Annotated in this window: 96 protein-coding genes and 2 rRNA genes (1 of these 98 running past the window's edge); 60 read left to right on the forward strand and 38 right to left on the reverse strand. The window is 53.6% G+C overall.

Features of this window, described 5'->3' with window-relative positions:
- The first annotated feature begins 65 nt into the window (after window positions 1-65).
- The 3 genes from ACTJIK_RS09535 to ACTJIK_RS09545 all read left to right on the forward strand — a co-directional run bounded on the left by ACTJIK_RS09535 (window position 66) and on the right by ACTJIK_RS09545 (window position 4,658).
- Window positions 66-2,949: ribosomal RNA gene (locus ACTJIK_RS09535) — 23S ribosomal RNA — on the forward strand.
- A 145-nt stretch (window positions 2,950-3,094) separates the two neighbouring features.
- Window positions 3,095-3,206 (forward strand): 5S ribosomal RNA (gene rrf / locus ACTJIK_RS09540).
- Window positions 3,207-3,698: 492 nt separating this feature from the next.
- Window positions 3,699-4,658 (forward strand): SDR family oxidoreductase, encoded by a 960-nt coding sequence (locus ACTJIK_RS09545; protein ID WP_440646143.1) that lies wholly within the window; start codon window positions 3,699-3,701, stop codon window positions 4,656-4,658.
- 75 nt (window positions 4,659-4,733) lie between these two features.
- On the opposite strand, the gene hisS is transcribed toward ACTJIK_RS09545, so the two are convergent.
- Both hisS and ACTJIK_RS09555 read right to left on the reverse strand, forming a co-directional pair.
- Complete coding sequence (gene hisS, locus ACTJIK_RS09550; protein ID WP_440646144.1) at window positions 4,734-6,077, reverse strand: histidine--tRNA ligase; 1,344 nt, start codon at window positions 6,075-6,077, stop codon at window positions 4,734-4,736.
- A 27-nt stretch (window positions 6,078-6,104) separates the two neighbouring features.
- Window positions 6,105-6,539: a low molecular weight protein-tyrosine-phosphatase gene (locus ACTJIK_RS09555; protein WP_440646145.1), complete on the reverse strand. Its 435-nt coding sequence runs from the start codon at window positions 6,537-6,539 to the stop codon at window positions 6,105-6,107.
- A 303-nt stretch (window positions 6,540-6,842) separates the two neighbouring features.
- Between ACTJIK_RS09555 and ACTJIK_RS09560 the strand changes: the two genes are divergently transcribed.
- The 19 genes from ACTJIK_RS09560 (at window position 6,843) to ACTJIK_RS09650 (ending at window position 26,930) form a co-directional block, all read left to right on the forward strand.
- On the forward strand, window positions 6,843-7,076 hold the full coding sequence (locus ACTJIK_RS09560; protein WP_440646146.1) for a hypothetical protein: 234 nt from the start codon (window positions 6,843-6,845) through the stop codon (window positions 7,074-7,076).
- 27 nt (window positions 7,077-7,103) lie between these two features.
- Window positions 7,104-8,024 carry a PstS family phosphate ABC transporter substrate-binding protein gene (locus ACTJIK_RS09565; RefSeq protein ID WP_440646147.1) on the forward strand — a complete coding sequence of 307 codons (921 nt, stop codon included), beginning with the start codon at window positions 7,104-7,106 and terminating at the stop codon, window positions 8,022-8,024.
- A 41-nt stretch (window positions 8,025-8,065) separates the two neighbouring features.
- On the forward strand, window positions 8,066-9,787 hold the full coding sequence (locus ACTJIK_RS09570) for a tetratricopeptide repeat protein (RefSeq protein ID WP_440646148.1): 1,722 nt from the start codon (window positions 8,066-8,068) through the stop codon (window positions 9,785-9,787).
- Window positions 9,788-10,028: 241 nt separating this feature from the next.
- Window positions 10,029-11,786: a tetratricopeptide repeat protein gene (locus tag ACTJIK_RS09575; protein WP_440646149.1), complete on the forward strand. Its 1,758-nt coding sequence runs from the start codon at window positions 10,029-10,031 to the stop codon at window positions 11,784-11,786.
- A 318-nt stretch (window positions 11,787-12,104) separates the two neighbouring features.
- A complete protein-coding gene (locus tag ACTJIK_RS09580) occupies window positions 12,105-12,419 on the forward strand; it encodes an NADH-quinone oxidoreductase subunit A (RefSeq protein WP_440646150.1) in 315 nt (104 codons plus the stop codon).
- A 71-nt stretch (window positions 12,420-12,490) separates the two neighbouring features.
- The gene (locus ACTJIK_RS09585) at window positions 12,491-13,054 is read left to right on the forward strand and encodes an NADH-quinone oxidoreductase subunit B (RefSeq protein WP_120518632.1); all 564 of its coding nucleotides are present in this window, start codon (window positions 12,491-12,493) and stop codon (window positions 13,052-13,054) included.
- 19 nt (window positions 13,055-13,073) lie between these two features.
- Entirely contained in the window at window positions 13,074-13,595 is a 522-nt protein-coding gene (locus ACTJIK_RS09590; protein WP_440646151.1) for an NADH-quinone oxidoreductase subunit C, read from the forward strand.
- Window positions 13,596-13,622: 27 nt separating this feature from the next.
- Window positions 13,623-14,840 (forward strand): NADH-quinone oxidoreductase subunit D, encoded by a 1,218-nt coding sequence (locus tag ACTJIK_RS09595; RefSeq protein ID WP_440646152.1) that lies wholly within the window; start codon window positions 13,623-13,625, stop codon window positions 14,838-14,840.
- A 263-nt stretch (window positions 14,841-15,103) separates the two neighbouring features.
- A complete protein-coding gene (gene nuoE, locus ACTJIK_RS09600) occupies window positions 15,104-15,598 on the forward strand; it encodes an NADH-quinone oxidoreductase subunit NuoE (protein ID WP_440646153.1) in 495 nt (164 codons plus the stop codon).
- A gap of 197 nt (window positions 15,599-15,795) precedes the next feature.
- Complete coding sequence (nuoF, locus tag ACTJIK_RS09605; RefSeq protein ID WP_440646154.1) at window positions 15,796-17,157, forward strand: NADH-quinone oxidoreductase subunit NuoF; 1,362 nt, start codon at window positions 15,796-15,798, stop codon at window positions 17,155-17,157.
- Between the two features lie 39 nt (window positions 17,158-17,196).
- Complete coding sequence (locus ACTJIK_RS09610) at window positions 17,197-18,303, forward strand: 2Fe-2S iron-sulfur cluster-binding protein (protein ID WP_440646155.1); 1,107 nt, start codon at window positions 17,197-17,199, stop codon at window positions 18,301-18,303.
- Window positions 18,304-18,311: 8 nt separating this feature from the next.
- Window positions 18,312-19,367 carry an NADH-quinone oxidoreductase subunit NuoH gene (gene nuoH / locus ACTJIK_RS09615; protein WP_440646156.1) on the forward strand — a complete coding sequence of 352 codons (1,056 nt, stop codon included), beginning with the start codon at window positions 18,312-18,314 and terminating at the stop codon, window positions 19,365-19,367.
- Window positions 19,368-19,386: 19 nt separating this feature from the next.
- Window positions 19,387-19,902: an NADH-quinone oxidoreductase subunit NuoI gene (gene nuoI, locus ACTJIK_RS09620; protein ID WP_440646157.1), complete on the forward strand. Its 516-nt coding sequence runs from the start codon at window positions 19,387-19,389 to the stop codon at window positions 19,900-19,902.
- A 7-nt stretch (window positions 19,903-19,909) separates the two neighbouring features.
- Window positions 19,910-20,404, forward strand: coding sequence for an NADH-quinone oxidoreductase subunit J family protein (locus tag ACTJIK_RS09625; RefSeq protein WP_440646158.1), 495 nt, complete (start codon window positions 19,910-19,912; stop codon window positions 20,402-20,404).
- Between the two features lie 12 nt (window positions 20,405-20,416).
- Window positions 20,417-20,734, forward strand: a complete 318-nt coding sequence (gene nuoK, locus ACTJIK_RS09630) for an NADH-quinone oxidoreductase subunit NuoK (RefSeq protein ID WP_126249360.1) — start codon at window positions 20,417-20,419, stop codon at window positions 20,732-20,734.
- 23 nt (window positions 20,735-20,757) lie between these two features.
- Window positions 20,758-22,656 carry an NADH-quinone oxidoreductase subunit L gene (gene nuoL / locus ACTJIK_RS09635; RefSeq protein WP_440646159.1) on the forward strand — a complete coding sequence of 633 codons (1,899 nt, stop codon included), beginning with the start codon at window positions 20,758-20,760 and terminating at the stop codon, window positions 22,654-22,656.
- A gap of 25 nt (window positions 22,657-22,681) precedes the next feature.
- A complete protein-coding gene (locus ACTJIK_RS09640; protein WP_440646160.1) occupies window positions 22,682-24,124 on the forward strand; it encodes a complex I subunit 4 family protein in 1,443 nt (480 codons plus the stop codon).
- A 31-nt stretch (window positions 24,125-24,155) separates the two neighbouring features.
- Window positions 24,156-25,529, forward strand: coding sequence for an NADH-quinone oxidoreductase subunit N (locus ACTJIK_RS09645; RefSeq protein WP_440646161.1), 1,374 nt, complete (start codon window positions 24,156-24,158; stop codon window positions 25,527-25,529).
- A gap of 126 nt (window positions 25,530-25,655) precedes the next feature.
- Window positions 25,656-26,930: an ABC transporter permease gene (locus ACTJIK_RS09650; protein ID WP_440646162.1), complete on the forward strand. Its 1,275-nt coding sequence runs from the start codon at window positions 25,656-25,658 to the stop codon at window positions 26,928-26,930.
- 126 nt (window positions 26,931-27,056) lie between these two features.
- On the opposite strand, the gene rplI is transcribed toward ACTJIK_RS09650, so the two are convergent.
- The 4 genes from rplI to ACTJIK_RS09670 form a co-directional block, all read right to left on the reverse strand.
- Window positions 27,057-27,503 carry a 50S ribosomal protein L9 gene (gene rplI, locus ACTJIK_RS09655; RefSeq protein WP_440646163.1) on the reverse strand — a complete coding sequence of 149 codons (447 nt, stop codon included), beginning with the start codon at window positions 27,501-27,503 and terminating at the stop codon, window positions 27,057-27,059.
- A gap of 6 nt (window positions 27,504-27,509) precedes the next feature.
- On the reverse strand, window positions 27,510-27,776 hold the full coding sequence (gene rpsR, locus ACTJIK_RS09660) for a 30S ribosomal protein S18 (RefSeq protein WP_119078554.1): 267 nt from the start codon (window positions 27,774-27,776) through the stop codon (window positions 27,510-27,512).
- A gap of 4 nt (window positions 27,777-27,780) precedes the next feature.
- Window positions 27,781-28,134, reverse strand: a complete 354-nt coding sequence (rpsF, locus tag ACTJIK_RS09665) for a 30S ribosomal protein S6 (protein WP_440646164.1) — start codon at window positions 28,132-28,134, stop codon at window positions 27,781-27,783.
- Between the two features lie 187 nt (window positions 28,135-28,321).
- Window positions 28,322-31,588: an Ig-like domain-containing protein gene (locus tag ACTJIK_RS09670; RefSeq protein WP_440646165.1), complete on the reverse strand. Its 3,267-nt coding sequence runs from the start codon at window positions 31,586-31,588 to the stop codon at window positions 28,322-28,324.
- Between the two features lie 208 nt (window positions 31,589-31,796).
- Here ACTJIK_RS09670 and htpG point away from each other — a divergent pair, with 208 nt between their 5' ends.
- Together htpG and ACTJIK_RS09680 are read left to right on the forward strand one after the other, a co-directional pair.
- Entirely contained in the window at window positions 31,797-33,623 is a 1,827-nt protein-coding gene (gene htpG, locus ACTJIK_RS09675; protein WP_440646166.1) for a molecular chaperone HtpG, read from the forward strand.
- A 292-nt stretch (window positions 33,624-33,915) separates the two neighbouring features.
- A complete protein-coding gene (locus tag ACTJIK_RS09680; protein ID WP_440646167.1) occupies window positions 33,916-34,719 on the forward strand; it encodes a hypothetical protein in 804 nt (267 codons plus the stop codon).
- A 2-nt stretch (window positions 34,720-34,721) separates the two neighbouring features.
- Here the strand turns inward: ACTJIK_RS09680 and recJ are convergent, their stop codons facing one another.
- Window positions 34,722-36,425, reverse strand: a complete 1,704-nt coding sequence (gene recJ, locus ACTJIK_RS09685) for a single-stranded-DNA-specific exonuclease RecJ (protein WP_440646168.1) — start codon at window positions 36,423-36,425, stop codon at window positions 34,722-34,724.
- Between the two features lie 118 nt (window positions 36,426-36,543).
- The gene (locus tag ACTJIK_RS09690; protein WP_440646169.1) at window positions 36,544-37,509 is read right to left on the reverse strand and encodes a polyprenyl synthetase family protein; all 966 of its coding nucleotides are present in this window, start codon (window positions 37,507-37,509) and stop codon (window positions 36,544-36,546) included.
- 237 nt (window positions 37,510-37,746) lie between these two features.
- Between ACTJIK_RS09690 and ACTJIK_RS09695 the strand changes: the two genes are divergently transcribed.
- From ACTJIK_RS09695 to ACTJIK_RS09705, 3 genes are all read left to right on the forward strand, one after another.
- On the forward strand, window positions 37,747-39,291 hold the full coding sequence (locus ACTJIK_RS09695) for an OmpA family protein (protein ID WP_440646170.1): 1,545 nt from the start codon (window positions 37,747-37,749) through the stop codon (window positions 39,289-39,291).
- Window positions 39,292-39,501: 210 nt separating this feature from the next.
- Entirely contained in the window at window positions 39,502-41,472 is a 1,971-nt protein-coding gene (locus tag ACTJIK_RS09700; RefSeq protein ID WP_440646171.1) for a KUP/HAK/KT family potassium transporter, read from the forward strand.
- Between the two features lie 62 nt (window positions 41,473-41,534).
- Window positions 41,535-43,274, forward strand: a complete 1,740-nt coding sequence (locus tag ACTJIK_RS09705) for a glycoside hydrolase domain-containing protein (RefSeq protein WP_440646172.1) — start codon at window positions 41,535-41,537, stop codon at window positions 43,272-43,274.
- 86 nt (window positions 43,275-43,360) lie between these two features.
- Here the strand turns inward: ACTJIK_RS09705 and ftsZ are convergent, their stop codons facing one another.
- The 13 genes from ftsZ to mraZ form a co-directional block, all read right to left on the reverse strand.
- Window positions 43,361-45,133 (reverse strand): cell division protein FtsZ, encoded by a 1,773-nt coding sequence (gene ftsZ, locus ACTJIK_RS09710; protein WP_440646173.1) that lies wholly within the window; start codon window positions 45,131-45,133, stop codon window positions 43,361-43,363.
- A gap of 115 nt (window positions 45,134-45,248) precedes the next feature.
- A complete protein-coding gene (gene ftsA, locus ACTJIK_RS09715; RefSeq protein WP_440646174.1) occupies window positions 45,249-46,658 on the reverse strand; it encodes a cell division protein FtsA in 1,410 nt (469 codons plus the stop codon).
- Window positions 46,659-46,673: 15 nt separating this feature from the next.
- A complete protein-coding gene (locus tag ACTJIK_RS09720) occupies window positions 46,674-47,726 on the reverse strand; it encodes a cell division protein FtsQ/DivIB (protein WP_440646175.1) in 1,053 nt (350 codons plus the stop codon).
- A gap of 20 nt (window positions 47,727-47,746) precedes the next feature.
- On the reverse strand, window positions 47,747-49,099 hold the full coding sequence (murC, locus tag ACTJIK_RS09725) for a UDP-N-acetylmuramate--L-alanine ligase (protein ID WP_440646176.1): 1,353 nt from the start codon (window positions 49,097-49,099) through the stop codon (window positions 47,747-47,749).
- Between the two features lie 13 nt (window positions 49,100-49,112).
- Window positions 49,113-50,207 (reverse strand): undecaprenyldiphospho-muramoylpentapeptide beta-N-acetylglucosaminyltransferase, encoded by a 1,095-nt coding sequence (murG, locus tag ACTJIK_RS09730; protein ID WP_440646177.1) that lies wholly within the window; start codon window positions 50,205-50,207, stop codon window positions 49,113-49,115.
- Between the two features lie 19 nt (window positions 50,208-50,226).
- Window positions 50,227-51,393, reverse strand: coding sequence for an FtsW/RodA/SpoVE family cell cycle protein (locus ACTJIK_RS09735; RefSeq protein ID WP_440646178.1), 1,167 nt, complete (start codon window positions 51,391-51,393; stop codon window positions 50,227-50,229).
- 18 nt (window positions 51,394-51,411) lie between these two features.
- Window positions 51,412-52,746, reverse strand: coding sequence for a UDP-N-acetylmuramoyl-L-alanine--D-glutamate ligase (gene murD, locus ACTJIK_RS09740; protein ID WP_440646179.1), 1,335 nt, complete (start codon window positions 52,744-52,746; stop codon window positions 51,412-51,414).
- Entirely contained in the window at window positions 52,746-53,996 is a 1,251-nt protein-coding gene (mraY, locus tag ACTJIK_RS09745) for a phospho-N-acetylmuramoyl-pentapeptide-transferase (protein ID WP_440646180.1), read from the reverse strand. The genes murD and mraY overlap by 1 nt, the downstream gene beginning before the upstream one ends.
- A gap of 20 nt (window positions 53,997-54,016) precedes the next feature.
- Window positions 54,017-55,483, reverse strand: a complete 1,467-nt coding sequence (locus tag ACTJIK_RS09750; protein WP_440646181.1) for a UDP-N-acetylmuramoyl-L-alanyl-D-glutamate--2,6-diaminopimelate ligase — start codon at window positions 55,481-55,483, stop codon at window positions 54,017-54,019.
- 54 nt (window positions 55,484-55,537) lie between these two features.
- Window positions 55,538-57,643, reverse strand: coding sequence for a penicillin-binding protein (locus ACTJIK_RS09755; RefSeq protein ID WP_440646182.1), 2,106 nt, complete (start codon window positions 57,641-57,643; stop codon window positions 55,538-55,540).
- Window positions 57,644-57,671: 28 nt separating this feature from the next.
- Window positions 57,672-58,043 carry an FtsL-like putative cell division protein gene (locus tag ACTJIK_RS09760; RefSeq protein WP_440646183.1) on the reverse strand — a complete coding sequence of 124 codons (372 nt, stop codon included), beginning with the start codon at window positions 58,041-58,043 and terminating at the stop codon, window positions 57,672-57,674.
- Window positions 58,044-58,123: 80 nt separating this feature from the next.
- Entirely contained in the window at window positions 58,124-59,032 is a 909-nt protein-coding gene (gene rsmH / locus ACTJIK_RS09765) for a 16S rRNA (cytosine(1402)-N(4))-methyltransferase RsmH (protein WP_440646184.1), read from the reverse strand.
- Window positions 59,033-59,042: 10 nt separating this feature from the next.
- A complete protein-coding gene (mraZ, locus tag ACTJIK_RS09770; protein ID WP_440646185.1) occupies window positions 59,043-59,513 on the reverse strand; it encodes a division/cell wall cluster transcriptional repressor MraZ in 471 nt (156 codons plus the stop codon).
- Window positions 59,514-59,822: 309 nt separating this feature from the next.
- Here mraZ and ACTJIK_RS09775 point away from each other — a divergent pair, with 309 nt between their 5' ends.
- From ACTJIK_RS09775 to ACTJIK_RS09815, 9 genes are all read left to right on the forward strand, one after another.
- Entirely contained in the window at window positions 59,823-60,656 is an 834-nt protein-coding gene (locus ACTJIK_RS09775; protein WP_440646186.1) for an outer membrane protein assembly factor BamD, read from the forward strand.
- A complete protein-coding gene (locus ACTJIK_RS09780; RefSeq protein WP_440646187.1) occupies window positions 60,625-60,966 on the forward strand; it encodes a DNA-directed RNA polymerase subunit omega in 342 nt (113 codons plus the stop codon). The genes ACTJIK_RS09775 and ACTJIK_RS09780 overlap by 32 nt, the downstream gene beginning before the upstream one ends.
- A 75-nt stretch (window positions 60,967-61,041) precedes the next feature.
- Window positions 61,042-62,247, forward strand: coding sequence for a bifunctional phosphopantothenoylcysteine decarboxylase/phosphopantothenate--cysteine ligase CoaBC (gene coaBC / locus ACTJIK_RS09785; RefSeq protein WP_440646188.1), 1,206 nt, complete (start codon window positions 61,042-61,044; stop codon window positions 62,245-62,247).
- Window positions 62,240-63,163 (forward strand): DUF4835 family protein, encoded by a 924-nt coding sequence (locus ACTJIK_RS09790; protein WP_440646189.1) that lies wholly within the window; start codon window positions 62,240-62,242, stop codon window positions 63,161-63,163. The genes coaBC and ACTJIK_RS09790 overlap by 8 nt, the downstream gene beginning before the upstream one ends.
- Window positions 63,164-63,172: 9 nt before the next feature.
- On the forward strand, window positions 63,173-63,631 hold the full coding sequence (locus ACTJIK_RS09795) for a DUF4296 domain-containing protein (RefSeq protein ID WP_440646190.1): 459 nt from the start codon (window positions 63,173-63,175) through the stop codon (window positions 63,629-63,631).
- A 20-nt stretch (window positions 63,632-63,651) separates the two neighbouring features.
- The gene (locus ACTJIK_RS09800; protein WP_440646191.1) at window positions 63,652-64,344 is read left to right on the forward strand and encodes a CoA transferase subunit A; all 693 of its coding nucleotides are present in this window, start codon (window positions 63,652-63,654) and stop codon (window positions 64,342-64,344) included.
- A 3-nt stretch (window positions 64,345-64,347) separates the two neighbouring features.
- Entirely contained in the window at window positions 64,348-65,004 is a 657-nt protein-coding gene (locus ACTJIK_RS09805; protein ID WP_440646192.1) for a 3-oxoacid CoA-transferase subunit B, read from the forward strand.
- A gap of 41 nt (window positions 65,005-65,045) precedes the next feature.
- A complete protein-coding gene (locus ACTJIK_RS09810; protein ID WP_440646193.1) occupies window positions 65,046-65,849 on the forward strand; it encodes an aminotransferase class IV in 804 nt (267 codons plus the stop codon).
- A 9-nt stretch (window positions 65,850-65,858) separates the two neighbouring features.
- The gene (locus tag ACTJIK_RS09815) at window positions 65,859-67,157 is read left to right on the forward strand and encodes a cryptochrome/photolyase family protein (RefSeq protein ID WP_440646194.1); all 1,299 of its coding nucleotides are present in this window, start codon (window positions 65,859-65,861) and stop codon (window positions 67,155-67,157) included.
- A 1-nt stretch (window position 67,158) separates the two neighbouring features.
- On the opposite strand, the gene ACTJIK_RS09820 is transcribed toward ACTJIK_RS09815, so the two are convergent.
- Together ACTJIK_RS09820 and mqnB are read right to left on the reverse strand one after the other, a co-directional pair.
- Window positions 67,159-67,956 (reverse strand): 1,4-dihydroxy-6-naphthoate synthase, encoded by a 798-nt coding sequence (locus tag ACTJIK_RS09820; protein ID WP_440646195.1) that lies wholly within the window; start codon window positions 67,954-67,956, stop codon window positions 67,159-67,161.
- Window positions 67,957-68,011: 55 nt separating this feature from the next.
- Window positions 68,012-68,662 carry a futalosine hydrolase gene (mqnB, locus tag ACTJIK_RS09825; protein ID WP_440646196.1) on the reverse strand — a complete coding sequence of 217 codons (651 nt, stop codon included), beginning with the start codon at window positions 68,660-68,662 and terminating at the stop codon, window positions 68,012-68,014.
- Between the two features lie 60 nt (window positions 68,663-68,722).
- Here mqnB and ACTJIK_RS09830 point away from each other — a divergent pair, with 60 nt between their 5' ends.
- From ACTJIK_RS09830 to ACTJIK_RS09845, 4 genes are all read left to right on the forward strand, one after another.
- Entirely contained in the window at window positions 68,723-69,136 is a 414-nt protein-coding gene (locus ACTJIK_RS09830; protein WP_346319086.1) for a 6-pyruvoyl trahydropterin synthase family protein, read from the forward strand.
- A 15-nt stretch (window positions 69,137-69,151) separates the two neighbouring features.
- Complete coding sequence (folE, locus tag ACTJIK_RS09835) at window positions 69,152-69,757, forward strand: GTP cyclohydrolase I FolE (RefSeq protein WP_440646197.1); 606 nt, start codon at window positions 69,152-69,154, stop codon at window positions 69,755-69,757.
- Between the two features lie 110 nt (window positions 69,758-69,867).
- Window positions 69,868-70,773 carry an ACP S-malonyltransferase gene (gene fabD, locus ACTJIK_RS09840; protein ID WP_440646198.1) on the forward strand — a complete coding sequence of 302 codons (906 nt, stop codon included), beginning with the start codon at window positions 69,868-69,870 and terminating at the stop codon, window positions 70,771-70,773.
- 55 nt (window positions 70,774-70,828) lie between these two features.
- A complete protein-coding gene (locus tag ACTJIK_RS09845; protein WP_440646199.1) occupies window positions 70,829-71,212 on the forward strand; it encodes a hypothetical protein in 384 nt (127 codons plus the stop codon).
- A 48-nt stretch (window positions 71,213-71,260) separates the two neighbouring features.
- Here the strand turns inward: ACTJIK_RS09845 and ACTJIK_RS09850 are convergent, their stop codons facing one another.
- Together ACTJIK_RS09850 and ACTJIK_RS09855 are read right to left on the reverse strand one after the other, a co-directional pair.
- Complete coding sequence (locus ACTJIK_RS09850; RefSeq protein WP_440646200.1) at window positions 71,261-71,707, reverse strand: N-acetyltransferase family protein; 447 nt, start codon at window positions 71,705-71,707, stop codon at window positions 71,261-71,263.
- 17 nt (window positions 71,708-71,724) lie between these two features.
- A complete protein-coding gene (locus tag ACTJIK_RS09855) occupies window positions 71,725-72,945 on the reverse strand; it encodes a trans-sulfuration enzyme family protein (protein ID WP_440646201.1) in 1,221 nt (406 codons plus the stop codon).
- A 73-nt stretch (window positions 72,946-73,018) separates the two neighbouring features.
- Between ACTJIK_RS09855 and ACTJIK_RS09860 the strand changes: the two genes are divergently transcribed.
- Together ACTJIK_RS09860 and ACTJIK_RS09865 are read left to right on the forward strand one after the other, a co-directional pair.
- Window positions 73,019-73,513, forward strand: a complete 495-nt coding sequence (locus tag ACTJIK_RS09860; RefSeq protein WP_440646202.1) for a DinB family protein — start codon at window positions 73,019-73,021, stop codon at window positions 73,511-73,513.
- 23 nt (window positions 73,514-73,536) lie between these two features.
- On the forward strand, window positions 73,537-74,232 hold the full coding sequence (locus ACTJIK_RS09865) for an NUDIX hydrolase (protein ID WP_440646203.1): 696 nt from the start codon (window positions 73,537-73,539) through the stop codon (window positions 74,230-74,232).
- A gap of 147 nt (window positions 74,233-74,379) precedes the next feature.
- On the opposite strand, the gene ACTJIK_RS09870 is transcribed toward ACTJIK_RS09865, so the two are convergent.
- Window positions 74,380-75,390, reverse strand: coding sequence for a beta-ketoacyl-ACP synthase III (locus ACTJIK_RS09870; RefSeq protein ID WP_440646204.1), 1,011 nt, complete (start codon window positions 75,388-75,390; stop codon window positions 74,380-74,382).
- A 93-nt stretch (window positions 75,391-75,483) separates the two neighbouring features.
- On the opposite strand from ACTJIK_RS09870, the gene ruvA reads away from it, so the two are divergent.
- The 5 genes from ruvA to ACTJIK_RS09895 all read left to right on the forward strand — a co-directional run bounded on the left by ruvA (window position 75,484) and on the right by ACTJIK_RS09895 (window position 87,553).
- Window positions 75,484-76,071 carry a Holliday junction branch migration protein RuvA gene (gene ruvA, locus ACTJIK_RS09875; RefSeq protein ID WP_346319077.1) on the forward strand — a complete coding sequence of 196 codons (588 nt, stop codon included), beginning with the start codon at window positions 75,484-75,486 and terminating at the stop codon, window positions 76,069-76,071.
- Between the two features lie 159 nt (window positions 76,072-76,230).
- Complete coding sequence (sprA, locus tag ACTJIK_RS09880) at window positions 76,231-83,358, forward strand: cell surface protein SprA (RefSeq protein ID WP_440646205.1); 7,128 nt, start codon at window positions 76,231-76,233, stop codon at window positions 83,356-83,358.
- Between the two features lie 109 nt (window positions 83,359-83,467).
- Entirely contained in the window at window positions 83,468-83,842 is a 375-nt protein-coding gene (locus ACTJIK_RS09885; protein WP_440646206.1) for a hypothetical protein, read from the forward strand.
- 226 nt (window positions 83,843-84,068) lie between these two features.
- Window positions 84,069-86,354, forward strand: coding sequence for a TonB-dependent receptor (locus ACTJIK_RS09890; RefSeq protein WP_440646207.1), 2,286 nt, complete (start codon window positions 84,069-84,071; stop codon window positions 86,352-86,354).
- Window positions 86,354-87,553, forward strand: a complete 1,200-nt coding sequence (locus ACTJIK_RS09895; protein WP_440646208.1) for a sialidase family protein — start codon at window positions 86,354-86,356, stop codon at window positions 87,551-87,553. Before ACTJIK_RS09890 ends, ACTJIK_RS09895 begins: the two co-directional genes overlap by 1 nt.
- A gap of 597 nt (window positions 87,554-88,150) precedes the next feature.
- Here ACTJIK_RS09895 and ACTJIK_RS09900 read toward each other — a convergent pair.
- From ACTJIK_RS09900 to dprA, 7 genes are all read right to left on the reverse strand, one after another.
- Entirely contained in the window at window positions 88,151-88,912 is a 762-nt protein-coding gene (locus tag ACTJIK_RS09900; RefSeq protein WP_440646209.1) for an SDR family NAD(P)-dependent oxidoreductase, read from the reverse strand.
- A 9-nt stretch (window positions 88,913-88,921) separates the two neighbouring features.
- A complete protein-coding gene (locus ACTJIK_RS09905) occupies window positions 88,922-90,853 on the reverse strand; it encodes a gliding motility-associated C-terminal domain-containing protein (RefSeq protein ID WP_440646210.1) in 1,932 nt (643 codons plus the stop codon).
- Window positions 90,854-91,093: 240 nt separating this feature from the next.
- The gene (locus ACTJIK_RS09910; protein WP_440646211.1) at window positions 91,094-93,670 is read right to left on the reverse strand and encodes a PKD domain-containing protein; all 2,577 of its coding nucleotides are present in this window, start codon (window positions 93,668-93,670) and stop codon (window positions 91,094-91,096) included.
- A gap of 34 nt (window positions 93,671-93,704) precedes the next feature.
- Window positions 93,705-94,508 carry an alpha/beta fold hydrolase gene (locus ACTJIK_RS09915; RefSeq protein WP_440646212.1) on the reverse strand — a complete coding sequence of 268 codons (804 nt, stop codon included), beginning with the start codon at window positions 94,506-94,508 and terminating at the stop codon, window positions 93,705-93,707.
- On the reverse strand, window positions 94,492-96,111 hold the full coding sequence (gene lnt / locus ACTJIK_RS09920; RefSeq protein WP_440646213.1) for an apolipoprotein N-acyltransferase: 1,620 nt from the start codon (window positions 96,109-96,111) through the stop codon (window positions 94,492-94,494). Before lnt ends, ACTJIK_RS09915 begins: the two co-directional genes overlap by 17 nt.
- A 138-nt stretch (window positions 96,112-96,249) precedes the next feature.
- A complete protein-coding gene (guaB, locus tag ACTJIK_RS09925) occupies window positions 96,250-97,728 on the reverse strand; it encodes an IMP dehydrogenase (protein WP_440646214.1) in 1,479 nt (492 codons plus the stop codon).
- Between the two features lie 78 nt (window positions 97,729-97,806).
- Window positions 97,807-98,916 (reverse strand): DNA-processing protein DprA, encoded by a 1,110-nt coding sequence (dprA, locus tag ACTJIK_RS09930; protein ID WP_440646215.1) that lies wholly within the window; start codon window positions 98,914-98,916, stop codon window positions 97,807-97,809.
- Window positions 98,917-99,005: 89 nt separating this feature from the next.
- Between dprA and ACTJIK_RS09935 the strand changes: the two genes are divergently transcribed.
- The gene (locus ACTJIK_RS09935) at window positions 99,006-99,776 is read left to right on the forward strand and encodes a 5'-nucleotidase, lipoprotein e(P4) family (protein WP_440646216.1); all 771 of its coding nucleotides are present in this window, start codon (window positions 99,006-99,008) and stop codon (window positions 99,774-99,776) included.
- Between the two features lie 38 nt (window positions 99,777-99,814).
- Here the strand turns inward: ACTJIK_RS09935 and ACTJIK_RS09940 are convergent, their stop codons facing one another.
- From ACTJIK_RS09940 to pckA, 5 genes are all read right to left on the reverse strand, one after another.
- Window positions 99,815-100,276 carry a hypothetical protein gene (locus tag ACTJIK_RS09940; RefSeq protein WP_440646217.1) on the reverse strand — a complete coding sequence of 154 codons (462 nt, stop codon included), beginning with the start codon at window positions 100,274-100,276 and terminating at the stop codon, window positions 99,815-99,817.
- Between the two features lie 12 nt (window positions 100,277-100,288).
- The gene (locus tag ACTJIK_RS09945) at window positions 100,289-102,160 is read right to left on the reverse strand and encodes an OmpA family protein (protein WP_440646218.1); all 1,872 of its coding nucleotides are present in this window, start codon (window positions 102,158-102,160) and stop codon (window positions 100,289-100,291) included.
- Window positions 102,161-102,304: 144 nt separating this feature from the next.
- Window positions 102,305-102,925 (reverse strand): 7-carboxy-7-deazaguanine synthase QueE, encoded by a 621-nt coding sequence (locus ACTJIK_RS09950; RefSeq protein WP_440646219.1) that lies wholly within the window; start codon window positions 102,923-102,925, stop codon window positions 102,305-102,307.
- Window positions 102,926-102,945: 20 nt separating this feature from the next.
- Window positions 102,946-103,833, reverse strand: a complete 888-nt coding sequence (locus tag ACTJIK_RS09955) for a bifunctional 5,10-methylenetetrahydrofolate dehydrogenase/5,10-methenyltetrahydrofolate cyclohydrolase (RefSeq protein ID WP_440646220.1) — start codon at window positions 103,831-103,833, stop codon at window positions 102,946-102,948.
- A gap of 118 nt (window positions 103,834-103,951) precedes the next feature.
- The gene (gene pckA / locus ACTJIK_RS09960) at window positions 103,952-105,553 is read right to left on the reverse strand and encodes a phosphoenolpyruvate carboxykinase (ATP) (protein WP_440646221.1); all 1,602 of its coding nucleotides are present in this window, start codon (window positions 105,551-105,553) and stop codon (window positions 103,952-103,954) included.
- Window positions 105,554-105,869: 316 nt separating this feature from the next.
- Between pckA and ACTJIK_RS09965 the strand changes: the two genes are divergently transcribed.
- The 12 genes from ACTJIK_RS09965 to ACTJIK_RS10020 form a co-directional block, all read left to right on the forward strand.
- Window positions 105,870-107,162, forward strand: a complete 1,293-nt coding sequence (locus ACTJIK_RS09965) for an aminopeptidase P N-terminal domain-containing protein (RefSeq protein WP_440646222.1) — start codon at window positions 105,870-105,872, stop codon at window positions 107,160-107,162.
- Window positions 107,163-107,293: 131 nt separating this feature from the next.
- On the forward strand, window positions 107,294-108,061 hold the full coding sequence (locus ACTJIK_RS09970; RefSeq protein ID WP_440646223.1) for a CDP-alcohol phosphatidyltransferase family protein: 768 nt from the start codon (window positions 107,294-107,296) through the stop codon (window positions 108,059-108,061).
- 66 nt (window positions 108,062-108,127) lie between these two features.
- On the forward strand, window positions 108,128-108,373 hold the full coding sequence (gene purS / locus ACTJIK_RS09975) for a phosphoribosylformylglycinamidine synthase subunit PurS (protein ID WP_120518552.1): 246 nt from the start codon (window positions 108,128-108,130) through the stop codon (window positions 108,371-108,373).
- A gap of 2 nt (window positions 108,374-108,375) precedes the next feature.
- Window positions 108,376-109,050, forward strand: a complete 675-nt coding sequence (rsmI, locus tag ACTJIK_RS09980) for a 16S rRNA (cytidine(1402)-2'-O)-methyltransferase (RefSeq protein WP_440646224.1) — start codon at window positions 108,376-108,378, stop codon at window positions 109,048-109,050.
- A 207-nt stretch (window positions 109,051-109,257) separates the two neighbouring features.
- Window positions 109,258-109,851: a DUF4255 domain-containing protein gene (locus tag ACTJIK_RS09985; protein ID WP_440646225.1), complete on the forward strand. Its 594-nt coding sequence runs from the start codon at window positions 109,258-109,260 to the stop codon at window positions 109,849-109,851.
- A 9-nt stretch (window positions 109,852-109,860) separates the two neighbouring features.
- Entirely contained in the window at window positions 109,861-110,616 is a 756-nt protein-coding gene (locus tag ACTJIK_RS09990; protein ID WP_440646226.1) for a hypothetical protein, read from the forward strand.
- Between the two features lie 15 nt (window positions 110,617-110,631).
- Window positions 110,632-112,077, forward strand: coding sequence for a phage tail sheath family protein (locus ACTJIK_RS09995; RefSeq protein WP_440646227.1), 1,446 nt, complete (start codon window positions 110,632-110,634; stop codon window positions 112,075-112,077).
- 18 nt (window positions 112,078-112,095) lie between these two features.
- Window positions 112,096-114,120: a phage tail sheath family protein gene (locus tag ACTJIK_RS10000; RefSeq protein ID WP_440646228.1), complete on the forward strand. Its 2,025-nt coding sequence runs from the start codon at window positions 112,096-112,098 to the stop codon at window positions 114,118-114,120.
- Between the two features lie 36 nt (window positions 114,121-114,156).
- Window positions 114,157-114,588: a phage tail protein gene (locus tag ACTJIK_RS10005; RefSeq protein WP_440646229.1), complete on the forward strand. Its 432-nt coding sequence runs from the start codon at window positions 114,157-114,159 to the stop codon at window positions 114,586-114,588.
- A gap of 3 nt (window positions 114,589-114,591) precedes the next feature.
- The gene (locus ACTJIK_RS10010; RefSeq protein ID WP_440646230.1) at window positions 114,592-115,104 is read left to right on the forward strand and encodes a phage tail protein; all 513 of its coding nucleotides are present in this window, start codon (window positions 114,592-114,594) and stop codon (window positions 115,102-115,104) included.
- Between the two features lie 13 nt (window positions 115,105-115,117).
- Window positions 115,118-115,303 carry a DUF5908 family protein gene (locus ACTJIK_RS10015; protein WP_440646231.1) on the forward strand — a complete coding sequence of 62 codons (186 nt, stop codon included), beginning with the start codon at window positions 115,118-115,120 and terminating at the stop codon, window positions 115,301-115,303.
- A gap of 3 nt (window positions 115,304-115,306) precedes the next feature.
- Window positions 115,307-115,343 carry the 5' end (the start) of a CIS tube protein gene (locus tag ACTJIK_RS10020; RefSeq protein ID WP_440646232.1) on the forward strand. 740 nt of this gene lie beyond the right edge of the window, so the window shows 37 of its 777 coding nt (coding positions 1-37); the start codon lies at window positions 115,307-115,309; the stop codon falls past the right edge of the window.

The raw sequence follows: 115,343 nt of genomic DNA on the forward strand, positions 1-115,343 counted from the left end.
AAAAGTTCTTTGACATATTGGGAAAACAAGTTGTAAAGCACGCGAGTGCTAAATGATTTAAGATTTTTAAAGCGAATAAGGGCGCATGGTGGATGCCTAGGCTCTAGGAGGCGAAGAAGGACGTGGTAAGCTGCGATAAGCAACGGAGAGCTGCAAACGAGCGTTATATCCGTTGATTTCCGAATGGGACAACCCGGTACACTGAAGGTGTATCATCCGCAAGGAAGCCAACGCAGGGAACTGAAACATCTAAGTACCTGCAGGAAAAGAAAATAATTTAATGATTCCCTAAGTAGTGGCGAGCGAACGGGGAAGAGCCCAAACCGGGGTGGCGTGCTGCCCCGGGGTTGTAGGACTACTTTTAGAAAGACAGGTTAAGTTGAATCATCTGGAAAGATGAGCCACAGCAGGTGATAGCCCTGTAGACGTACCATCTGTCGGACGTGTAGTATCCTGAGTAGCGCGGGACCGGAGGAATCCTGTGTGAAACTGCCAGCACCATCTGGTAAGGCTAAATACTCCCTAGAGACCGATAGTGAACCAGTACCGTAAGGGAAAGGTGAAAAGTACTCCGAACAGGAGAGTGAAATAGTACCTGAAACCGTGCGCCTACAAGCGGTCGGAGCCCAGTAATGGGTGACGGCGTGCCTTTTGCATAATGAGCCTACGAGTTACTCCTCACTGGCAAGGTTAAGTTCTTCAGTAACGGAGCCGCAGCGAAAGCGAGTCCTAACAGGGCGTTTTAGTCAGTGGGGGTAGACGCGAAACTTTGTGATCTATCCATGGGCAGGTTGAAGGTTTGGTAACACAAACTGGAGGACCGAACTCATTAGCGTTGAAAAGCTATGGGATGACCTGTGGATAGGGGTGAAAGGCCAATCAAACTGAGAGATAGCTCGTTCTCCCCGAAATGTTTTTAGGAACAGCCTCGTATATAGACGTATCATAGAGGTAGAGCTACTAATTGGGCTAGGGGGCTTCACCGCCTACCAAACCCTAATAAACTCCGAATGCTATGATATACTCTGCGGGAGTGAGGCTGTGGGCGCTAAGGTCCATGGCCGAGAGGGAAATAACCCAGATTAACAGCTAAGGTCCCTAAGTGTATGTTAAGTTGAACAAACGCAGTTCAAACCCTAAAACAGCCAGGATGTTGGCTTGGAAGCAGCCATTCATTTAAAGAGTGCGTAACAGCTCACTGGTCGAGGGTTTGGGCACGGAAAATAATCGGGCATCAAACATACTACCGAAGCTTTAGGATCCCCTTTAGGAGGGTGATCGGTAGGGGAGCATTCTGTACTGCATCGAAGGTGTACCGCGAGGTATGCTGGAGCGTACAGAAAAGAAAATGTAGGCATAAGTAACGATAAAAAAGATGAAAAATCTTTTCGCCGTAAGACTAAGGGTTCCTGATCAACGCTAATCGGATCAGGGTTAGTCGGGTCCTTAGGCAAAGCCGAGAGGCGTAGCTGATGGCAAACTGGTGAATATTCCAGTACCTGCTATAATTTCGATGGGGTAACGGAGTAGTGAAAGGACTGCGCACTTACGGAATAGTGCGTTAAAGGGAGTAGGTATACTTTGAGTAGGAAAATCCGCTTGAGGTGCTGAACCTGATAGTACAGCAAAGCTTCGGCCGCGCTGATAATGTCCCTAATCAGACTTCCAAGAAAAACCTCTAAGGTTAGGTTATAGCAGCCCGTACCGTAAACCGACACAGGTAGTCGAGGAGAATATCCTAAGGCGCTCGAGTGATCCGTGGTAAAGGAACTAGGCAAATTGACGCTGTAACTTCGGGATAAGGCGTGCCACAGTGATGTGGCCTCAGTAAAATGGTCCAACCAACTGTTTAACAAAAACACAGGGCCCTGCAAAATCGAAAGATGACGTATAGAGCCTGATACCTGCCCGGTGCTGGAAGGTTAAGGAAGGATGTTCGGCGCAAGCCAAAGCTTCTGACTGAAGCCCCAGTAAACGGCGGCCGTAACTATAACGGTCCTAAGGTAGCGAAATTCCTTGTCGGGTAAGTTCCGACCTGCACGAATGGTCTAATGAGTTGGACACTGTCTCTACCACGAGCTCGGTGAAATTGTAGTATCGGTGAAGATGCCGGTTAATCGCAACGGGACGGAAAGACCCCGTGAACCTTCACTACAACTTAACATTGATTTTGAGTGCCAGATGTGTAGGATAGTTGGGAGACTATGAAGCGGCTTCGCCAGGAGTCGTGGAGTCAACGTTGAAATACCAACCTTCTGTTACTTAGAGTCTAACTCCTGCAAGGGAGGACATTGTTTGGTGGGTAGTTTGACTGGGGTGGTCGCCTCCTAAAAAGTAACGGAGGCTCGCAAAGGTACCCTCAGTACGGTTGGTAATCGTACGCAGAGCGCATTAGTAGAAGGGTGCTTGACTGTGAGGCAGACAAGCCGAGCAGGTGCGAAAGCAGGCTAAAGTGATCCGGTGGTTCTGTATGGAAGGGCCATCGCTCAAAGGATAAAAGGTACTCCGGGGATAACAGGCTGATCTCCCCCAAGAGCTCATATCGACGGGGAGGTTTGGCACCTCGATGTCGGTTCGTCACATCCTGGGGCTGGAGAAGGTCCCAAGGGTTCGGCTGTTCGCCGATTAAAGTGGCACGTGAACTGGGTTCAGAACGTCGCAAGACAGTTCGGTCCCTATCTGTTGTGATCGTTAGTAAATTGAGAGGACATGACCTTAGTACGAGAGGACCGGGTCGTACGTACCGCTGGTGTATCTGTTGTGCCGCCAGGTGCAGTGCAGAGTAGCTATGTACGGGCAAGATAAACGCTGAAAGCATCTAAGCGTGAAACTTACCTCAAGATGAGTTTACTTTTAAGGGCCGTCGGAGACTACGACGTTGATAGGTTACAGGTGTAAGGGTGGTAACATCGAAGCCGAGTAATACTAATTGCCCGTAAGCTTTAATTTTATTTTAGTACTCCCCGTAAGGCGAAGGCAGCGCAAGCTGAGCTAACCACACGGATGTTTTACAACTTCCCAATATGTAAATTATTGATGGGTTCCGCTCCAATGGAAGAACCCAGGTATATGAAAAAGTTATACCAGAAGATCTTATGGTGGTTTTGCCGAGGGTGTTCACCTCTTCCCATTCCGAACAGAGAAGTTAAGCCCCTCATGGCCGATGGTACTGCACTATCATGCGGGAGAGTAGGTAGCTGCCATATTTATTGAAAAAAGCCTTATCGGTTATCCGGTAAGGCTTTTTTTATTCCCTAAACCCATGCATTTCCAAGGCAAAGGCTTCCTTTGTCTTACAGTAATCACTTGCAGCTGCCAGCCATTCCTCTGTACAACATTTCTTCTTATCTGCGATAGACAGCCTTCTGATTTTGCCTTTCTTATGCGTTTTATCTAACCTGATCCGCCTTGTCGCCATTCCCGCGCCGTTCGCTTTGTTCCATTCCTGTCAATCAGTTATAACAACCATATTTTTCAACTTCAACTTTCCTTATATTCTGTCAAACAGAATCCGGGTCATAAGCAACTTGCCTGCTTCAGCCCGTCCCTCTTTCGCCGTATTCAACTAATCCGCTTTCCCGCCGGGTCATTAAATATCCGCCAACCCGGTTTGATCAGCGCCTAAATCAATACACCTTCACTACGCAAATACATTACGTACCAAATTCCGATGTTTGCAACTCATCAAACCTCCGGACATGAAACCATTATCTGGCAAAATAGCGCTCGTTGCCGGTGCAACCCGCGGTGCCGGCCGCGGTATCGCCTCAATGCTCGGCGAAGCAGGCGCCACCGTATACTGCTCCGGCAGAAGCACCCGCGGAAACCTGGCCTCCGGCCCGCATCGTCCCGAAACGATCGAAGAAACAGCAGAGATAGTAACCACCCTCGGCGGTATTGGCATTCCAGTAAGAACAGACCATAGCGACGAAACAGCAGTCGCCGCCCTCTGCGAAAAAATCGGAAAAGAACACGGCCGGCTGGATATTCTCATTAACGATGTCTGGGGCGGAGATGAACTGATGGAATGGGGAAAACCATTCTGGGAGATCGGTCACCTCTCCAACGGCTTCAAAATGTTGCAGCAGGCGATCAATACGCATATCATCACCAGCAAATACGCAGTACCGCTCATGATCCCGGCTAAGAAAGGACTCATTATCGAGATCACTGACGGCGACGGGTACTTCTACCGTGGCCACCTGCTGTACGACCTGGTGAAAACCTCCGTCATCAGGCTTGCCTTCGGGATGGCGGAAGAGCTGAAGGATCATAACATCGCCGCCCTTGCCCTTACCCCCGGGTTCCTGCGTTCCGAAGCCATGCTGAGCCACTTCGGCGTTACGGAAAACAACTGGAAGGACGGTGCAAAAAAAGATAAGAACTTCATCGCCTCGGAAACGCCCTGGTTCGTAGGCCGCGCCGCCGCTGCGCTGGCCGCCGATGCCAACGTTTTCTCCAAAACCGGTAAAGTCTTCAGCTCCTGGAACCTCTCCGACGAATACGGCTTCAAAGACCGGGACGGCAGCACACCGCACTGGGGCAACCACCTCCGGAACGCGATCCCCGATTATCTCTACAAACCACTGGATGATGAATTCTATAGCTACTGGCGTTTCGCTTCCGGCAAAAGGATAGGAGCCGAAGCCTGGGAATAACATAAACAATTCACTGGATAGACATATAGAGTTTAGTTGTGTAAAAAAAGGCGTCTCTTCAGGGACGCCTTTCTCTTAAAACTCAAAACCGGCCAACTCTTCCGGCTTGATATTGTATCGTTGTTTCAAAGGGATGTTCTTGATGGAAATAACGCCCGGGGCACTGTCTTCCACGTAAGCAATGAATGGGATGCCACGTTTCTCGGCATACTTATATTGTTTGTCCTGTTTAATATCGTCAGGATAAAGCTCGGTAATGATCCCTCTTTCACGCAGCAGGCTCACATATCCGAATACTTCGGCCAGCTTTTCCACACCAGGGTGGAAAAAGATCACCTGCGTGCTTTGCTGTGCGGTGGCGGGGAACAGCTTCAGCTCTTCCAGCACGTCATAGATCCTGTCTACCCCGAACGAAATGCCCACGCCCGAAATGCCCGGCAGACCGAACAGACCGGTGAGGTCATCGTAACGGCCGCCGCCGCCGATGCTGCCCATGTTCACCCCGGCAGGCGCTTTCACTTCCACGATCATGCCGGTATAATAATTCAGCCCGCGCGCCAGCGTGAGATCGATCTCAGGAGCGGATTTGAAGGTGGTGAGATTGCTGCCGAGAATGAACCGCAGTTCCTCCACACCCTTTAAGCCGGTAGGCGAATCCGCCAGCAATTTGCCGAGGCGCTCCAGCTTTTCATCGTTGCTGCCTTCCGCGGAAATAAAATCCATCACCGTGTTGATCTCCGCAGGCTGCAAACCTCTTCCTGCCAGTTCTTCCCGCACCCCGTTCGCCCCGATCTTGTCCAGTTTATCAATAGCGATCGTAATCTCGGTCATCAGGTCGGGGCGGCCCACCAGTTCGGCAAGACCAGCCAATACCTTGCGGTTATTGACTTTCAGCTGGTATCCGCTCAGGCCGAGCTCGGTCATTACGGTATCGTAGATCTTCAGCAGCTCCACTTCATTCACCAGGGAAGGGCTTCCCACCACATCCGCGTCGCACTGGTAGAACTCGCGGTAACGGCCGCGCTGCGGCTTGTCTCCGCGCCACACAGGCTGGATCTGGTAACGTTTGAAGGGGAGGTTGATCTTACCATTGTTCATCACCACGTAACGGGCGAAAGGAATGGTGAGATCATATTTAAGCGATTTTTCACAAAGCAGCAAACCCAGTTCCCTGCTGTCTTTCGCCATCTGCGCCTGCCCAAGGATATCGCCGTTGTTGAGTATTTTAAAGATCAGCCGGTCGCCTTCCTCGCCATATTTGCCGAGCAGGGTGGAAGTGTTTTCCATGGCGGGCGTTTCCAGCGGCTGGAACCCGTACACTTCAAAGGTTTTGCGGATAGTGGAAAGAATATAGTTGCGTTTGCGCACCACTTCCGGCCCAAAATCGCGGGTGCCTTGCGGGATACTAAGTTTTATCATTATGCTTGAGATGTAGTGTTTGAATAATCAGCTGTTCTTTACGATGCGCTCGCATGCTGAAAAGATCAGTTTGTATACGGGCTCAAAAAGGGCGTCGTCGTACCACGGGTCGGGCACGGGCTGCTGGTGTTCCAGCAATAATTGTACCTTCCCGCGATCCGCGTCGCTGCGGGCTTTGCGCAGTACGTCGCGGTAATTGTCCAGATCCATCACGAATATCCTGTCGAAAGTATCGAAGTCTTCCGCCTGGAACTGCCGTCCCCGGAGCCCTGAAATATCAACCCCGTTCTGCCTGGCCACCCTCACCGAGCGGGGATCGGGCGGATGCCCCACATGCCAGTTGCCGGTGCCGGCTGAATCGATCTCCCAACCCAGGCCCCGCTGATCGGATAAATGCCTCAGAATGCCTTCCGCAAGGGGTGAGCGGCAGATGTTGCCGAGGCAGACCATTAAAATTTTCATCGTTTATAAATTGCTTCAGGGATAAACGCCTGTAAACCAGTTGGTTATTTTCCTTTACCGGCCTGCGTTCCCCCGTTTTTTCAGACCGCAAAACTACCACATTTTCAGTGAAGTGCGCAACGTATTCCTGCACAATTGCATATGTTAAAACTTTAGTGTAATATGGAATCCATATGGAAACTATTTGCCGGCGCATCTTACATGCAAACTCCCGGACCAGGCCTGGCGGGATTTTAACAAACGAATAAAGTTTGTATAACTAGAATAAAACAATTTTTTTTGTATACTTGTAATTTGCCACTAATGCAACAGGAGAACGACAACACGAACAAACGGATGAATGTGTCATACCGCCCTATGGGCGAGCTGATAAGGGGAGTATTCTTTATCCTTTTCGGTTTGTATGCATTATTCTCGGAGAAGCTGGGATTTGGTAAGCTGAATATTTCCACTGAGCTGACCTACGCATTAGGCGGCGTATTATGTGCGTATGGATTATTTCGTGTGTACAGGGGCGTTAAGCAATTATTTTTTTGATCTATTTTTCACCATTAGACTGTGTGTATGTTTTTAAAAGCTAAAAACTGGATGGGCGTGTTATTGACGGCTTCTGCCTTTGCAATAACCATCGCAGGCTGTGCCGGCGGCTCATCTCAAGGCGGTGAGAAAGATACCCCCACTTCAGGTACCATGCGTATTTCGGTGGATGAAACCTATCAGCCGCTGATCGAATCAGAGATCCGTGTATTTCAGTCATTATACCCGAAAACGAAGATCATAGCGGAATACAAGCCGGAAGCGGATTGTTTCAAAGACCTGTTTAACGACAGCTCCCGTATGATCATCGTAACGCGCGACCTGAAAGAGGACGAAAAGGAATTCTTCAAAAAGGAAAAGATACGTCCCCAAAGCCTGCAGCTCGCTACGGACGCCATCGCCCTGGTCGTGAACCCGGGCAATCCCGACTCCATCCTTACGATGGACCAGGTGCGCCAGATCATGGACGGCAGCAGCGAACGCAAATGGCAGATCGTATTCGATCACCAGAATTCCAGCACCGTGCGTTTCATCCGTGATTCCATCAATAAAGGGAAACCGCTTCCCGCTACCACCATGGCGGCCAAATCGAATCCCGAAGTGATCGATCACGTATCAAAGAATAAAGACGCTATCGGCGTGATCGGCGTGAACTGGATATCAGACACGAACGATACGAAAACGATCGAGTTCACCAAAATGGTGACGACCGTTAAATTGCGCGCAGATAATAACACAGACTTCGTAAAACCTTACCAGTTTTACATAGGCATGAAATCATACCCGCTCACACGGGGAATGTTCTACATTTTGAAAGAGCCCTATCAGGGTCTTGGCGCGGGGTTTGCTACCTTCCTCGGCGGCCAGGAAGGCCAACTGCTGATGGGCAAGTATAAATTGTATCCTGCAAGATTGAATATCGTCTTCAGGGAAGCCACTTTAAAGTGAAAAAATAAATACTGATAAACACAACTAAAACCGGATTGCTCATGAACAGAAGGAACAGTTTATTTGTAGCCATGCTTTGCATAGCCAACGGAGCCATGGCACAATCTGTGGAAGATGGTTTAAAGGATTTGTATTATGGCAAATACCAAACCGCGAAACAGAATCTTGAAAAAGCCATCACTGCAAAACCGACGGATGACCGCGCTTATTATTACCTGGGGATAGCCGAACTGGGATTGGAAAACAAAGACGGCGCCGCTGCCGCGTTTTCAAAAGGCCTCACCGCAGTGCCTAATTCTCCCCTGCTCACCGCAGGCCTTGGCCGCATCGACCTGCTGAACGGTAAGTCTGCAGAAGCCAAGCAAAAATTTGAAGCTGCCAGCACCGCCACCGAAGGCCGCGACGGCGATGTTGCCCGCGCCATTGCAGACGCCAACTCCGAAATTGTCGGCGGAGACCGTGGTTACGCGCTCAGCACCATGGAAAAACTGCTGAACAACGAAGGACGCAAGAAAAAACAAATGTATACAGCCACCGCAGCCGATTACATCGAGCTGGGCGACGCTTACCGCTTCCTGGGCGGTGAGAACGGCGGTAAAGCGATCAGCACTTATGAAAAAGCGCTGGAGCTGGACCCCAACAACGCTGAAGCGGTAATGAAACAAGGCCTGGTGAACTACAACGCCAAGCTGCTGAAACAAGCCGTGGAAGACTGGGCTAAAGCCACCAACATGGACGCCAACTACGGCCCGGCTTACTTCGAGCTGTACCAGTTCTACGTTACGCTGAGGAAGGAACAATATTCACCGGCGAATGCCGCACAATACCTGCAGAAATACGTGGATGTGAGCGATCCTTCCGATAAAGTCAAGAACGAGTATTACCTCGCAGCCCTGGCCTTTTTGCAGAAAGATTATGATGGCGCCATCAGCAAAGCTAAAACGCAAATGGCTACCGCAAACGATCTGTATAAAGCCAAACTGACGCTGCTGGTTGCCGACGCCCACCTGCAAAAAGGTGATTCCCTTTCCGCAAAAGGCATCATGGACGAGCACGTGAAAGCGACAGGCGAAGATAAGCTGAGCACCAACGATTTGAAACTGCTGAGCGCCATCTACGGCAAGCTGAAGGATGCTGACTCCGCCACCCAGGCTGGTTATAAAGATCTGGCCGGCAAATACCTGGAAAGATATGCAGAGGCCGATACGGCGAAAGATGCTGAGTCTTTCAGGAATGTGGCAGAAGCGTTCAAAGACATGCGTAATTACGCAAAAGCAGCCAAATGGTATGGAAAGGCTGTTGAAGTGAAAGACAATCCCGGTGCAGTATCTGACCATTTTTATAAAGGTTTCTACGAGTACTATGCAGGCAATTACGCCGCTTCAGACAGCTCCTGGACTGCCTTCACCGCTAAATATCCCGAGCAGGTAACCGGCTTCTACTGGCATGGTATGGCCAACGCCGCGCTGGATCAGCTGGCAAAAGAAGGCAAGGCTAAAGCGCCGTTCGAGAAATACGTGTCCCTGGTTAAACCGGAAGACGAGGCCAAGAACAAAAGGTTCCTTACCAATGCGTACACTTACCTGATGCTCTATTACTACAACCTGGACGATAAGACCAACATGCAGCCTTACATGGACAAACTGCTGGCTTTCGACCCGAACAACGACACTGTTCGCCAGGTGAAGGAAAATCTCGCATCTACAGAAAAGGCAGCCTCTGCCGCGGCCACCAAAGCAGCCGCTTCAAAAGGCACCAAATAATATAAAACATTTACCTGCAAAAGGGCTGCGCTTCACCGGCGCAGCCCTTTTTATTTCCGCTCCTGGCAAGGTTTTAACGTTTCCTTACATTGTTTTTACCGAAATAAATGAGTAAATTCAGTAATGACTGAACAGCCATCGTGGCGCACTCTGGCATGTTTTTTTATTACATGAACCCATATTGCAGCCGAACCTATATGGCCGCAGTTATGTTTAGATTAACGGATTAAATTAAAAAACCATGAAGAAGCGTATAAGTACACTCATTGCCCTGCTTTTCCTGGCTGGCGGGGTAATGGCTCAAACAATAGATGATGGGTTGAAGAACCTCTATTATGGGAAGTATGCCACCGCAAAATCTGATTTCGAGAAAGCGATAGCCGCCAAGCCGAATGATGACCGGGCGTATTATTACCTGGGCATCGCGGAACTGGGGCAGGAGAACAAAGACGGTGCAGCCGCCGCGTTCCAGAAAGGATTGCAGGCTGTTCCCAATTCCCCGCTGCTGAATGTGGGCTTGGGACGGATAGACCTCCTCAATGGCAACGCCGCTGCCGCGAAGCAGAAATTTGACGCTGCTACCGCCGCCACCAAAGGAAAGAACGGCGATGTGGCCCGCGCCATTGCAGATGCGAATACGGAAGTGAAAGGCGGGGACAAGGCTTTTGCCCTCACCACCATGGAAACCCTCCTGAACGGTAACGATGGCAGGAAAGGCTACAAGCCCGTTGCAGCGGATTATATTGAGCTCGGTGACGTTTACCGCTACATGGGCGGCGAGAACGGCGGTAAGGCCATTTCAGCCTACGAAAAAGCGCTGGAGCTGGAAGCCAACAATGCCGAAGCCGTAATGAAGCAGGGACACGTGAATTATAACGCCAAACTGCTGGAACAGGCCGTGGGCGATTATGCCAAGGCTGCCCAGCTGGACCCGAACTACGCGCCCGTTTTCTACGAATTGTACCAATTCTACTACACACCGAAGCCGCGCCAGTTCTCGCTTCCGAAGGCTAAAGAGTATTTGCAGAAATACCTCGCACTGTCTGACCAGGCGGATAAAACCAAGAACGAATACTATTTAACCTCCATCATGTTCCTGGACAAGGATTATGACGGCGCCATCACCAAGGCGAAAAGCCTCATTCCGCAGGCGAATGAATCGTATAAAATGAAGCTGGAACGCCTGATTGCGGATGCTTACCTGCAGAAAGGCGATTCCCTGGCGGCGAAAACCGCTTTTGACGAATATGTGCAGAAAACCGGCGAAAGTAAACTGGAGCCGATCGATTATAAGCTCGGCAGCGAGATCTACGGCCGTATCAAATACCAGGATTCCTCCACCCAGGCCGGTATTGACCAGAAAGCGCTGACCTACCTGGAACAGTATGCCAATGCCGATACCGTAAAAGAACTGGACCGTTACGAAGAAGTGGCCAAGGCCTTCCAGGCCGCCCGTGTGTTCGGCAAGGCAGGGGAGTGGTATAAAAAGTATGCGGACCTGAAAATAGAGCAGAAAGAAAAACCGGCAGCCGTAGACTGGTACAACGTGGGCATCAACTATTACCTGGCTTCCGCCGGTTCTACCACCGATACCACCATGCTGGTAAAGGCAGATTCGGCCTTCAGCCAGCTGGCCACCAATTACCCGGACCTCACCACCGGCCATTACTGGCAGGGCATGGCGGCCGCGGCGCGGGATGTGGAGGCTAAAACAGGCGTAGCGCTGCCGTTTTTCGAGAAATACCTGAGCATGGCTGAATCCGACCCTGTGAAGAACAAGGCCGGCCTGATCAAGGCTTACACCTACCTGATGGTATATTATTACAATAAGGAGGACAAGGCGAACCTGCAGAAGTATATGGACAAGCTCACCCCGCTGGATCCAAACAGCGAACCGGTGAAGCAGATCAGGGACATCCAGAACCAGAACAATAAGACGACGAACCAGAATACCAACCGCAGCTCCGGGCGCGCCACCCCGGCCAAGCCAAGTAATTAACATTCATAACATTCAGAATATCAAAGCCCGGGCAGCCTGCCCGGGCTTTTTTGTTACGCATTTAGAGTCAATCTATTATGTATAAAGTACCCTAAGCCGGAAACTATGGAAACCAAGTAATCATATCTTATTATATTACATATACAAAAAAAAGATTAGATTTCTTGTCGTCGTAGATTTGATTTCTAGTTTAGTTGCAGTATTTTTGCGCTTTCGGACAATTTATATGGGAAGCTTATGTTTTTTGCCTCTGAACTTTTGACTGCTAACAACACTCCATTCAGTTATTTTCCTATCATTTTACAACTGATTGCGGCATTGGGTTTTGTTGGCGTAACGATGGTCGCCACCCATTTTTTAGGGCCTAAACGGAAAACCAAAGACAAGCTTGAGAACTTTGAGAGTGGCATCGAGCAGATGGGGAATGCCCGCCAGCCGGTTGCCATCAAATATTTCCTGACCGCCATCCTGTTCGTATTGTTCGACGTGGAGGTGATCTTTTTCTATCCATACGCTGTTAATTTTAAAGAGCTGGGCTGGGAAGGTTTCCTGGCCATGCTGGCATTTGTAGCCTTCTTCATGGGCGGTTTCTTCTATATTATCAAGAAGGGGGCGCTGCGTTGGGAAGACTAGTACTTCGATTAAGTTAACTATTAATAAAATTCCCGCTGATTTTCGTGTGGCGGGAAAGGAGGGTAAAGAATATGTCTCGTCCTGTTCAGTTTAATAATAAGGTGAAGCTGGTGGAAATGCCGGAAGGCTACTCCGGCGAAGGTTTTTTTGCCACCTCATTCGATAAGGTGATAGGCATGGCGCGTAAAAACTCCATCTGGCCTTTACCGTTCGCCACTTCCTGCTGTGGCATTGAATTTATGGCTACCATGGCCGCCCACTACGATCTTGCGCGTTTCGGTTCCGAGCGCCTGGGCTTCACGCCCCGCCAGTGCGACCTGCTGATGGTGATGGGTACCATTGCCAAGAAAATGGGTCCCGTACTGCGCCAGGTATACCTGCAGATGGCCGAGCCCCGCTGGGTGATAGCCGTGGGCGCCTGCGCCAGCAGCGGCGGTATCTTCGATACCTACTCTGTATTGCAGGGTATAGACCAGATCATCCCGGTAGACGTATACGTGCCGGGCTGCCCGCCCCGCCCGGAAGCTATCCTGGACGGCGTGATGCGCATCCAGGACCTGGTGGGTGAGGAAAGCCTCCGCCGCCGCCATTCGGACCGGTACAAGGATCTGATGAACTCCTATGGAATAGAATAGAAACGATAATAGCTTATACATGTCTTTGACGAACGAGCATATAAAAAACAGGCTGGTTGAGAAATTCGGCGAGGCGTTGACGAACTTTGAAGAGTCGCACGGCATCATGTCCTTCCACGCTCCCAAAGAGCTGAACCTGAAGGTGATGCAGTTCCTGTACGACGAAAAGGACCTGCAATTCCGCTTCCTGTCCGACCTCACTGCCGTGCATTATCCCGATCAGAAAGGGGCGGAACTGGCTGTGGTGTACCATCTCCATGCTTTTGTGCCGAATGTGCGCCTCCGCTTCAAAGTGTTTACCGACGTCCAGGCCCCGCAGGTGTTCACAGCCTCAAAGCTGTTTTCCAGCGCCAACTGGATGGAAAGGGAAACGTATGATTTCTTCGGGGTCGATTTTGTGGGCCATCCCAACCTGATCCGCATCCTCAACGTGGATGAAATGGATTATTTCCCCATGCGCAAGGAATTCCCGCTGGAAGACCAGAGCCGTGTGGACAAAGATGACGAAATGTTCGGCCGCGGGGGAAGCGTCGGGATTTAATTTTAACTACTATTAGCAAGCTAGGATATGTCAGAGCAGCAACATATAAAATTACCGGAAGGCTCCATCGAGAGGCAGACCAGTACGCTCAACCTGGGGCCTACCCACCCTGCCACGCATGGCGTGTTCCAGAACATTCTGGAAATGGACGGCGAACGCATCGTGTCCGCCACGCCCACCGTTGGTTATATTCACCGCGCATTCGAAAAGATCGCGGAACGCAGGCCGTATTACCAGATCACTCCGCTGACGGACCGTCTCAACTACTGTTCCGCTCCCATCAACAACATGGGCTGGCACCTCACCGTGGAGAAGCTGCTGGGCATTCAGACGCCCAAGCGGGTAGATTATCTCCGCGTGATCATCATGGAGCTGGCGCGTATTACAGACCACCTGATCTGCAATTCCGTGATCGGGGTAGACAGCGGCGCCTTCACCGGGTTCCTGTACGTAATGCAATACCGTGAGCTGGTATACGAGATCTACGAAGAGATCTGCGGCTCCCGCCTCACTACCAATATCGGCCGCGTGGGCGGTTTCGAAAGGAACTTCACTCCCGCAGCTTTCCAGAAAATAGAAAAGTTCCTTGCAGAATACCCGGATGTGCTGAGAGAATTTGAAAATCTCTTTACGCGCAACCGCATTTTCATGGAACGTACCCAGGGCGTAGGCGGCATTTCCGCCGAAAGGGCGATGAACTACGGCTTTACCGGTCCTAACCTCCGCGCCACCGGTGTGGATTACGACGTGCGCGTGGCTAATCCCTACAGCTCTTACCAGGACTTTGAATTCAGCATTCCCGTGGGCAGCACCGGCGATACGTACGACCGCTTCCTGGTGCGCAACGCGGAAATGTGGCAGAGCCTCAGCATCATCCGCCAGGCCATGGACAAGCTGAAACAGCTGCCAGACGATGTATACCATGCGGATGTGCCGGCGTATTACCTGCCTGATAAAAACGACGTATACACGAAAATGGAAGCGCTCATCTATCACTTCAAGATCGTGATGGGGGAGACAGATATATTGCCGGGTGAATTGTACAACCCTGTAGAAGGCGCAAACGGGGAACTGGGCTTCTACCTCATCAGCGACGGGGGCCGTGCTCCCTACAGGCTGCACTTCCGCAGGCCCTGCTTCATCTATTACCAGGCTTATCCGGAAATGGTGCAGGGTGCGATGCTCAGCGACGCGATCATCTGTATGAGCTCGCTGAACCTGATCGCGGGAGAGCTGGATGCTTAATGACAATTTTAATCCCTATAGGGGTGAAAGGAGTTCTTTGTTTTTAATATGCATAACCTTCCTGCGGGCCGCCATGGAGCAGGAAACATACCGAAGTCCCGCACAGGCATGAAGCAGGGGCTGATCCCTTTCCTGGAACGAATGAAACGGGGATGCGACAGCAAGGTAGTGATAGCCGGCAAACGGCCATTCTGCATGGATTGCGCAGGAACCTGAATTGAGATTGGAGACAACAAAGTTTATAAATAAAGAAGTTTAAATAAATGGCCGTTCAATTTTCTGAAGAGAAGCTGAATAAAGTAAAAGAGATCATAGCGCGCTACCCGGAAGGGAGGCAGAAGAGCGCCTTGATTCCGGTGCTGCACCTGGCCCAGGAATCGTTCGGCGGCTGGCTGAGTTCCGAAACGATGGACTATGTGGCTTCATTGCTGCAGATCACGCCCATCGAGGTATATGAAGTGGCTACCTTCTACTCCATGTACAACCTGAAGCCCGTCGGCAAGCACCTGTTCGAGGTTTGCCATACCGGCCCGTGCATGGTAAGCGGGTCAGACAACATCATTGAATATATCAAGCAGAAGCTGGGGATCGAAGTGGGAGAGACCACGGCAGACGGGCTGTTCACCCTCAAAACGGTGGAATGCCTGGGCGCCTGCGGTTATGCGCCGATGATGCAGCTGGGTAAGTTCTACAAAGAACATCTTACCAAAGAAAAAGTGGACCAGATCATTGCGGAGTGCCGCGCGCAGGCGAACTAAGCCTGCCGGGAAAAGAACTGAAAGCTGAAGAGTGCGACGCAACAGGGGATGGGGGGTGTTCCGGGGCTGACGGAACAAACAACAAAACGGCGGAAGCCGGAAACCAGGGCCGCAAAGGCGGTCACAGCAGGGAAATAATAAAACAATTGCCGCGAGAATGCAATACAGAAGCGGCAACCTTTACATAAAGCGAGACAATGGGACGTAAATTATTGTTAGATAAGGCGCATATAGAAGGCATCCGGTACTATGACGTATACCGGAAGAACGGCGGTTATGCCGCTGCTGAAAAGGCCCTGAAGAGCATGAGCCCGGATCAGGTGACAGAAGAAGTGAAGAAAAGCGGCCTCCGTGGCCGTGGCGGCGCGGGCTTCCCTACGGGCCTCAAATGGAGCTTCCTGGCGAAGCCGGAAGGAGTGCCCCGTTACCTCGTTTGCAATGCGGACGAATCGGAGCCCGGTACTTTCAAAGACCGCTACCTGATGGAATTTATCCCTCACCTGCTCATCGAAGGCCTGCTGATCTCCAGCTTCGCCCTCGGCGCCAACCGCACTTACATCTACATCCGCGGCGAATATGCCTGGATCCCCGATATACTTGAAGAAGCCATTGCAGACGCGCATAAGAACGGCTGGCTGGGCAAGAACATCCAGGGCACCGGCTTTGACCTGGACATCTACGTTCAGCGCGGCGCAGGCGCTTACATCTGCGGCGAAGAAACGGCGCTGATCGAATCGCTCGAAGGCAAACGCGGCAACCCGCGCATCAAACCGCCCTTCCCCGCCGTGAAAGGCCTCTGGCAGAGCCCCACCGTGGTGAACAACGTGGAAACGCTGGCTGCGGTAGTGCCTATCATCAACATCGGCGGCGACGAATATGCCAAATACGGTACCGGCAAATCCACCGGCACCAAGCTCATTTCCGCCTGCGGCAACCTGAACAAGCCCGGCGTTTATGAGATCGACATGAACATTTCAGTAGAAGAATTCATCTACTCAGACGAATACTGCGGAGGCATCCCTAACGGCAAACGCCTGAAGGCCTGCATCCCCGGCGGTTCTTCCGTACCCATCCTGCCCGCTAACCTGCTACTCAAAACAGCCAAAGGCGAAACGCGGATGATGACCTACGAAAGCCTTAACGACGGCGGCTTTGCCACCGGCTCCATGATGGGCTCCGGTGGCTTTATTGTGCTGGACGAAGACCAGTGCGTGGTGCGCCACACCATGAGCCTGGCCCGCTTCTACCACCACGAAAGCTGCGGCCAGTGCAGCCCCTGCCGCGAAGGCACCGGCTGGATGAAAAAAGTGCTGCTGAACATCGAGAACGGGAAAGGCAAAATGAGCGATATAGACCTGTTGTGGGATATACAGCGGAAAATAGAGGGCAACACTATTTGTCCCCTCGGAGACGCGGCCGCATGGCCCGTTGCCGCTGCCATCCGCCACTTCAGGGACGAGTTTGAATGGCATGTGACCCACCCGGAAGAAGCGCTGAAACGCAACTTCGGGCTGGCGCATTATGCGGACCCGCTGCCTATACCGGCTGCGGTAGTCTGATAAGGAAACAACATTATTTTTCTTTTTTACTTTTTTATAATGGCGGAAGAAAAGAAATTATTCAAGGTCAAGATTGATAACATAACAGTAGAAGTGGAGCCCGGCACCACTATCCTGAATGCCGCCCGCATGATCGGCGGTGATATTGTGCCGCCTGCGATGTGTTATTATTCCAAGCTGCAGGGCAGCGGCGGTAAATGCCGTACCTGCCTCGTAAAAGTATCCAAAGGCTCCGAAGCCGATCCCCGCCCCATGCCCAAGCTGGTAGCCAGCTGCCGCACCACGGTGATGGACGGCATGGAAGTGGCCAACATCACTTCACCCGAAGTGCTGGACGCCCGCAAAGGCGTTGTGGAATTCCTGCTGCTGAACCACCCGCTGGATTGCCCCGTGTGCGACCAGGCCGGTGAATGCGATCTCCAGGACCTCAGCTACGAGCACGGCGTATCCGCCACCCGGTTCGAATTCAAACGCAGAACTTTCGAGAAGGAAGATATCGGCGAGCACATCAAACTGCACATGACGCGCTGCATCCTTTGCTACCGCTGCGTGTTCACGGCAGACCAGCTCACCAACAACCGCCAGCACGGCATCCTTGGCCGCGGCGACCATTCCGAGATCAGCACCTACATCAAAGCATCGCTGGACCAGACCAACTTCATCGGCAACGTGATAGACGTATGCCCCGTAGGCGCGCTCACCGACCGTACCGCACGTTTCAAGAACCGCGTATGGTTTCTTAAACCGGTAGATGCGCACCGCGAGTGCCATGATCCGAACTGCTGCGGCAAAACGGTGCTCTGGATGCGCGGCGACGAGATCTTCCGTGTGACCGCCCGCAAAGACAAATACGGCGAAGTGGAAGCATTCATCTGCGATACCTGCCGGTTCGAGAAAAAAGAACCGAAGGACTGGGTGATAGAAGGGCCCCGCAAAGTGGCGCGCCACAGCGTGATCTCACAGGGCCACTACGTGGGCGTGCACAAACCGCATGAAACCGTGGGCAAAGTGATGGACGGCCGCCAGCCCAAGCTGCTGATGGACATCCATACCGTGAGCGAAGTGAACCAGCCTGCGGTGGACCTCAGCAAAATTGAAGGGCCTGCGCACTCCACCGATTTTCCTAAACACAATGGCGTTCAATAAAGCGAGATATGGATCTGATGACAACATTTGACTGGTCTTTTGTAATTGAAAAACTGCTGCTGATCTCGGCAGTACTGGGCCTGTCCCTGCTGATCGCGATGTACTCCACCTGGGGCGAGCGTAAAGTGGCGGCCTGGATCCAGGACCGCCGCGGGCCGAACCGCGCGGGCATCTTCGGTTTGCTGCAGCCGCTGGCAGACGGCGGCAAGCTGTTCTTCAAAGAAGAGATCATTCCTTCCACCGCGAATCAATTCCTGTTCGTGCTCGGCCCTTCCATGGCCATGCTTACCGCCTGCCTTACCAGCGCCGTTATACCCTGGGGCGACGTGCTGTATTTCGGCGAACGTGCCGTGACGCTCCAGATCGCTGATGTGAACATCGGGGTGCTTTGGATCATGGCCGTTGTAGGCATGGGCGTATACGGCATCATGATCGGCGGCTGGGCTTCCAACAACAAATTCTCTCTGCTGGCCGCCTGCCGCGGGGCTTCGCAGGTGATCTCCTACGAGCTGCCGATGGGCCTTTCCCTTATCGCGCTGTTCATGATCAGCGGTTCCCTCAGCCTGAAAGATATCGTGGAGCAACAGCGCGACGGCGTTTGGTTCGTAGTGCTGCAGCCCATCGGTTTCCTCATATTCCTCATCTGCGCATTCGCAGAATGTAACCGTACCCCGTTCGACCTTCCCGAAGCTGAGAACGAGCTGAACGGCGGTTACCACCTGGAATATTCTTCCATGAAACTCGGTTTCTATCTCTTTGCCGAATACATCAACATGTTCATCAGCTCCGCGCTTATGGCCACGCTGTATTTCGGCGGCTACAGCTTCCCGTATATGGACAGCCTGGGCCTCAGCCCGAATACGGTGACCATCCTGGGCATCTGTGCATTGTTCCTGAAAACATTCGTTTTCATCTTCTTCTTCATGTGGGTGAGGTGGACGCTTCCGCGCTTCCGCTACGACCAGCTCATGAAGCTCGGATGGAAAGTATTGATACCGCTGGCTTTGCTGAACATGATCATCACCGGCGCGGTGATACTGTACCGCCAGAACGGCTTTAATTAATAACGCTGAAACTCTTTATATGCAAGCATTAACAAACAGGGCGCAACCGGTAGACAGAAGGCCCATGACATTCTGGGAGAAATTGTATTTACCGGCCATTGCCAAAGGCATGGGCATCACCCTTTCGCATATATTCAAGAAAAAGGCAACGGTAAACTACCCTGAAGAGACCCGTCCCTTCAGCCCCGTGTTCCGCGGCCTGCACATCCTGAACCGCGACGAGGAAGGACGCGAGCGCTGCACAGCCTGTGGTTTGTGCGCAGTGGCCTGTCCCGCCGAAGCCATCACCATGGAAGCCGCCGAGCGCCTGCCGGGTGAGGAGCACCTGTACCGTGAAGAAAAGTACGCCGCGCGTTACGAGATCAATATGCTGCGCTGCATCTTCTGCGGATTCTGTGAGGAAGCCTGCCCCAAAGAGGCCATCTACATGACAGAGACCTTCGCGCCGTCCAACTACCAGCGCAAGAGTTTCATTTACGGAAAAGATGACCTGCTGATCCCTGATCCTAAAAATCCAATCACTGTAAACAAGTAAAATGGCAATGGGAATAGATCTGATTATTTTTACGGTGCTTTCCGCGATTGCCATTGCGGCGGCATTGGGCGTTATCCTGAGCAAAAACCCTGTGAACAGCGTGCTTTGCATGATCACCTGCTTCGTGGCCATTGCCGGGCATTACATTATGCTCAATGCGCAGTTCCTGTTCGTAGTGCACCTCATCGTATATACCGGCGCCATCATGGTATTGTTCCTGTTCGTGCTGATGATGATGAACCTCAATGCAGACATTGAGCCCCAGAAGCGCAACTGGCTGAAATACGCCGGGGCCATCAGCGGCGGCGCATTGATGCTGGTACTGGTAGCCGCCCTGAGAGACGCCAGCGTGCCCGCCATTCAATCCGGTAACGCGACAGACATCGGGCTGATCTCCAACCTTGGTAAAACACTATTCACCAGTTACGTAGTACCCTTCGAGCTTAGCAGCGTGCTGTTCCTGAGCGCAATGGTAGGGGCTGTGGTCATCGGTAAAAAATAAAAAAACGAATTCATGCCGGTTCAATATTACATCTTTCTCAGTATCGCCCTGTTCTGCATCGGGATCATGGGCGTATTGATGCGCAGGAATGCGATCATCATTTTTATGTGCATAGAGCTGATGCTGAATGCCGTGAACCTTTTGCTGGTAGCCTTCTCCAAAATGTGGGTGGATGCCGGCCGCATAGACGCAGCCTCCGCGCAGCTCTTTGTGTTCTTTGTAATGGTGGTGGCGGCAGCGGAAGTTTCCGTGGGCCTGGCCATTATCGTGATGATGTACCGCAATACGCATTCGGTAGACATCAATATTCTCAGCAGACTGAAAAACTAGGAATTTAAAAATAGTATAGATCGATGATACATCTTGTTTGGCTGGTACCGTTCTTACCGTTGTTAGGTTTCCTGATCAATGGATTGGGCCGGAATTTTTTACCTAAATCGCTTACCGGCGTGATAGGTAGCGGCACCGTGCTGGCGGCTTTTGTGATCAGCCTGCTCATTTTCTTTGAAGTGCGGCAGCCGGGTTTCGCCCCGCAGGTGGTGTCACTGTTCGATTTCATCAGCGTAGGCAGCCTGCACATTCCCTTCGCTTTCCAGGTAGACCAGCTGAGCGCCCTGTTCCTGCTGATCATTACCGGCGTGGGATCGCTGATACACATTTACTCCACTTCCTACATGCATCAAGAAAGCAGCGAGAGCTTTGCGCGTTACTTCGCGTACCTGAACCTCTTCGTGTTTTCCATGCTTATACTGGTGCTGGGCGCCAACTACGTGATGATGTTCATCGGCTGGGAAGGCGTGGGCCTCTGCTCTTACCTGCTCATCGGCTTCTGGTTCAAGAATATTAATTACAACAAAGCCGCCAACAAGGCTTTTATCATGAACCGCATCGGCGACCTGGGCTTCCTGCTCGGTATCTTCCTGCTCATCCAGCAGTTCGGTTCCGTTACATTCATTGAAGTATTCGAAAAAGTGCCCGCCCTCGGCGAAGGCAGCGGCGTGCTCTTCGCGATCGCCATGCTGCTGTTCATCGGCGCCATGGGTAAATCCGCACAGATACCTTTATACACCTGGCTCCCCGACGCGATGGCCGGTCCAACCCCGGTATCTGCCCTGATCCACGCCGCTACGATGGTGACCGCCGGTATTTACATGGTGGCCCGCAGCAACGTTATCTATTCGCTGGCGCCGCACATCCAGGCGATCGTTGCGATCGTGGGCCTGGTAACCGCGCTGCTGGCGGCTTCCATTGCACTGAAACAAAACGACATCAAAAAAGTGCTGGCATACTCCACTGTAAGCCAGCTGGGTTATATGTTCCTTGCGCTGGGCGTTGGCGCTTATACCGCCGCCGTATTCCACGTAATGACGCACGCCTTCTTCAAAGCCCTCCTGTTCCTTGGCTCCGGCTCCGTGATCCACGCCATGGGCGGCGAGCAGGACATCCGCAGGATGGGCGGCCTGAAGAAATGGATGCCCGTCACCAATATTACTTTCCTCATCGGCTGCCTTGCTATCGCGGGCATACCGGGGCTGAGCGGGTTCTTTTCCAAAGACGAGATACTGGCCCATACCTGGGGATATAACAAGATCATGTACGCCCTCGCGCTCATCGGCGCGCTCATGACGGCCTTCTACATGTTCCGCCTGTATTACATCACCTTCACCGGCAAATTCCGCGGTACGCACGAGCAGGAACATCACCTGCATGAAAGTCCCGCCGCTATTACCCTGCCGCTGATCGTGCTCGCCGTGCTGTCCGTTATCGGCGGCTACGTTGGCCTGCCCGAAGTATTCGGCGCGCCGCACCTGCTGGCCGAATACCTCAGCCCGATCTTCGCGCCTTCCGCTCCTTACCTGCATGCGCACCACCTCAGCCATGGGTTGGAATGGGGACTGATGGGCCTGAGCACCGGCCTCGTGATCGTGATGATCCTGTTCGCCCGCAGCAAATTCATCAACTATACGGACAGTGGCGCCGAAAATACCGGCATCGCGAAAGTGCTGGAGAATAAATGGTATGTGGACGAGCTCTACGACGCCGTCATCGTAAAACCCCTCATGGTGCTCAGCCGCTTCTTCCAGGACGTGGTGGAGAAAGCCGGTATAGACGGGCTGGTGAACGGCGTAGGCGCCGGCGTGAAATGGAGCAGCCGCCAGATCAGGCTGCTGCAGAACGGCCAGGTGGGCTTCTACATCTTCGCCATGGTAATAGGTATGATCGTATTGTTTGTGATCAGTTTGTTTTTATAAATCAGTAGCGGATTAAGAAAAAGATATGTTGACAGTATTACTCATATTGATTCCTTTGATAACAGGTCTGATCACATTCGGACTGAAAGGGCCGGGTGCAAAGGTATTCAGCCTGTTGTCGTCATTAGCCACGCTGGCCATTGCAGCAGTTGCCTGGACGCAGTACCAGTCTGCCCCTGATTCCCTGCAATTCACAGCCGACTGGATCCCGCAGCTGAACAGCCAGTTCAAAGTGGGCCTGGATGGGTTGAGCCTCATGCTGGTGCTGCTCACCACCATTTCCTTCCCGCTGATCTTCATCACTGTTTTTAGCCGGAGCTACGAAAATGCAGGCAGCTTTTACGGTCTCATGCTGCTTTCACAGGCTGGCCTGCTGGGCGTATTTCTCGCCTACGATGCGCTGCTGTTCTACTTCTTCTGGGAACTGGCGCTCATCCCCGTATACTTCCTCTGCTCCATGTGGGGCGGCGAGAGAGCGGTACCCGTTACATTCAAATTCTTCGTATACACCTTTGCCGGCTCGCTGCTGATGCTGGTAGGGATTATTTATATCTACTTCCAGACGCCGGGTTCCTTCAGCTGGCAGGCTTTCACCAGCCTCTCCCTGAGCAACGGCGAGCAATCCTGGTTGTTCTGGCTCTTCTTCGTGGCCTTCGCCATCAAGATGCCGGTGTTCCCTTTCCATACCTGGCAGCCGGATACCTACGAACAATCGCCCACGCCCGTTACCATGGTGCTGAGCGGTATCATGGTGAAGATGGGCCTTTTCGGCGTAATGCGCTGGCTGGTGCCCGTGCTGCCCCAGGGCGTGTACATGTGGCAGGAAGCGGCGATCGTGCTGAGTGTGATCGGTATTATTTACGCCAGCTGCATCGCCATCATGCAATCCGATCTCAAGAAACTGGTCGCGTATTCCTCCATCGCCCACATCGGGCTGATGAGCGCGGCCATCTTTGCGAATAACGAACAAAGCCTCGCAGGCGTGCAGGTGCAGATGTTCAACCACGGCATCAACATCATCGGTTTGTGGATCATTATAGAAGTGATAGAGCAACGCCTGAAAATAAAGAACATGGCTGAGCTGGGCGGCATTGCCACCTATGCGCCCAAACTGGCCATATTGCTGGTGATCGTGAGCCTGGCCAATATTGCCCTGCCGCTCACCAACGGGTTCATCGGGGAGTTCCTGATGTTCAGCGGGCTGTTCCAGTACAATCCGTGGTTTGCAGCCATCGCGGGCCTGGCCGTTATCCTGGCCGCCGTATACATGCTGCGCATGCTGCAAAAAGTATTGTTCGGCGAAGCCAACGCGCTTACCGCTACCACTACAGACCTGCGTGCGGGCGAAATGCTGGCCATGGCCTGTATCACGGCTGTCATTTTTGTGCTGGGCGTGTACCCCAAGCCGCTGCTGGACCTCGCGGCCGGCTTTGGTTTGCAAGAAGCCGTAACCGCTGTTATCCGCTGATTATTAAATTGAGATTCTGTAACGCTAAGATATGAACGCAATAATTACAACTGCTGTATTCGGGATTGTTCTGATGTTCGTGGGCCTGTTCGTGAAGAATAAGCAGCAAATAAAATATTTCGCCATCGCAGGTACCATCCTTGCATTCATTGCAAACTGGTACGACGGCATGCTGGCCGGCGGCAGCAACGTAGTGCTGCACGGCATGGTGGAAGTAAGCAGCTTTTCCGTATTGTTCAACGGGGTAGCCATCGCTTCCACGTTCCTCTATTTCCTGCTGTGCGGCAGCGCATTCGAAAAAGTAGGCGAAGACGTTGCGGATTATTTTGCCCTGGTGTTCTTCATCCTCAGCGGCATCACCCTTACCGCATCTTACAGCAACCTGCTGATGCTGTTCCTCGCGATCGAGATCATTTCCATCCCCCAGTACATCCTGGCGGGCGCAGATAAAAAGAACCTGAAAAGCAACGAAGCTTCCCTGAAATATTTCCTGACGGGCTCCTTCACCACCGGCATCATGCTGATGGGCATTGCCCTCCTCTACGGCGCTACCGGCACTTTTAACCTCCGTGAGATGGGCCTTGGCGCCGGAGATCTGAGCCCGCTGGCATTATGCGGCATTATCCTGCTCGCGTTCTCCCTGTCCTTCAAAGTATCCGCCGCCCCCTTCCACTTCTGGACGCCCGACGTGTACGACGGTTCACCCACCGTGTTCACCGCCTTTATGGCCACCGTGGTGAAAGCGGCGAGCTTCATTGCGTTCATGCGCCTTTTCTACGTGAGCTTCACCGGCGGCAACCTTACTTACCACTGGCAGCTGATCATTGCGCTGATCACCGCCGCCACGCTGCTGATCGGCAACTTTACGGCTGTATTCCAGCAGAGCGTGAAAAGGATGCTGGCATACTCCAGCATTGCGCAGGCGGGCTTCATGCTGTTTGCGATAGTGGCGAACAACGAAACCGGCACCCAGGGCCTGATACTGTACGCCGCGGCATACAGTGTGGGTACCATCGGCGTATTTGCCGTGCTGCTGAAAATGAAAGATTATACGTTCGACGGATATAACGGCCTGGCTCGCAAAGAACCCTTGCTGGCGCTGGTAACCACCATCTTTTTACTGAGCCTGGCGGGTATCCCGCTGACGGCCGGTTTCTTCGCGAAATATTTCGTGCTGAGCGCGGCTGTGCAGGCCGGCGGCCTGCTGTGGCTGGTGATACTGGGTGTGCTTTGCGCCGCCATCAGCGCCTACTACTATTTCCGCGTGATCATCGCCATGTATTTCAAGACCGGCGACGCCGAGACCCTGCCCATTACCGGCGGTTTCAAAGCAGCGCTGCTGCTGGCCGCGGCCATCGTGATCACCCTCGGCATATTCCCCGGCCTGCTGCTGCAATTCCTGTAGGCAAAGCCGTTCAACTGATTGAGCAGCACAACTTAGCGGTTGTGCTGCTTTTTTTATGCCCCTGCCATTCATCCTGAAAGGTGCTTTTGATAAGGGAAATCCGTTAACTTTATACTAACCGTTGTTATGCGATTAAGAGATACATTTTCCCTCGCCATGCGCTCTATCAGCGCAAACCGCCTCCGGGCCGGGCTTACCATTTTCATTATTGCCTTTGGCATCATGGCGCTGGTAGGCATCCTTACCGCTATAGATTCCATCCAGAGCTCTATCTACAACAGTTTTGCCAGCATGGGGGCCAATGGCTTTTCCATCCGCAACCGGGAGCAGCGGATACGCATTGGCGGGCCGGGCAATGCCACCCGCGGCACCACGAAGAAAGGGAAAGTACGTACCTCCAACCAGAATAAAGTGATCACTTTCCAGGAAGCCATGGCTTTTAAGGAACGTTATACCTTCCCCGCCTTAGTGAGCGTCTCTTTCAGGGCAGGAGGAAATATGACAGTGTATAAGGACGATAAAAAAACCAATCCCACGGTGCAGGTGATCGGCGGGGATGACAATTACCTCGCCCTGTCCAACTACGAACTAACGATGGGCCGCAATTTTAATAAGGCAGACATCGAATCCGGCCGGAACGTGGCCGTGCTGGGCAGCGACGTGGCTAAAAAACTATTTGGCGACCATCCCGAAAGAGCCGTGAACGACAATATCCGCATCGGTAACGTGCGGTATAAAGTTATTGGGCTGCTGAAGGAAAAAGGCAGCAGCAATATGATGAGTGCCGATAACGTAGTGATCACCACCGTGACCAGCACCCGCCGGGTGTTCAACCGGCCCTGGGCCTCTTACCAGGTGAACGTGAACGTAGACGATGTATCCAGGATGGATGCCGCCATGGGCGAAGCCACGGGCGTGTTCAGGATCATCCGTAAAATGGATATCAACGAAGAAAATAATTTTTACATGAGCCGCAGCGACAGCATTGCAGAGCTGTTGTTCCGCCAGCTGGGCACGGTTACCGTGGGCGCTGCGCTGATCGGGTTCATTACGCTGTTCGGTTCCGCCATAGGGCTGATGAACATCATGCTCGTATCCGTGGCCGAGCGCACGCGCGAGATCGGGGTGAACAAGGCGATGGGGGCTACCGGCCCGGCCATCCGCCAGCAATTTGTGTTCGAAGCGATCATCATCAGCGTAATGGGCGGTTTGCTGGGCGTTTTCCTGGGAATGATGCTGGGCAACCTGATGTCGCTGCTGCTGGGCTCCGCCTTTGTGGTACCCTGGCTGTGGATCTCCATGGGCATCGCGCTGTGCGGGATGGTGGGGCTTATTTCCGGGATATATCCTGCCATAAAGGCTTCCAAGCTGGATCCGATCGTGGCTTTGCGGTATGAGTAAAATTCTGTTGAACCGGTATAAAAAGCGGGGGATCATCAACATAAGTTGAGATCCCCCGCTTTTTTTGTGACCGGGCATAAAAAAAGCGCCCCGGTTCGGAGCGCTTTTCAATATCAGGTGAGCAGATTACTCGGAAACCACTTCAAATTCCAGCTCGGTGTCATTGCCTTTGCCGAAATCGAGGCGGGCTTTGTAGGTGCCCAGTTCTTTCACGTCGCCGATGATGTGGATGCGGCGGCGGTCGATCTCATAACCTTTCTGTTCTTTGATAGCACGGGCGATCTGAACGCCGGTAACACTACCGAAGATCTTGCCGGAAGTACCGGTTTTGGCGCCGATCTTCACAGGAGAAGCTTTCAGCACTTCAACCACTTTCGCGATCTCAGCCAACATTTTCTCTTCCTTCACCTTAGCTACTTTCAGACGTTCGTCCAGTTGCTTCAGGTTGGAATTGCTTGCTTCAACGGCAAACTTTTGCGGGATCAGGAAATTCCTGGCGTAACCGTTCTTCACGCTTACCAGTTCATTCTTCTGGCCCAGATTATCTACGTCTTGTATTAAGATTACTTGCATTGTTTCTTACTTTAAAAGGTCAGTAACATAAGGCAATAAAGCCATTTGACGAGCTTTTTTGATAGCCTCAGCCACCTTACGCTGGAATTTCAGCGAGTTGCCGGTGATACGGCGAGGCAGCATCTTACCCTGATCGTTCAGGAATTTTTTCAGAAACTCGGCATCTTTGTAATCTACATACTTGATACCTAATTTCTTGAAGCGGCAGTACTTTTTCTGGCGCTTCTCTTGCTTAACCGCGGTTAAGTACTTGATCTCTTGTTTAACTGCCATAACTTTAAGCTTCTACAGGTTTAGGTTCAGCATCGTAGGTACCCCTCTTTTTGGCATTGTACGCCTGAGCGTGTTTGTCCAGTTTGGTTACCATGTAACGCAATACATTTTCATCGCGGTTCAGCTGGATCTTCAGCTTCTCATTGAAGTCGGATGGCGCCTTGAATTCCAGAACCAGGTACATGCCCGTGGTTTTCTTCTGGATCGGGTACGCCAGTGATTTTAAACCCCAGGGATTCTCGTGCACTATTTCGCCGCCATTGTCTTTCACCAGGTCAGCGAATTTTTTCTGGGCAGCTTTGTAGTCTTCCTCAGAAAGCACAGGGGTAAAGATCACCATCAATTCGTAGTTTGACATAATTTTCCCTTGTTTGTAATTGTAATAAAAAATAAAAATTGGAGTGCAAAGATAGGGGTAATTTCTGATTCTTCCGCTTTACTGGCGCTAATTTCCGCTTTTTTTCAACCGCCAACCCGCAATCACCCGCATAAAAAATCCGGAGCCCGCTTTCCAGGCCCCGGATTTGTTTGTAATGCACTACATATCAGCGACTAATAAATATTTTCTTTACCTCGGTCTTGTTCCCGCACTGCACCCTCAGCAGGTAGATCCCCGAAGCCATGTTCCCCACGTCTACCGACTTGAAATTCATGCCTTTGTAGAAATTCATCTGGGTCGTGTACCTCACAGTGCCCTGCATATCAAATAGTTGGATAATAGCCGGGCCGCTGTCGCGGGCGTCCATATAAATGTACAGCTGCCTTCCGAGGATGAACCACAACAGGCGGAACCAGCTTTCCCGGCTCAGCACCAGCACGCTCTGAACCGGACTGTACTGCTGTGTGCTGTCCAGCCCGAACTGGCGCAGGCGGTAATGCCAGTACCCCGGCAACACCGTGCCGTCGAAGCTCTGGTAAGCAGCGCCCTGGCCATTCGGGGCTGTAGCCGGTACGGTATCTACCGGCTGCCAGTTATTCCCGCTCAGCGAGCGTTCCACCACGAAATGGCTGTTGTTGATCTCCCTGACCGTATTCCAGGTAAGGGCCACGCCGCCGTTATCTTCCCGGGCGGTGAATTGGGTGATCGCCACAGGATGGGCCAGCACCCGCAGGTCGTACCGGCTCAAGATCGGGAAGTGGTCGGAAGTGAAAGTGGAATAGGACGGAATGAGCGATTCCACGTTCCGCGCTACCCTGGCGGACCCCGGCATATAAGCGTACAGCATCTCGTTGGTGCCCATGGCATGGTCTATCATATCCGGGAACGATGCGGTGGAGCGCTGGCGCGCCAGGCTCAGCGCATAGGTGAAGGGGATATAATCGAGGCTGTCCAGCTTGAAATCGATGTAGGATGTAGTGGTGTCCGGCGCCATCTGCGTGGTAATGGTCCGGTCGAAATCGTCGTTGAAATCGCCCAGCACCAGTACGTTTTTATATGCAAAGTGCGCATCCAGTGTGTCTTTCAGCTCCTTCGCCCCGTTCTTCCGCCTGTGCCAGCTTTCGATATAGTCCGCCGGCCCGTCGCCGGTATTGGCTTTGGCATGGATCACGATGAAATGGATGCGCGCTGAATCGCCGTTCAGGTTCACCATGGCCTCCATCAGGTAAGGGAAGCGGCCTGACGACCAGTTGAAATACGCGTCGGCGCTGGCGCCCCTGCGCAGCACGCCGTAAGTGCGGACATTCTTCACCAGTGCCTCGCGGTAAACAAAGGCCAGCTTCTGGGCGGAGTCGTATTGGGGAGAAGTGACACTATCCACCCGGCTGCCGAAACCGGAAACCGTGAAACGATAGCCTGGCATGGAATCCACGAGAGCTTTCAGGCGGATGGTATCCACCACTTCACAAAGCGCATACACGTCTGCATCCAGGCTTTTCATCACTTTCAGCGCGTTGGCCTGCTGCAAGGCTTCGTTTGTTGGGCCGAATTGCAGGTGGCCGAACCATTCCATGTTCCAGTTCACCACTTTCAGCGTGCGCAGGCTGGTGCCTGAAAGCGACACCTTCTGCTGCTGGAGGCCGGCGGAGCTGAAGGAAATGCTGCCGCTATAGTTCTGATTGGCAGCGGAAGGGGCAAACCGCACCCAGATGGAATCCAGCGCTGCCGTGGCTTCGGCGGCAGGGATCGTGAGGCTGGACTGGTATTGGATATTATCTGTTGATATCTCGAAGTTAGCCGGCGCCGTGATCACCAGCGGAGCGGTGAGATCGCTGGCCCAGTAGGTGAAGGGCTGCGGCGCGGAACGCTGGCCTGCAGGAGCGTAGTCGAAGTCCAGCTGCGCGGGCAGGGCATATACATCCGGCGCTGGCGCGGCGCTGGTATCGGAAATATGGATGTCGTCCAGCGTCCAGCGGCTGGCCTGCAGCGTGGGCGAAGAGGTATACACCCATGCGATGTACACGTCGGCGCCTTTAAAATTGCTGAGGTTGATGCCCGAAGAGGTTTTCCATACATCCGTGCCCACCTCGGGGAAGCGGCCGCTGATACTGGTCCAGGTAGCGAGGCGGGGATCGCCGCTGCCGGAATAATTGGTGGAAACGCGCAGTTCCAGCGAAGGTCCCTGGAAGGCGCTCCTGCTCGCGAACGCCAGCAATGGCACGTTAAAGCTGCTCAGGTCGAACACGGGGCTGATGAACCAGTCCTCGTTCTCCCTGGCCCCGCCGGAGAAACCATTGATCTGCACGCCATTTCCGCTCTGGCCAAATGTAGTACAGGCCCAGGTTTGCGCCCCGGTCACGCTGTATTGGGTGAAGCCGTTCGGCAGGGTGCTGCCGCAGGTGGTGAAGGGGAAATCGAGCACCTGGCTGCCGGTGGTAAAGCGCCAGCTGACACTGTCCAATATGCCGGAGAAGCCGTTGCCGTTGGAATCCTGTATGGCATTGCTGTCCAGGGTAATGAAGTATTCCCTGTTCGCGCGCAGCGCGGCGGGAATGGTGAGTGTATTGGCTGAAATGGTCACCGAGGGATCCGTGATGTTCAGCACCAGGCGCGTGCCCTGGCTGAGATTGTGCACGGTGACGGTCCCGGTGTTTTTCCGGATATTTTCGTCGAAAGTGATAACGGCATTGGTGCCGGGTACCACGCCGGTGGCGCCATTGGCCGGCAGCAGGCTGCTAAGGGCCGGGGGAGTGGCGTCGCCGCTCACGCCCCATACAGCCACGCTGTCGATAGCGAAAGAAGGCCTGGAGCCTGCGCCGCCAATCTGCCGGTTCACCCAGCGCAGCTGCACAACAGGCTGGTTCTCGCATTCCGCGGGCAGCAGCGCTTCGATGGACGCCAGTTGCTGGGGCGTGGTAACGCCGGATGTGATCTGTGTAACGGTATTGTTCTGGTAAAGGGTGTTGGGCAATGTGGTGAAGTTGCCGCTCAGCCCTACACGGTATTGCAATGCCGCCTCATTGATGCGGGTGTTGGAATTGCCGTCGTAAGGGTTGCGGAGGGTCATCACCTGGTATTTCACGCGCACATTGGTATTGGCCGTGGTACTCAGGCTCAGCACCACCGCATTGTCTGCGCTGCCGCTGTTCAGGTAACCGATCTTGCCATTGTAGTTATGCACACCGTTGGCAGTGGAAGACGCACTGCTGCTGGCCACCAGCGCCTTGTCTCCCGCCGCGGGCAGCAAGTTGAAGGCTGAACCCGGGGAGCCGCTCAATGCCCATCCCTGCCAGCCTTCCGGGTATACTGTAGAAGTGTGCGCCAGGGCGGAAAAGTCCTGCAGATACGGGATACTTTGCGGGGCAGGATTGGTGCCTTGCGCAAAAACCAGTAGGGGACACCATAAAATGACCAGGAGTAGAGGTTTTTTCATAAAGGGTCTTTCGTTTTTGGTGGATTAATCGGGGGTTATAATTTTTATGTCCCTAAATTACGCCGGTTATTTTATCCATAAATGAAATGACATGATGATTTTGTTAATTTAAGATGTGAAAAATATGTGATGCCCGGTCAACTTGTCAGCCCCGGGGGCCATGGCACATCATTTGAAAGCATTTCTCCCGTTAAAAAACTGATATCATATGCAGAAAGGTGCAATACGTGTACAAACAGAAAACATTTTCCCCATTATCAAAAAATTCCTCTACTCGGATCATGACATTTTTTTACGTGAGCTGGTAAGTAACGCGGTGGACGCCACCCAGAAGCTGAAAACGCTGGCCGGCGTAGGGGAGTTTAAAGGAGACATCGGCAGTACCGATATTACGGTTGCATTGGACAAAGAGAAAAAAACGATCACGATCTCCGACCGCGGCGTGGGCATGACGGCCGAAGAAGTGGATAAATACATCAACCAGGTGGCTTTTTCAGGCGCTGAGGAGTTTGTAAAAAAATACAAAGGCCAGGCGGAAGGCGCCAATATCATCGGCCATTTCGGCCTCGGGTTCTACTCTTCTTTTATGGTGAGCAGCCAGGTTGAAATAATTACAAAGTCCTGGAAGACAGACGCACAGGCCGTTCGCTGGGAATGCGACGGCAGCCCGGAATACCAGCTGGAAGAAACGGAAAAAGCAGAACGCGGTACAGACATCGTGCTGCATATCAACGAAGAAAGTGAAGAATTTCTCGATGAACACCGCATCCGCACCATTCTCGAAAAATTCTGCCGCTTCCTGCCGGTGCCCATCAAATTCCAGGATACGCAGATCAACAACACAACGCCGGCATGGGTGAAAAAGCCCGGCGAGCTTACCGCGGAAGATTACCAGAACTTCTACAAAGAACTGTATCCTTTCGCGGAACCACCGCTGTTCTGGATCCACCTGAACGTGGACTATCCTTTCAACCTTACGGGCATCCTGTACTTTCCGAAGATCACCAAAACGTACGAGATACAGAAAGACAAGATCAGCCTTTACAGCAACCAGGTATTTGTAACGGATGAAGTGAAGAATATTGTGCCGGAATTCCTGATGCTCCTGCATGGCGTGATCGATTCGCCGGATATCCCGCTGAACGTGAGCCGCAGCTATCTACAGGGCGATCCCAACGTGAAAAAGATCAATGCGCATATCACGAAAAAAGTGGCGGACAAGCTCGATGAAATGTTCCGCGCAGACCGTAAGGCTTTCGAAGAAAAATGGGAGCACATCGGCCTGTTCGTGAAATACGGCATGATGACCGAAGACAAGTTCCTGGACAAAGCGAACAAATTCCACCTGATGGAAGGTGTAAATGGCGGGGCTTTCTATACGCTGGACGAATACCGCACCGCTACGTCTGCATTGCAGACCAACAAAGAAAATAAGCTTGTAATAATTTACGCTACCAATCCCGTGCAGCAGGACAGCTACGTCAGCGCAGCCACTGCCAAGGGCTTCAAAGTAGTGAAGCTGGACACGATGGTGGATGCCGGTTTCATCAATCACATGGAACAGAAGTGGGAGAACGTGATGTTCACCCGGGTGGATGCCGACATCCCGGACAACCTGGTCGACCATGAAGCAACGGCGCAGAGCGTGCTGAGCGAAGAACAGGAAGGGAAACTGAAAGAGCTGTTCGGCACGCAGCTGGCCTTGCCGCATATCAAGGTGGAACTGAAGGGCCTGGGTGAGCAGGACCAGCCTGTGATCGTTACGCGTGGCGAGCTGATGCGCAGGATGAAGGATATGGCGGCGATGGGCGGCTCTGCGGCCAGCTGGTACGCGGGCATGCCAGACGAGATCACCATGACGGTGAATGCGAACCATCCCATTTACCAGAACATCCTGCAGGAAGGAAATGGAGAACTGCAGCAAAAGCTGGTGCGCAACCTCGCTGACCTGGCGCTACTTTCGCAGAACCTGCTCACAGGCGCAGACCTGACGGCCTTTGTGCAGCGCAGCGTAGAGCTGATGAATAACAAGTAAGATTATCCACATAATTTGCAAAGCGGGTGGCTTTAATGGGCTACCCGCTTTTTTTTATTTCCGGGAGGAAGGCACACAATAAAAAGGTTAAGAAAAAATATCGGGAGTGATTGTTGACTGTCTTTGCTGCAGTCAGGCTATCATCGAACTGCTTGCATATATGAAATTCTGATAGATTATATTTTTTGCTAAGCTCGTGGCTGGTTCAGGAAAGGTGTACTCGTTCGTTGGTATAATCATTGCCTGACACTGTTAGTTGAAAAAACCGATTCTTAAACCATATCTGCATTTTATGAATTACAAATTACTCCTCAGCGCGGCTGTTGTATTGCTGATCGCTGCCTGTTCGAAAACCTCCACTGTGGAGCCTTCCGGGAAGGATTCCAAAGTAGTGCCCGGAGTGCAGGCTCCCGACCTTACAAAAGACCCCGCCTCGTTCACGCCCCAGCAAACAGGCGTCACTTTCCGGAAAGTGAACAATCCCAAAGGCATAACGGGCTATGTGCTGCAGATCCCGGCCACTTATAATACGGAAACGACCAAACGTTGGCCGGTGATCATTTTCCTGCATGGAGTAGGGGAAAGGGGGAACGACCTGAACATGGTTAAAAGAGCAGGCCTGGCGGCGATAGCGGCTAAAAATGCCAACTTCCCGTTTATTGTAATATCTCCGCAATGCCCGCTGGGAACCTGGTGGAATGTTCCGAGCCTCAATGCCGTGTACGACGATATTGTGAAGCTGTATAATATTGATCCTAAAAAGATTTATGTGACGGGGCTTAGTATGGGCGGTTTTGGCACCTGGGAGTGGGTGGCAGCTTATCCTTCGAGGTTTGCGGCGGCTGTGCCCATTTGCGGAGCCGGGCCGGTGGCTAAAGCCTGCGCGTTAAAAACCAAACCAATATGGGCTTTTCATAATGCGGACGACCCGACAGTAAATGTATCCGGCTCAAGGAATATGGTGAATGCCATCAAAGCCTGCGGCGGGCAGCTGGTTAAATATACGGAGAACCCCACTGGTGGCCATGATGCCTGGACAAAAGCCTACAACAATCCGGCACTGTTCACCTGGCTGAGCGCGCAGCGCCTGCCATAGATCTATGCGGAAGCGCGGATGTCTATCACTTTCAGCTGAAGGGACACTGTGCCGTTCCATTCATTTTCTTCTACTGTGAACACCATATCAAAGGGTTTTTTGTGGCTGATGATCTCGAATTTATCCGCCATAAAAAACCCTATTCCTGAAAAGGAGCCCCCATTCCGTTGTTTAACAGACAACTTCAGGTGTTCTTCTTTTACAATCTTTGAAAATCCTGTATCCATCAGGTTCCTGGCGAGGAAAACGGGGCGCAGGTTCTCCGGCCCCAGCGGTTCGAATTGCCGCATGATGTTATAGAATCCCGGGGAAAGATCTGACAGGTTGATCTCCGTATCGATCACGATCTCGGGGATCAGCAGCTCCGGGTTGATGGTAGCGGCCACCACTTCTTCGAACTTCGCCTGGAAGGCGGTCACGTTTTCGGGCTTCAGCGTCATGCCGGCGGCGTAGAAGTGCCCGCCGTAATTTTCGAGAAGGTCCTTGCACTGGTGAATGGCCTCATACACGTTAAACCCTGATACAGAGCGGGCAGAGCCGGCTACTTTGTCGTTGCTTTGCGTGAGTATGATGGTGGGCCGGTAATAATATTTATCGATCAGGCGGCTGGCCACGATGCCTACTACGCCTTTGTGCCAGTGCGGCTGGTAGAGCACGGTGGATTTGCGGCCGTGCAGCGAAATATCGTTCTGGATAATGCTTACGGCTTCCTGGGTAATGCTCATGTCTACCCCTTTCCTTTCCATATTATCGCCATGCAGCATTTCAGCGAAAGCATACGCTTTGTCGAAATCCTTTTCTATAAAGAGGTTCACCGCTTTGCGCGCGTCGTCCATACGGCCGGCCGCGTTCACGCGCGGGGCGATCACGAACACGAGGTTCGAAGTGGTAAGTTTTTCTTTCAGGTTGCTGAGCTGGATGAGCGCCCGGATGCCCGCGCTGGGCATTTCGTTCACCTGTTTTACGCCATGGAAGGCGAGGATGCGGTTCTCGCCGGTCATGGGCACAATGTCTGCCGCGATGCTGGTGGCCACGAGGTCAAGGTAGCCATATACTTCCTGCATGGGCCTGCCTTTTTTCTGCGCCAGGGCGCTGATAAGCTTGAAGCCGATGCCGCAGCCGCTCAGTTCCTTATAGGGATAAGGGCAGCCTTCCTGTTTGGGATTGAGGATAGCCACTGCGGGCGGGAGTTCGGGATCCGGAAGGTGGTGGTCGCAGATAATAAAATCTATGCCGATGGATTTGGCATAGGCGATATATTCGATGGATTTGATCCCGCAGTCCAGTGCAATAACGAGTGTGAAATCGTTGTCCCGGGCATATTCGATGCCCTGCATGGAAATGCCGTAACCTTCGCGGTAACGGTGGGGGATATAGAATTCGATATTAGGGTAGAGTGACTGCAGGAAACCATAAACGGTGGCAACAGCCGTAGTGCCGTCCACATCATAATCGCCGTAGATCAGGATCTTTTCCTGGCGGAAAAAGGCTTCTTCCAGGCGCGAAATGGCTTTGTCCATGTCCTTCATGATCCATGGATCGTGAAGGTCTTCCAGGGAGGGACGGAAAAAATGCCTGGCTTCGTCATACTTTGTGATGCCCCGTTGAACCAGGAGCCGGCATAGGACGGGATGTATTTTTAAAGCTGACTGAAGCTGCTGCTCCTGCGTTGGTTGATATTTTTTTACTGTCCAGCGTTTCTGCATGAAATTGTATTGGCGGGAATTGCTTCCTTTTGTTGGTTCTGACTTCTGTTGTAATATAAGGATGATTAGCGTATTTGCGCTAAAAGCGGGAAATTCTCCGGTATAGGGAGATGAGACCTTAAAATTTCCGGTCCGTGGTAAACCTTACGAGTGTTTCGAGCCCCGCCCGGATATTGCTTTCGGGCAGTTCATGGAGAATGGCCAGCGCTTCGTCCCGGTATTGCAGCATCTTTTGCCGGGTATATTCGATGCCGCCGCTTTCTTTTACGATGGCAATTACTTCGTTGACCTTCTCTTTATCCTTATTATAATTTTTTACTATGTTTATAATATGCCGGCGTTGTTCTTTGCTTCCATGCTGGAGGGTGTAAATGAGGGGAAGGGTCATTTTCTTTTCCCGGATGTCTATCCCGGTAGGTTTGCCGATGTTGGCGGTGCCGTAGTCGAACAGGTCGTCCTTGATCTGGAAGGCGATACCGACCTTTTCGCCGAAGAGGCGCATTTTTTCGGTGAGGGCATCGTCTGCCGTGGTGCTCCAGGCGCCGGCCGCGCAGGCGGAGGCAAGGAGGGACGCGGTTTTGCGGCGTATGATCTCGAAATAGATATCTTCTTTGATGTCCAGCTTGCGGGTTTTTTCGATCTGGAGCAGTTCGCCTTCGCTCATTTCCTTTACGGCCTGCGAGAGGATCTCCAGGCTGCGGAAATCTTTGTTGCTGACGCTGAGCAGCAGGCCTTTGGAGAGGAGGTAATCGCCCACCAGCACGGCTATCTTGTTTTTCCAGAGGGCGTTGATGGAAAAGAAGCCCCGGCGTTCGAGGGAATCGTCCACCACATCGTCGTGCACGAGGGTGGCGGTGTGTAAAAGTTCCACAAGGGCGGCGGCGCGGTAGGTATTTTCGTTAATGCTGTTGGAGAATAATCTGGCGGAGAGCAGGACGAACATGGGCCTGATCTGCTTGCCCTTCCTTTTCACGATATAATGCATAATGCGGTCCAGCAGAGGTACATGGCTCTTCACTGCATCTGCAAACTTTCCTTCGAAATCTTGTAATTCCTTCCCGATCAGTTGTTTAATTTCCTCCATGGATATAATAAAAAGGTTTGCTAAGCTAGGCCTAAAATAGGACATTTTGCAAAATTGGCCCCGAATTTGTATACATTAGTTGGATGTTCTTTAAATTATACTCTAATATTGAGTCAGTTATCAATACAAATAAAATCGCAATAAAAATTTGTATATTCATTTAGGATTTTTACCTTTGCTTGGTAAAAAACGCGTTAATTGTAAAATCTTTAACAGTTTTTAAATAAAAAAACAATTATGGCAAGCAAAAAGTACTTACTACTGGCAGGTGCAATGACTCTTCTGGCAGCATCTCCTGGTTTTGCGCAGGTTAAACCCACATATGATGCCCTGGACTCCTCAAAAGTTTCGGCAAAGAATATGGCGCAGTTTAACAGCTTCAGAAACAACCAATCTGACTACCCCGCTAAACCCCGTAACATGTGGGAACTCGGTTTCCACGGTGGTTACCACTTTATTAAAGGTGATGTAGCTTCCCTCCCCGGCTTCGGCGGCGGTGTCTCCCTGAGAAAAGCTATCGGTCATACTTTCTCTATCAGAGCTGAATATACTGGTTCTTTCGACTACGGTCTGGATTACCAGTTGAAACCCTGGAACAATTTCGCAGCTTACAACGCTTCCCAGCAACAGAACAACGGTTTAGTAGTTCCGGCTTATAAAGCTGCTACTCACCAGCTGTCTCTGGACTTCATCGCTTCCCTCAGCAACATCCTGTTCTACAAGGCACAGCCTAAAGTGAACTGGTATGTATTTGGTGGTTACAGCATCCTGATGTCAGACGTTGACGTTGACGCCCTGAACGCTTCCGGCGATGGTTATGACTACAGCGGTATTGACTTCACCGGCAAGAAAAAAGACATCCGCGACGCTCTGAAAGATCTGCATGACAAAGAGTATGAGCAAAATGCTCCTGCTCAGGGCAACCGCGTTCAGATCGGCCGTAACGACGACAACCAGCTGCTCCGTCACGCTGTTGACTTCGGTACTGGTATCGCTTTCAAAGTTTCTAAACGTTTCAACATCGGTATAGAAGAAAAACTGACCCTGCCCTTCGACGACTATATGGACGGTTACACTGCCGCTCAATACGACAAGAGCCAGGATTTCTTCTCTTACACCAGCGTTCGCCTGAACTTCAACCTGGGCAACCCGAACAAACGCGTAGAACCCCTCTGGTGGGTTAACCCGCTGGACTTCGCTTACAACGAGCTGAACAGCCCCCGTCGCATGAAACTGCCGACTCCTGTTCTGCCCGATGCTGACGGCGACGGCGTAACTGACCAGTTCGACCGCGAACCCAACACTCCTGCCGGCGCACCTGTTGATTCTCACGGTGTTGCTAAAGATACAGACGGTGACGGTGTTCCTGACTACAAAGACAAACAGCTCATCACTCCGACATATTGCCAGCCTGTTGACGCTGACGGCGTAGGTAAATGCCCGGATCCTGAGTGCTGCAAGAACATGGTTCAGCAACCTGCATGCGCTAGCCTGGTATTCCCCAGCGTAGCCTTCAAAGGTTCTTCTACCAAAGTATCTTCCGACAACGAAGCCATCCTGAGCAGCGTAGCTAACACCCTGCGTCAGAACCCCTCCTGTAATGTACTGGTTACCGGCCACGCTGGTGCCAAAGGCAAGAAAGGCGGTGTTGACCTGAGCTCTCGCCGTGTGGATGCAGTGATCGACTACCTGGCTGAAAAACAAGGTATCGACCGCGGCCGCTTCATCAAACAAAACACTCCTGGCGAATCCAGCACTGTTGACTTAGCTCCTGCTAACTAATACAGACCGGACAACCACGGTAAATAATTCAGAACAGGCTGCTCATTTGAGCAGCCTGTTCGCTTTTTAACAGGCCCCTGAAAATAAATACCCTGCTGATTGAACCCCTGACCCCACTTACCCGTTATACAATAACGCGTTTTTTACACTTGCAAATCCTGATTAATTATCACTAAATTTGACCAGCCTTAAATTTATACTGTTTTTAGCGTGGTAAAAGACTTCAATAAAGCTACCCTGGCCGGTCTGATTGTGGCGTTGGGTATCATCTACGGCGATATCGGTACCTCTCCGCTTTACGTGTTCAAAGCCATTGTTGGAACCAACGAGATCAGCGAGCTGCTGGTGATCGGCGGTATTTCCTGCATTATCTGGACACTCACCCTTCAGACCACCGTCAAATATGTGATCCTCACGCTTAAAGCAGACAATAAAGGTGAAGGCGGTATTTTTTCACTGTACGCCCTCGTAAGGCGGCATGGCAAATGGACGGTCGTTTTCGGTATGATCGGCGGGGCCGCGCTGCTGGCAGACGGGATCATTACGCCCCCCATCACGGTCACCTCGGCCGTGGAAGGCTTGCGCACCCTGCCCGTATTCAAGGACCTCGGTACCTGGACCATCGTTAAGATCGTATTGGTGATCATCACACTGCTGTTTTTTATGCAGCAGTTCGGCACCATGTCCATCGGTAAAATGTTCGGCCCTATCATGGTCATCTGGTTCAGTATGCTCGCCATACTGGGAGTGGCTCATATTGCGGACGACCTCAGCGTTCTGAAAGCCTTTAACCCTTATTACGGCGTAAAATTACTGGTACTCTACCCGCATGGTTTCCTGCTGCTCGGGGCCGTCTTCCTATGTACCACGGGGGCGGAGGCCCTCTATTCGGACCTTGGGCACGTTGGCCGCGGCAACATCCGCGTTTCCTGGATCTACGTCAAAATAGCGCTGATACTCAATTACCTGGGCCAGGGCGCCTGGCTGCTCACGCAGCAGGGCAAAACCCTGAACGGGGAAAACCCCTTCTTCCTCATCATGCCCGAATGGTTCGTGATCTTCGGGGTATTGATCGCCACCATCGCATCCGTTATCGCCAGCCAGGCCCTCATTTCCGGGTCGTTCACCCTTATTTCAGAGGCCATGCGCCTCAACCTCTGGCCCAAACTCAAGATCAACTACCCGACGGAACTGCGCGGGCAATTATATATCCCCGGCATCAACCTGATGCTGTTTGTCGGCTGTGTATCCATCGTACTGCTGTTTAAAGAATCATCCGCCATGGAAGCGGCTTACGGGCTGTCCATCACCATTTGTATGCTGATGACCTCCTGCCTGTTCGCCTTCTACTTATATACCCGCCGCGTAAAGCTCGCATGGATCGCCGTGTACCTGGTCGTATACCTGACCATCGAATTTTCCTTCCTGCTGGCCAACCTCGTAAAGTTCACCCACGGCGGTTACGTGACCGTGATCGTGGCCGGCGCGCTCTTCCTCGTGATGTATGCCTGGTTCAGGAGCCGCAAGATCAAGAACCGTTACGTGGAATTTGTGCGGCTGGAAGATTACCTGCCCATCCTGCAGGAGCTCAGTAACGACACATCCATTCCGAAATACGCCACGCACCTCGTATACATGAGCAGTGCGGATAACCCGAAGGAAATAGAGCATAAGATCATTTATTCCGTGCTCAACAAAAAGCCCAAACGCGCTGATATTTACTGGTTTGTGCACGTAGATGTGGTAGACGAACCGTATATGAGCGAATACACGGTACAGACCATCATCCCCAACGAAGTGATCAGGGTGGAGTTCAGGCTGGGCTTCAGGGTGGAGCAAAGGATCAACCTTATGTTCAGGATGGTGGTGGAAGATATGGTCCGGAATAAGGAAGTGAATATCACCAGCCGTTACGAATCCCTCAGCAAAAACAATGTGGTGGGCGATTTCCAGTTCATCGTGATGGAAAAATTCCTCTCGCACGACAACGACCTGCCCCTGCACGAGCGGATCATCATGCGTATTTATTTTATGCTCAAAAAGATCGGGCTTTCTGAAGAACGGGGCTTCGGGCTCGATTCCAGCTATGTTACTATCGAGAAATTTCCCCTGGTAGTGGCTCCTGTAACCAACCTGCAGCTCAAGCGGGTACAGGACCGGTACCGTTACGATATCGAATAGAATGGGTTTGCATGAAAGCGCAATAGATATTATATTGTGAGCTTCCAAACATGCTACTCGTTATGCTTAAACACGTCTTTGCCACGGGCCTGTCCCTGGCACTCACCCTGGCATTATACGCCCAGAGCGGCCCTTCCGCCGATTACAAAGAATTAAAAGACCCGCGTACAGTTGACCCTGCAGCCTGGAGCGCGGTGAAGCCAGGTATCAACGTTGCTTTCGGCAGCGCGGATGTGCGTTATGACAAGATATACGCCCCGGCATCCGGTTCCCTGCGTACCACCTGGAACACCAAAGCCTGGAAAGGAGAGAAAGTGCACACCCAGTTCGTGATCTGGTCCACCGTGCCCGCATCCGACCTGCGCGTTATTATTGGCGCTCTCAGCGATGGGAAGGGAAATAAAATACCATCGGAGGCCATTACAACCGGTTTTGTGCGGTATGTGATGACCGATGAGCTGAACAGCGAAGGTGGCGGCTGCGGGCACCGCAAGCCTGGCCAATTTGATTCTTCACTGGTGGCAGATGGCATTGATTTTATTGGGAAAACAAATATAGCGGCTAATAACACGCAGCCCGTGTGGCTGAGCATAGCTGTACCGCCGCAAACGCCCGCCGGCACTTACAAAGGCTCCGTACAGGTGGCAGTAGGGAAAGGCGCCGCCCTTGAAGCGTTGCAATATGAAATAACTGTAGGGGAGCGCACGCTGCCCAAGCCGCAGGACTGGGCCTTTCACCTGGACCTTTGGCAGAGCCCCTATGCTGTGGCCCGCGTCCACAACACCCCGCTGTGGAGCAAAGCACATTTCGAGGCCATGAAACCGTACATGAAAATGCTGGCCAATGCCGGGCAAAAAGTGATCACCACCAGCATCATTTACGATCCCTGGAACAGCCAGACTGAAGATATTTACGGCGACATGGTGAAATGGACCAAAAAGAAGGACGGCTCCTGGAATTTCGACTACACCGTGTTCGACCAATGGGTGAGCTTCATGCAGGAAATGGGCATCAAAAAAGAGATCGCCTGCTTCAGCATGATCCCCTGGAACCTGAAATTTTATTACTTCGACGAAAGCACCGGTAAGAACGAAGTGCTGGTAGCCAAACCCGGCACCGCCGAATACGATAATCACTGGCGCCCTATGTTGACGGACTTTGCCAAACACCTCAAATCCAAAGGCTGGTTCAACATCACCTGCATCGCTATGGACGAACGGCCGATGGAGGCCATGCAAAGCGCCATTAAGCTGATACGTAGTGTGGATAAGGACTTCAAGGTTTCGCTCGCCGGTAACTACCACAAAGAGCTGGTGAACGACATCTTTGATTATTGCGTGGCCTCCGGCCAGGATTTCACCAAAGAAGAAAGAAAATGGCGCCTGGAGAAGGGCTGGCCCACTACCTATTACACCTGCTGTTCCGAAGGTTTCCCGAACACCTTTACGTTTTCCCCGCTGGCGGAATCCGCATGGCTGGGCTGGCATGCAGCGGCCAAAAATTACACCGGCTATCTGCGCTGGGCTTTCAACTGCTGGGTGAAAGAGCCCTTGCAGGACTCACGTTTCCGCACCTGGGCAGCGGGCGATACGTACCTCGTATATCCCGGCCCGCGTTCTTCCATGCGTTTCGAAAGGATGATAGAAGGCATCCAGACGTATGAGAAGATCCGCATACTGAAAGCAGAAGGGAAGGGGCCGCAGCTGGAAAAGATACTGTCCACTTTCGAGATCAATGCGTTGAAAGCGAAGAAGGCTGAAGATATGGTGGATGCCGGAAATGCAGTGCTGAATTCGCTTTAAGAGAAATAAAAAAAATCCTCCGAAGAGTCGGAGGATTTTTTTTAACACAACTAAAAAACAATCAAACTAATTTCTTTTTTATCGCATCAGTCGGGTTTTTTGCCGTCCAGGAAGGTGTTGATCGTATTGATCTCCGCCTGGTCGTTCTGCCCGTTGCCAACGGTATAGCCGGAATAGAAGTGTTCGGCGGAGCCGGCACCGCTATCCAGGTTCACATTCCGGCGAAGATATGCCGGCACATTTTCGATCTCCTGGTTGTTCTCCATATTCTTCACGTTGAAGCTGATACTGCGTAATTTCGCCACCCTTTCCATCTGTTTGCGTTTCTGCTCTTCCTGCTGTTCGTCCAGCAGCTGCTGCGGCTGCGGTTGCGCCTGCTGCTGCGGTTGAGGCTGCACGGGTTCCGGTTCGGGGGCGGGCTCTTCTTTGTACACCATTTTCATTTCATCCTGCTGGCTGTTGTTCACTGGTTCCACGTAAATGTTGGAAGGGCGGCTCAGGTAACCTCCTGATGAGGAGCCGGTTGCCGGTGCGGGCGGCTGCTGCGGTGCCTGCTGAACAGGTTGCGGCTGCGGCGCCTGCTGCACGGGCTCTGGTGCTGCCTGCTGTTGCGGCTGCGCGGGTTCTACCGGCTCGATGTTGAGCGTATAGGTTTCGCGCGGCGGAGCAGGCGGTACAAAGGCTGCTGTAGGGGCGGGGTGGGCAACCTGCGGCTCTACAAGCTTCGGCGCCATCACATCCCTGATCTCTTCGTCCGGTTCGTCGGAGAAAAGCATGGCCTGGCTGTTCATTTTCTTTTCGTCGCCTTCCTGGCCGAGGGTCATTACGATCTTCGGCTCTTCTTTCACGGGCTGGGCGGCCGTGCTGCCGGAAGGTTTCTGCTGCTGGATGGGGTTCTGCTCAAAGCCGGTGGCAATGATGGTAACGCCCAGGTTACGTTCCAGCGACTGGTCGTAGCCTACACCAAGGATCACATCGCAATCCTCGCCGGCCATGCTTTGTACATAGGCCTGGATGGTGTCCATCTCGTCCAGCGTATGCTCGAACTCGCCTTCGGCGGAAGAGATATTGATAAGGATCCATTTGGCTCCCTTGATATCGTTGTCGTTCAGCAGCGGGGAAGTAAGCGCTTCCTCGATGGCTTTCTGCGCGCGGTATTCGCCTTCGGCCACTGCCGCGCCAAGGATGGCCACGCCGCCGTTGCGCATCACGGTGCAAACGTCCGCAAAGTCCACGTTGATCTGCCCGGTGCTGTTGATCACATCGGTGATACATTTCGCAGCGGTGGCCAGCACGTTGTCTGCTTTCTCGAATGCGGCCTTGAATTTCAGATCGCCGAACTTCTGGCGGAGCTTATCGTTGGAGATGATCAGCAGTGTGTCCACATAATCTTTCAGGCGGTTGATGCCTTCTTCCGCCTGCTGCATCCTTTTTTTCCCTTCGTAAGAAAAGGGAGTAGTAACGATGCCGACGGTGAGAATGCCCAGCTCCTTGCATATTTTGGCGATGATGGGTGCGCCGCCGGTGCCGGTGCCGCCGCCCATGCCTGCGGTAATGAATGCCATCTTGGTATTCACCTCCAGTATCTTTTTGATTTCTTCAAAGGATTCTTCCGTTGCCTGCTCGCCGATCCGTGGATTGGCGCCGGCTCCCAAACCCTGTGTAAGGTGTGGCCCCAGCTGTACCTTGTTGGGTACGGGACTGTTTGCAATAGCCTGTGCATCGGTATTGCAGATAATGAAGTTCACCCCCTCGATGTTCTGACTGAACATGTGGTTCACCGCATTGCTACCACCGCCACCAATGCCTATCACTTTGATGATGGAGGATTTTTCCTTTGGAAGATCAAAATGTATCATGACTCTTTCTCTTTAAATGGGTTAGTATTTGGTGTACCGTTTTCCTACGCTACTATTTTTGATCGTGTTTTAAAAAATTGACTATTCATGCAACAATCACGCCACGCTGCTACTGTTACAGCTTTGCGTCTTCCTCTTCGGTGAACATGTCGATGATCTTTGTTTTCATCCTGTCCAGGAAACCTTTGAGAGAAGCGTTCCTTTCAACTGCTTTCCTGTGCTGGCGTGCGTCTGCCGTTTCTTCCGGTTGTTCGTCTTCCGTCCAGTCTTCTGCATCGTCCGCCAGGCGGGAAGCTTTTTCTTTCGCGAAGTAACTGGTGTTGATCTTCACGTAGTTTTCTTCCAGCGCGCGTTTATCGTTTTCGTAATCGTTGTATCCTTTCAGGATGAGGCCCACGCAGGTGGCGTACATCGGCTTGGTAAGCTCGTCTGTATGGCCGCTTGCCAGGTGCTCGTTCGGGTAGCCGATGCGGGCGCTTACGCCGGTGGTGTACTCTGTGAGCTGGATCAGGTGTTTCAGCTGTGAGCCGCCGCCGGTGAGGATGATACCGCCGTTCAGCATCTTATTGTCCATCCCGATCTGCTTGAGGTGGTACACCACGAAATCAAGTATCTCGCTCATTCTTGCCTGGATGATGTGCGCCAGGTTCTTCACCGAAATTTCTTTCGGGCTCTGGCCGCGCAGGCCGGGAATGGTGATGTATGCGTTGTTCTTGGCCTCGTCTGCAAGTGCGTAACCGAACTGTACCTTCATTTGTTCAGCCTGTGTTTTAAGCACACCCAGGCCGTTCTTAATATCGTTGGTGATGTTTTCGCCACCATAGGGGATCACAGCGGTATGTTTCAGTACGCCTTCGTAGAACACGGCCAGGTCCGTAGTACCGCCACCGATATCCACGATCGCAACGCCGGCTTCAAAGTCCATATCGCACATAACAGCCGCGGCGGATGCCAGCGGTTGCAGCACGAGGTCCTTGATGCGCAGGCCGGATTTCTCCACGCTGCGGTTGATGTTGCGGATGGCGTTCTTGTCGCCGGTAATGATGTGGAAATTCGCACCCACTTTCACACCGCTCATCCCGATGGGATAGGTGATGTTCTGCAGGCTGTCCACGATATACTGCTGCGGGATCACGTCAATGATCTGGTCGCTGGCAGGGATCACGGTCTTATACTGGTCGTTGATCAGCTGATCGATGTCCTTCTGTGAAATTTCCGCATCGGTATCGTTGCGCACGATGTCTCCGCGGGTTTGAAGGCTTTTGATATGGTGACCGGCGATGCCTACGTATACTTCGTTGATCTCAAGGTTTGGATTGGATGCATAGCAGTTCTCAAGCGCCTGGCGGATGGCCTTGATAGTTTGGTCGATGTTGAGCACCATGCCGTGCTGCACACCAAATGATGGGGCTTTCCCGAATCCGAGGATTTCCAATTTCCCGTATTCATTCTTCCTTCCTGCGATGGCTGCTATCTTCGTGGTGCCAATGTCGAGACCTACAATGATGGGAGCTTCCTGATTCATGGTTCTTTATTGTTTTTAGTTGCGATTACGATTATTATTAGGTCTGTTATACACTGCCTTGGGCGTTGCGCCGGAATTCCGGCTGGCTGGCCTGGCAGCGGGTCTGGAAGCGGGTTTTGCCGGTTTGGCCGGCTTTGCAGCTGGCTTTGTTGCTGGTTTTACAGCAGCCGGTTTATCCGCTGGCTTGGGGTTCGTTACGGCCGCCGGTGGCGCGAGGTCTGCATCCATGGTTACGTCTGCAATGGACGAATCCCTGTACATCGGCGGCGGGGGAGCGCTCTTTCCATCTCTGCGTGTTCCGATCACTTCTTCATGATACGCTATGTTTATCCGTGAATAAGTATTCCAGCCTGCTTTGCTTAAACCTTCACGGTAGAAGATCAGCAGCTTGGAAAATTTAGTGTCTATATCCGAACCATCCCCGAATACGATCACATGATCGCCGAGCTTGGGAATGATCTCGAATTTCCTGTCGCCGGTGATCATCACCTGCTCCACCTGCGCGTTCCAGAAGGTGTCTGCCGCGATGTAACGCGCCATGTCGCCGATCTGCCTGTACAGCGGGCTGTCTTCTTTCCTGAGCTGCACCGCATCAGTGGGGAAGCCGGTGAACACGGGCACCCTGGCTGAGAACCGGTCTGATACCGGGATGCGCTCGCTTTGTTCGTCCAGGTAAAAGCTGTTGCCGGAGAAGGTGAACACCCGCGCTACGGGATCGCGTTGCACCACGTTCACGTTGAGGATGTCCTGGTTGTCCAGGTACAGCTCTGCGGAACGTACCCAGGGATCGCTCTCCACCACGCGCTCCAGGTTGGCCAGGTTGATCTGGCTGATGGGCATGCCTACCGGGTTCTGACTTTTGTCGGTAATGACCAGCTGTTTGATATCTTTTTCATCGATGAAAGCATTCCGGTCGTCGCCCTGCAGGGTAACGTGAATGCCTTTGCACTTTTCGCTTTCCTTGTCATGCACCGCGGCCGCCAGCAGCACGGCAAAGCCAACCAGCACGCCGCTCCAGAGGAGCACGATGCCGATGCGTTTGAAGGCTGTCTTGGTTTTAGGTTGCATGTTTGATATCAGTTTTTTTGTCAGTTCAATATTTCAGTCAATGGTTCGCGCAGCAGGTCTATGTCTCCCGCGCCCGCGGTGATCAGCAATTCCGGCCGGTGGCTGCGGATCCAGTCCGGCACGGCGTTCCTTTCCAGGATGATCACTTCCGGCCCTTTGATCTTTCCCGCGATCATTTCGCTGGTCACGCCAGCTATCGGCAGTTCGCGCGCCGGGTATATGGGCAGCAGTATCACTTCGTCCGCCAGCGAAAGCGTTTCCCCGAAGCCTTCGGCAAAGTCGCGGGTGCGGGTGAAGAGATGCGGCTGGAAAATGACCGTGCACTTCTTTCCCCTGAAAAGGGTTTTGGCGCTGGTGATCAACGCCCGCAGCTCTTCCGGGTGATGCGCGTAATCGTCGATGTATACGATGCGGTCGTTTTTCACCAGGTAATCGAAGCGGCGGCGGATGCCTTTGAAGTCGCCCACTGCCGCGCGGATCTTTTCGTTGCTGATGCCCAGCAGGTGCGCTACGCCGATGGCCGCTACCGCGTTCTCCACGTTGTGCATGCCGCCCAGGTGCAGCTTTACGTTGTCTATGAGCCAGTCCTGCCGCACCACGTCGAACTCATAGCCGCCGTTTTCCATGCGGATATTGGTGGCGTAGATGTCTGCCGCATCATTCTGCAGGCTGTAGGTGATCCGGTGATCGCCTTTCAGCTCGGCGCCGCGGGGCAGGCCGTGCCTGGCGAGCAGGGTGCCGTTCGGCTTGATGTTGCCGCTGTACTGGATGAACGCCTCTTCCACGGCCTGTTCGGTGCCGTAGATGTCCAGGTGGTCCGGGTCCATGGCGGTGAGCACGGCAATATCCGGGCTCAGCTTCAGGAAGGAGCGGTCGTATTCATCGGCTTCAATAACTGCCACCGGTTTTTCGCTGCTCCAGAAATTTTTGCCGTAGTTGGAGCTGATACCGCCCAGGAAAGCGTTGCAGCCGTAGCCAGAATGGCGCAGCAGCTGCGCGATCATGGTGCTTACGGTGGTTTTTCCATGAGTGCCGGCCACGGTGATGGCGAACAGCTCGCGGGTGATCTCCTGGAGAACGTCGCTGCGTTTCACTACTTCGTAACCGTTTTCCCGGTAGAACACAAGTTCTTTCTGTGAAGCCGGGATGGCAGGTGTATACACCACCAGGTCCGCCGCGCGGTCTATCTGCTCCAGGTCTTCCGAATAATGAATGCGGATGCCTTCGGCTTCAAGCTGTTGCGTGAGCAGGGTGGAGGTACGGTCGTAACCGCTCACTGCCACGCCCTTCTCGTTGAAGAACCGTGCAATGGCGCTCATACCGATGCCGCCGATGCCTATAAAATAGATCCTATGTATCTTCTTTAGCTCCATCCGGGGATAAATATTATTTGATCAGTCCGAGCACGGCCCGGGCGATCGTCATATCTGCGTTTGCATTGCCCATCGGGGCAATGTTCGTTTCTAATTTTTCCATCAGCGCCTTGTTCTGCACCAGGCTGAGCGCTTCATTGGCCAGCCGGGTGAACGCTTCATCGTCTTTGATCATCAGCGCTGCCTGTTTATGTACTAGGCTGAGCGCGTTCTGCGTCTGGTGATCTTCGGCTGCGAACGGGTACGGCACGAAGATGGACGGTTTTTTCACCACGCAAAGCTCGGCAATGGCCAGGGCTCCCGCGCGGGAGATCACCGCATCGGCGGCTTTGTAGGCAAAGTCCATCACGTTGATGAAGTCGTACACTTTCACATGCGTGTTGAACGGCCCCGCGGCGGCTTTGGCCTGTTCGTAGTACAGTTTGCCGGTTTGCCAGATCAGCTGCACATCCTTGTTCACAAACTCCGCCAGGTGGGGGAGCAGCGCTTCGTTGATGGACTTTGCGCCCAGGCTGCCGCCAACGGCCAGTATGGTGGGTTTTCCCATCATCAGCCCGAAGTGGCGAAGCGCTTCGTCTTTCGTAACGGCGCTCTGCGTGATGGCGCCGCGAACGGGGTTGCCGGTGTAGAGGAGTTTTTCAGCGGGGAAGAACTTCTCCATCCCTTCGTACCCTGTGCATATTTTTTGTGCCTTGCGGCCGAGTATCTTGTTGCTTTTGCCGGCCCAGGAATTTTGTTCCTGTATCAGCGTGGGAATGCCCCTGCGCTGCGCCTGGCGCAGAACGGGGAAGCTGGCATATCCGCCAACGCCCACGGCCACATCCGGCTGGAAGCGGTTCAGCACGCCTTTTGCCTGGTTCAGGCTTTTCAGCAGCTTGAACGGCAGCAGCAGGTTCTTCAGCATGTTGCTGCGGTTGAAACCTGCTATCTCCAGGCCTTCTATCGGGTAACCCGCCTGCGGCACCTTTTCCATTTCCATTTTGCCCTTAGCGCCCACGAACAGGATGTCGATATCCGGCTCCAGCTTGCGGAGGGCATTGGCAATGGCAATGGCCGGGAAGATATGACCTCCTGTTCCGCCGCCTGCTATGATTACTTTATGTGCCAAATTCAAAAATATTATTCCTTTATGCGGCAACCGCAGGATTGGTAACCTCCTGCTTCGCGCCTATTTCTTCAACATTCCTTGATACGCTCAGAATGATGCCGATGGCAAGACTGGTGAATATCACCGATGATCCGCCCATACTTACCAGCGGCAGGGTGAGCCCTGTTACCGGCAGCAGGTGAACGTTCACCGCCATGTGCATCAGCGCCTGTATCACCAGCGTCACACTCAGGCCCAGGGCCAGGAATGCGCCGAAGGCATACGGACAGTTCTTAAAAATCCTTATACTTCGCAAGAGCAGGATCAGGTACGCGCCCAACACTAAAAAGGCGCCAAAGATACCATACTCTTCAAGAATAATTGCATAAATAAAGTCCGAATAAGGGTGCGGCAAAAAATTTCTCGCCGTACTGTTGCCCGGGCCTTTTCCCAGCGTTCCGCCGCCGGCAATGGCGATCATGGATTGCTGCACCTGGTAGGGCACGTCGCTGTCTTCGTTACTGAAAAAACTTTCAACGCGTTTCTCCCAGGTTTTGGTACGCCCTTCCATCCCGGTCACATTCGCCACCAGGAACATGAGCAATACCAGTACCATCGCGCCGCCTGCCATGCCGAGCAGGAACTTCAGCGGCACGCGGCCGATAAAGCAAAGCAGCATGCAGCTGGCACCCAGCAATAAAGCTGTACTCATGTTCGCAGGCATGATCAGCGCACAGATGATGCCTACGGGAACGATGATCGGGAGGAACCCTTTCCTGAAATCCGTGATCACCGCCTGCTTGCGGCTCAGCTGCCGGGACACGTACATGAACAGCGCCAGCTTCGCGATATCGGAAGTCTGGAACGTGAGGTTGATCACCGGCAGCCTGATCCAGCGGCTGGCGTCGTTCAGGTTGGAACCGAACGCCAGGGTATAGATCAGCAGCGGGATCGACACGAGGAACCCGATCTGCGCCACGCGTGAATAGATGGTGTAATTCACCCGGTGCGCGAAATAGATGATCAGGATGCCCAGTACGAGCACAGACAGCTGCTTGAACAGGTAATATTCCGTATGCCCGCTGTAAACGCGGTATGCCAAAGAGCCGGTTGAACTGTATACTGCCAACAAGCTTACTGCAGACAGGAAGAACACGATCGTCCAGATCACCTTGTCGCCTTTCGTCCTTTGAAGTAAGTTGTTCACGTTGTTCGTTTAAAATGATTAAAGTTCTCTCACTGCCTCCTTGAACTGGCGGCCTCTCTCTTCATAATTCTTGAAGAGGTCGAAGCTGGCGCAGGCGGGGGAAAGCAATACCACGTCGCCTTTGCTGGACAGCCTGAAGGCCGCTGCTACAGCGTCTTTCATGTTGTCTGTGTTCACCATTACTTCCATGTCTTTCGACAGGGCTTCGTGGATCGGGCGGTTATCTACGCCCAGGCAAACGATCGCTTTTACTTTTTCCCTCACCAGGTCGCGGATGGCGCTGTAGTCATTGCCTTTGTCCACACCGCCCATGATCAGTATCACGGGGCGTTCCATGCTTTCCAGCGCAAACCATACGGAATTGACGTTGGTAGCTTTGCTGTCGTTGATAAAGTCCACACCGCGCACAGTAGCTACGTATTCCATCCGGTGCTCCAGGCTTGAGAAAGTGCTGAGGCTTTCGCGGATCTTTTCTTTCCGTATATCCATTGTGCGGCCTGCTATGCCTGCTGCCATTGAGTTATATAAGTTATGCTTACCTTTTAAAGCCAGGTCGTACATAGACATAATTACCGGTTCATCCTTCACCTGAATGTTCAGCTGGTCGTTTGCTATAAATCCTCCTTCGTTCAATGGTTCCATAATGCTAAAAGGTATTGGTTCTGAAAAAATGGGTTTCGATGCTAAATGTTTCCTGATCTCAGGATCGTCTTTACAATAAATAAAATAATCTTCCTTCGTTTGATTCATGGCTATGCGGAATTTCGACGCCACATAGTTCTCCATTTTATAATCGTAGCGGTCCAGGTGATCGGGCGTGATGTTCAGCAGGATCGCCACATCCGGCTTGAATTCCACGATATCGTCCAGCTGGAAGCTGCTGATCTCGATGATGTAATAATCCGCGGGCTCCGTGGCCACCTGCCTGGCATAACTCACTCCAATGTTTCCTACCAGCGCGGCGTTCAGCCCGGCGGTGCGGAAAATGTGGTGGGTGAGCGCCGTGGTGGTGCTTTTCCCGTTACTTCCCGTGATGGCAATGATCTTTTTATCCTTACTGAAGCGCCAGGCCAGCTCTATCTCCGATATCACCGGCACCCCGCGCTCCCGCACTTTCTTCATCAGCTCGCTTTTTTCCGGTATGCCCGGGCTCTTCACTATTTCATCCGCACCGAGTATAATGTCCCAGGAATGATGGCCTTCCTCGAAAGGAATATGGTTCACCGCCAGTTCCTGTTTATAAATGTCCTTTACCTGCCCGCCGTCCGACACAAAAACGTCGAACCCTTGTTTTTTCCCCAGCAGGGCCGCACCTATTCCGCTTTCTCCGGCACCAAGTATAACGAGTCGCATTATCTCATTTTTAAAGTGGCGATTGCAAATACCACGCACATCACGGTCACGATCCAGAAACGCACAGCTATCTTGCTTTCATGGTAGCCGAGCTTCTGGTAATGGTGGTGCAGCGGGCTCATGAGGAACACGCGGCGGCCTTCTCCATACTTCCTTTTCGTGTATTTGAAATAAGTGACCTGTATCATCACGCTGAGGCTTTCCACGAAGAATACGCCGCAGATGAGGGGCAGCAGCAGCTCTTTCCGCACAATGATCGCCAGGGAAGCGATGATGCCGCCCAGGGCAAGACTGCCGGTATCGCCCATGAAGACCTGCGCCGGGTAAGCGTTGTACCAGAGGAAACCAACGCAGGCGCCCACGAACGCGGCGATGAAGATGGACAGCTCGCCGAGGTTCGGGATGTACATGATGTTCAGGTACTCCGCCAGCAGGATGTTGCCGCTCACATACGCAAATATGCCCAGCCCGATGCCGATCACGGCCGAAACGCCCGTTGCCAGCCCGTCCAGCCCGTCCGTCAGGTTTGCGCCGTTGGAAACGGCCACGATGATCACGATCACGATGAGGATGTACAGCAGGTAAGTGTATTTCTCCGCACCGGGTATCCAGGAGATCAGCTTCGCGTAGTTGAACTCATGATTTTTTACGAAAGGGATGGTGGTGATGGGCGTTTTCACGTCCACGAACTTATGCCCGTCTTCGGTGATCCTTTCAGTGCTGCTGATCACCCTTTCGTAAGGCGCCAGCTTTTTGCCGGTCATCACCTCGCGCGACATCACCACGTTGTCGTTGAAATACAGCGTAGTGCCGATGATCAGCCCCAGGCCTACCTGGCCGAGGATCTTGAACTTGCCCGCGAGGCCTTCTTTATTTTTCTTGAATACCTTGATGTAGTCGTCGATAAACCCGATGAGGCCCAGCCAGATGGTGGAGAGCAGTATCAGGAGGATATACACGTTCATCACCCGGGCAAACAGCAGGGTGGGGATCACGATGGCGGAAAGGATGATGAGGCCGCCCATGGTGGGAGTGCCTTTTTTGGTTTGTTCGCCCGCCAGGCCCAGGTCGCGGATGGTTTCGCCGATCTGCTTGCGCTGCAGGTAATGCACGATCCTTTTACCGAGCAGTAATGAGATCACGAGAGACAGCAATAACGCCATCGTAACGCGGAACGTGATGTACTGCCACATTCCGGTGCCGGTGTAGTTGAATTCTGTTTTGAGATAGTTGAAAAGATAGTATAACATATATAACGGTCGTGATCTGATTATTTTTCTAAAAGGTTGAATATCTCTATCAATACCTGTTTATCGTCGAACGGGTGTTTTACTCCTTTGATCTCCTGGTATTTTTCATGGCCTTTCCCGGCCACGAGAATGATATCTTCCTGCTGCGCGAAGCTCACCGCTGTTTTGATGGCTTCTTTGCGGTCGGCAATGGAAATGGTTTTGCGGCGCTGATGCACAGCTACGCCTGTTTCCATCTGCCGGATGATCTCCTGCGGGTCTTCCGAGCGGGGATTGTCCGAGGTGAATATCACCCGGTCGCTGTGTTCCGCCGCCACCTGGCCCATCACGGGACGTTTGGCCGTGTCCCTGTCGCCGCCGCAGCCTACCACGGTAATGATCTGCTCATGGCCTTCGCGGAGGTTCTTGATGGTGGCGAGCACATTCAGCAGGGCGTCCGGCGTATGTGCATAATCCACGATGCCGATCACGCGGAGGTTTTTGGAAACGATGTAATCGAAGCGGCCTTCGGCGCCCTGTATATCGCTGAGGGCGGCCAGCACTTCGTCTTTATCTTTACCCAGCAGCACGGCCGAGCCGTAAACTGCCATCAGGTTGTATGCGTTGAACTCGCCGATAAGCCGGAAGTGCACTTCCCTTTCGCCTGCCAGCATAACGAGGCCGGTAAGGTTGTTTTCCAGGATCTTACCTTTGAAATCCGCCATGGTGCGAAGGCTGTAAGTGGCCTTGTGCGCTTTGGTGTTCTGCAGCATCACGGTGCCGCGTTTGTCGTCCAGGTTGGTGAGGGCGAACGCGGTGGCGGGAAGACTGTCGAAGAAAGCTTTTTTGACCCGGATGTATTCGTCGAATGTTTTATGATAGTCCAGGTGATCGTGCGTGATATTGGAAAATATGCCCCCGGCGAACTTCAGTCCCGCGATCCTCTGCTGGTGTACGGCGTGGGAGCTTACTTCCATGAAGGCGTAATCGCAGCCCTGCGCTACCATGTCGGCCAGCAGGGCATTCAGGCTCACGGGGTCGGGCGTGGTATGCGTGGCGGGAATGATATTGTCCCCGATCTGGTTCTGCACGGTGCTCAGCAGGCCGCAGGTGTGGCCCAGGCGGGTGAACAGCCTGAACAGCATGGTGGCGATGGTTGTTTTGCCGTTGGTGCCGGTTACGCCTACCAGCTTCAGCTGATGGGAAGGGTTGTCGTAGAAGTTGCCTGCCATTACGCCGGCGGCCTGGTGGCTGTTGGCGACCTGTACATAACAAACATCCGGCGAAATAGTGTCAGGCACGGTTTCGCAGATAACGGCGGCAGCTCCCTGGCCAATGGCCCTGGAGATGAAGTCGTGCCCGTCTGCCGCCAGGCCGCGGATGGCAATGAAAGCATCGCCCGGCCTGATCTGGCGGGAATCTATATGCAGGGCGTGAATGGCAATGTCGTTATTGCCGAGCACCTGCACGATGTTTACATTGTATAATATTTCCCGCAGCGTTTTCATCAGTTCTTATTCGTCTTTTTATTTGCCTGATGGGGTCTTGCGACCTCATCTCTATTAGCTTAACTCTATAATAATCGTCTGTTCCTTTCCAATGCTGGTACCTCCGGGCAGTGACTGGCTGGTCACATTGCCAGCTCCTTTGATCACTACGCGCAGTCCCGCATTTTCCAGGAGGTAAAGCGCGTCTTTCAATCCCATGCCCTTCACATCCGGCACAGTGCCTGATGCGGCTTTGATCGGTTCGAAGCTGAGCTTGTTGCCTTCAATAGCTGCGCTTACCCAGTTGGATGCCGTGAGGCTTCCCTGCCAGGGCAGGTTGAGCGCGCGGGCCACGCTGCGCCATTCGCTGCCTTTGCCGTTCTTGATAGCCATCAGCGTATCCAGGCCGCCGGCCTGCTGCACGGGCATCGGCTTCTGCACGGCCAACGCATATAATTTATCCGCCACTTCCCTGAACACGGGGCCTGCAACAGTACCGCCATAGAACTTGGCCGCATGCGGTTTGTTCTTGATCACTACCACGCAGGTGTACTGCGGATCATCTGCCGGGAAATAACCGGCGAAAGAGGACTGGTAGATCTTGTCCACATAACCGCGGTTGCCGTTGGCTACCAGCGCGGTGCCTGTTTTGCCGGCAAAGCGGTAATAAGGCGTTTGCAGTTTGGCGGCTGTGCCGTTCAGCACCACGCCTTCGAGCATATCTTTCAGGTGCTTGAGCGTACGGGCGGAGCAAACGCTGTCCAGCAGCACTACCGGCTCAAACTGTTTCACCGGCTGGCCGTATTCCATGACGCTGTTCACCAGGTAAGGCTTCATCATTTTGCCGTTGTTGGCCACGGCGTTGTACAGCATGGCCGTTTGCAGCGGGCTTTGCAGCACTTCGTACCCGAAGGCCATCCAGGGCAGGGTAACGGCGCTCCAGCTCTTGTTCTCCGTGGTTTTGATGCGCGGCGTGCCTTCGCCTACGAGATCGATGCCGGTCGGTTTGTCCAGGTGCAGCCTTTTCAGGTGGGCGGAGAAATCGTTCGGTTTCTTATAATAATATTGGTAGGCGAGCTTTGCCATACCCACGTTGGAACTGCGTTCGAACGCCTTTTTAACGGTCACGGTGGTGAAGTGGTGAGGTTCGGAATCATACACCACGCGGCGGTTGATGGGCCAGCGGCCATAGTTCAGGTCCACCATGGAATTGGGGGTTACAAAACCGTCTTCCAGCAGCGCGATCATGGTAGCCAGCTTGAAGGTGGATCCGGGCTCGCCTACGTGGAGGGCATAGTTCTGGTCTTCCCAGTAGCTGCCGTCTTTCTGGCGGCCAAGGTTGGCAATGGCTTTAACCTTGCCTGTCTTCACTTCCATGAGGATGCAGGTACCGTGTTCCGCTTCGTTGGAGATCATCATTTTCATGAGGGCGTTCTCTGCGATGTCCTGCATATTCACGTCCAGGGTGGTGATGATGTCTTTGCCGTTTTCCGGTTCAATATCGTAGCCTTCCACGGGCATGTAGGTGCCGCCGGCGATGCGGCGCATGAGGCGTTTGCCGGTCACGCCGCTGAGGTTTTCGTCGTAGGTCCTTTCCAGGCCCACGTTCTGCGCGTTTTCGCGGGAAAGGCCGATGGTGCGGTTGGCGAGGAGCTTGAAGGGGTTGATGCGTTTATTTTTCGTTTCAACGATCAGGCCGCCCTTGTTGCGCCCGAGGCGGAAAATGGGGAAGGTGCGGAGCTGCTGGTATTCGTCGAAGCGGATGTTGCGTTTCAGTAAAAAATAGCGGTCCTTTTCCTTGAACCCTTCTTTCAGCAGTTTTTTGTAGGCTGCCGCAGATTTGTCCATGAAAAGTTCCGCCAGGCGGGTGGAGAGGGAATCTACGTTTTCTTCGGTGAAGGCGGGCTTCTTCTGGTCGCGCAGCCCGTCTGCCCCGAAGTCTATCCTGATATCGAAATAGGGGATGGATGTGGAAAGCATGCGGCCTTCTTCGGAATAGATGGTGCCGCGGTCGGCATCCAGGTCCATGAACTCGGTGTGCAGGCTGTCTGACATGCTGCGCCAGTAATCGCCCTGGATGTGCTGGATAAAGAAGACCCTGCCGAGGATAGCCACAGCAAAAACGCCCATGCCAATGAGGCAAAGATATGCTCGCCATAGTATGTCCTTCTTGATCTCCATGCCGGGTTAGTCAGTATCGTTTAATTTGTTATTCCTCGGTTTTCGCTTCTTTCACTTCAATGCGCTGCGGCGGGGTGCTCAGTTCTTTCAGGCCCAGCGGCTCCACGGCTTTGCTCACTTCGCTCAGTTTGCTGCGGAACATCAGTTCGCTTTTCACGCTGAGGTATTCCCATTTCAGTTCCTTGATCTCGCGGCTCAGCTTGTTGATGCGGCGTACTTTCTTTTCCGCGAGGTGACTGTTGGCGATGTACACCAGCGCAATCACGGCGAGGAACAGCAGGAACGGAAGGTTCCTGGTGATCAGCTGGTAGTTGATCCGCAGGCGCCATTCTTTCCTGGGCTCCCGGGGAAGATCCTCCGGGATCAAGTCTTCCTGTATATGCTTTTCTTCTTGCTGCAACGCTTACAAGTTTAACGACAGTTTATCCGCAATAATTTTTTCTCGGTGATCAGGGGATAGGATGGAAGTAACAGTAACGGCTATATCTTTTCGGCGACCCTTAATTTGGCGCTCCTGCTTCGCGGGTTGGCCCGCAATTCCGTTTCACCAGCCGTTACGGGCTTTTTAGTGATCAGCTTGAACAGTTTGGGCGGGGTTTCAAAGCTGTACGGGTTCTCATCCGCTGCTTCGAAGGCGCCTGCCTTCATGTAGTTCTTCACCAGCCTGTCTTCCAGCGAATGGAAGGTGATGATGGCCAGTTTGCCGCCCGGCTTCAATACCTGCGACGATTGTGTGAGCAGGTCTTTGAGGGCGCCCAGTTCATCGTTTACCGCTATCCGCAGGGCCTGGAAGACCTGTGCGAGGTATTTTGCGGGGTTGCCTTTCACGATAGGCTGTATGAGTGATTTGAATTCGCCGATGGTCCGTAAAGGATGCGCTTTCCGCAGCTGTACGATCGTTTTAGCCAGGGTACGGGAGTTGGTCACTTCGCCGTAGTCCTGGAAGATCTGGTGCAGGTGTTGCTCGGAGTACGTCTGGAGCACATCCGCGGCGGTCAGGCTGTTGCGCGTGTCCATCCGCATGTCCAGGTTCCCGTCGAACCGGGTGGAAAACCCCCTGGCCCCTGTGTCGAACTGGTGGGAGGAAACCCCGAGGTCCGCCAGCAGCCCGTCTGCTTCCAGCGCCTTATGCAGCTTCAGGAAGCGGTGCAGGTGCCGGAAATTCTCCCGCACGAAGGTCACCCGCTCATCCACGATCCGGTTGCGGTAGGCGTCCTCATCCTGGTCGAACACTATCAGCCTGCCCTGCGGGCCCAGCTTTTCCAGGATGGCCCTGGAATGACCGCCCCCGCCGAACGTCGCGTCCACATAGGTCCCGTCTGCACGGATATCCATATTGGCCACCACTTCGTGAAGGAGAACGGGCAGATGATACTGAGAAGGTTCCATATGCGCCGTTTTACAATCCAAGGTTTGGCCCGTCGCCCCCCGTCATTACCTGTTGTGCCAGGCTGCTAAAGGATTCCGGTGAAAAATTATCAAAGAACTCCTGGTATTTCTGTTTGTCCCAGATCTCAATTTTGTTGTTGGCCGCCGTGAGCACAATGTCCTTGTCCAGCCCGGCATGCGCCATCAGGTTCTTGGGGATGTTCAGCCTGCCTGCACTGTCCAGCTCCAGGATGGTGGCCCCGTTCAGAAAATAGCGGCGGAATTCCCTAACTTTCGGGTCAAAATCATTCAGCTTGCCGATCTTCTCCTGGATAGGTTGCCACTCGTTCATCGGGTACAACGTCAGACATTTCTCAAACCCACGGTTCAGCACGAACTGGTTACCCGCACTTTCTGCGATCTGCCGTTTAAAACCGGCAGGGAGCAGGAAGCGCCCTTTCGCGTCCAGCGTTGCTTCATATTCACCTAAAAATCCTGTCATGCTGAGTTTTAGTACCTGATTTCCATTTTCTAACACAAAATAACACTTTTTCCCACTTTTAACCGAAAAAATGTATTATATATTTTTTCCACAGGAGCATAATGCCTGCAAGACCGGCTTTGAAGGGTATGGATTCAGGCGGGATGTGAATAGATGTGAGTTGTGTGTGGATAAAATGTGGACAATGTGAATAAAAATGTTGACAACCCCGGAAAGGCTCATTTTCACCATTTTTGCAAAATTTTAACTGCCGCTTTCTTCTTTACTACCGTTATTTGCTTTTAATTCGTACCTTTGCGATTCTTTTTTATGAGGAAAATTCTCTTATATACCGGCCTGCTGGCCCTTATCATCGGCTCCGTCTCCTGTAACAGGGAATTGCGGAGGATCGAAAAAAGCAACGACCTGGAAAAGAAACTTGCGTACGCCGACAAGATGTACGAAAAGAAAAAATACCAGATGGCGCAGACTTTATACGAGGAGATGATCCCCATTTTCAAAGGCACCGACAAGTTCGAAGGCCTGTATTACAAATATGCCTACTGCTCTTTCTACCTGAAAGACTATACCCAGGCCGCTTTCCATTTCAAAAACTACCTGGAAGCGCTGCCCAGCAGCCCCCGGGCCATGGAGATCGACTACCAGCAGGCTTATTGTTATTACAAGCTCTCACCTAAAGTGCCGCTGGACCAGACCAGCAGCATGAAAGCCATCGCTGCCATGCAGACCTTCATCAACACCTATCCCAATTCCGAGAAAGCCGCGGAAGCCAATGTGGTGATAGACCTGCTGAGAAGGAAGCTGGAACAGAAAGAGTTTAACGCCGCCGAACTGTACTATAATCTCGGCCATTACAAAGCCGCCGGCGTGAGCTTCAAAAGCCTGATGAGGGCCTACCCCGATTCAGAAAAAAGCGACAGCTACAAGTACATGGCCATCAAAAGCTATTACCTGTACGCCAAAAACAGCGTTTATTACAAACAGAAAGAACGCTACGAAACCGTTTTAACCGAGTACCTGGAGTTCTCAGACCGCTACCCGACCAGCAAACTGAAGCCAGATGCCGAAAAATACTTTACCTTAGCAAAAAATAACATCAAATCCCTGGAAAATGAGCAAACTAAAGAGAAGTCTAACCAGTAGCATAAACCCCTGGGTAGAAACCAGGAACACCACCGATATCAAGAACAGGACCGGTAACCTGTACGAGTCGATTGCCATTATTGCCAAAAGGGCAAACCAGATCAATATTACCGTAAAGGAAGAGCTGCATTCCAAACTGGAAGAGTTCGCCAGCCATACGGACAACCTGGAAGAAGTGCATGAGAACAAGGAGCAGATCGAGATCTCACGTTTTTACGAAAGACTGGCCAATTCAGCCATCCAGGCTACCAACGAGTTCCTGGACAACAAAATTTACTTCCGTAAGAACGACGACGATCTGTACAGCTGATCCTCATCGGTTATCGAAAAAATATTACCTTCATAGCGGCAGAATGTATCGTTCTGCCGCTTTTGTTTTGCCACCATGTTACAAGGGAAAAAAATTCTATTGGGCGTATCCGGCAGCATCGCGGCTTATAAAGCAGCCCTGCTCGTGCGCCTGCTCGTAAAGGAAGGCGCCCAGGTGAAGGTGATCATGACCCCCTCCGCCTGCGATTTCATCACCCCGCTCACCCTTTCCACCCTCTCTAAGAACGAAGTAGGCGTGCACGTCAGCGAAAACGGCAGCTGGAGCAACCACGTAATGCTCGGCCGCTGGGCGGACGTAATGCTCATCGCCCCCGCTTCCGCCAATACCATCGCCAAAATGGCCGGCGGCATCTGCGACAACCTGCTGCTGGCGGTATACCTTTCCGCCACCTGCCCGGTATTGTTCGCCCCCGCCATGGACGAGGATATGTGGCTGCACCCTGCCACCAAAGGCAATGTGGCCAAACTGCTCAGTTATGGCAACCGCCAGCTGCCCGTTCACCGCGGAGAGCTGGCCAGCGGCCTGTTCGGCGAAGGCCGCATGGCAGAGCCGGAAGCCATTGTGTCTTTCCTGTATTCCTTTTTCCAGGAACCGGTAAAGGAAATGCCGCTCAAAGGCAAGACCGCCCTGGTGTCTGCCGGGCCCACCCAGGAACCGATAGACCCGGTGCGTTTTATCAGCAACCATTCCAGCGGTAAAATGGGCATCGCGCTCGCGGAAGCCCTGGCCGCCGCAGGCGCCGCAGTACAGCTGGTGCTGGGCCCCACGCCGCTTTCCACCCTTCACCCCGGCATCACCGTTTCCCGCGTGGTGACCGCCGCCGATATGTTCGACCGTTGCACGGCACTGGCCCCGCAATCGGACATTATCGTGATGGCCGCCGCCGTGGCCGATTACAGGCCGCGCAATGTGGCGGATAAAAAGATCAAGAAGAAGGATGATGATATGAACCTGGAGCTGGAAAAAACGGCGGACATCGCCCGCACCATCGGCGGCAGCAAAAAGAACGGCCAGCTGCTGGTAGGGTTTTCACTGGAAACCAACAACGAAAAGGAGTATGCGCTGAAGAAGCTGAACGACAAGAACATGGATATGGTAGTGCTCAACTCCCTCAACGATCCCGGCGCAGGTTTTAATTTCGACACCAATAAAGTGACACTGCTCCGCCGCGACGGCCAGGAGCAGGCGTTGCCCCTGCAATCCAAGCAGGACGTGGCGCATACCATCGTAAAGGCTATAATCGAATTGCAACATGCTTAGAAAGATTCTGTTTTCCTGCCTATGCCTGTTAACCTGCTTCGTATCAGCAGAGGCCCAGGAACTTCGCGCCAATGTGACCGTTCAGCCTGGCCCGCAATTGGGGAACAGTACGGACCGGAGAGTGTTTTCCACGCTGCAGACGGCCATGGCGGAGTTCATCAACAACCGCCGCTGGTCCGACGATGCATACGCCCCCGGCGAAAGGATAGAATGCAACTTCATGCTGAACGTGACCCAGGCGCTGGGCAACAATACCTATAAAGCATCGCTTACCATACAGGCCGCACGCCCGGTCTTCAATTCCTCCTACAATTCCAGCATCCTCAACATACAGGACCCCAACGTCGTGTTCCAGTACGTAGAGTTCCAGCCACTGGAATTCAACGAGCAGCGCATCGTGGGCAACAACCCGCTCGCATCCAATCTCACCGCCATCCTCGCGTTCTACAACTACGTCATCATCGGCCTCGACGCCGATTCTTTTTCACCCCGCGGCGGTGACGTTTTCTTTAAAAAAGCCCTTAATATTGTGAATAATGCGCCCGACGGGAAAGATATTTCCGGCTGGAAAGCATTTGAAGGCAACAGGAACCGCTACTGGATACAGGACAACCTGCTGAACGTGAAGTTCAGCCGCTTTCATGACGTGATGTACCAGTATCACCGCCTTGGCCTGGATATGATGTACGAGGACGTGAACAAGGGCCGCGCCGCGATCATGAACTGCCTGAACATGCTCATGGGCATTCATGAGGAGCTGCCCAATTCCATGATCGTGCAGGCATTTTTCCTTGCCAAAAGCGACGAACTGATGAAAGTCTTTTCCAAAGCGCCGCCGCAGGAAAAAGTGAGGGCAGGGCAGCTGCTTTCCACGCTGGACGTGCCGAACGCCAATAAATATCAGCAATTAAGATAAATGAAGAACATGCGAAAAACGGCCGTGATATTACTGACAGGCCTGATGCTGGCTTGCGGCAATGCAGACCGCACGCCTTCGGACGTGCTGCCGAGAGATAAGATGCGGGATGTTTTGCTGGATATGAATTACGCCGAGGTATGGGGTCGCGACCAGCAGATGGACACCTTGCTGGTGCCTGATTCCGTGAAGGAGCAGCGGGTGAAGACCTACTACAGCCAGGTGCTTCAGCTGCACGGCATTACCCGCGAGGAGTTCTCCCGCAGCTACAAGTTCTATGAAGCGCACCCGGACCGGCTGGAGATCATCTACAAAGAAATGGGCGAGATCGTGAAGCGCAAGCGCGAAGTGATGGACTCCACCGAACGCGAGCAGCGCGAGCGCGAAGCCAGGGCCGCAGGCGGCCGCACCCGCCGCGATTCGCTGTTCTGGCCCAGCTCAGACAGTCTGAAACTGATATTACCCTGATCCTGATATAACACCAAAACATGAAGAAATTAGTTGCTAACGCCGATGAAGCCATCGCCGGGATAACCGACGGCGCGACCCTGATGCTGGGCGGTTTTGGTCTTTGCGGCATTCCTGAAAACTGCATTGCGGCGCTCGTCCGCAGCGGCGCCAAAGAGCTGACCTGCATCTCCAACAATGCAGGGGTAGATGACTTCGGCCTGGGCCTCCTGCTCAAAACAAGGCAGATCAAAAAGATGATGTCTTCGTACGTAGGCGAAAACGCCGAGTTCGAAAGGCAGCTGCTTTCCGGCGAGCTGGAAGTGGACCTCATTCCCCAAGGCACGCTGGCCACGCGTATCGCGATGGCGGGCATGGGCATACCCGCATTTTTTACCCCCGCAGGTTTCGGGACCGAAATAGCGGAAGGCAAAGAAACGCGCAACTTCAATGGGAAGGATTACCTGATGGAACTGGCGCTGCATGCGGATTTTTCCATCGTAAAAGCCTGGAAAGGCGATACCATGGGCAACCTCGTGTTCCGGAAAACCACCCGCAACTTCAGCACTTCCATGGCCAAAGCGGGACGCATCACGATCGCCGAAGTGGAGCAGCTCGTGCAGCCCGGCGAGCTGGACCCCGACGCCATACATGTGCCCGGCATTTATGTGCACCGCATTTTCCAGGGCGGCAATTATGAGAAACGCATTGAACGTAAAACCGTAAAAATCTGACACATGGCGCTCGACAAATATGGCATTGCCAAACGTATAGCACAGGAATTGCGCGACGGGATGTATGTGAACCTCGGCATAGGCATACCGACATTAGTGTCCAACTTCGTGCCCGCGGGCATTTCCATTATGCTGCAAAGCGAAAACGGCATGCTGGGCATGGGGCCTTACCCGACGGAGGAGGAGATGGATGCGGACCTGATCAATGCCGGTAAAGAAACCGTGACCGTGCTGCCCGGCGGCGCGTTCTTCGATTCGGCGGAAAGCTTTGGCATGATACGCGCAGGCAAGGTGGACCTTACCGTGCTGGGTGCCATGGAAGTGGCAGACAACGGCGACATTGCCAACTGGAAAATACCCGGCAAAATGGTGAAAGGCATGGGCGGCGCCATGGACCTGGTGGCTTCGGCGAAGAACATTATCGTGGCCATGATGCATACCAATCCCAAAGGCGAAAGCAAGCTGCTGCCCCAATGCACGCTGCCCCTTACCGGCGTGCGCTGCGTTAAAAAAATAGTGACCGAACTGGCGGTGCTGGACGTAACGGACCATGGCTTTAAATTGCTGGAACGGGCTCCTGGCGTAACTGTTGAAGAAATAAAAGCTAAAACCGCGGGCCGGCTGATAGTTGAGGGAGATGTTCCTGAAATGATTTTATAATCGTAACTTTCAGTATGCAATTGTGTTATAACGGAAAATTCATGGCGGGAGATAAACCGTTGCTGACCGTGGATAACCGCAGTTTCAGGTACGGCGACGGATGTTTTGAAACCATGAAAGTGTATCAGGGGCAACTGTTGTTGGCAGATCTACATTTCGAGAGACTGATCGCCAGTTTGCATCTTCTGCATTTTCACATACCCGCGCACTTTACGAAAGATTATTTTACAGGCCTTATCAGGGAGCTATGCCGCCTCAACAGCGTCAGCGAACTTGCGCGTGTGCGCCTTACCGTTTGGAGGGCGGGCACCGGGCTGTACGATCCTGTGGACCATACCCCTCACTTCATCATTCAAAGCTGGGAACTGCCCGAGCATATATTCGAGCTGAACTCCACCGGCCTGCTGCTGGACGTGTTCCCTGACGCAGTGAAAAGCTGCGACAAGATTTCCAGCGTCAAATCCAATAACTGCCTGCCATATGTGCTGGCCGCGCTGTACGCCAAAGAGCACCATGTAAACGAAACCGTGCTGCTCAATCAGAACGGCCGTGTGGCGGATACCACGATCGCCAATATTTTCATCGTACGCGACAACAAGGTGTACACCCCGCCGCTCACCGAAGGCTGCGTATGCGGAGTGATGCGGAAATACCTGCTGCAAAAGGAATTGCCCTTCAGTATAACGGAACAGCCGCTTAGCCTGAAGGACCTGCAATATGCGGACGAGATTTTCCTGACCAATGCCATTTACGGTATCCGCTGGGTAGGCCGCTTCCGCAACAGCAGTTATGGCAACGCCACGTCCGCCATCCTGCATGAAATGCTGTACGAATCCATGCTTTAAAGGTTGTTCATGAAAGTAGTATTATGCTGGCTGCGCAGAGACCTCCGCCTGCACGATCATGCCGCGCTTTACCACGCGCTGCGCAGTGGCAGGCCGGTGGTACCGGTCTTTGTTTTCGATACCAATATCCTCCATGACCTGGAAGACAAGGCGGACCGCCGTGTGCAGTTCATTCATGACGCGCTTGCCCGCATGCAGGCAACGCTGGAAGCAGCAGGCAGCACCCTGCATGTGTTTCACGGCAGTCCGCAGGAAGCTTTCCGGTACTGGGCCGGCCATTATGATATTGCGGCCGTATACACGAACCACGACTATGAACCTTATGCCCGCCAGCGCGATACCGCGGTGGCAGAGCAGCTCCGGGCGCTGAACATCGGATTCCACACTTATAAAGACCAGGTTATTTTCGACAGGAAGGAAGTGCTGAAAGATAACGGTGAGCCCTACACTATGTTCACTCCTTACAGCCGTAAATGGAAATCGAAGCTGGATGCGTTCCAGCTGAAGCCGTACCCCGTTGAAGTATATAAACAGCATTTCCACCGCCAGCCCGCCATACCTGTTCCCGCACTGGAAAACCTAGGCTTCATACCCACAGCGCGCAACTTTCCGCCGGGCGACGCAGAAGATGCGCTCATCCGGCATTACGACCAGACGCGTGATTTCCCAGCGCAGCACGGCACCAGCCGGCTCAGCGTGCACCTGCGTTTCGGTACGGTGAGCATCCGCCGGTTGGCCGCAAGGGCAAAGGGGTTGAATGAAATTTTCCTGAATGAGTTGATCTGGCGCGAGTTCTATCAGATGATCCTCTGGCATTTCCCGCATGTGGTAAGCGGCTCGTTCAGGAGGGAATACGACAACATCCAATGGCGCAACAACGAAAAAGAATTTGAGCTGTGGTGTGAGGGCCAAACCGGCTACCCTATTGTAGATGCGGGCATGAGGGAATTGAATGCGACAGGGTTCATGCACAACCGCGTGCGGATGATCACCGCCAGTTTTTTGACCAAACATTTGCTGGTGGACTGGCGTTGGGGCGAGGCTTATTTCGCCAAAAAACTCCTGGACTACGACCTTGCCGCCAACAACGGCGGCTGGCAATGGGCTGCGGGCAGCGGCTGCGATGCAGCGCCTTACTTCAGGGTGTTCAACCCCATGCTGCAGGCGCAGCGGTTCGATAAAGACGGCGCATATATCCGCCGGTGGGTGCCGGAAATAGATGAATTAACTTATCCTTTGCCAATGGTCTCGCACGAAGCTGCGCGGAAACGCGCGCTGGAAACGTATGCGAAGGCGTTGAAGAAATAGATCAGTCCTGTTGCAGCGCCGCCATTTCCTTCAGCTTCTCCACCGCTTCTTTTCCTTTCGTTCCCAGGTCAAGACTGTACTCATTTACATAAAGATCAATATGCTGACGCATAACGTTCTCGTCCATTTCCTGCGCATGCGCTTTTACATAAGGGGAGAGGGCGGGGTATTTCGTATAGGCGTGCTGTAAGCTCTGATGGATCAGCTGGTCCACTTTAGCGCGGACCTCCGCGGGAATATCTTTCCGGATAAAAATGCCGCCAAGCGGGATAGGCTGGCCGGTTTTGGTTTCCCAGAATTCACCGAGGTCGATCAGCTTTACCAGCCCTTTCTGCTGGTAGGTGAACCGGTTCTCGTGGATGATCACCCCGGCATCTGCTTCCCCGGACAGTACCGCCTGTTCGATATCCGAAAACAGCATTACCCGTTTATTGGCCGCTTCCGGGAAAGCAATGGAAAATAACAGGTTGGCAGTGGTAAAAGCGCCGGGTATCGCGATCTTCATATCCTTGACGCGCTCCAGCGGCACGGCCTCCTTCGCGATCAGCAAGGGCCCGCAGCCACGGCCGAGGGCGCTGCCGCTGTTGAGCAGCTCATATTTATCGGCCACTTTCAGGCCGGCGGCAAAGCTGAGCTTGGTGATATCCAGCTTGCCCTGAACGGCCCACTGGTTGAGGGTTTCTACATCTTCCAGCTGCGTGTCGAACCGGAGGCCGGCGGCATCGATGGCGCCGTTTACCAGGGCGTCAAAAATAAATGTATCGTTCGGGCAGGGTGAAAATCCAAGGCTCAGGTTCATCTGTTGTATTTTTTGACGGTATAAAAGTACGCAATGGCGGGATATCCCTGGTTCCTCAGGCAGTCAATTCAATGATCAGTTCCCGGAGTTTTTCATTTAACTCCTTCACTGCCAGGGGGATATTCCATTTACGCTTGTCCCTTACCTCCACGTAATTGGATACGGCGCGCAGCTGCAGGAAAGGGATGTCGTCCATCAGGCAGGCGTAGTGGAAGGCCGCGCCTTCCATGCTCTCCAGGTCTGGCTGGTACAGTTGTTCCAGCTGCGCGATGGTGGCCGTTTCCCCGCTAACGGTATTGACGGTCACGCCCGTCACCTGCGGCAGCTGTTGCAGGCTTTCGGGGAAGAGCGTCAATGGATTTATTAAATGGTGATGTGTAAACGGGTGCATGTCATGCTGCCAGAGGCCGATCCCGAACAGGTCCGTAAACCGGCCGTGATCTTCCGCGCCCAGGTCGCCAAACACTTCCCGGGCAACAAGGGCCACTTCGCCCAGCGGCCTTTCGTGCCTGAAGCTGCCTGCGATGCCCACCTGGATGGCTATTTCCGGGCGGTTATCAGCAAAACGCCTGCCCAGGGAATAAGCGGTGGCGGCCATGCCGATACCGGTGATGAGCACTTCCACACCGGGAACCTGGGTATCCGCCAGCCAGTTGAGCAACGGCTTTATTTCCGCTTCCGTGGCAGCGGCAACGAGTACTTTCATCCTGCAAAAGTACGGTTCTCATTGAATTGCTTTATTTTTGCAGAAATTTATCAGACTAAGATGATCTATCTGACGCGCGTGGAGCATTTTAATGCGGCACACAAGTTATTCAACCCGCAGTGGAGCAAGGAGCAGAACCTGGAAGTGTTCGGGAAATGCGCCAATGATAACTGGCATGGCCATAATTATGAGCTGCACGTAACCATTAAAGGCGAGCCCGATCCTGAAACCGGGTTCGTATTCAATGCCAAAACCCTTGGCGTGCTTATCAAAGACGTGATCGTGGAGAAGCTTGACCACAAGAACCTCAATATGGACGTGGATTTTATGAAAGACAAATTCACTTCTGCCGAAAATGTTGCGATTGCCATCTGGGAACAACTGGAACAACACCTGCCGGGCACCGTTCAGCTGCATTGCATCAAGCTGCACGAAACTCCCAAGATATACGTGGAGTACTACGGCGGCAAATAATCATAACGCAAAGACATGGCTTACAACAAGGAAGAATCGTACGACGATAAGGTTACAACCGGATTGACCGAACATTACAAGGACGCCATCAGGTTGTTGGGGGAAGATCCGGGGCGGGAAGGATTGCTGAAAACCCCTGAAAGGGTGGCCAAAGCGATGCAATTCCTTACCCAGGGCTACCAGCAGGACGCGAAGGAAATATTGAACAGTGCCAAATTCACCGAAGCGTACAGCGAAATGGTGATCGTGAAAGATATTGAGCTGTATTCCATGTGCGAGCACCATATGCTGCCGTTCTTCGGAAAAGCGCATGTGGCGTATATCCCCAACGGTTATATCACCGGTCTCAGCAAGATCGCGCGCGTGGTGGATATTTTTTCCCGCCGCCTGCAGGTGCAGGAGCGCCTCACGCACCAGATACTGGACGCCATCCAGGAAACGCTGGAGCCGCAGGGCGTGGCCGTGGTGATAGAAGCGCAGCACCTTTGCATGATGATGCGCGGCGTGCAGAAACAGAATTCCGTTACCACCACTTCCGCTTTCAGCGGGCAGTTTGAACATGGCGCCACCCGCGCGGAATTCATGAAACTGATCAGCTCAGACCTCATGTACCGCCGTTAATGGCTTTTTATACAGGATTTTTTTCGATGGTTTAACCCGGCCAAACTTTACATGCCGGGTTAAACCATAATTTTTTATATATATTTGCCACCTGATAATTAATCATATCAATGAAGCACGCTTACGTTTTTCCCGGTCAGGGAGCACAGTTTACCGGAATGGGTAAAAGTTTTTACGACAACGATCCCCGCGCAAAGGAGCTTTTCGAAAAAGCCAACGAGATACTGGGATTTCGTATTTCGGATGTGATGTTTACCGGGTCGGACGAAGACCTGAAACAGACCAAAGTAACGCAGCCCGCTGTGTTCCTGCATTCGGTGATCGGCTTCCTGTGCCTGAACAACCCGAAGCCCGATATGACCGCCGGCCACTCGCTCGGTGAATTCTCTGCCCTCGTGGCCAACGGCGCCATGGCGTTTGAGGACGCGCTGCGCCTGGTGAGCATCCGTGCCAACGCCATGCAGAAAGCCTGCGAGCTGGTGCCTTCCACCATGGCCGTAGTGCTCGGGCTGGACGATGCCAAAGTAGAAGAAGCCTGCGCTGCCATTACCGATGATGTAGTGGTGCCCGCCAATTATAACTGTCCGGGCCAACTGGTGATCTCCGGCACCAAAACCGGCATTGCCCGCGCCATGGAACTGCTGAAGGCAGCCGGCGCTAAAAGGGTGATGGAACTGGCTGTGGGCGGCGCTTTCCACTCCCCGCTGATGGCGCCCGCCCAGGAAGAGCTGAAGGCCGCCATCGAAGCAACCACCTTCAATACACCCAACTGCCCCGTTTACCAGAACGTAGCGGCCAAAGCGGTAACCGATCCCGCAACGATCAAACAGAACCTCATCACCCAGCTCACCGGCGCCGTTCGCTGGACGCAGTGCGTGCAGGCCATGATCGCAGACGGCGCTTCCCGCTTCACGGAAGTAGGGCCCGGTAAAGTATTGCAGGGTCTCATTGCCAAGATCGACAAAACGGCGGTTACAGACGGCATCAGCACAGGCACGGAAGAAGCAGTCAAATAATTTATCATGTAACTATTCCGGCGGGAAACCGTTTCACTGGTATAAAAGAATCGCGATGCGCTGTATATCCTTATCCCTGGCATTTGCAGGGCTGCTGGCCCTGGCGGCTTGCAGCAAAGCCGATAGTGAACCGGAAGAACGATGGCTGGAAACAAGCCAGCGGCAGGAAGTGATCGTGTTCAACGACCTCCTGCCCGAAAAAAATGCCGTGGATGAAAGAAGCTTTTACTTTCAAACCCGCAAGCTGCCGGTGAACTCCGGCCAGGTAAACGAATCAGGCATTTACTTTTACAGGCTGGAGGGAGACAGCCTCATCCTGCGCTCCCGCGACCAAAAATATTATTTCAAAATGGCGGGCGACGGCAAGTCGTTTATCATAGGCCGGTTTTTCCATGACCCGGGCGGGTTGCCGGCAAAACTGGAGTTTGAAAGACAATAAAAAAACGGGGCTCGCCAAATGTGAGCCCCGTTTTTTGTTCCGGGTATACTACAATTCAATGCTCGCATTCCACCACTCCGGGTCGAACTTCGCATTGTATTTTTTGTAGAAATTGATAGCGGGTTCATTCCATTCCAATACCTGCCAAACCATACCTGAGAAGCCTTTTTCTTTCGCTTCTTCCACCAGCCGGTCGAACAGCAGCTTGCCGATGCCTTTGCCGCGGAAGCTCTCCGTTACCACGATATCTTCCAGGAACATGCGGCTGCCTTTCCAGGTGGAATAACGGATGTAATACAGCGCGATGCCTACGATCACCCCGTCTGACTCCGCTACAAACGCCCACCACACCGGGTTCGGGCCGAAGCCGCTTTCTTCGAAATGTTCCATGGTAACGGTTACCTGCTCCGGCGCTTTTTCGTACAATGCCAGCTCGCGCACCAGCTCCATCATGCGCGGGCAATCTTTCCTTTCTGCTTTCCTGATCGTGATCATGTGTCGTTGTTCAATGTTTATTGCAATGCCTGGTCCAGGTCGTTGAGAATATCCGTTACGGACTCGATGCCTACGCTCACGCGGATCAGCCCGTCTGTAATATCATATTTCTCCCGCAGCTCTTTCGGAACGCTGTAATGCGTCATGGAAGCGGGGTGGCAGATGAGCGTGTCGCAGGTGCCGAGCGATACGGCCCGCAGGCACATCTGCAAGCGGTCTATGAAACGTTTACCTGCTTCCAGCCCGCCTTTCAACTCAAAGCTCAGCATGGCGCCCGCATGTTTCATTTGCCGGCTGGCAATCGCGAAGTCTGGATGATCCGTAAGCCCCAGGTAGTTCACCCTCGCCACGGCAGGATGCCCGTCAAGAAAACCGGCTACTTCCATGGCGTTGTGGCAATGCCGTTCCATCCTTACTTCCAGCGTTTTGATGCCCTGTGTGAGCATGAACGCGTCGAAGGGGTTGCTGTTGGCGCCAAGCAGGCGGTGTACTTTTTCTACGGGGCCTTTCATCAGCTCTATGTCCCTGCCCACCAGCACGCCGCCGATGGCGGTGCCGTGGCCGTTCAGGAATTTGGTGGTGCTGTGGAACACGTAGTCTGCCCCGTAAGCAAAAGGCTGCTGCAGGTAAGGTGTGGCGAAAGTATTGTCCACAGCGGATACCAGCTTGTTCTCCTGCGCCATGCCGAGGAGCGCTTCCAGGTCCACACAGCGGAGCGTAGGATTGGCGGGCGTTTCGAGGTACATCATGCGGATGGTGGGATCGGCCTTGATGGCGGCGGCGGTCTTTTCCAGGTCGCGCATGTCCACGATCACCGCTTCTATGCCCAGCGGGGGCAGTATTTTCCGGAACAGTTCCTCCGTTCCGCCGTAGAGCGAATAATGAGAGATCACTTTGTCGCCCGACTTGAGGTGCGACAGGAAGAGGGTAGACAGGGCGCCCATGCCGGAGGCGTGCAGCTTGGCCTTTACCTGCAGCGGGTTACCGTCCGGCCCGGTAAGACCGAATGCTTCCAGCGCGGCGATCTTCTCTTCCGCTTCGCGGAAATTAGGACTGTCCCAGCGGGTGTAGATATACCCGTCCTCTTCCCCCGCAAAGCGGCGCATGCCTTGTTCGGCTGAGTCGTATACGTATGTGGAGGAAGCGTATATAGGCGTGAGGTGGGCGTATCTTGGATCCTGCTCATGGCCTGCATGTACGCAAACAGAGCTGAAACCGGAGAGCGGTGATTGTTTCATTATCGGGCTATTTGATTGTTTTCCTCTTATGAGTATCTTGTTAATGAATTTACCTTGTAAAAATAAGCATTAGATGAAGGAACTCCTACTGCGGCTCGCGATGTATAATGTCTGGGCGAATCAACGGTTGCTGACGGTGCTGAACGGCCTGCCCGAAGAGCAGCTGGACCGGGAACTGGCAAGCAGCTTCCCCACGCTCCGCCGTACAGCTTATCATATGTGGGATGCGGAGGGCATCTGGTGCCAGCGCCTGCAGCTGGCCAGCCCGGTAATTCCGCCATCCAAAGGCTTTGAGGGCCCCTGGCCGGAGTTTGCCCTGCGCTTCAGCCGGCAGAGCGAGCAGTTGAGGGACTTCGTCAAAACGGCTTCCGATGCCAAGCTGGCTCATACCATCGAATACAACAGCCAGGTGAAAGGCATCTGCAAATCCGCCGTGGAAAACGTCCTCCTCATGGCCTTCAACCATTCCACCTACCACCGCGGGCAGCTTGTTACCATGCTGCGGCAGCTGGGGCACACCAGGATCCCCGGAACGGATTTTATAGAATACACCGGCTGGAAAAAATAAAATACCTGTATTTTACGCTTATTATGAGCCCTGACCCTTTTTATGGAAACGTACCCCGGCACCTGGTAGCGGTAGACTGCATCATCTTCGGCTTTGAGGACGGCAAGCTGAAGCTGCTCATCATCAAGCGCAAGGTAGACCCGATGGAAGGCGCCTGGAGCCTCGTGGGCGGCTTTGTGCAGGAAGGTGAAAGTACGGACAGTGCGGCGATCAGGGTACTGCGGCAAACCACCGGCATACAGGATATTTACATGGACCAGCTGCAAAGCTACGGCGATACCGGCCGGGATACCGGCGCGCGGGTAATATCCATCGCGTATTACGCCCTCATCCGCATCAGCGAGCACGACCGCCTGCTGGCCAATGCCCACGGCGCCCACTGGCTGAGCCTGCACCAGATCCCAGAGCTGATATTTGACCATAACAAAATGCTGAACGATGCGCTCACGCGGCTGAGGGATAAAGCGCATTTCCATCCCATAGGGTTCGAGCTGCTGCCGGAGAAATTCACCCTGCCGCAGCTGAGGAACCTATATGAAGAGATCTACCAGCGCCCGCTGGATAAGCGCAATTTCAGGAAAAAGATACTGGCGATGGACATCCTGGAAAAACTGGAAGAAAAAGACAAAAGCACCTCCAAAAAAGGCGCGCACCTTTACCGGTTCGACCGGCCGAAGTACGATGCCCTGACCCAGCATGGGCTGGTGTTTGAGATATGATGAGGGAATTCTCCGCTGTTCCGTTACACTTATGAGTTTGTGCCCCCTTGCTTTCCTGTTCCGTGGAACGGTGCTGTATTGTTTGAACAAAAAAAAGTGTAAGCCGTAAGAGGCCTACACTTTTATATAAGTTGCAGTAAGTTCAGATCAGTTGCCGGAGCCGTTGCCGTTGTAGGCCCACTTCACATAACATGCGCCCCAGGTGAACCCGCCGCCGAAGGCCGCCAGTACCAGGTTATCTCCTTTTTTCAGCTGGTTTTCCCAATCCCACAGGCATAAGGGAATGGTGCCGGCCGTGGTATTGCCATAGCGCTGGATATTGACCATCACTTTTTCGGAAGGCACGCCCATATGGTCTGCCGTGGCGCTGATGATGCGCAGGTTGGCCTGGTGGGGTACCAGCCAGGTGATATCGTCTGCCGTAAGCTGGTTGCGGTCCATGATGCTGCGGGCGGCGTCCGCCATGTTGGCTACGGCGTATTTGAATACCGTTTTGCCTTCCTGGAACACGAAGTGCTCGCGGGCGGCAACAGTTTCGGCAGTGGCGGGCTTTGCAGAGCCGCCGGCTTTCATGTTAAGGAATTCCCTGCCGTGGCCGTCGCTTTTCAGCACGCTGTCCAGCACGCCGAGGCCTTCCGTGTTCGGTTCCAGCAGCACGCCGCCGGCGCCGTCGCCGAAGATGATGCAGGTGGCACGGTCTGTATAGTCGATGATGGAGCTCATTTTGTCGGCCCCGATGATCATTACTTTTTTGTAACGGCCGCTTTCGATGAATTTGGCGCCGGTATCCAGCGCGTAGAGGAAGCCGGAGCAGGCCGCGCTGATATCGAACCCGAAGGCGTTCTTTGCCCCGATCTTATCCGTAACAACATTGGCGGTGGCGGGAAAGACCATGTCCGGCGTAACGGTGGCCACGATCAGCAGGTCTATTTCTTGGGGTGTAATGCCTCTTTTCCGGCAGATGTCCAGCGCAACGGGTACACAAAGCTCGGAAGTGCCCTTACCTTCTCCCTTCAGTATCCTCCTCTCCTTGATGCCGGTCCTGGTGGTGATCCATTCATCTGTCGTTTCTACGAGTTTCTCCAATTCCTGGTTAGTCAGTACATAGTCGGGAACATACCCACCCACCGCCGTAATGGCGGCTGTTATTTTACTCATATTGTTCGGATAAGTTATTTAAATGGGCGTAAAAATACGACTTAAACGAATAATTCTATTTATAAGTTAATTTCGCCGGCAGATAATTCCCATATGATAGCATACCTGAACGGCAAATTAGCCCACAAAACGCCTACCCTCGTGCACCTTGACGTAAACGGGGTAGGGTACGAGGTGCATATCAGCCTCCATACCTGGAGCCAGATCCAGCAACTGGAAACCTGTAAGCTCCTTACTTACGTACATATCAAGGAAGACGCGCACACCATGTTCGGCTTCTTTTCCGACGCGGAAAGGGCCATGTTCCTCCAACTGATCAGCGTTTCCGGGGTAGGCGCCACTACCGCGCGGATGATGCTCAGTTCCCTGCAGCCGGACGACGTGCAAAGGGCCATCCTGATGGAGAACGAAAAAATGCTGGAAGGAGTGAAGGGAATCGGGGCTAAAACCGCTAAGCGCATCATTTTGGAGCTGAAAGACAAAATGAAAAAACACCGGGAAGATATATTACATTTATCAGTAAATACCCACAATACTATACAGGATGATGCGTTAAATGCTTTGGTAACCCTGGGTATAGCCCGCAACATGGCTGAACAGGCAATACAAAGGGTGCTGAAAGCCGAGCCACAATTAAATGAATTGGAGGCACTTATCAAAAAATCCCTTAAAAATCTATAAATTTAAGTCCTTGACCTCTATAAAACCTAAGAACGCTTGGCAAGAAAGAAATATTATGGTGCACTTGCAGTAATAGGTGTTGTATCTTTTATCATTGTTGAATCGGCCGCCAGAAACAGGAACAGTTCGGGATATACCTATAGAAATATAAGCGGAGCCGTGGAGAAGGGGGAAACTGATATCACTAATGTTCCAGATACTACTGCTAAACCGGATACACTGAAGTATCCCATCCGCGACCGGAGGGGCACTTCGGTAACGGACCCCGTGCGTAATGCCATCGACCTGAAAGACCCCTCCAGTATTAAAAAAGATGTTGAATACGACCCCGTCACCAAACAATACATCGTTACCGAAAAAATAGGCAACCAGTTCTACCGCCAGCCCACCGTGATGAGCTTCGGCGAGTTCTACCGCATGCAGGCCGCCCAGAGCGAAAAGGATTACTGGCAGAAAAGGGCCGGCACCATCGGCAACCTCAACCAGCGCGCCGGCGCCCCACAGCTCTATTATGGCGATAAGCTGTTCGACCGAGTATTCGGCGGCACCAAGGTAGACATCAAGCCCCAGGGCAGCCTCGGGCTTACGTTCGGCTACCAGGGCCAGAACGTGAAAAACCCCGTGCTCGTGGAAAGAGCCCGCAAGAACGGCGGCTTCGACTTCGATATAGACATCAACATGAACGTAACGGGCAAGATCGGGGAGAAGCTCAAGCTGATCACCAATTACAACACCCAGTCCACATTCGATTTCGAAAACCAGGTGAAGCTGGAATACACCGGCTACCAGGACGAGATCATCAAAAAAATAGAAGCGGGCAACGTGAGCTTCCCGCTCAGCAGTTCCCTCATTCCCGGGGTGCAATCCCTGTTCGGTATCAAAACCCAGCTGCAGTTCGGCCGTCTTACCATGACCAGCGTGCTCAGCAACCAGAAATCGCAGAAGCAGAACATGGTGCTGCGCGGCGGCAACAGCGTGACGGACTTCGTGCGCCGGGCCGATGAATATGAGGACAACCGGCACTTCCTGCTCAGCCAGTACTTCCGCGATACTTTCAACTACGCCATGGCCACCCTGCCCGTGATCCGCACCCAGGCGTACATCAACCGCATCGAGGTGTGGGTGACCAACAAATCCGGCGCCACAACAGACACGCGCGACATCGTGGGTTTGATGGACATCGGCGAGAACAGGCCTTTTAATCCCAATATCACCAGCTTCACCACTTCGCGCCTGCCCAACAACGGGGCGAACGACCTCTACCAGAACCTCGTGAGCGACCCCGGCGCCCGTAACACCGGCACCGTGGTGAGCCGCCTGCTGGCGCTGGGCCTTCAGCCTGTGCAGGACTTCGAAAAGACCTTCGCGCGGAAGCTGGATTCAACAGACTACATCCTCAACCGCCAGATCGGTTTTATCTCCCTCGTGCAGCAGCTGCAGCCCGATGAGGTGCTGGCCGTGGCTTACGAGTATACCTATAATGGTAAAGTATTCAAGGTGGGGGAATTTTCCCAGGATATACCACCCGACCAGAACAATTCCGCCAACCAGCGCATCCTGTTCCTGAAAATGCTGAAAGCCACCTCCGCGAGGCCGGCCCTGCCTATCTGGGACCTGATGATGAAAAATATTTATTCCACAGACGCCTTCCAGATCAACCGGGCGGATTTCAAGCTGGATGTGTTGTATAAAGACCCGGGTACCGATACCCGCGCCCCCAGCGAAAAACGGTACCTGCCCGATGCGCAGGGCCAGTATGCCGGCGCGCCCATCATTACCCTGCTGAACCTGGACCGTCTCAACAACCAGAACGACCCGCAGCCGGATGGCGTGTTCGACTATGTGGAAGGGTACACCATCTTCCCGCAGAACGGCAAGATCATGTTCCCCGTGCTGGAGCCCTTCGGCCAGGCATTGCGGCCGGTGTTCGGCGGCAATCCCGTGCTGGAGAAGCAGTACATGTACACCACCCTCTACGATTCCATTAAAGTGATCGCCCAGCAGTTCCCCAACCTGAACCGGTACGTGCTGCGCGGCTCCTATAAATCGGCCAACTCTTCCGAGATATCCCTGAACGCACTGAACATCCCGCGGGGGTCCGTGACGGTTACGGCAGGCGGGCAGCAGCTTCGCGAAGATGTGGACTTCATCATCGATTATAACCTCGGCCGCATCAAGATCATCAACGGCGGCGTGCTCAGCTCCGGCGTGCCCATCAACGTACAGTTCGAGAACAACGCGCTGTTTGGCCAGCAGGTGCGCAACTACATGGGCACCCGCCTCGATTATTATGTGAACGACAAGCTGAACCTGGGCGGTACCATCGTGAGAATGAGCGAAAGGCCCTATTACCAGAAAGTGAATTACGGGGACGACCCGATCAAAAATACCGTGGTAGGCCTGGATGCGAACTACATTTCCGAATGGCGCGGCCTTTCCCGCCTGCTGGACAAGCTGCCTAACTACCAGACCCAGCAACCAGCCACCATCAACTTTACCGGCGAGGTGGCGCGGCTGTTCCCCGGGCACAGCAAGCTGGTGAACGAGCCAGGCAGCAAACAGGGCCAGGTAATGATAGACGACTTCGAAGGCGCCCGCAACGGCTACGACCTGAAGTTCCCGGCCACCGCCTGGAGCCTGGCATCCACGCCCCGCGACGCGACCGACGCAAACGGCAGCATTCTCTTCCCCGAAGCCGCCTTCAACGATACGCTGGCTTACGGCAAGAACAGGGCGCTGCTGGCATGGTACATCATCGAACCCACGCTGCAGATCCCGAAATCGCCCAACCTGCCGCCCGGTGTTACAGACGCTTCACAAAGCGACCCGCGCACCAGGCTGATCTATCAAAGGGACGTGTTCCCCAACCGCTCCACCGACTTCGGCCAGAGCCAGCTAAGCACCCTCGACCTTGCTTATTACCCTGAAGAAAAAGGGCCATATAACTTTGAAAGCACTTCCGCCGCCATTACGCCCGAGGGCCGGCTCCGGAACCCGGCTTCCCGCTGGGGCGGCATCATGCGCGCCATAGACAACAGCGACTTCGAAACCGCGAATATCGAATTCATCGAATTCTGGATGCCGGATCCTTTCTTTAATAACCCCGGCAGCGCCGGCGGTTCGCTTTATTTTAACCTGGGCAACGTTTCGGAAGACGTGCTGAAAGATTCCCGCAAGTCTTTCGAGAACGGCCTGCCCGATCCCAACACCGGCCTCAACAAAGTGGATTCCTCCAAATGGGGCCGCGTGCCGAAGTTCCAGCAGCAGATCACCCAGGCGTTCGACAACGATCCCGCCATCCGCCGCTACCAGGACGTTGGTTTCGACGGCCTTGAAAACAACGATGAGAGGAATTTCCGCGCCCAGTACCTGTCGGACCTTGCAGCCGTGTTCGGCCCTTCGTCCGGCGCTTACAGGAATGCGGCGCCCGACCCGTCCAACGACGACTACAGATGGTACCGCGACGCCTCTTACGATGCGAGCAGGACAGATATCCTCGGCCGTTATAAAAAGATCAACGGTCCCGACGGCAACTCGCCTGTTTCCAACGACAACTCGCAGTTCTCCAACGCGGCTACCAACTATCCAGAGTCTGAAGACCTGAACCGCGACAACACCATGAACGAAACGGAAGAATACTTCCAGTACCGCGTGGAGCTGAAGCCGGATATGCAGGTGGGCAGCAATTACGTGGTGGACCGCTTCGTGACGCGCGTAACGCTTCCCAACGGCCAGCAGGCGGACCAGACCTGGTACCAGTTCAAAGTGCCCGTAACACAATACGACCGGAAAGTGGGCAATATCCCCGACTTCAAGAGCATCCGTTTCATGCGCATGTTCCTCACCGGCTTCGAAGACTCCGTGGTATTGCGTTTCGCCAAGCTCGACCTCGTGCGTAACCAATGGCGCCGTTATTTATATGAGCTGAAGCCCGGCGATCCGATCCCCGTGGACCAAAGCACCGTCTTCAATGCTTCCGCCGTGAACATCGAAGAGAACTCCAAGCGCCAGCCTATCCCGTACGTGCTGCCTCCCGGCATCCTGCGGCAGAATACGCTCAGCACCAACAGCACCAACATTTTGCTGAACGAGCAGGCGCTTTCAGCACAGATCTGTAACCTGAAAGACGGCGAGGTAAGGGCCATGTATAAAAACGTGCCGCTGGACCTCCGTCAATATAAACGCCTGCAGATGTTCCTGCACGCGGAAGCAGTAAGCGACCCGCTGTCCCTGAAGGACGGGCAGCTGGAAGCCATCATCCGCGTGGGGAGCGACTTCACCGAAAACTATTACGAATACCGGATTCCGCTGAAAGTAACGCCCTGGAACTCCGCCCGCGATACCGAAATATGGCCCGCTGAAAATGATGTGGACCTGGACCTGGATAAATTCGCGCGCCTGAAACAGACCCGTAACCTGAACGGGGCCAGCCCGCTGGTGCCTTACGAAATACGCGAAGGCGCAAATGTGCTCTCTGTAGTAGGTAACCCCAGCCTGGGAGATGTACGCAACATCATGATCGGCGTGCTGAACCCGAAAGACGACGGCCTGCCCAAGTGCACCGAAGTATGGTTCAATGAGCTCCGCCTCACCGGCCTCGACGAAAAAGGCGGCTACGCCGCGCTGGCAAGGGCGGACATCGGTTTGTCCGACCTCGGTACCCTGACCGTTAGCGGCAACATGCACACCGCGGGTTTCGGGAATATAGACCAACGCGTGAACGACCGCTTCAGGGATAACTTCCTGCAATACGACATCGCCACCAACCTCGACCTCGGCAAATTGCTGCCGAAGAGCGTAGGCGTTACAGTGCCCGTATACGCCGGTTATTCACAGACCACGAGCAATCCCGAGTACGACCCTTACGACCAGGACATTACCCTGAAGGACAAACTCGCCATGGCCCGCGACCGTGAAATGCGCGACTCCATCAAAAGAGATGCGCAGGACTTTACGTCCATCACCAGCCTGAACTTTACCAACGTGCGTAAAATGGCGCTGGATAAAAAGAAGAGCCGCCTCTGGGATATTGAGAACTTCGATGTGAGTTATTCTTATTCACAGATCAACCGCCATAACCCGCAGATCCAGAGCGACGTGCTCACCCGCCACCGCGGCGGCCTGGGCTACAACTTTGCAGGTACGCAGAAATTCATAGAACCGCTCAAGGGCCTGATAAAGAGCAAGAGCCCGTGGCTGGCGCTGCTGCGCGATTTCAACTTCAACTACGTGCCCACGCTTATCAGCTTCAGGGCAGACGTTACGCGGCAGTTCGGCGCCACGCGCATGCGCAATATCGGCGGCGGCGGGTTCCTGCTGCAGGAAACCTATGACAAGTACTTCCGCTTCGACCGGTATTATTCCCTGAAATGGGATCTATCCCGCAACCTGTCTTTCGACTTCAACGCCGTGAACAACTCGCGCATAGACGAACCTGCGGGAAGGATCAACACCGGTGCCAAGAAAGACAGCGTAAGCTCCAATTTCTGGAAAGGCGGCCGCACCACCAATTATTTCCAGAATGCGAACGTGACCTATACATTGCCTACTTCCAAAGTGCCGGCCCTGAGCTGGACGAACGTGGCGCTGAGCTATGCCACGGAGTACCGCTGGATAGGTGCTTCCAGGCTGGCGACCTACCTGGGAAACGCCATTGAGAACTCCAACCAGAAAACGGTGACCGCCGAGCTTAAATTCAACGAGCTGTACAACCGCAGCAAATGGCTGCGGAAGATCAACGCCAACGCTGCATCAGGAGGAGAATACGTGCCGCCGATGATGAACAACACGCCCGCGGCGCAGAACCAGCAAAAGGCCAAGACTGAGGAAGACGACGGCATATCGCCCGTAGTGAAAGGGCTGATGCGTGTTGTGATGGCGTTGAAGCGCGTGAACATCAACTATTCCGAAAACGCGGGCACCCGCATGCCGGGTTACCTGGACAGCACCAAGCTGGTGGGTATGAACTGGCAGTCTATGGCGCCGGGCCTTGCTTTCACGTTCGGTAAGCAGCCGGACAAAGCGTTTATGGACGACTTCGCCAGGCGCGGCCTGCTGAGCCCCGACACGCTTTTCAACATCCAGTTCCAGCAACAATTCACCCAGAAACTGGATATACAGGCGCAGCTGGAGCCCGTGCGCGACCTGCGTATAGACCTGAACCTGACGAAATCCTTCTCCAAAACGCATACAGAACTTTTCAAGGATACCCTCGGCAACGGCGCGTTCAATCACCTGAGCCCTTACGACGCGGGCGGTTTCGAGATCACCTTCATCGCGATCAAAACCATGTGGGGGAAGATCAACACAGAGGACGGCGTTTCGCAGACCTTCAAGAATTTCGAGAGCTTCCGCCAGCGCGTGTCTGAACGTCTCGGCGACCAAAACCCGTACAGTCAGAACCCGAACCTTCCGAAATATGATCCCAAGGATCCGACGTACCGTTATGGTTACGGCCGTTACGCGCAGGATGTGCTGATTCCCGCATTCCTCGCTGCTTACACCGGTACTACGCCCGAAGAAGCACCGCTGTTGAAGAACTATGCAAAAAATGTACGTTCCAATCCGTTCAAAGACATTCTCCCGCGGCCCAACTGGCGCATCAGCTACAACGGTCTCAGCCGCATCAGGCCTTTCACGGATTTCCTGACGAACTTTACGCTCACACACCAGTACACCGGCCTGCTGAGCATGAACTCCTACAATACGGCGCTGGTGTTCTACGATCCGATGATCCTGGGTTATCCCGCATTCAGGGACACGGTGAGCGGCAACTACGTGCCTTACTTCCTGGTGCCGAACCTTACGATCACCGAATCGTTCGTACCCCTGCTGGAAGCGGACATGACCTTTACCAACTCACTGAACCTGCGTGTGGGCTTCCGCAGGAGCCGTACCCTCAGCCTCAGCCTGATCGATTACCAGCTGAGCGAAATGCGCTCCAGCGAGATCACAGTCGGCGGCGGCTACCGCGTGCGGGGCCTGCCCATGCCGATCAAGATCGGGAAAGACGGCGGCAAAAAGCTGGAGAATGATCTGAACTTCAGGCTGGACCTCAGCTTCCGCGACGATAAGACCGTGAACAACAGGCTGGATGCGGACCTTGTGATACCCACCAGCGGCCAGAAAGTGGTGAGCATCGCGCCTTCCATCGACTATGTGGTGAACAACCGCCTCAACATTAAATTCTTCTACGACCGCCGCCAGACCATACCGGTGATATCCACCGCGTACCCGGTTACCAATACGCGCGGCGGTATTACGCTCCGGTTCATGCTGGCGCAATAAACCTTTATAGCAGCAAATGCGGCAGCGGGGAACCCGGTTTACGGGTTCCCCGCTTGTTTTTGATCAAAATGATGGAAATCATTTTGACGGTTCGCGTTAAACTGTACTTTTGAGCCATCTTATGAGGTATCTGTTCGTCATAACCGTTCTTGCAGGGCTGATGTTGCAAACATTCGGCAAGGGCCTGGTATTGGCTGAATTCATGCTCAACCAGGACTACATTGCAAGAGTGCTTTGTATCAACAAGGCCAAACCGAAACTCGCCTGTAACGGCCAATGCCAGCTCATGAAAAAGATGGAGCAGGAAACCAAAAAGGAGCAGAGCGGCAACGCGGTTAAGGACAAATACGAGGTTATTTTCTCCGAAGCCGCGGCCATCTTCACTTTTAAGCCTGCCGTTACAGCAGTGAAACTCTATTCAGCCGGTACCGGCTACATCCCCGCCCGCCCGCTTTACGCGGTGTTTCACCCGCCCCGGGCCTGATCCCCATCAATTCAAACATGCCATGCTTACCCCTGAATGGGTAAAGCTCAACTATGCACAACGTTGCACGGAAATTGTGTTCCCGTATAAATGGGGAAATGGCGGATGCATGCTCTTCTTCAGGCGCAGGCACCCGGTAACAGTTCCGCATGGAGCATAACCGGCTTTCGAATGGAAGCCCGGCAACGTAATGGTGCCCCCATACGTAAACGTTTAAAGCAAATTCATGCATCGCATATCCATCCTTATATGCCTGACGCTTTGCAGCTTTTCAACATTTGCGCAGGAAGCTTTGCAGGGCAGGGTAATTGACGCCCAGACCCGCGAAGCCATTCCCGGCGCAAGTATCCAGGCTGCCAGCGGCGGCTGCCTGTCCGGCCGGCAGGGACAATTTTCCCTGGCAGCCGTAAAAGCGAAAGATTCCATCCGCATATCCATCATTGGTTACACACCCGTTCAGCTGGCCGTGAGCCGGGAACGGAACATGACCATTTACCTCGAACCGCTCACCACCCGCCTGAACGAAGTGATCGTGTCTGCCGGGCGCGACAAACAATACCGTACAGACGCTCCGGTAGCCATCAGCAGTATTTCCACGCAGATGATCCGCGAAACGAAGGCCACCTCGCTGGAACAGGTGCTGAACAAAGTAAGCGGCGTGTATATGGTAGACCTCGGCAACGAGCAGCATACCATGGCCATCCGCCAGCCCATCGGTTACCGCAGCCTTTTTCTTTACCTGGAAGATGGCATTCCCATCCGCACCACCGGCGACTTCAATCACAACGCGCTCATCGAGATCAATATGGCTGCGTTGAAAACGATAGAAGTGATCCGCGGCCCCGCATCTTCCCTTTACGGCAGCGAGGCTGTGGGCGGCGCCGTAAACTTTATCACCGCTTCACCCACGTTGCTGCCCACCGCGCGCATCCAGGCGGAAATGAGCGACCAGGGCTACAAGCGGACTGACTTCACGCTGTCCTCCACCAATGGCAAGCTGGGCCTGCTTGTGGGCGGCTATTATGCAGACCAGCGCAACGGTTACATCGATCACAGCGACTTCCGAAAGCTGGCGCTCACGCTGAAAGGAGTGTACAAGATCAACGACCGCAATACCTGGACGAACGCCGTTTCGTATGTTGACTATAAAACCGATCAGACCGGCGGGGTGGACAGCGCTAATTTTTTCTCCCGCAACTACAAAAGTTTTCACACCTTTTCGTACCGGCTGGTGAAAACATTCCGTGTAAGAAGCACGCTGGAACATAGCTGGAACAGTAGTAACAACACGAGCTTCACCGCTTTTTACCGTAACAACGAAATAGGCCAGAACCCCTTCTACGCCATCAAGACCACGGCCGATCCCCTGAAAGCGAGAGGCGAGATCAACAGCGATCAGTTCAAGAGTTACGGCGTGCTGGTACAGCACAAAAAAGAATTCGAATGGAAGCAGGCCTCCCTCATTGCTGGTGTGAGCGTGGATTACAGCCCTGCTGCTTATTTTGCCGAATACATAGATGTGGACCGTGATGCCGGAGGTTACTTCACCGGTTACACACCCACCGATTCAGTACTAACGGATTACCGCGCGGGTCTGCTGAACACGGCCGCTTACATACAGGCGCAAATGAACCCGCTGGAGCGCCTGAAACTCGTTGGCGCTTTGCGTTTCGACCGGATGGATTACAATTTCGACAATCACCTTCCTCCTTCCGCCTTTACAGGATCGCCGGACGAACGCAATCATTTCAAGGCATGGTCTCCCAAGCTGGGGCTCACTTACGATTTCGGCCGCGACCGCGGGCTGTACGCCAATTACAGCGTGGGGTTTGCCCCGCCCAATATTTCAGAGCTGTACCGCGGCGTGAAAGTGCCCGTGCTGAAGCCCGCCACATACAACAACTACGAAGCCGGCGGCTGGTTTGCTTTTGCGGCGGACAAGGGTTACCTGGATGTGAGCGTTTACCGGATGGATGGCACCAACGAGATCGTGAGCGTAAGGCTGGCGGACAATTCGTCGGAGAACCGCAATGCCGGTAAAACACGCCACAGCGGCGTGGAGTGGAACCTTCGTTACGCGCCTGTTCCTTCATTGCTTTTCCGCACCGGCGGCACTTTTGCCAAACACTCGTTCATCGAGTATGAAGACAAAGGGAAACAATACGGTGGTAACCGCATGAACGGCGCCCCTGAAGTGATCACCAATACGGAGATCACCTACAAGCCTCCGTTTTTCAAAGGTTTCCGTGCAGGCGTGGAATGGCAGCATGTAGGTAAATATTTTATGGACCCTGCCAACACCGAAGAGTACAGCGGCTATGAGTTGCTCAATGCCCGCATCGGGTATGCGCTGGGGGAGTTTGAATGCTGGGTGAACTGCCGGAATATTACGGATGTGATGTACGCTACCACGGTGGACAAGAATGCATTCGGCAAAAGCTACCGCCCCGGCCCGGCCAGGACCTTCAATTTTGGTGTGGCATATACATTCACCTGCAAGCAAAAGAACTGATGAAAAACCTTGTTATCGTATTCATAATATTCCTGGCTGCCTGCCGGGGCGGGCAGTTGGCCGCCAGCGAAGAACGCCCCGTGTCCGACACTACCCGCAATGCATCCTGCACCCACCTTGCCCGCGACGCATCGGGCAGGCTGGTGCTGAGTTGGGTGGAGCAGCAGGCGGGCGAAGAAACCGGCATGCTGTATTACGCTGTTTCGCCGGACGGCGGAAAAACATTTCCCGCCGGAAAGCCCATCCCCACTGCAAAGGGCATCCTGCCGCACGGAGAGAACATGCCGAAGATGATCTTCAGGCCCAACGGCGAAGTGATTGCCATGTACGGCGTACAAAGCAATGATCCCCGGAACAAATACGCCGGCAAAGTGTTCTACACGCTTTCCGCTGACGGCGGCAACACCTGGCAGCCGGCCGTTCCCCTCGTGACGGACACCGCCGGCTACGACCAGCGTTACTTCGATATGGCCGTATTACCTTCCGGCGAAGCCGTGGCCATCTGGCTGGACAACCGGAAGTTCCATCAAAAGGAAGGTTCCACCCTCTACATTGCCACCACAGGCGCCGCGCCGGGTTTTCACCGTGAAAGGCCCGTTGTGCAAACCGTTTGCCAGTGCTGCCGCACGGCGCTTTATGTAGATGCGCAGGGCGGCCTGCACGCGGCTTTCCGCGATATTATCCAGGACACCATCCGCGATATGGTCCACATTTTTTCGAAAGACGGCGGGGAGACCTTCACCCAGCCCGTGCGCATCAGTGCAGACAACTGGGCGATCAACGGCTGCCCTCATACGGGGCCCGCCATGGTACGCAACGCCAACGGCCTGCACTTCGCATGGTTCACCATGGGAAGCGGCGAAGGCGTATTTTATTGCCAAAGCCCGGATAACGGCATCAGCTATACGAAAAAAGAAAGTATCAGCGCATTACCAACCGCCAAACATCCCCAGCTGGCGGTCATGGAAAGGGGAGACCTCGCCCTGGTGTGGGACGAAGCGGCGGATACCAGTGGCAACCGCATCGGCATCCTGCACAAATCGGCGGACGGCCGCACGCTGGAACGCGATTTTCTCACCGCCGCCAACGAGTTTGCTGGATTTCCTGTTGTGGAGCAGACCGGGGAAGGCATATTGGTAGCCTATAAGAAAAGGAGGAACGGGAAAGAGGGGATCTATTACAGAAGGCTGGAGCTATAGGAAGCATAGGCGTTCAAATGCTGCTCAGACTGTTGCATGAATGCAAGCCAACGGCAGAGATCCGGTATCTCAGCCGTATACCTGCCATAGGGTAAAAGCGTTCCCATCATAAGGTAAAAGCGTTCAAATAGTATAGATCCAATTGGGGAACAGATCGTTTCCGGCATAAAAAAGGCCTTCGGATAACGAAGGCCTTTTTTATGAAAAGCTTGATTTTCAGTTATAACCGAAAGAGTACTGTTCTTTACCCTTCCAGGTTTGACGCATGGCCCAGCGGCCATAATTGTTCCGACGTGAACTGTCGAAGTAGAAACTTAAGAATTCTTTCATTCTAGGATAGTACAGTCTCAGGACGTACATAGTAACAAATGTTAGCATAGGGATATGGTTATAGGATTATCAATAAGGTCGTCATTTCGTTTTACGCCCTTTTGGCGCAACTATCTCCTATCACTTCTTCTACTTCTGGTGGTATTTATAAGGCACCGGCCCCTGTGGGCCGCAACATGCTCCGCGACTGATCCGCGCTTATTTTTACATAGGATTTCAAATATAGATAATTATTATAACTTGTATCGTAACACTTATGTGTAATTTTCAACGGTGGATGTAATAAGCGTTCGCCTGAGCCGTTGGGGTCAGCACCAGGTCGTTGATACATACATGCGGAGGCAGCGAGCAGCAATAATATACCACATCCGCCACGTCTGCCGCGCTTAGCGGGGTGAAGCCCTTGTACACGTCTTTTGCCCTGCTTTCGTCGCCTTTAAAGCGCACCAGCGAAAATTCGGTTTCGGCCGCGCCGGGATGCACCGCCGTCACCTTGATGTTGTAGGGCAGCAGGTCTATGCGCATGCCTTGTGAAAGCGCGTCTACCGCGGCTTTGCTGGCACAGTACACATTGCCTTTGGCATACACGGTTTTGGCCGCAGTGGAGCCGATATTCACGATCTGGCCCTGTTGCCGTTCCTTCATCCAGGGAATCACCACCCGGGAAACGTACAGCAGGCCCTTCACATTCGTATCGATCATGGTGTCCCAGTCATCGGTATTCCCTTCGTCTATCGTGGAAAGGTCCAACGCGAGGCCGGCATTGTTCACCAGCACGTCGATCGTTTTCCAGCTGTCTTCCAGGGAGTTGAGCGAAGCTTTTACATCGTCGTTGCTCCGCACGTCAAAGGCCAGCGCCTTCACCTGTATGCCGAATTCTTTTTCCAGCTGCGATCTGAACGCTTCGAGCCTTTCCGCCCTGCGGCCGGTAATAACCAGGCGGTAACCTTCTGATGCGAACCTTCTTGCGCAGGCTTCTCCGAAACCGGCAGTGGCGCCGGTGATAAGGGCTGTTTTTCCAGTCTTCATATGTGCTGTTTATCGCAGTAAAGTTACCGTTCCTTTTTTGGAAATCCGCTGGCCGTGGAGGTCGACCCCTTCGAGTATCCACAGGTATGTGTCGATGGAGGCCGGCCGGCCTTTGTAGGATCCGTCCCAGCCATGGCGGAAATCCAGCGAATTGTACACCAGCTCGCCCCAGCGGTTGAATATCCTGAAGTAAAAATATTCTTTGATCCCCACCGGGATGAACCGGAAGAAATCGTTCGTGCCATCCCCGTTGGGAGAGAATGCATTGGGGATGTAGAACTCAGGGCCGGTGTAATATTTTACATTGATGGAATCGAAGCCGAAGCAGCCCTGCTGGTTGCTGACACGCAGCCGGAAGGTGATCTCGTTGTTCCAGGTGAGCAGCGGGTCGCGGATGTTGGGATCGTTCAGCCCGGTACCCGGGCTCCAGGCATAGGTTTCCCCGCCCGCACCCTGCAGGCGGAGCGTTTGCCCGCGCGCCAATATGGTATCGTTCCCGGCGAAGGGGTTCACTTCATACAGCCGCATGTTTTGCGTGATGGTGGCTTCGCAGCCCCGGTTGGTGCGCAGGAACAGGTTGACGGAATATACGCCTCCCGTTGGGAAACGGTAACTGGTGCTGACGGCATTACTGGTGTCCTGCGAAATATCCTCTACGCCAAAATCCCACTTCCTGTACACAATGCTGCCATAACGGTAACTGGAGGTGTCGGTGAAGAATACCGGGTTTTCCCTGCAAAGCCCGCTCAGCGTAAAGCCGGACCGCAGGCCGGGATAGTTATTGATACGCCCCGTCATGCTGTCTGTACACGGCAGCCCGGGATTTACAACGAGCTTAACGGTGTATATGCCGGTATCCGGAAACTGGTGGAAGAATACATCGCGGGTAAAGGTGGTCGTATCGGTGCCGTCGCTGAAGGTCCAGCGGTAGGACGAGGTGAAGCCCGCCACGCTGTTGTTGGTGATAGGCACGCTGAGCCCCAGGCTGTCGTTGCAATGGTTCAGCAGCACAGGCGTGGATGCGGTGATGCGTGTTTCACAATTGTACACGGTAATAAGCAGGTCTTTATGGTGCACGCCCAGCAATCGCCTGGTAGACCTGTCGTATTCCGAAACGCAAACGGATACCACGAACTTCCCCGAACGGTTGGGCACGCCGGTGATGAGGCCGTTGTTGTCTATGCTCATGACAGGACTGCCGCCCATTGGCGAGCCGCCGTGGTATGGCGGTATGTAGCTGACGGTGGTGGTGTATGGCGGCGGGCTCACAGCTTCATTCGTCCGGCTGTTGCCGCCTGCAAGCGCGCTGCAAAGGGAGTATGTGAGGCTGTCGCCATCGGGATCTGTGGCGCGGTAATTATACCGCAACGGAAGGCCGGAGCAGATCACCGGCGCCTCGTCTATCCCGAAATAAGCGCTGTTATTGCCAGGGCGGCTTTCAGCGCCGGGTATCCAGGTGTAAAAAGTAGAGCCTTCCCTTTCGGAATTGTAGATGTTGGTAATAGCTTCTCCGCGGCAGCAGCGCTGGTAAGAAACATAATAGCCGCCCTGTATCGGCGGCAGTTCTATGGTGTCGCTTCCGTAAAAGGCCACTTCCAGGTAAATGGTTTGCGGGGCAAGACAGGGGTTCTTCAACGTATCGCGGATGGGCCGTGTGAATTGTATCTCCATCAGGCGGGAAGGGCCCACGCGGTTGCCGGCCGAGTTGAAGATATTGATGGGAACCGGGTTCTCGAAATAATCAAGGCAACCCTGGCGGCTGCCGCAAACAAAATCACCGTCGCGGTATAATTTGAGAATGATGAGGTACCTGTAATTCCCGGTAGCCGTATTATACCCCACGGTCCGGTAATAGATCTCCCCGCCGATAATGTGGTATGCGTTCACTGTCCCGTAGAGCGAGCAGGCCAGAATGATAAGGAGGATAACAGATTTGCCCATGGGGTAAAGGCTTTCTTGTTACTCTGAATTTACGGAAAATAAAGGGCCTGCTGAAATATAAAAAGGGTGGAAATGAATATGAAAAAGATAATAAAGTGTAATGCTTTAGTTGTTAGAATAATCGTTTTTTGGGGCTGAAAATATTTGTCGGACGGGTGCTGGAACCGGGCCTTTTATGCCGCTCCAGCGGCGGGGAAACGGGTATTCGTACAGGCTTTTACGTTCCGGAGGAAGGGGATCTTACCGGATAAGCGTCACCGTTCCGCGTTTTTCCACCAGCTGTCCTTCAATATTAGTGCCTCCCACGATCCACACATAGGTGTCGGCGGCGGCGGGGTCGCCCTTTTTCCTGCCGTCCCAGCCTTTGAGATATTGAACGGAGTTGTAAACCTCTTCGCCCCAGCGGTTATATATCCTGAAGTACTCCATCTTGGTGAAACCTACCGGCATTGGCCGGAACACGTCATTCACCCCGTCGCCATTGGGCGTAAAGGCATTGGGGATATAGATCTCGGGGCCGGTCATGAAGCGGATGCTGATATCGTCTTCGCCTACGCAGCCTTCAGCGGTATATACTTTCACGCGATAGGTGATGTCGCGGTTATAGTTGGTAACGGGGTCGGGCACTGTGGTGCTGCTGAGGCCGTCTGCCGGCGACCAGCGGTATTGCACGCCGCCGCTGGCGTTGAGGCGGAAAGGTTGTCCTTTCAGCACGATGGTATCGTTGCCTGCAAAAGCCGGCACGGGCGGCACTACGGTGATGGTCCTCTCAGCAGTTACCGGTTTGGGACAGCCCAGTGTATCCGTTACCGTTACAACGTAAGTGGTGGTCTCTTTGGGCCATGCAATGGTAGCCGGTTTATTGGGGCTCGTGAGCGTTCCGGGAGGGGACCAGCTGTAGAATGCGCCGCCGCTGGCTTGCAGCAGCACCTTGTCGCCATAACAGATGGTACTGTCTATACCGGCGAAGGCGGCTGGCGGGTCCACCGTTCGGAAGAAAACGGAATCGCGGGAATTGCAGCTGCCAAGGTCCACCTGCACAAAATAAGCGCCTGTTCTCACAGGTGTTACGGTAACGGTGTTGGTCCGGCTGATGATCTGCCGCGTGTCTATATTCGTCCAGGTGAAACTGTAATCGCCGTCGGCTTCCGCTACAAGGTCCACCGGGTCGCCGGTGCAGAGCACGCTGTCCGCTGAAGTTTTTACATAGATCGTATCGCGCACGTCGATGGCTACACGTTTGGTGTTCACGCAGCCGGTGAGATCGGTGAAGGTAACGTTGTAAGCCGTGTCTTTTTTAGGTGAAACAACGGGGTCGGCAGTGTTCGCGCCGGTGATGTTGTAGAGGGGCGCCCAGCTGTAACTGCCTGCCATGGAGCTTTCCGCATGAAGCTGCAGCGGGTCTTTTATGCAGAGCAGCGTATCGCCCGTGGCGGTGAACGGCGGTTTGTCGTATATGTTGATGGTTCTTGTTACTTCTTTTTCGCAGCCCTTGGAGGTGCTCATGTAAAATTTGACGGTGTAGTTCCCGGGCGTGGTGTATTGCCAGGCGGGCGACTGATGGTTGGACGTGTCGTTGGTGAGCGCGGCGTCGCCGAAGTCCCATTTGAAATAATCGAAAACGCCGACGTCCGTGGTGGAGGTATTGGCGAATTGCGTGGGCTTGGTGGTGCAAAGCCCGTTAAAATCGAAGGACGGCGCCAGTACGGGATATACTTTTACAGTGGAAAACGCGCTGTCGCCGCAATTGCTGGCAGGGTCCACGGTGAGCTTTACAACGTAGGTGCCGGTATCTGCATAGGTATGCGGGAATGTAGCGAGGCTGTTGGTGGTATGGGTGTTCCCGTCACCGAAATCCCACACGTATGTTTTGTTAGGCGTACTGTTATTCACGAAGTTGATCACGTAGCCGTCGCAATCCGCGAACTTATCCGGCAGCGCCGCCACTACCTGCCGCACGCAGTTTTCCACAGTGAACTGGAATTCTTTTTTGTGCTCGCCGATGAACACTCCTTTGCGATATTCATGAACGGATACCGTAACGATGTAAAGCCCGCTTCTGGGCGCGGTACCGGAAATGACGCCGGTCTTCGGGTCGATGGTCGCTTTGTCTCCCAACGGTTGCGCCGCGGTGAAAGGGTCTTTATAGGAAACCGGGTCGAAAGGCGGTGCCGCGGACACTTCTGGCTTGGGAGAATTGCGGTCGCCGCCGGTGTAGGCGGTGGAAAAGGAATATACGAGCGAGTCGCCGTTCGGATCGGTGGCGGCGTAATCGTACCTGAACTTGCTATTGGCGCAAACGATGGTGCCTTTTTCGGAACTGAAACGGGGGCCGCTGTTGTTGTCGAAATTATTCTGCGCGCCGGGAATTTTGGTGAAATAGCTGCCTCCTACATTATTGTCGTCCGAAAAGATATTGGTGAGCTGGGTGCGGCGGCAGCAGCGCTGGAAAGTGGCGTAATAGCCGGTGGTATTGAATGGAAGGGTGACCTGGGTGGTGTAATAAGCGATCTGGTAACAAACGTACGGCGGGTTCACGATGCAGGGGTCTACATCTGTGGCGGTATATTTTTCCAGGTCATCGCGTGGGATGCGCTCCAGCACATCGAAATAATTACCGTTCCCGTCGTACACGGCGATGTTCACATCAGGATCGATCTGCGCGGTGGTAGCGTCGCAGCGTACAAAAAGTTTCAGCGTGATCCGGTAGGTATTGCCGCTGCCGGTGGCGCTAAGCCAGTTGTAATACATCTCTCCGCCGATGATATGATCAGCCCTAGCAGCCAGGGATACCAGGCCCAGGAAGGTTATAAGCAAAACTTTCCGCAAATGGCTTGAATCTACTTGTTTTTTAAACAGTCCGTTGGCAGAATTCGACAAACTGGTAAAGTATCAGGTTACTTTCCTCGTATACCTCGAGGTGCCCTGTGTGTCCAACCTGGTCTATGATATGAATGCTGGCAATGGCCGGCATGGTTACCTGCGGCATAATGTTGTCCAGGGGCACAGCCTGGTCTTCTTTCCCGATGAAGAACAGCACCGGCACTTTGATCTCTTTCAGCACAGCCGTACGGTCCGGTCTTTCCATCATCGCCTCGTAATAGGCGATCAGTGTTTCTTCTGGTATTTTAATGGCCTGTTGGATGAAATTGTCCACCCTCGCGCCCTGGTTGATCCTGAAGCTGGCGGCGAACATATTGGGCAGCAGCTGCCGCAGGAATTGTTCTGCGCCGTACTGGTTGAGCATGCGGATGGATTTCCTGCGGGCTTCTTTTTTCTCTTCACTGTCCGGCCTGGCGGTGGAGCTGAACAGGCCCAGGCCTTCCAGCAGGTGCGGGTATTTTTCGGCAAAGGCCAGCGCCACGTATCCTCCCATGCTATGCCCGATCACAGTAGCCTGGCTGATGCCTTCGGCGGTCATCATCCCGTAAATGAATTCTCCCATGCTGTCCATGGAAAGGGGATGGGTGATGGCAGACTTGCCGGTGCCCGGAAGGTCCGGCACCAGTACGCGGTAGTGCACCCTCAGGAAAGCGGTCTGGTGTTCCCAAACCGATTGATCTTCTCCGTAACCGTGAATGAGGATGACTGCTTTGCCTTCACCCTCTGCCCAGTAAGTGCCTTCCTGGCCTCCGTTGTTAAATGTTTTCCACATGTTGCCTGCGAATTACCCGTAATACAATGGTGTATGCTACCAGCAATATACAAAAGATAACGGGAGCCCTGGCGATGTAGCCGCTATATTTTACATAGAACGTCTGATGGTAGTAAGGTGTTACAGCATGCGCAATAACCGCCGGTTCCCAATATGGCTGAGGGTCTATCACTTCGCCCCTGGGCGTAATGAAGGCGGATATGCCGGTATTGGCGCTGCGGGCCACCCAGCGGCGGGTTTCTATAGCGCGGAGGCGGGCGTATTGCAGATGCTGGCGGTGCCCTTCAGTATTGCCCCACCAGCCGTCGTTGGTGCAGATTACCAGCAGGTTGGCGCCCTGCCGCACTTTTTCGGCTACAAAATCGCCATAAACGGATTCATAGCAGATGGCGGTGAAAATATTGCATTGCTCACCGGGGTTGAAGAACAGCGGTACTCCGGGCGTAAGGCCATAACTGCCTGAGATACCGCCCATATCGAGCGCCAGTTTTTTCATGAAGGGCAGGTACCGCATGTAGGGCGTGAGTTCCACGCCGGGCACCAGCTTGGCTTTATGGTATACCTGTATGTTCAGGGAAGTATCTATCTGTATGGAAGAATTGAACGCATCATAATAAATTTCCCCGTTCATGATACGCGCGGTGGAAGGCGCCTCGTCTGCATCCGGGTAGCGCCTGAACGTGGAAGCGCCCGTCACGATCTTTGCGCGGGGGTACTGGGCGAGGAACTGGCGGATGGCCACGATCTCCGGCTGGTCGTTCAGCAGATGCTCCCATGCACCTGAGGGAAACAGCGCTGTTTCGGGCCATATCACGAAGCTGGTAGTGCTGTCTATTTTTTGTTGGGTGAGGGCCAGAAGTTTGTGCAGCTGATCCATGGCGGCGCCTTCGCTGAATTTCTCGTCGTAAGGGTCTATGTTCGGCTGTACGATCACCACCTTCCTGGTATTCTCCGTCACGCCTGGCTTGTACATGCCCGTGAAAAAGGAGGCGGCCAGGGGCAAAATGAGCAACAGCAAAGGTTTCCAGCCTTCTTTCCAGAGAAAGAACCATCCCGGCTCATGCTGGCCGCGGCGCCAGGCCTGGTAAACAAGGATGTTCATCAGCAACACCCACAGGGAACCGCCCGCGGTGCCGGTGTATTCGTACCACTGCACCCATCCCGGCCGCATGGCGAAAGCATTGCCCAGCGTGAGCCAGGGCCAGCTCAGTTCCCATTGCTGGTGGATGTATTCAAACGTGAGCCAGTAAACGATCAGCGCGAAATACCCGGTGATGCGGCCTGTTCTTGCAAGGGTGCTCTTATAAGCCAGCCAGGGGATGCTCATCAGCAGGGCGTTGAATGCATTGGCGAAGATGCCGCTGGCAGGAACAGTGGTGTTGCCTACCCACCAGGTGCTGCCGGTGTTCCATATCCAGAATGCGAGGAATACCAGCCCGAAATACGCGCGTCCGTCTTTTACCCGGTCCGTAATAGCCAGCAGCGGCACAAGGCCGATAAAAACAAGAAAGGTCAGCGGCGAGGTAGGCCAGCCGGCCCACATGAGTAGCCCTGCTAAAATACTGAGCAGCAGGGGAAAGCGTTTTCGCAGGAATGCATTCATCTTTCAAATGTAAAAAGGAAAAATGTAAATACCGGCAGCTGCGGCAAACCTAACGGAAATGTAAACACGGGGTGGATGTATGAAAAAAGGGCGCACGGTTTCCCGTAACGCCCTTATATGCCAGTTATTTTTTTCAGTTTATCTGCTGTAGTTCGGCGCTTCCTTGGTGATCACCACGTCATGCGGGTGGTTCTCTTTCACGGTAGCGGAAGTGATCTTCACGAACTGCGCATCCTGCAGGGCCTTGATGTCTTTGGCGCCCACATAACCCATACCTGCGCGGAGGCCGCCTACAAACTGCTGCACCACTTCTGCCAGCGTGCCTTTGTAAGGCACGCGGCCTACGATGCCTTCCGGAACCAGCTTTTTGATATCAGCTTCAACGTCCTGGAAATAGCGGTCTTTGCTGCCTTCGGCCATCGCTTCGATGGAGCCCATGCCGCGGTATGATTTGAATTTACGGCCTTCGTAAATGATGGTCTCCCCGGGGCTTTCTTCGACACCGGCAAAGATGGAACCGGCCATGATGGTGGATGCGCCGGCTGCGAGGGCTTTCACCATATCGCCGGTGTAACGGATACCGCCGTCGGCGATCACCGGGATGCCTGATTTTTTCAGGGCCTGGGCCGCGTCGAGGATGGCGGATAACTGCGGGAAACCTGCGCCGGTCACCACACGGGTGGTACAGATGGAGCCTGGGCCCACGCCTATTTTCACCGCGTCTGCGCCTGCGGCTGCGAGCGCCAGCGCGCCTTCTGCCGTGGCTACGTTGCCGCCAATCACCTGGAGTTTCGGGAATGATTTTTTCAGTTTTTTGAGCGCTTCCAGTACGTAGATGGAATGGCCATGCGCACTGTCAAGCGTTACAACGTCTACGCCCACGTGCAGCAATGCGGCTGCACGGTCCTGCAGGTCCGGCGTAATACCGAGGGCGGCGCCAACCAGCAGCCTGCCGTAATTGTCTTTGGCGGCGTTGGGGAAGCTGGTGAGCTGGATGATATCGCGGTAGGTGATAAGCCCTACGAGCTTGCCTTGTTTATTTACCACCGGCAGCTTCTCGATGCGGTGCTGCTGGAGGATCTTCTCTGCTTTTTTCAGGTCGGTGTTCTCGGGGGCGGTCACCAGGTTGTCTTTGGTCATCACTTCGCTGATCAGCCTTTTGGTATTGGCTTTTTCGAAGCGGAGGTCGCGGTTGGTGAGGATGCCGATGAGTTTTTTATCGCCGTCTACGATGGGGATACCGCCGATGCCGTTTTCCTTCATCATGCGGAGGGCCTGGCCCACGGTGGAGTCTGCGCTGAGAGTAAGCGGGTCGAGGATCATGCCGCTTTCGCTGCGTTTCACTTTTCTCACCAGTTCAGCCTGTTTCTCTACGCTCATGTTCTTATGCAGGATGCCGATACCGCCTTCACGCGCCAGGGCAATGGCAAGCGTGGCTTCGGTAACAGTGTCCATCGCGGCAGATACCATGGGAATGTTGATCCGTATGTTCCTGGTGAGTTGGGTGGAGATGTTTACTTCTCTGGGCAGTACTTCTGAATAAGCTGGCACGAGTAAAACATCGTCGAAGGTGAGACCGTCAGCTACAAATTTCTGTTTGGATTTTCCCGCAGGCATATTGCAATTATTTTGGTAGTTTCTTAAATAATTGCACGCAAATGTACGACTTTTCCCCGTATTCCAATCAGGCCTTATTCATGTACTGATTAATTGATATGTATGCCCCGGCAATGCCCGCACCAGCCCGAGCATTTCCAGCTGCATCAGTTCCGCTGCCATGGCGCTTCGTGCAATACCGCTGTGGTACTGCAATTCGTCTATATCCAGCTGGGGATGCGCGGATAATATATCCAGGATGCCCTGCTGGGAAGGCGCCAGGGAATGGAACAACCTGCTTTGCACCACAGGTTTTGCGGCAGGAGCGGCGGGCCGCCAGTCCAGCATGCGCAGCACATCTTCCGGACTGGTCACCAGGGCCGCTTTGTTTTGTTTCACCAGGTCGAGGCAGCCGGCCGAGCAGCTATCGCCAACACGGCCGGGAATGGCCAGCACATCGCGGTTGTAGCTGCCCGCTATATCAGCTGTGATGAGCGAGCCGCCGGTGCTGCCGCTTTCCACTACCAGCAGCGCGTCGCAAAGCCCCGCCACGATGCGGTTGCGCCGGGGAAAGTTTTGCCGGTTCAGCTCGGCACCGCTGCTGAAGTCGGACAGCAATCCGCCCGTTTCCAGCATCTGTGCCGCAATCCGGGCATGTGCCGCAGGGTACAGCCGGTTCAGCCCGTGCGCCAGTACGCCGATGGTAGGCAGCCCGTTCCCGATCGCGGCCTGGTGCGCGGTAATGTCAATGCCGTAGGCCATGCCGCTCACAATGGTAATGCCATGCGGCGCAAACGCCTGTATGAACTCCCGGCAAATATCGCTACCGTATGCTGTTGGCCGCCGCGTGCCTACAATACCAAGCACTTTTTCGGGCTGAAGGCTGCCCTTGCCTTTATAATACAACAGCACCGGGCTGTCATAACAATGTTTCAACCTGGCCGGATAATCTTCATCCGTAAAAAATACAGGCCTGATGTGATGCCGCTGCAAAAAACGCGCTTCCGCCTCCACACGGTAAAAATCACGGAAATTTTTAATCGCTGCCGCTTTAACGGCGCCGATGCCGGCAACGCTTTCCAGCTCGCGCCTGCGCGCCTGGAAGATCGCGGTAGCTGAACCAAAAATTTCCAGTAGTTTTTTCGCCGCCACATCTCCCACAAGAGGCAAAAATGTAAGCGCAATACGGTAGTGAAGCTCTTCGCGCATGGGTTAACAATTTTCTCTAATTTACACCAAATTACCCGGTCTTTTTTCAAATCCACCCATTCATTTTATCCACACAGAAAACATCGTATATGCGTTATAGTTACCTGCTTATCGTATCGGCATTTTTCGCCTGCAAAACCCCGCAACCGCTGGCCATTGCACAGCCCGCGATCGGAGGCCCCGCCTGGGCCGCCCTCTGGCAGCAGCGTGCGGCGGAGTATAAGGCCTTATGCCTGCAAGCCTACCGGATGGCAGGCGAACGGGTGGAAGTAATGAGCCACCAGCAAACACTGCGGCCCCGCGCCATTGTGACGGACATCGATGAAACGGTGCTGGACAACAGTCCATACACCGCCAAAACAACCCTTGAAGGAAAAACCTGGAGCCAGAGCACCTGGGAAGAATGGACCGCCAAAGCCGCCTGCGACACAGTGCCCGGCGCGCCTTCTTTCTTTAAATATGCCGCGGAAAAAGGTTTCACCATCTATTACGTCACCAACCGCCTGGAAAGCGAACGAGCAGCCACGCTGAAAAATTTGCAGCGCTATAATTTTCCTTTTGCAGACAACGAGCACCTCATACTCTCGTCCGGCAATTCAAATAAGGAAGAACGCCGCGACGCGATCGCAAGGAAATATGAGATCGCTATGCTGGTGGGCGATAACCTTGGCGACTTCGCGGAAGACTTCTATAAAAAAACACCGGCAGAGCGGAATGCCGCCGTAGAACGGCTGTACGACCAGTTCGGCGCGCGTTTCATCATGTTGCCCAACGCGATGTACGGTGACTGGCTCAGCGCGCTGGTGCCCAAAGGCGCGAATGCGGATAGTGCTTTGCGAAGCGCAATAAGAACGGAATAAAAAAAGCGCCCGCTTCCGGGGCGCTTTTCATTTATAGGTTATTCTTCCAGCAACCCGAACTGTGTGAGGTGATGCCGGAAATGTTTTTGATGGAACCGCAACCAGCCTTCGTAATCCAGCGGCCCGAATACCGGGTGCGTGGAAGTACGGCCGGGAGAAGTGGTGTACACGTGGTGGAAATGCGCCAGGCCCTCATGCAGCGACCGTATCGCGCTATCGAGATCAGGATGCGTAAGGGTTGTATTCCTGAATGCCGGGTTTTCGATCATTTTTTGCAGCGGCTTGTCTGTTTCCAGCCAGCGGAGCAGCTTTGGAAGCATTTCTTCCGGCGAGACCACCGCCAGTTCATGATCACCTGCGGAGTGGCGCACGATACCGTCCAGGTGTTCGACCATCTGCTGTGCATGCATGCTGCCCCATTTCGGCGGCGTACCGGGCTGCAATTCTTCGAGGATGGCGGCCAGTGTGGCGGGTTGAGACAAAGGGAATAACGCGATCATGCCGGCAATTTATTACAAACTGATCACTTTCAGCTCGGTGCGCCTGTTTTGCGCGCGGCCTGTTTCGGTATCGTTGCTGTCTATCGTCTTGCTTTCGCCATATCCTTTTGCTTTCAGGCGTTCGGGCTGAATGCCATGCTGAACAAGGTATTCCACTACAGACTTGGCGCGGTTCTCAGACAGCTGCTGGTTGGCTGCGTCGCTGCCCACGTTATCCGTATGGCCGCTGATCTCCGCAACCATCGTCGGGTTTTCTTTCAGCAGGGCCACCAGTTTATCCAGCTCGGTGGCCGAAGCAGGGTCCAGCGTGAATTGGTTGGAAGGGAAGAAAATATTCCGCAACACGGCCACTGCATTAGGCTCCAGCGGTGTCAGCGGGATGTTTTTCTCGAAGGGCTGGCCTGTGTTTGCTTCTTTCAGCGAGAAATTGTCGGAATAAAAAAGATACCCCTTGCGGTTCACTGAAAATGCATAGTCTTTACCGGTAGGCAGCGGCACGAGGTAATCGCCGTTGTCGTTGCTGCGGATGGTGGCAACGGTGAGCTTGGTGGCAAGATCGATGAGGTCGAGGCTGGCTTTGAGGCGGGCATTGGTTTTGGCGTCGTACACATAACCTTTGAGGTAAAGTGTGGGCATGGGCCGCGCGCTTTCGTAGAGCTCAAAGCTGTAAATATCCAGCGAGCCTTTGGAATCCGAACGGTCTGAAGCATAATACGCCGTTTTGCCGTCGGCCGCAACGGTCAGGCTGCCTTCCTCTTCGATGGTATTGATAGGGTAACCCAGGTTTACCGCGGGGCCCCAGCCGCCGTCAGCCTGTTTGCGCGAGTAGAATATATCCAGCCCGCCAAACCCGGGATGCCCGTCTGACGCGAAGAACAGCGTCTGCCCGTCCGCATGCAGGAAAGGCGTTGTTTCGCGCCCGCGGGTATTGATCTGCGGGCCGAGCCTTTCGGCCGGGCTCCATTGCCCTGCGGCATTGCGCACGCTCACAAAAATGTCCGCTCCCGCATCATGCGTTTCCCGGGTGAAATAAAGCGTTTGTTTATCGGGCGAGAGGCATGGCTGGGATTCCCAGGACTCTGTATTGATGGCGGGGCCGATATTCTTCGGCGGCTGCCAGCCTTCGGGCGTTTTAATGGAATAATAGATGTCGCAGCTGCCGCGGCCGTTCGGGAAGTCGCAACCGGTGAACACGAGCATTTCCCCATCCTGCGAAATATTCTGTGCGCCTTCGTTGAAAGCGGTGTTCACAGGTTCGCCCATATCGCGGCTGGCCTGCCATTGCAGGCTGTCGCGGTCCGAAATAAAAAAATCCTCGTTGCGGCCGCGTACACGTCGGGTATATACGAGGGTTTTACCATCTATGGTGGGCGAGGGGAAATATTCAGGGTCGGGGGAATTGATCCGGTCCCCGAGGTTCTGCGGCTGGAAAGGCACGGGCTGGGTGGTGACGGCGAATTCCATATTCTTCTTCAGCTGCTGGGCTTTGGGAGAGGGATTCTTCGCGGTCTGCATATAATCCGTGAGCGTGGCCAGCGCTTCTTTGAACTGGCCGTTGCCTGCCAGCGCGCGGGCGTAGGAGGGGCGTATGGAACGAAACCCGTTGGAATCCAGCTTTTCCAGCTGCGCAAAGGCTTCCAGCGCGGCGGGATATTGTTTCATGGCAATATAGGTAAGGCCCAGCTGACCGTAAGCATCAGGAAAGGTGGGACTTTCTTTGATCGCTTCTTTGAGGAGCCTGACAGCGTCGTTGTATTGGTAGATCCGCATGGCGTCCATGCTTTGCTCGAACAGGGCCATTGCTTTTTTTTCGGCCTTGCCGGTCTTTTGCGCCATCAGCGGCAGGCTGGCCAGGCAGCAGAGGAGTAACAGGAGTTTCTTCATAGTTGTTGCTAAATAACGAAAAAAGGAGGGTATTTATGATAAGCAGCTTATCTTCTTCATCCATGTTACGGTTGTTGAAGTGTGCGACGCAACGGCGGCCGGGAAGGGGAGAGCTGCCGGCTGCCTTATCTTCCGGGCTTTTAATCAGGGAACGTTGATGTACTTGTGTATCTGCAGCGATATCTGCCACTGCGGGTTATCTTTCACATAGTCAACGATCAGCGGCGTCATTTCCGCGGCGCGGCTCCATTCGGGCTGGAGGTACAGCCTGCATTGTTTATTCATAAGGGCAGCGTATTTCTCCGCCCAGGCAAAGTCGGACTTATTGTAGATAATGATCTTCAGTTCATGCGCTTGCCTGCAAACCTCGTCCAGCGGGGCTTTGAACTTCTTGGGGGAAAGCGTGATCCAGTCCCAGCTGCCGCTTATCGGCGAAGAGCCGGATGTTTCGATATGATTGCGGAAACCTGCTTTGTGCAAGGCTTTGGTAAGCGCGTCGAGGTTATGCATGAGCGGCTCGCCGCCGGTGATAACGGCTATACGGCCGGGATTGGCGGATGCTTCATGGACGAGCGTCGAAATTTCCACCTGCGGATGTTTGTCCGCATCCCAGCTCTCTTTCACGTCGCACCATACGCAGCCCACATCGCAGCCGCCGAGGCGGATGAAATACGCGGCTTTCCCCTGGTGAAATCCTTCACCCTGGAGGGTGTAGAAAGATTCCATCACGGGCAGCGCTGCTGTTTGTATGATGGTGGACTGCATAATGCAAAGGTAGCTTAAAATCAGTTCTGGTTGCCTTTCTGGCCAATGGCGGCGTGATAGGTGTTCTTCAGCAATGCCGCGATGGTCATGGGGCCTACGCCGCCGGGAACCGGTGTGATGAAGCTGCATTTGGGCGCTACTTCAGCGTAGTTCACATCTCCGACCAGGCGGAAACCGCTCTTTTTGCTGTCATCCGGCACGCGGTTGATACCCACGTCTATCACTACTGCGCCTTCTTTCACCATATCGCCGGTCACGAAATCGGGGCGGCCGATGGCTGCCACTACAATATCCGCCTGCAGGCAAAGTTCCTTCAGGTTGTGCGTATGGCTGTGGCAGAGGGTTACGGTGCAGTTGCCGGGATTGGCGTTGCGGCTCAGCAGGATGCTCACGGGTGTGCCTACAATGTGGCTGCGGCCGATCACGACGGCGTGTTTGCCTTTGGTGTCGATGTTATAATGTTCCAGCATCAGCATGATGCCGAAAGGAGTGGCAGGTATGAATGTGGGAAGGCCGGCCACCATTTTGCCCACGTTCATGGGGTGGAAACCGTCCACGTCCTTGCTCGGGTCTATGGTATTGATCACCAGCTCTTCGTTGATGTGCTTCGGCAGGGGAAGCTGCACCAGGATGCCGTCTATATCCACATTTTCGTTGAGCATGTTGATATGGTCCAGCAGGTGTTTTTCTGAAATGGTATCCTCGAAGCGGAGAAGGGTGGAATTGTAGCCGATCTCTGCGCAGGATTTCACCTTAGACGCAACATAGGTTTCGCTTGCGCCGTTGTTGCCCACCAGGATGGCGGCCAGATGGGGCACTTTTTTGCCCTGGGCTTTCAATTCAGCCGTTTTAACGGCCAATTGATCTTTAATTGCCTGTGAAGTGAGTTTGCCGTCTAAAATTTGCATGCGCAAAGGTAATGAAAAATGACGGACAAATGGAAAGGGACTGCCCTAGCCCGGGCAGTCCCTTTAAACTTGATTGGTAAATGAACGTAGGAATCTAAAAAGGAATTAATAAAGGCAATTAAACTTTCGGCGCGGCTTCCAGGATCTCCGGATCGGCTTTGCCGGCATATTTTTCGAAATTCTTTACAAATTGTGCCGCGAGGTCTGCAGCTTGTTTGTCGTATGCCCCGCCGTCTGCCCAGGTGTTGCGCGGGTCCAGTATTTCCGCGGGTACGCCGGGCACTGCTTCAGGGATGGCTACGCCGAACACTTCGTGGATCTTATAAGCAACTTTGTCCAGCTCGCCTTTCAGCGCGGCGGAGATCATGGCGCGGGTAAAGCTCAGCTTGATGCGGTTGCCGGTGCCGTAAGGCCCGCCCGTCCAGCCGGTGTTGATCAGCCATACGTTCACGTTGTGCCTGCGCATTTTTTCACCGAGCATCTGCGCGTAACGGGCAGGGTGCAGGGGAAGGAAAGGGGCGCCGAAACATGCGCTGAACGTGGATTTCGGTTCGGTGACGCCAGCTTCCGTTCCGGCTACTTTTGCGGTATAGCCAGAGATGAACTGGTACATGGCCTGCCCGGGCGTAAGCTTTGAAACAGGCGGTAGTACGCCATAGGCATCGCAGGTGAGGAAGAAGAGGTTTTTCGGCGTAACGCCTACTGACGGCTCTTTGGCGTTGTTGATGTAGTGCAGGGGATAAGATACGCGGGTGTTTTCCGTGATCTTTTTATCTGCATAGTTCACCGTATTGGTGCCGGGGAAGAAGCCGGTGTTTTCCAGCAGCGCACCATCGCGGATGGCATGGAAGATGGCCGGTTCTTTTTCCTCGCTGAGGTCGATGGTTTTTGCATAGCAGCCGCCTTCGAAATTGAAGATGGAAGAGGGCGTCCAGCCGTGCTCGTCATCGCCGATGAGCTTGCGGTCGGGATCTGCGCTGAGCGTGGTTTTGCCGGTGCCGCTGAGGCCGAAGAACACAGCGGTGTCCCCGTTTTTGCCTTCATTGGCGGAGCAGTGCATGCTCAGTACGCCTTTGGTGTGCGGCAGCAGGTAGTTCAGGATGGTGAACACGCCTTTTTTGATCTCGCCGGTGTAGGCTGAGCCGCCGATGATGATCATTTTTCTGGTGAAGCTCACCACTGCGAAGTTGTGCTGGCGGGTACCATCCGCCGCAGGGTCCGCATGCAGGCCGGGCGCCTGTATCACGGTCCAGTCGGGTTCATAGCTTTCCAGTTCTTCTTCCGCGGGGCGGATGAACATGTTGTAGGCGAACAGGCTGGCCCAGGGCGTTTCCGTGATCACACGGATGTTCAGGCGGTACTCAGGATCTGCGCAGGCCTGGCAATCCCTTACCCAAACGGGTTTGCCGCTGAAGTAACGGGTGATCTTCCGATAAAGCCTGTCAAAATTTTCGGGGGCGAACGGCAGGTTGAAGTCGTTCCAATTCACGGTATCAGCGGTGATACTGTCTTTTACGATGAATTTGTCTTTGGGAGAACGGCCGGTGAACTCTCCGGTGTTGACCACCAGGGCTCCGGTATCGCTCAGGCAGCCCTGCTTCAGTACAAGGGTCTGCGCTGCCAGATCATCCGGGGAGAGTTGGTAATGTAGGTTGGCTATGTTCTCTATGCCCAATTCCCGCAATTCCCTGAGTGTATCTCTAACACTGCTGATTTGCATAAAGAAAGATTGTTTTGGTGTATTGGCAAAACTAGGACTTTTTTGATACTATCAAATTTTATGGGTGTTACAACCTTTAAATTTATAGGAATTTCTATTTTTGCCCTATCATTTTTAGAAATTATTTAATTGCATCGATTCCAATTTGCCGGAAAATCAAAGGAACTCGTGAATAATTATTTGTTAATACAGCACCGGTTTGGGGTAATGCAGTATAACTTTTGTGTTACTGTCCCCTGCTGTGCTGCAAAGCGCTTGTTTTTGCGGGTTCCTGATTTTCCGGTAAGTTTGATCCTCCAAGACAAAAAAATCATCAATGAAGTACCTGCCACTCGATCAGAAGATCTTTATCAAAAACCGGGCACGGTTTACCGCGAAAATGCAACCGGATTCCATTGCCATTTTTAATTCCAACGACGAACTGCCCACCAATGGCGACGCACTTCATCCTTTCCGTCAGAATGCCGACCTGTACTGGCTTACCGGGATAGACCAGGAAGATACCATGCTGGTGCTCTATCCGGACAACCCGGATCCCAAATACCGCGAAGTGCTCGTACTGGTGCGCCCCAACGAGCTGAAGGAAAAATGGGACGGCCACCGCTTCCGCCGCGAAGAAGCACAGGCAGTTTCAGGCATCGAGACCATCGTATGGCTGGACAGCCTGGATGCGCTCCTTCAGCCCTGGATACACGAAGCAGCCAATATTTACCTGAACAGCAATGAAAATAACCGCAAAGCCAACCTGGTGCCCGTGCGAGATTACCGCTACGCCCAGGAGCTGCGCAGCCGTTACCCGCTTCACAACTTCCTCCGCTCCGCCCGCATCCTCAAAGAACTGCGCGCAGTAAAAACGGAGGAAGAAATAGCAGTGATGCAAACAGCTATCGACATCACCGAAAAAACTTTCCGCCGCCTGCTGCAGTTCATCAAACCCGGCGTATTCGAGCATGAGATCCACGCCGAAATACTGCACGAGTTCCTTCGCAACCGCGCTACCGGAGAGGCTTACGGCTCCATCATCGCCTCGGGCGACAGGGCGCGCACCCTCCACTATGTTAGCAACAACCAGGAGTGTAAAGACGGCGAGCTGATCCTGATGGACTTCGGCGCTGCCTACGGCGGATACAATGCAGACCTTACCCGTACCGTGCCGGTGAACGGCAAATTCACCCCGCGCCAGCGCGACGTGTACAATGCCTGCCTGCACCTGCACAACTACGCCAGATCCATCCTCAAACCAGGCATCACCATCAGTAAATACCATGAAATGGTAGGGGTTGAAGCGGGGAAAGAATTCGTCAAACTGGGGCTGCTGACGGACGCGGACATTAAGAACCAGGACCCTGAGTCGCCCGCTTACCGCAAATATCTCTATCACGGCATTTCCCATCACCTGGGCGTGGATGTGCACGACCTCGGCCCTTCTTTCTTTCAGCCTGTCCCTGACGGGGCAGTGCTCACCGTGGAGCCGGGCATTTACATCGAAGAAGAAAAAATGGGCATCCGCATAGAGAACAACATTTGGGTGAAATCCGGCGGCAACGTGGACCTGATGAAGAACATCCCCATCACGGCAGATGAAATTGAAGCCCTGATGAAGAAATAATTTTCGCTGAACGAATGATACCGGGCCGGCCAAAGAGTATAACACTTCCTGGCCGGCCTTTTTTGCAACGCTTCGGGGGAAGATCGCCGGGAAAAATGTATAACTTGCCTCCGCTGAAGAAAATCCGATCAATGAAACAGATTCCCAATATCCTTACACTTTCCAATCTTTTTTGCGGTGCGCTGGCCCTCATTTTTATTTTGCATGCGCCGGAATACATCGCGGAGTTCAACGGCTCCACGTACACCGTCACCAATCCCGAGCCTATATATTGGGCTTCCGGCCTGGTGGTGCTGGCCGGCATCATCGATTTTTTTGACGGATTTGTGGCCCGTTTGCTGAAAGTGGCTTCCCCGCTGGGCCGGGAGCTGGATTCGCTGGCAGACGTGGTGACGTTCGGCGTAGTGCCGGGCATGATCCTTTTCCGGCTGCTGCGCAGCGCCTACCTGCAAACCCCCGACGTGTTCGACGTTTCTTACTTCAACCTGGCCCCGGCCTTGCTGGTGCCCTGTTTCGCCGCATACCGCCTTGCCGTGTTCAACCTGGACACCCGGCAGAGCGAACATTTCATTGGGGTGCCCACCCCGGCGGTAGGCTTCCTGGTGGCTTCATTCCCGCTCATCGTGCTCTACAACCCGTTTAATCTCGCGCCTTTGTTCGGGAACGTCTGGATACTGTACGCCATCATCGCTGTGCTGTGTTACCTGATGGTGAGCTCCCATCCCATGATCAGCCTGAAGTTCAAGAACTTTTCGGTGAAAGACAACTGGCCCCGTTTCCTGCTGGCGCTGCTTACCGTTGCCAGCATTCCCGTGCTGAAGTATGCCGCCGTGCCATTTGTGTTCATCGTATACGTGGGGCTCTCCCTGGTTGTGCCTCCAAAGGCCAGCCATGGCTGATCTTCGAAATTGGTAAACCGGAATTCGTAATAAATTGCTAGGTTTGCGTCTAAATTTTTTAGAAAAATGACATTTACTGCGCATATCAACGTGATGCCGTTGAAGGAACTGCTGGACCCTCAGGGTAAGGCCGTATTGGGCGGATTGAAGAACCTGGGCCTCGGAAATGTACACGACGTACGCATTGGCAAACATATTACCCTGCAAATTGAAGCTTCCAGCCGCGAAGAAGCGCAGCAGATAGCTGAGAACGCCTGCCAGAAACTGCTGGCCAACCAGGTAATGGAATTTTACGAAGTTAATATCCAATAAAATTGTCGCGGCTCTACCTCATTCCTTCACCCATCGGCAACCTGGCGGATATCACCTACCGCGCCGTGAAAGTATTGGAGACCGTGGAGCTGGTGCTGGCGGAAGATACCCGTACCTCGGGCGTTCTGCTGAAGCACTACAATATCAACAAGCCTGTAACACCTTATCATCAGCATAATGAACATAAGGTGTTACAGCATCTTGTGCAGCAGCTGCAAAGCGGCAAACAAATGGCCCTGCTCACGGATGCGGGCACGCCGGGCATTTCCGACCCGGGTTTCCTGCTGGTGCGGGAATGCATCCGCGAAGGCGTGCCGGTGGAATGCCTGCCGGGCGCCACAGCCTTTGTGCCCGCGCTGGTGAACAGCGGCATCCCCATGAACCGCTTTGCCTTTGAAGGTTTCCTTCCTCCCAAAAAAGGCCGCCATACTTTACTCACACAACTCTCCACGGAAGAACGGGCCATGGTGTTCTACGAATCCCCTCACCGCCTCGTGAAAACGCTCGAAGATTTTATTCAATACTTCGGCCCTGAAAGGCAATGCTGCGTGTCGCGCGAGCTCACCAAAATGTTCGAAGAGAACAAACGCGGCACTTTGCAGCAGGTGCGCGACCACTTTAATGAAAAAGGTGTGAAAGGAGAGATCGTGATCGTCGTGGAAGGATATGCCGGTTAACATTTGCAGGTTAAATTTGCAAACGCATCCATTGAAATTTTTTGCAGATTGAATTTTATTACCTAATATTACAACGAGCATTCAGTAGAATTTAGAATAGTAGCATATACCCCAAAGAAAAAAAGAGCATCACAAGATTCTGACAAAAAGAATAGCATAACCCCGGTTTCAATTAACATATAGCAGGACCCCATAAATCTTAAATCAATGATTGATCAGGTATTGAGCGCAATCATTAGTAAGCTGAACACGTATATCGGTACCCTTGATCCCGAAGTAACGCCCGGGAACATTTCCTTTGCCGATGCTTTCCAGGATACGCCTTCGCAAAACCTGACCGATAAGATCGTGGTGTCTGTTGTGAACATCCAGCAGGAAGAAAGCCTGCGCAACATCCCTTTCCGCCGCACTGTGCATGTAGCCGGCTTACCCCAGGGAGTGGAGCAGCAGGGTGAAATTTACCTGAACGTGTATGTACTGTTCAGCGCCAATAAAAACAATTACCTGACAGCGTTGCAGCGCATTTCACAAGTGATCGCATTCTTCCAGCGGCAATTCGTTTTTACCCCGGCGGATACGCCCGTGCTCACGGCCCTGAACCTGAACAAGCTCATCTTCGACCTGTACAGCACGCGCTTTGAGGAGCTGAACCAGTTGTGGAGTATGATGGGAGGGAAGTACATTCCTTCCGTTATCTACAAAATGCGCATGGCCGTGATACAGGATGCACCGGTGAGCGGCGCCGGCATTATTACAGAGATCAATTTACAATCCCAGTTACTGAGTACACAAACTGAATAGCATTCCGTTATGGAAAAAATTGTTTGGAGATACACCCCCGAATTCAGGATCAGCATCCGTGTGAACGGCAATGATCCGGGAGAAACCTTCCGCCTGCGCCCTTCCCCGGCCAGCGCCGAAATGATCCGTAATTACGGGCTGCTCACCAGGGCAGTGCCCGGCGGGCTGGTGGCGTATATGAAACAACACCATAACGGCATCGCATGGGTGCCCGCGGCGCCTATCACACAGCCCATACTTTTTTCTTTCTGGCTTATGCTTGCGAACGGCAGGCCTTTCCCGTCGATAGATTTTTTTGAGCAGGGTACGCAGCAATTGGGAAGAAAAATATTCTATGCAAACAATCTCTCCGCTGCCGGCGCTATCGATGCGAACCTGGCCGCCAACACGGTGGTGCTTACCGCAGCCGCTGCGGCGGGCAACGCGGAACGCGGCGCGCTGAGCGGCTTCCTGCTCTCCAAACATGTAACGCCGGGCGCGTTTACGCAGATAAGAGCCGGGAAGATCGCGGCAGGCGGGCCTGTCAGCTTTACGCTCAACAATCCGATTGCCGCAACACAGGAAACGGTGGGACTGGACCTCCGGCTGCTGCCCAAAGGCGCGTATGTAGTGCGGCTGGAAGGGGGAAGCCCTGTGGAGGAACGCGTGGTGTTCGACCAACAGGCTGCGGGCGGAGAAGTGAGCGGTATGATCGACCTGTATAAAAATGCATGGCATATGGCTCCCCAGCCACGGGAATACACGATTAACTTTTTAAGTACTTGATTAAACCTTTCACAAATGTTAAATCTAGCTAACCTCAAAACACCCGGCGTATATATCGACGAGGTGCCCAAGTTTCCGCCCTCCGTGGCGCAGGTAGAAACGGCCATTCCCGCATTTATCGGGTACACCCGTTTAACCACCCTCAATGGGGAATCCCTCATCAACAAACCGGTGCGCATCACCTCGCTCGTGGAATATGAAGCCATTTACGGCGCCCGGCTGGAAACATTCACGGCCGCGGCGAACACCGTTGCCGGCGTGAACGTGGTGGCTACCCCGCCCGCTGCGCCAGTGGCCCTGTACAGGATGTACTATTCCCTCCAGATGTATTTCTCCAACGGCGGCGGCCCCTGCTACATCGTTTCTATCGGAGCTGACACTACCACCCCCACCACTTTGCTGAATCACACCGCCGGGCTTACCGCCATTGGTAAGGAAGATGAGCCTACGCTGCTGGTATTTCCCGATGCGCTGTCGCTTCCCCGCGGCGATTTTTATAACCTCTACGCCCTTGCCCTGGCACAGTGCGCGGACCTGAAAGACCGCTTCGCCATCATCGACGTGTTCAACGGCCACCTGGACTACACCATTCCCGCCGGGGACAATGTGATAGACGACAACACCAACGGTTTCCGCACGCTCATCGGCACCAGCAACCTTCCTTACGGCGCAGCGTATTACCCGCAGCTGGAAACATCGCTTTCGTTCAATTACAACGAAGAAGCGGTGGCCATCACCGGAACGCTCAACGGCGCGCCGGTGGTAGCCAACTCGGTGCTGCGCATTTTTGAGCCCGCCAATGCGGCGGACGAAGCGCGTTCGCTGTACCATGTATCCAACAAACTATACCACGACATCAAAAATACCATTACCGCCATGCCCCTGGTATTGCCGCCCAGCAGCGCGATAGCTGGTATCTATGCCCAGGTGGATGGTACGCGCGGTGTATGGAAAGCACCGGCCAACGTAAGCCTCCGCTTCGTGCGCCGCCCGATGGTGTCTGTAGACGATGCTTCGCAGGAAAACCTGAATGTGCATACCACCGGCAAATCCGTGAACGCCATCCGCACCTTCAGCGGCAAAGGCGTGCTGGTATGGGGTGCCAGAACGCTTGCCGGCAACGACAACGAATGGCGTTATGTGAGCGTGCGCCGCTTCTTCAACATGGTGGAAGAATCCACTAAAAAAGCCACCGAGCCTTTTGTGTTTGAGCCGAACGATGCCAACACCTGGGTGAAGGTGCGCGCGATGATCGAGAACTTCCTCATCCTGCAATGGCGCGCTGGCGCGCTGGCCGGCGCAAAACCGGAGCATGCGTTCTACGTGAGCGTTGGCCTTGGGCAGACCATGACCGCGCAGGACATCCTGGAAGGCAGGATGATCGTGGAGATAGGCATGGCGGTTGTGCGCCCTGCAGAGTTCATCGTGCTCCGCTTCAGTCATAAAATGCAGGAATCTTAATCATTAATCTGAACGATCATGGATTATAAAACCCCGGGCGTATTTGTGGAGGAATTGCAGCTCATTCCGCCTTCAGTAGCCTCTGTTGCCACGGCCATACCGGCCTTCATCGGCCACACGGCCATCACGGCAGACGCCAAAGGCGCCACCCTGGTGAACGTGCCCGTCCGCATCACCTCGATGCTGGAATACACCGCCGTTTTCGGAGGCGGTTATTCCCCCGCTTCTTATTCGATCAGAACGGACGCGCAGTTTAATATCACCAGGGTAACACCGGTGAATGGCAGGCGCTACCACCTCTTCGACGCCATACAGCATTACTTCGATAACGGCGGCGGCCCCTGCTACATCGTGACCGTAGGCGATTACGCTGCGGACATTATTCTGGGTACCGCCACCACCGGCCTGCTGGGCGGCCTGCGCTCGCTCGAAAAAGTGGACGAGCCCACGTTGCTCGTTTCGCCGGACAGCGTTTCCCTTCACCTGCCGGACGGGTCGCCAGATTACATCAATGGCGGCAATTTCCACCAGGCGGTGATAGAACAATGCGCGCGGCTGCAGGACCGATTCGGCATCCTGGATATGCTGGGCGGAGGGCTTGCGCTCGGTCATGCCGACAATCCCGTTCTCCGCTTCCGCAACGGTGTGGGCACCCAGGAAATGAAATATGCCGCAGCATATTATCCCTGGCTGCAAACATCTTACCTGAAAGACGTCAGCTTTTCACAGCTCAATATCGTGGACAATGCAGATGTGGCCGTTCCTCCCGCTACTATCAACACCATGACCGGCAACCCGGCGCTGGATGTGCTGGTAACGGATCTGCGGGCGCGGTTGCTGGAAGAGAACCGGGTATTTGGCAAGATCCCGTCTCCGGTGCTGAACCGAAGCAATTACAACCCAATGTCCGTCCACTTCACAAGGTTGCGGCAGGAGGTAATGACCGCTGGCAACGCCGCGCAGGCCCGCACTAACTTCGCTGCCCTCATCAAATTCGTGCGCGACCTGGCGCTTTCGCTCCGCGACCTGGAAGACGACGCCGGCAACTCTCCCTCCATGATCAATGTGATCGCGGGGCTTAAAGTCAATCTTGCCTTACGGACGCAGTTCGTCAGCCTGATCGCTTTCGAGAAAAACCAATTTGTAAGGTCGTCTATAGCCGCTGCCCGGTCCCAGGCGAACGTAGACACAGACTACGCACTGCTCAATACACAGGGCTGGGTGTTCGGCGTGGCCATCAACACGATCGGCGCGAACGGCAACAACTTCGATGGAGGTACGGTACAGGCCACGGCGATCAACGCCGCCAATTCCCCCCTGCTGCAAACCGCTTTCGAAACGATCTCCGGCGCGTATGTCGCTATCCTGCAGGACGCCATCTTCAGAACGGATCAGGCGCAACAGCAACTATTCCTCAAACATCCTTTTTTTAAAGCCGTGTACGAACGCGTGCGCGTGGAAATGAGCCTGCTGCCGCCTTCAGGCGCAGTGGCCGGTATCTATGCAGCTACGGACCGTTCGAGAGGCGTGTGGAAAGCGCCTGCCAACGTGAGCCTCCGCTCGGTGGTAACGCCAGCTTACAAACTCAACGACCAGGAGCAAAGTTCGCTTAATGTGCATGAAACCGGTAAATCCATCAATGCCATCCGCGCTTTCACCGGCAAAGGCATCCTCGTTTGGGGCGCGCGTACGCTGGCGGGCAACGACAACGAATGGCGTTACATCAACGTGCGGCGTTTCTTCATTTACGTGGAAGAATCCACCAAAAAAGCATCCGAGCCATTCGTATTTGAAGGCAACGACGCCAATACCTGGGTACGCATCCGCGCAATGATAGAAAATTTCCTGACGCTGCAATGGCGGCAGGGCGCCCTGGCCGGAGCCACCACCAAACAGGCTTTTTACGTGAAAGTGGGGCTGAACGAAACAATGACCGCGCAAGACATTCTCGAAGGCAGGCTGATCGTGGAAATAGGCATGGCGGCCGTACGCCCCGCAGAGTTCATCGTGCTGCGCTTCAGCCACAAAATGCAGGAATCTTAATCACCATTGATAACTAACATCCAAAAACCATAAGTTATGGCGAATTATCCGCTTCCCAAATTCCACTTCCAGGTTGAATGGGGTGGTGCCAGCATCGGGTTCACAGAAGTATCCGGGCTGGACGTGCAGACCGATCCCATCGAATACCGGGACGGCGCGAACCCTGAATACGTGAAAACCAAAATGCCCGGCATGCAGAAGTTCAGCAACATCACCATGAAACGCGGCACATTCAAAGGCGACAACGAATTCTATTCCTGGTGGAACACCGTAGCCCTCAATACCATCGAGCGCCGCAACGTTACCATCAGCCTGCTCAACGAAAACCATGAGCCGGTGGTGGTATGGAAGGTGAAGAACGCCTGGCCCATCAAAGTGCAGAGCACGGACCTGAAGGCCGACGGCAACGAAGTAGCCATAGAATCCATTGAACTGGTACACGAAGGCCTGGTGATCCAAAACGAATAACGTATGTCTGCATTCGATACCCCGCAGGTCGGGTTCCATTTCCTGGTGCTGTTCGAAATACTGCCCCAGTTTCCCAACGATGTGCGCTTCCAGGAAGTATCCGGGCTAAGCGTGGACATCGAGATGGAAACGAAGCCGGAAGGCGGCGAGCACCGGTTCGTGCACAACCTGCCTGTGCGCACCAAGTACGGGGATGTAACGCTGAAAAGAGGCAAGTTCCTCGGCTCAGGCATCCTGCACTGGGCGAGGCAGGCGATAGACGAATTTAAATTCAAACCGAGCAACGTCATGATCTCCCTCATGAATGCCGATCACGTGCCGCTGTACAACTGGTACCTGATCAACGCCATTCCCAAAAAGCTGGAGGTCAGCGGCATCAACGCCGGCAACAACGAGATCGTGGTGGAAACGCTGGTGCTGTCGTACCAGTACTTCAAATACTACGACCCCGTAAGCGTGGCGCTCGACCTGGCCGCAGGGCTCACTGCTTCGGTAGACGTCAATATCAGCATCTAAAAAACATGCACACATGCCCATAGAAATCCGAGAACTGGTGATACGCGCACGCGTGGAGAACAGCCCGCAGACCTCGTCCGGCGGCAGCTCCGGCGGTTCGTCGCCCCAAAGGGGCATGAGCCCGGCCGATATGCAGCAGATCGTTGCCAGGTGTGCGGAGGAAGTCATGAAAGCGCTTAAACAACAAAAAGAAAGATAACCGATGTTGGACTCCTTATTTGGCACCGGCAAGCTTGAGA

This window comes from Chitinophaga sp. 22620 (assembly GCF_052044405.1).
Taxonomy (GTDB): Bacteria; Bacteroidota; Bacteroidia; order Chitinophagales; family Chitinophagaceae; genus Chitinophaga.

What these genes read in the sequence shown, in the direction of transcription:
- ACTJIK_RS09890 (WP_440646207.1), top strand. Translation starts at nt 84,069, where the DNA reads ATGCATCGCATATCCATCCTTATATGCCTGACGCTTTGCAGCTTTTCA.
- ACTJIK_RS09670 (WP_440646165.1), bottom strand. Translation starts at nt 31,588, where the DNA reads ATGAAAAAACCTCTACTCCTGGTCATTTTATGGTGTCCCCTACTGGTT.
- ACTJIK_RS09855 (WP_440646201.1), bottom strand. Translation starts at nt 72,945, where the DNA reads ATGAAACAATCACCGCTCTCCGGTTTCAGCTCTGTTTGCGTACATGCA.
- ACTJIK_RS09950 (WP_440646219.1), bottom strand. Translation starts at nt 102,925, where the DNA reads ATGCAGTCCACCATCATACAAACAGCAGCGCTGCCCGTGATGGAATCT.
- ACTJIK_RS09965 (WP_440646222.1), top strand. Translation starts at nt 105,870, where the DNA reads ATGAAGTACCTGCCACTCGATCAGAAGATCTTTATCAAAAACCGGGCA.
- ACTJIK_RS09895 (WP_440646208.1), top strand. Translation starts at nt 86,354, where the DNA reads ATGAAAAACCTTGTTATCGTATTCATAATATTCCTGGCTGCCTGCCGG.
- ACTJIK_RS09845 (WP_440646199.1), top strand. Translation starts at nt 70,829, where the DNA reads ATGCGCTGTATATCCTTATCCCTGGCATTTGCAGGGCTGCTGGCCCTG.
- ACTJIK_RS09810 (WP_440646193.1), top strand. Translation starts at nt 65,046, where the DNA reads ATGGCGGGAGATAAACCGTTGCTGACCGTGGATAACCGCAGTTTCAGG.
- ACTJIK_RS09585 (WP_120518632.1), top strand. Translation starts at nt 12,491, where the DNA reads ATGTCTCGTCCTGTTCAGTTTAATAATAAGGTGAAGCTGGTGGAAATG.
- ACTJIK_RS09680 (WP_440646167.1), top strand. Translation starts at nt 33,916, where the DNA reads ATGAATTACAAATTACTCCTCAGCGCGGCTGTTGTATTGCTGATCGCT.
- ACTJIK_RS09905 (WP_440646210.1), bottom strand. Translation starts at nt 90,853, where the DNA reads ATGGGCAAATCTGTTATCCTCCTTATCATTCTGGCCTGCTCGCTCTAC.
- ACTJIK_RS09755 (WP_440646182.1), bottom strand. Translation starts at nt 57,643, where the DNA reads ATGGAGATCAAGAAGGACATACTATGGCGAGCATATCTTTGCCTCATT.
- mraZ (WP_440646185.1), bottom strand. Translation starts at nt 59,513, where the DNA reads ATGACAGGATTTTTAGGTGAATATGAAGCAACGCTGGACGCGAAAGGG.
- ACTJIK_RS09860 (WP_440646202.1), top strand. Translation starts at nt 73,019, where the DNA reads ATGAAGGAACTCCTACTGCGGCTCGCGATGTATAATGTCTGGGCGAAT.
- ACTJIK_RS09900 (WP_440646209.1), bottom strand. Translation starts at nt 88,912, where the DNA reads ATGAAGACTGGAAAAACAGCCCTTATCACCGGCGCCACTGCCGGTTTC.
- ACTJIK_RS09850 (WP_440646200.1), bottom strand. Translation starts at nt 71,707, where the DNA reads ATGATCACGATCAGGAAAGCAGAAAGGAAAGATTGCCCGCGCATGATG.
- ACTJIK_RS09815 (WP_440646194.1), top strand. Translation starts at nt 65,859, where the DNA reads ATGAAAGTAGTATTATGCTGGCTGCGCAGAGACCTCCGCCTGCACGAT.
- nuoK (WP_126249360.1), top strand. Translation starts at nt 20,417, where the DNA reads ATGCCGGTTCAATATTACATCTTTCTCAGTATCGCCCTGTTCTGCATC.
- ACTJIK_RS10010 (WP_440646230.1), top strand. Translation starts at nt 114,592, where the DNA reads ATGTCTGCATTCGATACCCCGCAGGTCGGGTTCCATTTCCTGGTGCTG.
- ACTJIK_RS09575 (WP_440646149.1), top strand. Translation starts at nt 10,029, where the DNA reads ATGAAGAAGCGTATAAGTACACTCATTGCCCTGCTTTTCCTGGCTGGC.
- ACTJIK_RS09795 (WP_440646190.1), top strand. Translation starts at nt 63,173, where the DNA reads ATGCGAAAAACGGCCGTGATATTACTGACAGGCCTGATGCTGGCTTGC.
- ACTJIK_RS09595 (WP_440646152.1), top strand. Translation starts at nt 13,623, where the DNA reads ATGTCAGAGCAGCAACATATAAAATTACCGGAAGGCTCCATCGAGAGG.
- ACTJIK_RS09940 (WP_440646217.1), bottom strand. Translation starts at nt 100,276, where the DNA reads ATGATCGCGTTATTCCCTTTGTCTCAACCCGCCACACTGGCCGCCATC.
- ACTJIK_RS09985 (WP_440646225.1), top strand. Translation starts at nt 109,258, where the DNA reads ATGATTGATCAGGTATTGAGCGCAATCATTAGTAAGCTGAACACGTAT.
- rpsF (WP_440646164.1), bottom strand. Translation starts at nt 28,134, where the DNA reads ATGTCAAACTACGAATTGATGGTGATCTTTACCCCTGTGCTTTCTGAG.
- nuoL (WP_440646159.1), top strand. Translation starts at nt 20,758, where the DNA reads ATGATACATCTTGTTTGGCTGGTACCGTTCTTACCGTTGTTAGGTTTC.
- ACTJIK_RS09545 (WP_440646143.1), top strand. Translation starts at nt 3,699, where the DNA reads ATGAAACCATTATCTGGCAAAATAGCGCTCGTTGCCGGTGCAACCCGC.
- ACTJIK_RS09800 (WP_440646191.1), top strand. Translation starts at nt 63,652, where the DNA reads ATGAAGAAATTAGTTGCTAACGCCGATGAAGCCATCGCCGGGATAACC.
- rplI (WP_440646163.1), bottom strand. Translation starts at nt 27,503, where the DNA reads ATGCAAGTAATCTTAATACAAGACGTAGATAATCTGGGCCAGAAGAAT.
- ACTJIK_RS10015 (WP_440646231.1), top strand. Translation starts at nt 115,118, where the DNA reads ATGCCCATAGAAATCCGAGAACTGGTGATACGCGCACGCGTGGAGAAC.
- ACTJIK_RS09820 (WP_440646195.1), bottom strand. Translation starts at nt 67,956, where the DNA reads ATGAACCTGAGCCTTGGATTTTCACCCTGCCCGAACGATACATTTATT.
- ACTJIK_RS09805 (WP_440646192.1), top strand. Translation starts at nt 64,348, where the DNA reads ATGGCGCTCGACAAATATGGCATTGCCAAACGTATAGCACAGGAATTG.
- dprA (WP_440646215.1), bottom strand. Translation starts at nt 98,916, where the DNA reads ATGCGCGAAGAGCTTCACTACCGTATTGCGCTTACATTTTTGCCTCTT.
- ACTJIK_RS09995 (WP_440646227.1), top strand. Translation starts at nt 110,632, where the DNA reads ATGTTAAATCTAGCTAACCTCAAAACACCCGGCGTATATATCGACGAG.
- recJ (WP_440646168.1), bottom strand. Translation starts at nt 36,425, where the DNA reads ATGCAGAAACGCTGGACAGTAAAAAAATATCAACCAACGCAGGAGCAG.
- ACTJIK_RS09705 (WP_440646172.1), top strand. Translation starts at nt 41,535, where the DNA reads ATGCTTAAACACGTCTTTGCCACGGGCCTGTCCCTGGCACTCACCCTG.
- ACTJIK_RS09610 (WP_440646155.1), top strand. Translation starts at nt 17,197, where the DNA reads ATGGCGGAAGAAAAGAAATTATTCAAGGTCAAGATTGATAACATAACA.
- ruvA (WP_346319077.1), top strand. Translation starts at nt 75,484, where the DNA reads ATGATAGCATACCTGAACGGCAAATTAGCCCACAAAACGCCTACCCTC.
- ACTJIK_RS09570 (WP_440646148.1), top strand. Translation starts at nt 8,066, where the DNA reads ATGAACAGAAGGAACAGTTTATTTGTAGCCATGCTTTGCATAGCCAAC.
- pckA (WP_440646221.1), bottom strand. Translation starts at nt 105,553, where the DNA reads ATGCAAATCAGCAGTGTTAGAGATACACTCAGGGAATTGCGGGAATTG.
- ACTJIK_RS09720 (WP_440646175.1), bottom strand. Translation starts at nt 47,726, where the DNA reads ATGCAACCTAAAACCAAGACAGCCTTCAAACGCATCGGCATCGTGCTC.
- ACTJIK_RS09790 (WP_440646189.1), top strand. Translation starts at nt 62,240, where the DNA reads ATGCTTAGAAAGATTCTGTTTTCCTGCCTATGCCTGTTAACCTGCTTC.
- ACTJIK_RS09640 (WP_440646160.1), top strand. Translation starts at nt 22,682, where the DNA reads ATGTTGACAGTATTACTCATATTGATTCCTTTGATAACAGGTCTGATC.
- ACTJIK_RS09750 (WP_440646181.1), bottom strand. Translation starts at nt 55,483, where the DNA reads ATGAAAACGCTGCGGGAAATATTATACAATGTAAACATCGTGCAGGTG.
- nuoE (WP_440646153.1), top strand. Translation starts at nt 15,104, where the DNA reads ATGGCCGTTCAATTTTCTGAAGAGAAGCTGAATAAAGTAAAAGAGATC.
- folE (WP_440646197.1), top strand. Translation starts at nt 69,152, where the DNA reads ATGGCTTACAACAAGGAAGAATCGTACGACGATAAGGTTACAACCGGA.
- rsmH (WP_440646184.1), bottom strand. Translation starts at nt 59,032, where the DNA reads ATGGAACCTTCTCAGTATCATCTGCCCGTTCTCCTTCACGAAGTGGTG.
- ACTJIK_RS09915 (WP_440646212.1), bottom strand. Translation starts at nt 94,508, where the DNA reads ATGTGGAAAACATTTAACAACGGAGGCCAGGAAGGCACTTACTGGGCA.
- nuoI (WP_440646157.1), top strand. Translation starts at nt 19,387, where the DNA reads ATGCAAGCATTAACAAACAGGGCGCAACCGGTAGACAGAAGGCCCATG.
- ACTJIK_RS09690 (WP_440646169.1), bottom strand. Translation starts at nt 37,509, where the DNA reads ATGGAGGAAATTAAACAACTGATCGGGAAGGAATTACAAGATTTCGAA.
- ACTJIK_RS09830 (WP_346319086.1), top strand. Translation starts at nt 68,723, where the DNA reads ATGATCTATCTGACGCGCGTGGAGCATTTTAATGCGGCACACAAGTTA.
- ACTJIK_RS09565 (WP_440646147.1), top strand. Translation starts at nt 7,104, where the DNA reads ATGTTTTTAAAAGCTAAAAACTGGATGGGCGTGTTATTGACGGCTTCT.
- fabD (WP_440646198.1), top strand. Translation starts at nt 69,868, where the DNA reads ATGAAGCACGCTTACGTTTTTCCCGGTCAGGGAGCACAGTTTACCGGA.
- ACTJIK_RS09650 (WP_440646162.1), top strand. Translation starts at nt 25,656, where the DNA reads ATGCGATTAAGAGATACATTTTCCCTCGCCATGCGCTCTATCAGCGCA.
- purS (WP_120518552.1), top strand. Translation starts at nt 108,128, where the DNA reads ATGACATTTACTGCGCATATCAACGTGATGCCGTTGAAGGAACTGCTG.
- ACTJIK_RS09970 (WP_440646223.1), top strand. Translation starts at nt 107,294, where the DNA reads ATGAAACAGATTCCCAATATCCTTACACTTTCCAATCTTTTTTGCGGT.
- htpG (WP_440646166.1), top strand. Translation starts at nt 31,797, where the DNA reads ATGCAGAAAGGTGCAATACGTGTACAAACAGAAAACATTTTCCCCATT.
- hisS (WP_440646144.1), bottom strand. Translation starts at nt 6,077, where the DNA reads ATGATAAAACTTAGTATCCCGCAAGGCACCCGCGATTTTGGGCCGGAA.
- ACTJIK_RS09990 (WP_440646226.1), top strand. Translation starts at nt 109,861, where the DNA reads ATGGAAAAAATTGTTTGGAGATACACCCCCGAATTCAGGATCAGCATC.
- mraY (WP_440646180.1), bottom strand. Translation starts at nt 53,996, where the DNA reads ATGTTATACTATCTTTTCAACTATCTCAAAACAGAATTCAACTACACC.
- ACTJIK_RS09625 (WP_440646158.1), top strand. Translation starts at nt 19,910, where the DNA reads ATGGGAATAGATCTGATTATTTTTACGGTGCTTTCCGCGATTGCCATT.
- ACTJIK_RS09560 (WP_440646146.1), top strand. Translation starts at nt 6,843, where the DNA reads ATGCAACAGGAGAACGACAACACGAACAAACGGATGAATGTGTCATAC.
- ACTJIK_RS09590 (WP_440646151.1), top strand. Translation starts at nt 13,074, where the DNA reads ATGTCTTTGACGAACGAGCATATAAAAAACAGGCTGGTTGAGAAATTC.
- murC (WP_440646176.1), bottom strand. Translation starts at nt 49,099, where the DNA reads ATGGAGCTAAAGAAGATACATAGGATCTATTTTATAGGCATCGGCGGC.
- ACTJIK_RS09955 (WP_440646220.1), bottom strand. Translation starts at nt 103,833, where the DNA reads ATGCAAATTTTAGACGGCAAACTCACTTCACAGGCAATTAAAGATCAA.
- ACTJIK_RS09870 (WP_440646204.1), bottom strand. Translation starts at nt 75,390, where the DNA reads ATGAGTAAAATAACAGCCGCCATTACGGCGGTGGGTGGGTATGTTCCC.
- nuoH (WP_440646156.1), top strand. Translation starts at nt 18,312, where the DNA reads ATGGATCTGATGACAACATTTGACTGGTCTTTTGTAATTGAAAAACTG.
- ftsZ (WP_440646173.1), bottom strand. Translation starts at nt 45,133, where the DNA reads ATGATACATTTTGATCTTCCAAAGGAAAAATCCTCCATCATCAAAGTG.
- ftsA (WP_440646174.1), bottom strand. Translation starts at nt 46,658, where the DNA reads ATGAATCAGGAAGCTCCCATCATTGTAGGTCTCGACATTGGCACCACG.
- ACTJIK_RS09775 (WP_440646186.1), top strand. Translation starts at nt 59,823, where the DNA reads ATGAGGAAAATTCTCTTATATACCGGCCTGCTGGCCCTTATCATCGGC.
- ACTJIK_RS09695 (WP_440646170.1), top strand. Translation starts at nt 37,747, where the DNA reads ATGGCAAGCAAAAAGTACTTACTACTGGCAGGTGCAATGACTCTTCTG.
- ACTJIK_RS09780 (WP_440646187.1), top strand. Translation starts at nt 60,625, where the DNA reads ATGAGCAAACTAAAGAGAAGTCTAACCAGTAGCATAAACCCCTGGGTA.
- murD (WP_440646179.1), bottom strand. Translation starts at nt 52,746, where the DNA reads ATGCGACTCGTTATACTTGGTGCCGGAGAAAGCGGAATAGGTGCGGCC.
- ACTJIK_RS09945 (WP_440646218.1), bottom strand. Translation starts at nt 102,160, where the DNA reads ATGAAGAAACTCCTGTTACTCCTCTGCTGCCTGGCCAGCCTGCCGCTG.
- ACTJIK_RS09645 (WP_440646161.1), top strand. Translation starts at nt 24,156, where the DNA reads ATGAACGCAATAATTACAACTGCTGTATTCGGGATTGTTCTGATGTTC.
- nuoF (WP_440646154.1), top strand. Translation starts at nt 15,796, where the DNA reads ATGGGACGTAAATTATTGTTAGATAAGGCGCATATAGAAGGCATCCGG.
- mqnB (WP_440646196.1), bottom strand. Translation starts at nt 68,662, where the DNA reads ATGAAAGTACTCGTTGCCGCTGCCACGGAAGCGGAAATAAAGCCGTTG.
- ACTJIK_RS09555 (WP_440646145.1), bottom strand. Translation starts at nt 6,539, where the DNA reads ATGAAAATTTTAATGGTCTGCCTCGGCAACATCTGCCGCTCACCCCTT.
- rpsR (WP_119078554.1), bottom strand. Translation starts at nt 27,776, where the DNA reads ATGGCAGTTAAACAAGAGATCAAGTACTTAACCGCGGTTAAGCAAGAG.
- guaB (WP_440646214.1), bottom strand. Translation starts at nt 97,728, where the DNA reads ATGCCTGCGGGAAAATCCAAACAGAAATTTGTAGCTGACGGTCTCACC.
- lnt (WP_440646213.1), bottom strand. Translation starts at nt 96,111, where the DNA reads ATGAATGCATTCCTGCGAAAACGCTTTCCCCTGCTGCTCAGTATTTTA.
- ACTJIK_RS09865 (WP_440646203.1), top strand. Translation starts at nt 73,537, where the DNA reads ATGAGCCCTGACCCTTTTTATGGAAACGTACCCCGGCACCTGGTAGCG.
- ACTJIK_RS09935 (WP_440646216.1), top strand. Translation starts at nt 99,006, where the DNA reads ATGCGTTATAGTTACCTGCTTATCGTATCGGCATTTTTCGCCTGCAAA.
- ACTJIK_RS10005 (WP_440646229.1), top strand. Translation starts at nt 114,157, where the DNA reads ATGGCGAATTATCCGCTTCCCAAATTCCACTTCCAGGTTGAATGGGGT.
- coaBC (WP_440646188.1), top strand. Translation starts at nt 61,042, where the DNA reads ATGTTACAAGGGAAAAAAATTCTATTGGGCGTATCCGGCAGCATCGCG.
- ACTJIK_RS10000 (WP_440646228.1), top strand. Translation starts at nt 112,096, where the DNA reads ATGGATTATAAAACCCCGGGCGTATTTGTGGAGGAATTGCAGCTCATT.